The 115343-nt window shown below is 43.3% G+C and carries 103 protein-coding genes, 2 tRNA genes and 4 pseudogenes (1 of these 109 running past the window's edge); 48 read left to right on the top strand and 61 right to left on the bottom strand.

Going from position 1 to position 115343, the window contains the following annotated elements; all coding sequences use genetic code 11:
• Together F6K63_RS17550 and F6K63_RS17545 are read right to left on the bottom strand one after the other, a co-directional pair.
• Window positions 1-446, bottom strand: the 5' portion of a protein-coding gene (locus F6K63_RS17550) for a hypothetical protein (protein ID WP_202799179.1). It extends 139 nt beyond the left edge of the window; only the first 446 of its 585 coding nucleotides appear in the window; it begins with the start codon at window positions 444-446; its stop codon lies beyond the left edge, outside the window.
• A 17-nt stretch (window positions 447-463) separates the two neighbouring features.
• The gene (locus F6K63_RS17545; protein ID WP_008181979.1) at window positions 464-1552 is read right to left on the bottom strand and encodes a glycosyltransferase family protein; all 1089 of its coding nucleotides are present in this window, start codon (window positions 1550-1552) and stop codon (window positions 464-466) included.
• A gap of 162 nt (window positions 1553-1714) precedes the next feature.
• Between F6K63_RS17545 and F6K63_RS37890 the strand changes: the two are divergent.
• Window positions 1715-2144, top strand: a pseudogene (locus tag F6K63_RS37890) (RidA family protein).
• A 262-nt stretch (window positions 2145-2406) separates the two neighbouring features.
• On the opposite strand, the gene F6K63_RS17530 reads toward F6K63_RS37890, so the two are convergent.
• Complete coding sequence (locus F6K63_RS17530; protein WP_287312776.1) at window positions 2407-4854, bottom strand: NACHT domain-containing protein; 2448 nt, start codon at window positions 4852-4854, stop codon at window positions 2407-2409.
• Window positions 4855-5239: 385 nt separating this feature from the next.
• On the opposite strand from F6K63_RS17530, the gene F6K63_RS17525 reads away from it, so the two are divergent.
• Window positions 5240-6190 carry a lysylphosphatidylglycerol synthase transmembrane domain-containing protein gene (locus tag F6K63_RS17525; RefSeq protein ID WP_008181983.1) on the top strand — a complete coding sequence of 317 codons (951 nt, stop codon included), beginning with the start codon at window positions 5240-5242 and terminating at the stop codon, window positions 6188-6190.
• 50 nt (window positions 6191-6240) lie between these two features.
• Here the strand turns inward: F6K63_RS17525 and aspS are convergent, their stop codons facing one another.
• Complete coding sequence (gene aspS, locus F6K63_RS17520) at window positions 6241-8028, bottom strand: aspartate--tRNA ligase (protein WP_008181984.1); 1788 nt, start codon at window positions 8026-8028, stop codon at window positions 6241-6243.
• Between the two features lie 561 nt (window positions 8029-8589).
• Between aspS and F6K63_RS17515 the strand changes: the two genes are divergently transcribed.
• From F6K63_RS17515 to F6K63_RS17490, 6 genes are all read left to right on the top strand, one after another.
• Entirely contained in the window at window positions 8590-9000 is a 411-nt protein-coding gene (locus F6K63_RS17515; RefSeq protein WP_008181985.1) for a roadblock/LC7 domain-containing protein, read from the top strand.
• 521 nt (window positions 9001-9521) lie between these two features.
• Entirely contained in the window at window positions 9522-10382 is an 861-nt protein-coding gene (locus tag F6K63_RS17510; protein WP_008181986.1) for a DUF4388 domain-containing protein, read from the top strand.
• Between the two features lie 150 nt (window positions 10383-10532).
• Entirely contained in the window at window positions 10533-11081 is a 549-nt protein-coding gene (locus F6K63_RS17505) for a GTP-binding protein (protein WP_287312775.1), read from the top strand.
• 950 nt (window positions 11082-12031) lie between these two features.
• On the top strand, window positions 12032-14524 hold the full coding sequence (locus F6K63_RS17500; protein WP_287312774.1) for a response regulator: 2493 nt from the start codon (window positions 12032-12034) through the stop codon (window positions 14522-14524).
• A gap of 1260 nt (window positions 14525-15784) precedes the next feature.
• Window positions 15785-16543, top strand: coding sequence for a DUF4388 domain-containing protein (locus F6K63_RS17495; protein ID WP_287312773.1), 759 nt, complete (start codon window positions 15785-15787; stop codon window positions 16541-16543).
• A gap of 722 nt (window positions 16544-17265) precedes the next feature.
• Window positions 17266-18111 (top strand): DUF4388 domain-containing protein, encoded by an 846-nt coding sequence (locus F6K63_RS17490; RefSeq protein ID WP_287312772.1) that lies wholly within the window; start codon window positions 17266-17268, stop codon window positions 18109-18111.
• Between the two features lie 200 nt (window positions 18112-18311).
• Here F6K63_RS17490 and F6K63_RS17485 read toward each other — a convergent pair whose 3' ends face one another.
• Entirely contained in the window at window positions 18312-18956 is a 645-nt protein-coding gene (locus F6K63_RS17485) for a hypothetical protein (protein ID WP_008182005.1), read from the bottom strand.
• 126 nt (window positions 18957-19082) lie between these two features.
• Between F6K63_RS17485 and F6K63_RS17480 the strand changes: the two genes are divergently transcribed.
• The 3 genes from F6K63_RS17480 to F6K63_RS17470 all read left to right on the top strand — a co-directional run bounded on the left by F6K63_RS17480 (window position 19083) and on the right by F6K63_RS17470 (window position 21856).
• The gene (locus F6K63_RS17480) at window positions 19083-19241 is read left to right on the top strand and encodes a hypothetical protein (protein WP_154659740.1); all 159 of its coding nucleotides are present in this window, start codon (window positions 19083-19085) and stop codon (window positions 19239-19241) included.
• A 693-nt stretch (window positions 19242-19934) separates the two neighbouring features.
• Complete coding sequence (locus tag F6K63_RS17475; protein WP_287312771.1) at window positions 19935-21131, top strand: NAD(P)/FAD-dependent oxidoreductase; 1197 nt, start codon at window positions 19935-19937, stop codon at window positions 21129-21131.
• Window positions 21132-21202: 71 nt separating this feature from the next.
• Window positions 21203-21856 (top strand): HAD-IA family hydrolase, encoded by a 654-nt coding sequence (locus F6K63_RS17470; protein WP_287312770.1) that lies wholly within the window; start codon window positions 21203-21205, stop codon window positions 21854-21856.
• Between the two features lie 120 nt (window positions 21857-21976).
• Here the strand turns inward: F6K63_RS17470 and F6K63_RS17465 are convergent, their stop codons facing one another.
• Window positions 21977-22576 carry a MiaE family protein gene (locus F6K63_RS17465; protein ID WP_287312769.1) on the bottom strand — a complete coding sequence of 200 codons (600 nt, stop codon included), beginning with the start codon at window positions 22574-22576 and terminating at the stop codon, window positions 21977-21979.
• 580 nt (window positions 22577-23156) lie between these two features.
• Here F6K63_RS17465 and F6K63_RS17460 point away from each other — a divergent pair.
• On the top strand, window positions 23157-23903 hold the full coding sequence (locus F6K63_RS17460; RefSeq protein WP_008182011.1) for a metallophosphoesterase family protein: 747 nt from the start codon (window positions 23157-23159) through the stop codon (window positions 23901-23903).
• Here F6K63_RS17460 and F6K63_RS17455 read toward each other — a convergent pair.
• Window positions 23893-24873 (bottom strand): M48 family metallopeptidase, encoded by a 981-nt coding sequence (locus F6K63_RS17455; protein WP_081431826.1) that lies wholly within the window; start codon window positions 24871-24873, stop codon window positions 23893-23895. The genes F6K63_RS17460 and F6K63_RS17455 overlap by 11 nt on opposite strands.
• Before the next feature lie 971 nt (window positions 24874-25844).
• On the opposite strand from F6K63_RS17455, the gene F6K63_RS17450 reads away from it, so the two are divergent.
• The gene (locus F6K63_RS17450) at window positions 25845-26366 is read left to right on the top strand and encodes a DUF4330 domain-containing protein (protein WP_008182013.1); all 522 of its coding nucleotides are present in this window, start codon (window positions 25845-25847) and stop codon (window positions 26364-26366) included.
• Between the two features lie 11 nt (window positions 26367-26377).
• On the opposite strand, the gene F6K63_RS17445 is transcribed toward F6K63_RS17450, so the two are convergent.
• From F6K63_RS17445 to F6K63_RS17435, 3 genes are all read right to left on the bottom strand, one after another.
• The gene (locus F6K63_RS17445) at window positions 26378-27592 is read right to left on the bottom strand and encodes an RNA-guided endonuclease InsQ/TnpB family protein (protein WP_287247597.1); all 1215 of its coding nucleotides are present in this window, start codon (window positions 27590-27592) and stop codon (window positions 26378-26380) included.
• Window positions 27593-27629: 37 nt separating this feature from the next.
• The gene (locus tag F6K63_RS17440) at window positions 27630-27815 is read right to left on the bottom strand and encodes a hypothetical protein (protein WP_131826851.1); all 186 of its coding nucleotides are present in this window, start codon (window positions 27813-27815) and stop codon (window positions 27630-27632) included.
• Between the two features lie 168 nt (window positions 27816-27983).
• Window positions 27984-28532: a hypothetical protein gene (locus F6K63_RS17435; RefSeq protein WP_008182016.1), complete on the bottom strand. Its 549-nt coding sequence runs from the start codon at window positions 28530-28532 to the stop codon at window positions 27984-27986.
• Between the two features lie 26 nt (window positions 28533-28558).
• Here F6K63_RS17435 and F6K63_RS17430 point away from each other — a divergent pair, with 26 nt between their 5' ends.
• Both F6K63_RS17430 and rpoD read left to right on the top strand, forming a co-directional pair.
• Window positions 28559-29227: a polysaccharide deacetylase family protein gene (locus tag F6K63_RS17430; protein WP_287247572.1), complete on the top strand. Its 669-nt coding sequence runs from the start codon at window positions 28559-28561 to the stop codon at window positions 29225-29227.
• Window positions 29228-30144: 917 nt separating this feature from the next.
• Window positions 30145-31266, top strand: coding sequence for an RNA polymerase sigma factor RpoD (rpoD, locus tag F6K63_RS17425; RefSeq protein ID WP_008182019.1), 1122 nt, complete (start codon window positions 30145-30147; stop codon window positions 31264-31266).
• 422 nt (window positions 31267-31688) lie between these two features.
• Here rpoD and F6K63_RS17420 read toward each other — a convergent pair whose 3' ends face one another.
• On the bottom strand, window positions 31689-31841 hold the full coding sequence (locus tag F6K63_RS17420; RefSeq protein WP_008182021.1) for a CAB/ELIP/HLIP family chlorophyll-binding protein: 153 nt from the start codon (window positions 31839-31841) through the stop codon (window positions 31689-31691).
• Between the two features lie 169 nt (window positions 31842-32010).
• Here F6K63_RS17420 and F6K63_RS17415 point away from each other — a divergent pair, with 169 nt between their 5' ends.
• The gene (locus tag F6K63_RS17415; protein WP_008182023.1) at window positions 32011-32568 is read left to right on the top strand and encodes a peroxiredoxin; all 558 of its coding nucleotides are present in this window, start codon (window positions 32011-32013) and stop codon (window positions 32566-32568) included.
• 161 nt (window positions 32569-32729) lie between these two features.
• Here the strand turns inward: F6K63_RS17415 and F6K63_RS17410 are convergent, their stop codons facing one another.
• The 3 genes from F6K63_RS17410 to F6K63_RS17400 all read right to left on the bottom strand — a co-directional run bounded on the left by F6K63_RS17410 (window position 32730) and on the right by F6K63_RS17400 (window position 36160).
• Window positions 32730-33515 carry a hypothetical protein gene (locus F6K63_RS17410; RefSeq protein ID WP_008182024.1) on the bottom strand — a complete coding sequence of 262 codons (786 nt, stop codon included), beginning with the start codon at window positions 33513-33515 and terminating at the stop codon, window positions 32730-32732.
• A 1182-nt stretch (window positions 33516-34697) separates the two neighbouring features.
• Complete coding sequence (lpxD, locus tag F6K63_RS17405; protein WP_008182027.1) at window positions 34698-35750, bottom strand: UDP-3-O-(3-hydroxymyristoyl)glucosamine N-acyltransferase; 1053 nt, start codon at window positions 35748-35750, stop codon at window positions 34698-34700.
• A 269-nt stretch (window positions 35751-36019) separates the two neighbouring features.
• Window positions 36020-36160 carry a QAALIT motif small membrane protein gene (locus tag F6K63_RS17400; RefSeq protein WP_154659741.1) on the bottom strand — a complete coding sequence of 47 codons (141 nt, stop codon included), beginning with the start codon at window positions 36158-36160 and terminating at the stop codon, window positions 36020-36022.
• A gap of 556 nt (window positions 36161-36716) precedes the next feature.
• Here F6K63_RS17400 and clpP point away from each other — a divergent pair.
• Window positions 36717-37319: an ATP-dependent Clp endopeptidase proteolytic subunit ClpP gene (gene clpP / locus F6K63_RS17395; RefSeq protein ID WP_008182028.1), complete on the top strand. Its 603-nt coding sequence runs from the start codon at window positions 36717-36719 to the stop codon at window positions 37317-37319.
• A gap of 24 nt (window positions 37320-37343) precedes the next feature.
• Window positions 37344-37502, top strand: a complete 159-nt coding sequence (locus F6K63_RS17390) for a hypothetical protein (RefSeq protein ID WP_008182031.1) — start codon at window positions 37344-37346, stop codon at window positions 37500-37502.
• Between the two features lie 200 nt (window positions 37503-37702).
• Here the strand turns inward: F6K63_RS17390 and F6K63_RS17385 are convergent, their stop codons facing one another.
• From F6K63_RS17385 to F6K63_RS17375, 3 genes are all read right to left on the bottom strand, one after another.
• The gene (locus tag F6K63_RS17385; RefSeq protein ID WP_287247577.1) at window positions 37703-38533 is read right to left on the bottom strand and encodes an ABC transporter permease; all 831 of its coding nucleotides are present in this window, start codon (window positions 38531-38533) and stop codon (window positions 37703-37705) included.
• A gap of 53 nt (window positions 38534-38586) precedes the next feature.
• Window positions 38587-39345 carry an ABC transporter ATP-binding protein gene (locus tag F6K63_RS17380; protein ID WP_287247579.1) on the bottom strand — a complete coding sequence of 253 codons (759 nt, stop codon included), beginning with the start codon at window positions 39343-39345 and terminating at the stop codon, window positions 38587-38589.
• A 311-nt stretch (window positions 39346-39656) separates the two neighbouring features.
• A complete protein-coding gene (locus F6K63_RS17375) occupies window positions 39657-40703 on the bottom strand; it encodes an ABC transporter substrate-binding protein (protein ID WP_287247581.1) in 1047 nt (348 codons plus the stop codon).
• A gap of 597 nt (window positions 40704-41300) precedes the next feature.
• Here F6K63_RS17375 and F6K63_RS37885 point away from each other — a divergent pair.
• From F6K63_RS37885 to F6K63_RS17365, 3 genes are all read left to right on the top strand, one after another.
• Window positions 41301-41423, top strand: a complete 123-nt coding sequence (locus tag F6K63_RS37885) for a DUF8629 family protein (RefSeq protein WP_044492584.1) — start codon at window positions 41301-41303, stop codon at window positions 41421-41423.
• Between the two features lie 475 nt (window positions 41424-41898).
• Window positions 41899-42060, top strand: a complete 162-nt coding sequence (locus F6K63_RS17370; RefSeq protein WP_287247583.1) for a hypothetical protein — start codon at window positions 41899-41901, stop codon at window positions 42058-42060.
• 10 nt (window positions 42061-42070) lie between these two features.
• A complete protein-coding gene (locus tag F6K63_RS17365) occupies window positions 42071-43702 on the top strand; it encodes an MBL fold metallo-hydrolase (protein ID WP_287293355.1) in 1632 nt (543 codons plus the stop codon).
• Window positions 43703-44073: 371 nt separating this feature from the next.
• On the opposite strand, the gene F6K63_RS17360 is transcribed toward F6K63_RS17365, so the two are convergent.
• The 3 genes from F6K63_RS17360 to F6K63_RS17350 form a co-directional block, all read right to left on the bottom strand.
• Window positions 44074-44385 (bottom strand): DUF6679 family protein, encoded by a 312-nt coding sequence (locus F6K63_RS17360; protein ID WP_008182036.1) that lies wholly within the window; start codon window positions 44383-44385, stop codon window positions 44074-44076.
• A gap of 141 nt (window positions 44386-44526) precedes the next feature.
• Window positions 44527-44742 (bottom strand): hypothetical protein, encoded by a 216-nt coding sequence (locus F6K63_RS17355; protein WP_008182037.1) that lies wholly within the window; start codon window positions 44740-44742, stop codon window positions 44527-44529.
• Between the two features lie 424 nt (window positions 44743-45166).
• Window positions 45167-45301 carry a hypothetical protein gene (locus F6K63_RS17350; protein ID WP_267872009.1) on the bottom strand — a complete coding sequence of 45 codons (135 nt, stop codon included), beginning with the start codon at window positions 45299-45301 and terminating at the stop codon, window positions 45167-45169.
• Between the two features lie 1068 nt (window positions 45302-46369).
• Between F6K63_RS17350 and F6K63_RS17345 the strand changes: the two genes are divergently transcribed.
• From F6K63_RS17345 to fba, 3 genes are all read left to right on the top strand, one after another.
• A complete protein-coding gene (locus F6K63_RS17345) occupies window positions 46370-47239 on the top strand; it encodes an aldose epimerase family protein (protein WP_287255962.1) in 870 nt (289 codons plus the stop codon).
• Between the two features lie 66 nt (window positions 47240-47305).
• Window positions 47306-47377, top strand: a tRNA-Lys gene (locus F6K63_RS17340).
• A 682-nt stretch (window positions 47378-48059) separates the two neighbouring features.
• The gene (fba, locus tag F6K63_RS17335; RefSeq protein ID WP_287293353.1) at window positions 48060-49139 is read left to right on the top strand and encodes a class II fructose-bisphosphate aldolase; all 1080 of its coding nucleotides are present in this window, start codon (window positions 48060-48062) and stop codon (window positions 49137-49139) included.
• A gap of 136 nt (window positions 49140-49275) precedes the next feature.
• Here fba and F6K63_RS17330 read toward each other — a convergent pair whose 3' ends face one another.
• Together F6K63_RS17330 and F6K63_RS17325 are read right to left on the bottom strand one after the other, a co-directional pair.
• Window positions 49276-49590, bottom strand: coding sequence for a DUF3181 family protein (locus F6K63_RS17330; protein ID WP_287293350.1), 315 nt, complete (start codon window positions 49588-49590; stop codon window positions 49276-49278).
• 238 nt (window positions 49591-49828) lie between these two features.
• On the bottom strand, window positions 49829-50107 hold the full coding sequence (locus F6K63_RS17325) for a 2TM domain-containing protein (RefSeq protein ID WP_008182041.1): 279 nt from the start codon (window positions 50105-50107) through the stop codon (window positions 49829-49831).
• Window positions 50108-50199: 92 nt separating this feature from the next.
• On the opposite strand from F6K63_RS17325, the gene moaB reads away from it, so the two are divergent.
• Entirely contained in the window at window positions 50200-50721 is a 522-nt protein-coding gene (gene moaB / locus F6K63_RS17320; protein ID WP_353736708.1) for a molybdenum cofactor biosynthesis protein B, read from the top strand.
• A 102-nt stretch (window positions 50722-50823) separates the two neighbouring features.
• Here moaB and moaC read toward each other — a convergent pair whose 3' ends face one another.
• Window positions 50824-51330 carry a cyclic pyranopterin monophosphate synthase MoaC gene (gene moaC / locus F6K63_RS17315; RefSeq protein WP_287293347.1) on the bottom strand — a complete coding sequence of 169 codons (507 nt, stop codon included), beginning with the start codon at window positions 51328-51330 and terminating at the stop codon, window positions 50824-50826.
• A gap of 59 nt (window positions 51331-51389) precedes the next feature.
• Between moaC and F6K63_RS17310 the strand changes: the two genes are divergently transcribed.
• Window positions 51390-51463, top strand: a tRNA-Arg gene (locus tag F6K63_RS17310).
• Window positions 51464-51472: 9 nt separating this feature from the next.
• Here the strand turns inward: F6K63_RS17310 and F6K63_RS17305 are convergent.
• The 3 genes from F6K63_RS17305 to F6K63_RS17295 all read right to left on the bottom strand — a co-directional run bounded on the left by F6K63_RS17305 (window position 51473) and on the right by F6K63_RS17295 (window position 55188).
• The gene (locus F6K63_RS17305; protein ID WP_008182044.1) at window positions 51473-52741 is read right to left on the bottom strand and encodes an MFS transporter; all 1269 of its coding nucleotides are present in this window, start codon (window positions 52739-52741) and stop codon (window positions 51473-51475) included.
• A 555-nt stretch (window positions 52742-53296) separates the two neighbouring features.
• Entirely contained in the window at window positions 53297-53641 is a 345-nt protein-coding gene (locus F6K63_RS17300; RefSeq protein ID WP_008182045.1) for a hypothetical protein, read from the bottom strand.
• Between the two features lie 362 nt (window positions 53642-54003).
• Window positions 54004-55188 (bottom strand): NAD(P)H-quinone oxidoreductase subunit H, encoded by a 1185-nt coding sequence (locus F6K63_RS17295; protein WP_008182046.1) that lies wholly within the window; start codon window positions 55186-55188, stop codon window positions 54004-54006.
• Between the two features lie 302 nt (window positions 55189-55490).
• Here F6K63_RS17295 and F6K63_RS17290 point away from each other — a divergent pair, with 302 nt between their 5' ends.
• The gene (locus tag F6K63_RS17290) at window positions 55491-57221 is read left to right on the top strand and encodes a sensor histidine kinase (RefSeq protein WP_287312768.1); all 1731 of its coding nucleotides are present in this window, start codon (window positions 55491-55493) and stop codon (window positions 57219-57221) included.
• Window positions 57222-57240: 19 nt separating this feature from the next.
• On the opposite strand, the gene F6K63_RS17285 is transcribed toward F6K63_RS17290, so the two are convergent.
• From F6K63_RS17285 to F6K63_RS17270, 4 genes are all read right to left on the bottom strand, one after another.
• Window positions 57241-58677: a DICT sensory domain-containing protein gene (locus tag F6K63_RS17285; protein WP_287312767.1), complete on the bottom strand. Its 1437-nt coding sequence runs from the start codon at window positions 58675-58677 to the stop codon at window positions 57241-57243.
• Between the two features lie 104 nt (window positions 58678-58781).
• A complete protein-coding gene (locus tag F6K63_RS17280) occupies window positions 58782-60302 on the bottom strand; it encodes a UDP-N-acetylmuramoyl-L-alanyl-D-glutamate--2,6-diaminopimelate ligase (RefSeq protein ID WP_008182052.1) in 1521 nt (506 codons plus the stop codon).
• A 108-nt stretch (window positions 60303-60410) separates the two neighbouring features.
• Window positions 60411-60683: a glutaredoxin family protein gene (locus tag F6K63_RS17275; protein ID WP_008182053.1), complete on the bottom strand. Its 273-nt coding sequence runs from the start codon at window positions 60681-60683 to the stop codon at window positions 60411-60413.
• 8 nt (window positions 60684-60691) lie between these two features.
• The gene (locus tag F6K63_RS17270; RefSeq protein ID WP_162278944.1) at window positions 60692-60937 is read right to left on the bottom strand and encodes a hypothetical protein; all 246 of its coding nucleotides are present in this window, start codon (window positions 60935-60937) and stop codon (window positions 60692-60694) included.
• Between F6K63_RS17270 and fghA the strand changes: the two genes are divergently transcribed.
• The 3 genes from fghA (at window position 60824) to clpB (ending at window position 65791) form a co-directional block, all read left to right on the top strand.
• Window positions 60824-61675, top strand: a complete 852-nt coding sequence (gene fghA, locus F6K63_RS17265) for an S-formylglutathione hydrolase (RefSeq protein WP_287312766.1) — start codon at window positions 60824-60826, stop codon at window positions 61673-61675. The two genes, F6K63_RS17270 and fghA, sit on opposite strands and share 114 nt — an antisense overlap.
• A gap of 270 nt (window positions 61676-61945) precedes the next feature.
• Window positions 61946-62692 (top strand): MBL fold metallo-hydrolase, encoded by a 747-nt coding sequence (locus F6K63_RS17260; RefSeq protein ID WP_008182061.1) that lies wholly within the window; start codon window positions 61946-61948, stop codon window positions 62690-62692.
• 471 nt (window positions 62693-63163) lie between these two features.
• On the top strand, window positions 63164-65791 hold the full coding sequence (clpB, locus tag F6K63_RS17255; protein ID WP_287312765.1) for an ATP-dependent chaperone ClpB: 2628 nt from the start codon (window positions 63164-63166) through the stop codon (window positions 65789-65791).
• Between the two features lie 103 nt (window positions 65792-65894).
• Here clpB and F6K63_RS17250 read toward each other — a convergent pair whose 3' ends face one another.
• Window positions 65895-66485, bottom strand: coding sequence for a hypothetical protein (locus F6K63_RS17250; RefSeq protein ID WP_071103762.1), 591 nt, complete (start codon window positions 66483-66485; stop codon window positions 65895-65897).
• Window positions 66486-66646: 161 nt separating this feature from the next.
• Here F6K63_RS17250 and F6K63_RS17245 point away from each other — a divergent pair, with 161 nt between their 5' ends.
• The gene (locus F6K63_RS17245; RefSeq protein ID WP_287312764.1) at window positions 66647-66892 is read left to right on the top strand and encodes a hypothetical protein; all 246 of its coding nucleotides are present in this window, start codon (window positions 66647-66649) and stop codon (window positions 66890-66892) included.
• Here F6K63_RS17245 and F6K63_RS17240 read toward each other — a convergent pair.
• Together F6K63_RS17240 and F6K63_RS17235 are read right to left on the bottom strand one after the other, a co-directional pair.
• The gene (locus tag F6K63_RS17240; RefSeq protein ID WP_287312763.1) at window positions 66835-68991 is read right to left on the bottom strand and encodes an AAA family ATPase; all 2157 of its coding nucleotides are present in this window, start codon (window positions 68989-68991) and stop codon (window positions 66835-66837) included. The two genes, F6K63_RS17245 and F6K63_RS17240, sit on opposite strands and share 58 nt — an antisense overlap.
• 226 nt (window positions 68992-69217) lie before the next feature.
• The gene (locus F6K63_RS17235) at window positions 69218-69469 is read right to left on the bottom strand and encodes a hypothetical protein (protein ID WP_287312762.1); all 252 of its coding nucleotides are present in this window, start codon (window positions 69467-69469) and stop codon (window positions 69218-69220) included.
• Window positions 69470-69537: 68 nt separating this feature from the next.
• Between F6K63_RS17235 and F6K63_RS17230 the strand changes: the two genes are divergently transcribed.
• Window positions 69538-69702, top strand: a complete 165-nt coding sequence (locus F6K63_RS17230; RefSeq protein WP_287312761.1) for a hypothetical protein — start codon at window positions 69538-69540, stop codon at window positions 69700-69702.
• 157 nt (window positions 69703-69859) lie between these two features.
• Here the strand turns inward: F6K63_RS17230 and F6K63_RS17225 are convergent, their stop codons facing one another.
• The 7 genes from F6K63_RS17225 to F6K63_RS17195 all read right to left on the bottom strand — a co-directional run bounded on the left by F6K63_RS17225 (window position 69860) and on the right by F6K63_RS17195 (window position 74076).
• On the bottom strand, window positions 69860-70048 hold the full coding sequence (locus F6K63_RS17225) for a hypothetical protein (RefSeq protein ID WP_287312760.1): 189 nt from the start codon (window positions 70046-70048) through the stop codon (window positions 69860-69862).
• A 182-nt stretch (window positions 70049-70230) separates the two neighbouring features.
• Complete coding sequence (locus tag F6K63_RS17220; protein ID WP_287312759.1) at window positions 70231-70383, bottom strand: hypothetical protein; 153 nt, start codon at window positions 70381-70383, stop codon at window positions 70231-70233.
• Window positions 70384-70398: 15 nt separating this feature from the next.
• A complete protein-coding gene (locus tag F6K63_RS17215) occupies window positions 70399-71526 on the bottom strand; it encodes an RNA-guided endonuclease InsQ/TnpB family protein (protein ID WP_008182078.1) in 1128 nt (375 codons plus the stop codon).
• An 88-nt stretch (window positions 71527-71614) separates the two neighbouring features.
• Window positions 71615-71791 (bottom strand): hypothetical protein, encoded by a 177-nt coding sequence (locus F6K63_RS17210; RefSeq protein WP_008182081.1) that lies wholly within the window; start codon window positions 71789-71791, stop codon window positions 71615-71617.
• A gap of 62 nt (window positions 71792-71853) precedes the next feature.
• Complete coding sequence (locus F6K63_RS17205; protein ID WP_008182083.1) at window positions 71854-72120, bottom strand: MerR family transcriptional regulator; 267 nt, start codon at window positions 72118-72120, stop codon at window positions 71854-71856.
• Between the two features lie 103 nt (window positions 72121-72223).
• Window positions 72224-73021, bottom strand: coding sequence for a PD-(D/E)XK nuclease family protein (locus F6K63_RS17200; protein WP_008182085.1), 798 nt, complete (start codon window positions 73019-73021; stop codon window positions 72224-72226).
• 347 nt (window positions 73022-73368) lie between these two features.
• Window positions 73369-74076, bottom strand: coding sequence for a peptidylprolyl isomerase (locus F6K63_RS17195; RefSeq protein ID WP_287312758.1), 708 nt, complete (start codon window positions 74074-74076; stop codon window positions 73369-73371).
• Window positions 74077-74161: 85 nt separating this feature from the next.
• Between F6K63_RS17195 and F6K63_RS17190 the strand changes: the two genes are divergently transcribed.
• A complete protein-coding gene (locus tag F6K63_RS17190; RefSeq protein WP_287312757.1) occupies window positions 74162-74329 on the top strand; it encodes a hypothetical protein in 168 nt (55 codons plus the stop codon).
• A 40-nt stretch (window positions 74330-74369) separates the two neighbouring features.
• On the opposite strand, the pseudogene F6K63_RS37880 reads toward F6K63_RS17190, so the two are convergent.
• From F6K63_RS37880 to F6K63_RS17150, 7 genes and pseudogenes are all read right to left on the bottom strand, one after another.
• Window positions 74370-74780 (bottom strand): annotated as a pseudogene (locus tag F6K63_RS37880) (beta-barrel domain-containing protein); the annotation flags it as partial.
• 4 nt (window positions 74781-74784) lie between these two features.
• Window positions 74785-74931, bottom strand: a complete 147-nt coding sequence (locus F6K63_RS17175; protein ID WP_207554292.1) for a hypothetical protein — start codon at window positions 74929-74931, stop codon at window positions 74785-74787.
• Window positions 74932-75023: 92 nt separating this feature from the next.
• Window positions 75024-75347, bottom strand: coding sequence for an efflux RND transporter periplasmic adaptor subunit (locus F6K63_RS17170; protein ID WP_287312755.1), 324 nt, complete (start codon window positions 75345-75347; stop codon window positions 75024-75026).
• A 9-nt stretch (window positions 75348-75356) separates the two neighbouring features.
• The gene (locus F6K63_RS17165) at window positions 75357-75509 is read right to left on the bottom strand and encodes a hypothetical protein (protein WP_287312754.1); all 153 of its coding nucleotides are present in this window, start codon (window positions 75507-75509) and stop codon (window positions 75357-75359) included.
• Between the two features lie 168 nt (window positions 75510-75677).
• The gene (locus tag F6K63_RS17160) at window positions 75678-76109 is read right to left on the bottom strand and encodes a biotin/lipoyl-containing protein (RefSeq protein WP_008182098.1); all 432 of its coding nucleotides are present in this window, start codon (window positions 76107-76109) and stop codon (window positions 75678-75680) included.
• A gap of 191 nt (window positions 76110-76300) precedes the next feature.
• Window positions 76301-79047 (bottom strand): annotated as a pseudogene (locus F6K63_RS17155) (ABC transporter transmembrane domain-containing protein).
• Between the two features lie 610 nt (window positions 79048-79657).
• The gene (locus F6K63_RS17150; protein WP_287312752.1) at window positions 79658-80284 is read right to left on the bottom strand and encodes a helix-turn-helix domain-containing protein; all 627 of its coding nucleotides are present in this window, start codon (window positions 80282-80284) and stop codon (window positions 79658-79660) included.
• Between the two features lie 752 nt (window positions 80285-81036).
• Here F6K63_RS17150 and cbiQ point away from each other — a divergent pair.
• A complete protein-coding gene (gene cbiQ, locus F6K63_RS17145) occupies window positions 81037-81954 on the top strand; it encodes a cobalt ECF transporter T component CbiQ (RefSeq protein WP_071102422.1) in 918 nt (305 codons plus the stop codon).
• Window positions 81955-82150: 196 nt separating this feature from the next.
• Entirely contained in the window at window positions 82151-83068 is a 918-nt protein-coding gene (locus F6K63_RS17140; RefSeq protein WP_083373513.1) for an energy-coupling factor ABC transporter ATP-binding protein, read from the top strand.
• A gap of 83 nt (window positions 83069-83151) precedes the next feature.
• Here the strand turns inward: F6K63_RS17140 and F6K63_RS17135 are convergent, their stop codons facing one another.
• Entirely contained in the window at window positions 83152-84150 is a 999-nt protein-coding gene (locus tag F6K63_RS17135) for a beta-ketoacyl-ACP synthase III (RefSeq protein WP_287312751.1), read from the bottom strand.
• A gap of 413 nt (window positions 84151-84563) precedes the next feature.
• Window positions 84564-85613: a phosphate acyltransferase PlsX gene (gene plsX / locus F6K63_RS17130; RefSeq protein ID WP_287312750.1), complete on the bottom strand. Its 1050-nt coding sequence runs from the start codon at window positions 85611-85613 to the stop codon at window positions 84564-84566.
• 508 nt (window positions 85614-86121) lie between these two features.
• Between plsX and F6K63_RS17125 the strand changes: the two genes are divergently transcribed.
• On the top strand, window positions 86122-87453 hold the full coding sequence (locus F6K63_RS17125; protein WP_287312749.1) for a D-alanyl-D-alanine carboxypeptidase: 1332 nt from the start codon (window positions 86122-86124) through the stop codon (window positions 87451-87453).
• Between the two features lie 548 nt (window positions 87454-88001).
• Here F6K63_RS17125 and lptC read toward each other — a convergent pair.
• The 3 genes from lptC to metG all read right to left on the bottom strand — a co-directional run bounded on the left by lptC (window position 88002) and on the right by metG (window position 92461).
• Window positions 88002-89144, bottom strand: coding sequence for an LPS export ABC transporter periplasmic protein LptC (lptC, locus tag F6K63_RS17120; RefSeq protein ID WP_044492588.1), 1143 nt, complete (start codon window positions 89142-89144; stop codon window positions 88002-88004).
• 1018 nt (window positions 89145-90162) lie between these two features.
• On the bottom strand, window positions 90163-90765 hold the full coding sequence (locus F6K63_RS17115) for a LabA-like NYN domain-containing protein (protein WP_008182130.1): 603 nt from the start codon (window positions 90763-90765) through the stop codon (window positions 90163-90165).
• A gap of 103 nt (window positions 90766-90868) precedes the next feature.
• Complete coding sequence (gene metG / locus F6K63_RS17110; protein ID WP_502708322.1) at window positions 90869-92461, bottom strand: methionine--tRNA ligase; 1593 nt, start codon at window positions 92459-92461, stop codon at window positions 90869-90871.
• A 612-nt stretch (window positions 92462-93073) separates the two neighbouring features.
• On the opposite strand from metG, the gene F6K63_RS17105 reads away from it, so the two are divergent.
• From F6K63_RS17105 to crtR, 4 genes are all read left to right on the top strand, one after another.
• A complete protein-coding gene (locus F6K63_RS17105) occupies window positions 93074-93316 on the top strand; it encodes a 1-acyl-sn-glycerol-3-phosphate acyltransferase (RefSeq protein WP_287312748.1) in 243 nt (80 codons plus the stop codon).
• Window positions 93282-93689 (top strand): hypothetical protein, encoded by a 408-nt coding sequence (locus F6K63_RS17100; protein WP_287312747.1) that lies wholly within the window; start codon window positions 93282-93284, stop codon window positions 93687-93689. The genes F6K63_RS17105 and F6K63_RS17100 overlap by 35 nt, the downstream gene beginning before the upstream one ends.
• Window positions 93690-94249: 560 nt before the next feature.
• Entirely contained in the window at window positions 94250-94486 is a 237-nt protein-coding gene (locus tag F6K63_RS17095) for a hypothetical protein (protein WP_008182137.1), read from the top strand.
• Between the two features lie 616 nt (window positions 94487-95102).
• The gene (gene crtR, locus F6K63_RS17090; protein ID WP_287312746.1) at window positions 95103-96005 is read left to right on the top strand and encodes a beta-carotene hydroxylase; all 903 of its coding nucleotides are present in this window, start codon (window positions 95103-95105) and stop codon (window positions 96003-96005) included.
• 225 nt (window positions 96006-96230) lie between these two features.
• Here the strand turns inward: crtR and aroH are convergent, their stop codons facing one another.
• Together aroH and sppA are read right to left on the bottom strand one after the other, a co-directional pair.
• Window positions 96231-96617, bottom strand: a complete 387-nt coding sequence (aroH, locus tag F6K63_RS17085) for a chorismate mutase (protein WP_071102415.1) — start codon at window positions 96615-96617, stop codon at window positions 96231-96233.
• Between the two features lie 75 nt (window positions 96618-96692).
• Entirely contained in the window at window positions 96693-97517 is an 825-nt protein-coding gene (gene sppA / locus F6K63_RS17080; protein ID WP_287312745.1) for a signal peptide peptidase SppA, read from the bottom strand.
• 362 nt (window positions 97518-97879) lie between these two features.
• Between sppA and F6K63_RS17075 the strand changes: the two genes are divergently transcribed.
• From F6K63_RS17075 to gifA, 4 genes are all read left to right on the top strand, one after another.
• Window positions 97880-98866 (top strand): DMT family transporter, encoded by a 987-nt coding sequence (locus F6K63_RS17075; RefSeq protein ID WP_287312744.1) that lies wholly within the window; start codon window positions 97880-97882, stop codon window positions 98864-98866.
• A gap of 213 nt (window positions 98867-99079) precedes the next feature.
• Window positions 99080-100348, top strand: a complete 1269-nt coding sequence (locus F6K63_RS17070) for a HEAT repeat domain-containing protein (RefSeq protein WP_287312743.1) — start codon at window positions 99080-99082, stop codon at window positions 100346-100348.
• A 342-nt stretch (window positions 100349-100690) separates the two neighbouring features.
• A complete protein-coding gene (locus tag F6K63_RS17065; RefSeq protein WP_287312742.1) occupies window positions 100691-101782 on the top strand; it encodes a glycosyltransferase family 4 protein in 1092 nt (363 codons plus the stop codon).
• Between the two features lie 122 nt (window positions 101783-101904).
• On the top strand, window positions 101905-102105 hold the full coding sequence (gifA, locus tag F6K63_RS17060; RefSeq protein ID WP_008182153.1) for a glutamine synthetase inactivation factor IF7A: 201 nt from the start codon (window positions 101905-101907) through the stop codon (window positions 102103-102105).
• Between the two features lie 150 nt (window positions 102106-102255).
• Here the strand turns inward: gifA and asnS are convergent, their stop codons facing one another.
• Window positions 102256-103644, bottom strand: coding sequence for an asparagine--tRNA ligase (gene asnS / locus F6K63_RS17055; protein ID WP_287250017.1), 1389 nt, complete (start codon window positions 103642-103644; stop codon window positions 102256-102258).
• A gap of 432 nt (window positions 103645-104076) precedes the next feature.
• On the opposite strand from asnS, the gene F6K63_RS17050 reads away from it, so the two are divergent.
• The gene (locus tag F6K63_RS17050; RefSeq protein ID WP_008182159.1) at window positions 104077-104574 is read left to right on the top strand and encodes a hypothetical protein; all 498 of its coding nucleotides are present in this window, start codon (window positions 104077-104079) and stop codon (window positions 104572-104574) included.
• 1 nt (window position 104575) lies between these two features.
• Here the strand turns inward: F6K63_RS17050 and F6K63_RS17045 are convergent, their stop codons facing one another.
• Window positions 104576-105688, bottom strand: coding sequence for a tetratricopeptide repeat protein (locus F6K63_RS17045; protein ID WP_008182161.1), 1113 nt, complete (start codon window positions 105686-105688; stop codon window positions 104576-104578).
• A gap of 663 nt (window positions 105689-106351) precedes the next feature.
• On the opposite strand from F6K63_RS17045, the pseudogene F6K63_RS17040 reads away from it, so the two are divergent.
• The 3 genes and pseudogenes from F6K63_RS17040 to F6K63_RS17030 all read left to right on the top strand — a co-directional run.
• A pseudogene (locus tag F6K63_RS17040) lies at window positions 106352-106538 on the top strand (IS1 family transposase); the annotation flags it as partial.
• A 39-nt stretch (window positions 106539-106577) separates the two neighbouring features.
• Window positions 106578-109184 (top strand): PhnD/SsuA/transferrin family substrate-binding protein, encoded by a 2607-nt coding sequence (locus F6K63_RS17035; protein ID WP_287267825.1) that lies wholly within the window; start codon window positions 106578-106580, stop codon window positions 109182-109184.
• 166 nt (window positions 109185-109350) lie between these two features.
• The gene (locus F6K63_RS17030; protein ID WP_287267823.1) at window positions 109351-110508 is read left to right on the top strand and encodes a YcjF family protein; all 1158 of its coding nucleotides are present in this window, start codon (window positions 109351-109353) and stop codon (window positions 110506-110508) included.
• A gap of 65 nt (window positions 110509-110573) precedes the next feature.
• Here F6K63_RS17030 and F6K63_RS17025 read toward each other — a convergent pair whose 3' ends face one another.
• The 5 genes from F6K63_RS17025 to F6K63_RS17005 form a co-directional block, all read right to left on the bottom strand.
• Complete coding sequence (locus F6K63_RS17025; protein ID WP_287267821.1) at window positions 110574-111350, bottom strand: glycosyltransferase family 2 protein; 777 nt, start codon at window positions 111348-111350, stop codon at window positions 110574-110576.
• A gap of 122 nt (window positions 111351-111472) precedes the next feature.
• Complete coding sequence (locus F6K63_RS17020) at window positions 111473-111649, bottom strand: hypothetical protein (RefSeq protein ID WP_154659745.1); 177 nt, start codon at window positions 111647-111649, stop codon at window positions 111473-111475.
• A gap of 505 nt (window positions 111650-112154) precedes the next feature.
• On the bottom strand, window positions 112155-113033 hold the full coding sequence (locus tag F6K63_RS17015; protein WP_008182168.1) for a glycosyltransferase family 2 protein: 879 nt from the start codon (window positions 113031-113033) through the stop codon (window positions 112155-112157).
• Between the two features lie 610 nt (window positions 113034-113643).
• Complete coding sequence (locus F6K63_RS17010) at window positions 113644-113871, bottom strand: hypothetical protein (RefSeq protein ID WP_287312741.1); 228 nt, start codon at window positions 113869-113871, stop codon at window positions 113644-113646.
• A 468-nt stretch (window positions 113872-114339) separates the two neighbouring features.
• On the bottom strand, window positions 114340-114912 hold the full coding sequence (locus F6K63_RS17005; protein ID WP_287312740.1) for a Uma2 family endonuclease: 573 nt from the start codon (window positions 114910-114912) through the stop codon (window positions 114340-114342).
• Between the last annotated feature and the right edge of the window lie 431 nt (window positions 114913-115343).

The raw sequence follows: 115343 nt of genomic DNA, 5'->3' as shown, positions 1-115343 counted from the left end.
GCCTCTACCAGATTAACCAGCATCTGTAGTTGGTATTGTTCTGGTGAGAGTACCAGGTAGCGTTCTAGGAATTTTTTATCTCCCAAGTTGGGACTGACTGCTATCTGACGCGGGAGAAAAGCACGGATTAGTAGGGTAAAATTAAGCATAAATCCCAGTATCTCAGCAATACCAAAGGGGCTGCGGAAAAATACTAGCCCAGAGATGGTTAAACTCGTTAATAAGGCTCCGTTAGTGACAAACAAGATATTGAGTTTTGTGGTCAAGGTTTGACTGCGCTCCCTTTGTTGATCGAGCACCATACGAACGTCTCGTGCTGCCAACTCCAGGCTTGGGAAAGACGTCTGCTCTTGAGTGATAGAGGTTTCTGGTGTGTCGATGGACTTTGGGATAGAATTGTGGCTATTCTGGATCTGTTCTATAAGCGAATCTACGGTAGATATCATGGCAGGGGCTATTTAGGCTATTTAGTGTAAGTCTGGAGGTAGTTAACAATATCTTTAGCAATCTTGTCTGTTCCATCCTTTACCAAGCTTTGAGATTTTCTGGGAGGCTTGGGAGTATGATGGAGAAATTCCCACTTGCCGTGGAAAAATTCTGTCGGTGTTAAAATCTGATGGTGACCGTAGTCTTGCACCCCTTCTATTAGGATAGCGGCTTCAGCAAATCCAGAGCGGGTAACTGAAGCAATTGGGATATCCAGGCGTAACGCTTCGGCAAAAGTACTGTATCCCGGTTTGGAAATCACTCGCGAGCACAAGGGCATGAAATCCACTGGTCGATAGTCGTGATCCTTGATTTTAAGTAAATTGGGTAAATCTGGTGCTTGAGAGTCAAATGTGATAAACTGCCAGTCAGGGAATCTAGATAGATTGTGGTAAGGAATTTGTTCCAACCCTAATCCCCCAAAGGTGAGTAAAGCAGTTTTAAACTCTGGAGACTTCAGATCAAAATTCTTCCTTAATTGGTCTGCACTGTAGCCTGGGGAGCCGCCTGTTAACCCCACATCGGTGATATGGGTGAAGGCGCTCATGGGTTCATGTAAAGGAAGGCGAAATAAGCGATCGCATTTTCGATAATACTCACTGATCCAATCGGCAATCTCGGCAAATTCTCCTCCCCAGTCTCGATAGATGAAGTCCCAGCCAAAGTTACTCATCATCCAACAGGGAATGTCAGCCGCTTGAGCAATACCTACAGCTAAGGGGGGAATATCGGCTAAGATCAGCCCGACTCGATTGTTACGAATAAAGTCAACCTCACTAGCAATAATTGATCTAGCACTGAAGCGAATTTGCTGTAGTTTGGTTAATGTTACCTCTTTATCCATTGTTAAGCTGTCGGTTTGAATAACACCAACATCAAAAGCCCGTGGGCGATGAATAAAATCCCCCGGAATGTAGGATTCTAATAACCAGCGTGGTATTGTTGTTACTAGAATCAGTAAGATATCCGGACACAGTCGTTGAATAGCCGCAGCTACGGAGGCAGTACGTACAGCATGACCAAAACCGTGGCTAGTGATAGCGATGTATAAAACTGGTCTAGACATTCTAGGAGCTCAGGTATTGAGTTAATTGAAGGCTTTCATGCAGGCTAACAAAAATAAACCACAAGTGGCTAACTTTGGCAGTTACTACCTTGATTATAATTTCCACACTTTAAAATCGAATTCATAAAAAATTTAAAGTTTTTTTTTAAAGGAGTTGAAAACGTGCTGGAATATATCACTTTACCGAACAATGTTCTGCCACCTGTAGCCCCTTATTCCCACGCTGTTCGGGCAGGAGATTTTCTATTTGTGACGGGACAGCTAGCTGAGGACCCTGTCACTGGAAAAGTAATAATTGGGTCAATTGAGGAGGTGCGACCCCGTAATTTAATTCGCCATAGGAAAGCGCACCTTACAGACTAAACAGGTAATGGAAAACTTGAAGCTGGTTTTAGACCATGCTGGCACTAGCTTCGAGCAGGTAGTTATGACTCGCATTTTTCTGACTGATTTTAGATACTACCAGACAGTGAATGACTTATATGCTTCTTATTTTAACAATCGGTTGCCTTGTCGAACAACGGTTGGAGTCATGGGTCTTGCTGGTAATGGTGATATAGAAATTGATTTGATTGTTTATTGTGGTGATTAAGGATAATGGTAAATTCGTAAGATTTACATTTAGCTATTAGCATTTAGCTAACCCTCTTCGTCCATAGTAAGCTAATAGGCATTTAAATTTATAACTATTCTTAATTTTGCCTTTTTTATTTGATAGTTTAGTTAACTTTTTCTCGAACAACCCGAATCCCCTCCCAAGCTGGCATTCGACCAGTTCGTCGCTCATCCATTAATAAAAATAATGTGTAAATTGGCGCAATTTTATCTCTATTACTGGCATACTTACGGCTTAATTATTGACAATTTTCAACTGTCAAATGAACAGGTTTCAGGATTTGAGGATTGGTAGCAGCTTTTTTATAAATATCAGCTCGCACAGTCCAGGCAATAAACACTAACAGCACATAGAAGCGAAGTAATTTAAGATCTGGGTTTTCGTATCGGTCAAAGTCGAGGTTGAGGTAGGGATTGAGGTGGATATATTGACCTAGCTTGAGTTCTTTGTATAGGTCTTGGTATGGCTCAAGGTTTTGGTAAAGGTATCGATCGAGGTCGAGGTTTTGTTCAAGCTCTTGGTAAAGGTTTCGGTATTGGTAGAGGTTAAGCTCTAAATATCGGTAGAGTTGGATATCTAGGTATCGGAACAGTTCTAGTTCCCCCTCCAAGTCTAAGTTTAAATCTAGAGCTATATCTAGTTGAACAACATTAGCTAATTGTTTTTGCCAATTTTTCCACTTAGCTGCTTTTATGCCCACAATCACGTTGTGTTCTTTTTCCTGGCACCAGCAGCCTACTGGCTGTTCAATCGCTGGGTACTCCTGTGCTTCATCGGAAGTGGGCAATCTGTACCTGAATCCTGGTGTTGAGTAGTTTTGAGTCAACCATTTACAAAATGCTTCTGCATCACTAGCTCCAATTCCAGTAATTGGCTGATTTCCCTCTAACCCTATAAACCGTTTGCTTTCCCAATGATCTGGCTGATGATACTCACCTGCTGCTAGGGTCTCATCCAAAAATAATTGATACTCAGCACAGGTAATATAACTCAAGGCAATTTCGATTCTGTCATCAATCCGGAATAGTTGATTCAACCGCCTAGATAACTTAACCTCTGCAGCTACCTGAGCAATTTCTGGATTAGGGGATGCTAAATCGGCTGCTAGGACTTGTTCGAGTTGTTGCTCTAGCTTAGGCTTAACGGTCACCCCTTGCGCTAGGCAATCATAAGCAAGAGCTAAAGACTCTTCTGTAGCCTTTTCCAAGGCTGCACGAATCAAGTTAGTTCCATCAGCATCCGACGCCCAGAAGCGGATAGTTTCAGTCCACCAGGGATTATCCACGTTTTTAGTCAAGATCTGCTCTTGGTTCAGTTCCTTTACCTGAGCAGCGGCTAAATAGTCCTGAAAACTCTGGTGAACAAACTCGTAAATCCCTAGCCTCCTTTCCACTAATAACCCAGTAGCTGTCTCTATATGCTTAAGAAATTCCTTTGGTTTTAGCGGACTCCCCGCCACTGATGCTAAATGGTCTTGACTATCAGATGGGGTGAATTCACAAGTTTCCTGTTCCATCAACCCTAGTGCTAGCCTTTGTAAGACTGATTGTTTTTGCACGGTTGTGAGCTGTATAGGGATGTTCTGAGCTGATGACACCTCCAGCAATACATGGCAAATTTTGCTGTAAAGTTCTCCCCGACGCTCTGGTAACATGCTACCGCAAGCGTGAAGGGTAGCTATCATAGTTAGGAGCAGTGGGTTGCTTGCCATTGAAGCTATCGAGGGATTATGTCTAATCCGCTCTACTAAATCCTCAACTTGCTTCTGAGCTGATAATTGTTTTCCTCGACTACTAATCTTAGTTTGTCGATACCAGCCCTGAAGAAATTGCTGAATTTGGTTGAAATTGAATGGTTGTACTTCTAAAACTGTTTCGATCTGCGACCTCAGTATACTACGATAGCCCTGGGGACGATATGTCAGGATAAAAGCAGTTTGGGAATAGGTTTGCATCTGCTGGTTAACCCATTGACTCACCTGCTGACGCTGATCCGGATCAGCTACTTCATCCAACCCATCCAACATCACTAAGCATTTGCCATTGTCTAACTGATCCCGAAACCAATTAGCAGGAGGTTTCTCCAAGCCTGCGGATTGACCAAATCCTGGTAATGACCCTTCCTCAACTTGTTTCGTAACTAGCTGTGCCAATAATGGTGTTTGCTCACTAGTAATGCGATCGCAAGTATTCCGCAAATCTACCATTATAGGAATTAGTTTTGGCGCTTTATACTGGCGGTGAGCATTGTTGGCATAGGTCAGGGTCAAATGCTGCAAGGTAGTGGTTTTTCCTGCTCCTGGGGGGGCAATGATTGCCAAATGTCGATAGGCTGGTCTTTTAGGTATTTTGGCGATAAAATCCCAAATTTCCGGACTGATCTGAGATTGATGGGAGTTTGTCTTAGGTAATGGTCTATTACCTGGAATTTTTGTAGCGAATCTTAGGGGGACAAATACCTGCTCGAAATCCAACCTTGATAGCCTTGTGTTCAACACTACTGTCTTCAAGTCACGAAAACCGTAGACTAAGCTTTGGTAATACTTGTCTTGAAACTGTGAGGTTGATTTTCCGTCGTTAAACTGTGAGGTGAATTTTCCCCACAACCCCATGACCAAGTTTTCTTCCGGTTCCAAAGCTTTTGACTTGTTTTGGAACGATGGCTTGTCCGACATGTTTTCTGGCATAGTGATGCTACTGCTACAAAGCCCCTTGCTTTCGAGTGTAAGCGAGTCTAATACTAAGTTGCCGCTTAAAGATGTAATTTACTGGTAAGACTATCCTTGAATTTGACTGTTAACCGTCAACGGTAAACGCTCAATCCTCTTGGGCAAAAAACTGTTGCAATAGTGACCTCGTCATAACCCAATTTGCTGTAAACAGGCTGACTCGATCACAGTCGAGGAACACTTATAAATTTTACTAAAAAATGCTATACTTCAGATATATATTTACAACTATTAGTAATCTAATTGAGTCTTTAGCATTTTATCACTGTCATTCTTTGTCTGTCATTTGTGATATCTTCGTTCGTGTCGTATTACTTTGTAAAAATGCTAGAATAGATAGTCAATGAATGTAGCGATTAAGCGAGTCCTATCACCCCTAAAACCTTACCTACGCTGGGTAATCTTAGGTGGGACATTATTCTTTTTAGCAAAAGCCTTGAAAGACAACTGGCAAGAAGTGCTAGCGATTCGGATCAGCACTTCTGGATGGACTTGTTTAGCGATCGCTGTTGGCGTGACATTACTAGCCCACACCTGGACTGGCTGGGTTTGGCATTGGATGCTGCGGGAATTCGACCAAGAACCAGGGGTTGGGTGGTGTATCCGGATCTATCTGAAAGTTAACATTGCCAAATACTTACCAGGTAACGTTTGGCACTTCTATGGTCGGATCTGGGCAGCGAAAACAGCAGGAGTTCCATTGGGAGTAGCTACTCTGAGCGTGTTAATGGAACCTCCCATGATGGCAGTAGGTGCTTTATTGCTGGCTTTGATCAGCTCTCCTTTGGCCAGCCGGATCATTCAACTCCCAATTCTGTTTGCTGTACTGATACTGATTCATCCTTGGTGTTTAAACCCATGCCTACAGTATTTAGCTAAATTAACAGGTAAGAAGAAAAGCATTGAATCGGGTGTTGATCAGATTATCCGGGTCAAGCGCTACCCAATCCTACCATTGTTGGGGGAATTGGGCTTTTTGGGATTGCGAGGTTCAGGCTTTTTGCTTACCCTGTTAGCCTTAAGTCCAATCAGCCCCAGCCAACTCCCCCTGTTGCTTAGTGGGTTTAGTGTAGCTTGGCTGTTGGGCTTAATTGTCCCAGGGGCACCAGGGGGAGTTGGGGTATTTGAAGCCACTGCAGTGGGTTTACTAGAGCATGACTTTGCTCCGGCAGTGGTGCTGAGTTCGGTTGCCTTGTATCGTTTGATCAGTATTCTATCAGAAGTTGGCGGTGCGGCACTGGCATGGTTAAATGAACCTCCAAGCGATCGCTCTTCTAATCAAGATGAAGAATGAAGTCTTGATACTTCATACTTGATACTTCATAATATTTCATACTTCATATTTCATGCTTCATCGTGATAGGTAGAAGCTACGTACAACTCCTTTAACTGTTTATCATCCACACCACCTGGAGCATCGGTTAGCAAAGAACGTGCTTGTTGGGTTTTCGGGAAAGCAATCACATCCCGAATCGATTCTTCCCCAGCCAATAGCATCACTAGCCGATCCAAACCATAAGCAATCCCACCGTGAGGAGGGGCACCATAGTCAAAGGCTTCCAGCAGAAACCCAAACTTACTGTGAGCTTCTTCTTCAGACAAGCCAATAGCTTCAAAAACCTGTTGCTGAATCTCTGGCTGGTATATCCGGAGACTACCACCACCGATTTCTACCCCGTTCCATACTAAGTCATAGGCTTGAGCTCGAGCCGTTTTCAGATCATCTAAGTCATCAGGATGGGGAGCTGTAAATGGGTGGTGCAGTGCTTCTAAACGCTTTTCATCGGCATTCCACTCAAACATGGGGAAGTCTGTTACCCAGAGTAAGTTAATCTTTGTTGAATCAATTAATCCTAACTCTTGACCAATCACAAGTCGTAAGCGGTCGAGGGTTTTATTGACGATGTCAGCTGAACCAGCACCAAAAAGCAGCAAATGACCAGCAGTAGCACCAGTTGCCTCTAATAACTGCTGTTTTTGGCTATGACTTAGGTTATCCTTAATCGCCCCGATGGTATCAATTTCACCTCCTTCCCTCACCCGGATGTAAGCTATCCCCTTAGCACCAGCTTCGCTTGCTTCTTTGAATAAGTCACCCCCTGGTTTAATCCGGACATTCGATATAGCTTCATTACCACCAGGAATAGGTAGAACTTTGACTACACCCCCAGTCTTTACTGCACCGGAAAAGACTTTGAAGCCAGAATCTTTCATCAAATCAGAGACATTGACTAGTTCTAAGCCAAAGCGAGTATCGGGTTTATCACTTCCGTAGCGTTCCATGGCTTCAGCGTAAGTGAGGCGGGGGAATGGTCTGGGGATATCAATACCTTTGACTGTCTTAAAAATGTGACATACTAATGTCTCATTAAGCTGGAGAATTTCCTCTTGGGACATAAACGACATTTCCATGTCCAACTGGGTAAACTCCGGCTGTCGGTCAGCTCTGAGGTCTTCATCTCGGAAACACCGGGCAATCTGGTAGTATCGATCCATACCCGATACCATCAACAGCTGCTTAAACAATTGGGGGGATTGGGGCAGAGCGTACCACTGACCCGGATTCACACGGGAGGGGACAAGATAGTCTCTAGCACCTTCGGGAGTGGAACGAGTTAGCACTGGGGTTTCCACTTCGATGAAGCCTTGTTCATCTTCCAGGTAACGGCGAATTCCTCTAATCACTTGATGGCGCAGTTGCACGTTTTTGCTCATGCGATCGCGTCTTAAGTCCAAATAGCGATACTTCAGCCGTAAGTCTTCTCGCACTGACTCAGTATCAGCACTGGACACCTGAAATGGCAACTGCTTACGCACTTTATTGAGCAGTTCAATGTAAAGAGCGTAAATTTCTACCTCGCCAGTAGGCAATTTGGGATTAAGGGACTCGTCAGGACGCTTAGTAACTCGTCCGGTAACCTTTACTACATATTCATTGCGCAGGTGATCGGCATCTTTATAGGAATCAGGGGTACGCTCAGGGTCACTAACAATTTGGACAATACCACTAATATCCCGTAGGTCCAAGAAGATCACACCTCCATGGTCGCGACGTTTCGAGACCCAGCCGCACAGGGTAACAGTTTCACCAATGTGCTGGCTTCGGAGTTCACCACAATAATGAGTTCGCATAGTCTTTGTCTATAATACTGGTTCAATTAACTTACTTATCAGGCTAAACCCTGGCGCGTTATAGTCTTAGATTCTCAGCCTCACGGATGATATGTGCTGTTTTACCAGCACTTGACTAGGATTAAAATCCCCCGCCAATAAGCCGACCCAGGCAATTTCAGGCACCACAAAGTCTGAATTATAGCTCATTTGACCCGAGTCTAGGCCATAGTCTGACACTAGGGTGTGTTTTCAAAGTTTTCCGCAAGATATTAGATCCCCCCCAGCCCCCCTTATTAAGGGGGGAGCCATACTCAAAGTCCCCCTTTTTTAAGGGAAACGGGGGTACTCGGAGTTTGAAGACACGCCCTAGGCTTCCTGATCTGGGGGAAAAGGTTTCATAGGTCTTATTTACCTTCGGGCTATAGTTCCTGATCTGCTAACCCAAGCCACATCTCCGACGATTTTACGGCAACCACCGAGTATGGCAACTAGACCTTAATAATTGGCTAGACTTTCCCTATCACTCTATTTTCGACAAACTCGATTGAGCAGTAACGTTTTGATGAGGAATGGATAACCATGACCATTAATACCGCCAAGCTGGAGACCATTATCCAAAATTTTGTCACCAGCACCAGTGAGGTTCAAGGAGCTGCTTTAGTTTCTCCTGATGGGCTGCCTATAGCATCCAGTTTACCGAGCGAGATGGATGAAGAACGAGTATCAGCCATGTCAGCTGCTATGTTATCCCTAGGTGAACGGATTGGCTCGGAATTGTCCAGAGGCATTCTAGACCGCATTTTCGTAGAAGGTAATAAAGGTTATGGCATACTAACCAACTGTGGCGAGTATGCGGTTCTATTAGTCTTAGCCACCAAGGCAGCTAAACAGGGGGTGCTGATGCTGGAAATCAAGCGGGTGATTCCAGATTTGAAGGCTGCCTTAGAGCCTCACCAGAGCATACCAGGAATTTATGAAACAAAACTCTAGCTAAAGTGCCACAGCAACGATCTGAAAGGTTGCCACTGCTTAGATTAGGGTGGGTTAATTTTATCTTGACCAATAATTGAATATAATATATAATAATGATTTTGGTAAAAATGGTAGCTGTTATTTGAATAATTTAAGAAATCCTTTTGATTTTAGGTAACTCAATATACCTATCGTATTAACTGGAAGTGGCTATAGTGGGAAAACTATCTAAGCGCCAGGTTTGAGTTAAGCCTATTGCCAATGTCAGATTGCCAATGTCAGAAACCCTGCTGAACCTCTCCTCTCTAAGGCTTATATCTTCATTTTACGCATCAGTCATAAGATAGAAATTTTTGACTTTACACTTAGGGAATTACTAACCCAATGGTTAGAATTGTATTGTAAAATAATTAAAATTTAATAACTTTAATATAAAATCCGAAAAAATCGATCAAAAAAAATAGATTATTCATTATGTCTTGTGACTATCAATAAACTTAAGCCTAGTAATAGGTGACTTTCTTTATTATTGGCAAGTAATGGCTATCACGAGTTCTTTAGCGGAATTTTCCCTCCCAGAATTGTTTCAGTTCCTCGATCAAGGAAACAAAACTGGATTACTAACCCTCCGATTCAAGCTAAGTAGGCATAGTCAGGAAATAAAAGCTCGACATATTCTACTGCGCCAAGGTCGGATCTTGGCAGTTAGCTATCGTCTGGATCACCAATGCCTGCTGAAAATGATGTGTCAGCGGGGTTGGCTGAGCCCTGAGGTAATTAATGAACAGGTAAATCGATGTCCGGCGAATAAACCGATTGGTTTGTACTTGAAGACTAAGGGATTTCTGCATCCAGAGCAGTTGAGACTACTATTTCATGCCCAGGTTATACGCTCAGTTTGTGGCTTATTCCGGCTCAAAGATGCTAAATTTAGGTTTGACTCTAAGGCAACCTTGCCCACGATAGAAATGACGGGTTTAAGCATCTCAGCTACCAAAGCAACTCTAATTGGTCTGCGAGCTCTACCAGATTGGACTGGATTAGCAGACAAGCTACCTGAGACAACCTCAGCACTATCTAGGGCGATGGTTGGTCATCGCCAGTTAGGGCTAGACCCTATGGAAGCTGCAGTTTGGAAATTAGCCAATGGGTCGATTCCCCTCACTGATATTGCTACTCGGTTGGGGAAGTCTCTGGAAACGGTTCAACAGATATCCTTCCGGCTGATTAGCGTGGGTTTAGTCGCAGAAGTGCCTATGCTTACTTCATATCAACAGAACTATTGGCAATCACAGGGATTAGAGCCAGTCGCCGTTGGGGCAAATCGAACTGAGGAGGACAATCCTCAAGAGCTGAGCAATCGCTTTGTGCAACACTTACTTGGTTTCTTAAGGAGGTAATAACGATTAATAACAGCTAGGTACTTTTTGGAGTTAATGGTAGTTTTTCTGCAATCAGAGTATGGTAATCCTAATCCTGTGGTTGACAATAATGTTGTCGTGTTTCCGATTCTGCTTCAGAACGGCTAACAGCAAATAAGCGTGGAAATTATGCGTCTAGTTGTAACCGGTGCCGTGGGTGCTGGAAAATCCTCTTTCATTCGCTCGGTTAGCGAAATTGATGTAGTGGATACAGATTGCCTAGCAACGGACGTGACAACTAAAATTAAGCAAAAAACTACAGTAGCGATGGACTTTGGGCGTTTGGAATTTGCTCAAGATATGGCGCTACATTTATATGGTACTCCAGGACAGTCTCGCTTTGATTTCATGTGGGATATCCTGATTCGGAAAGCGCATGCTTACATACTCCTTGTTGATGCCCATCGTCCCAGTCAGTTTAGCTCTTCCCGTCGCCTGCTCAGTTTTATGGGACAGCGTGTGAAAATTCCCCTAGTGATTGGTCTAACCCATGTTGATTGTGAAGGAGCTTGGTCAGAAGAGGATGTAGCGATCGCGTTGGGCTTTGTGGATGAAAGCAATCGACCCCCGATGGTCAGCCTCAATGCCAATCAACGGGATTCTGTGATTCAAGCATTAATAGTGCTAGTAAAATATATCATTAAATGCGACATCTACCACACTCCCCCTAATGGCTAGAGTGTGGGCTGATCGCCGTAAAATCTAAATTTAGGATCTAGCGATACTAAGTTTTGGTGTCTTTAAGCCATTTTGAGGTGTTTTTTGATAACTAGTAATTTAGGTTAGTAGTAGGGTGGATAAGTCCCACCCTAGCAGAACTTACGCAGCAGTTTTACCTGTAGCTTCCGTTAATAACGCCCCCTACTAGTTATAGACTGTGTTGCCCAGTATTGAGTAACTCCTGCCTAGTTGTAGAGTGTTGGCTTTAGTCCACCGAAAAGAACGACAGGGTCGGAAATGGTATATTTTGAGAGTTTTCAGAGCTTTGATGGCTATAAATCCATAGATTTTCCAGAAACCAACATCAAGCCTGAATTTCTCAAGTTCTATTACTCAATTGGTTCTCGAGTGGTGACAAAGGACTAATAACAACTGCAAGCGGTGCAACCTAGGGCTTTGAAAAAGTGCTAGGGAACCCCTACCAAGAGAATGACTTACGAATTTGAGTTCAATTTGGTATTATCACTCTTTCTAGTGTTCTCGAATAACAGAGGCTTCCCACGCGACCCTTTTTTTTAAGCAGTGGTAACGCCACTGAATCCTAAGTTCCGATCAAAGATGCGGTGCGAAGCGCGCCCTTTTTGCGACGCGGTGTGACCCCGGTCGGGTTTCCCGACAAGGGTGAACGCCCACCAACAGAGCTAAGGGTGAATGCACACCAACAGAGCTAAGGGTGAACGCCCACCAACAGAGGGAAGGCTCACTTCTCAATTTGACACAATCTTTACACACTCTTTACAGAATTTTGAGATGATCCAGTGCAACTAGCCGTTACTAATGGTAAAACCCAAATAGTGATGAACACATATCAAGAAACTACATATAGCATCTGTCAAAAGAGGTATATTTTTGAGTGTTCTGTGTTTATCCAAAATTTGTAAAGGACTAGGCTTACAGCAGGATTGTTCATGAGACTTTTGCTGGTAGAGGATGACAATGCTCTAGCTCTAACCTTGAGTAAAGTGTTGAGAGAGCAGAATTATATTGTAAATATTGCTGGAGATGGGGAAGAAGGTTGCGAGTATGCTCAAGCCTTTACCTATGATCTGATTGTGCTGGAAGTGGATTTACCCAAGCTCGATGGTATCAGCTTGTGTAAGCGACTACGGCAGGCAAGCTATGATAGAGGGATTTTGCTGTTGCTTTCTCAAGCAGCTACTGCTGAGCAAGTCAAGCTTAATGCTGAAGCTGATGATTATATTGTTAAACCCTTTACAGCCAAGAATCTGTTGACTCGAATTAGGACATTACTGCGTCACCACAGTGTTTCTGGATTAAGGCTACTGGAATGGGGTGATGTCTGCCTAGACCCGAGTACCTGTGAAGTAACTTATAAAGGTCAACTGCTCCATCTCTCACCAAAGGAATACGGTCTTCTAGAACTATTCTTGAGCCATCCGCGCCGAGTATTTAGTCAGAGTTTCATTCTCGGACATCTGTGGTCATTTGAAGACCCTCCTTCACCAGAAACAGTTAGGGCACATGTTAAGGGGTTAAGGCGCAAGCTCAAGAGTGTTGAAGCTGATGATATGATTGAAACTGTCTATGGTATGGGCTATCGCCTCAAGAGCTTACCGAGGAGCATCAGAAAGAAACTCAAACCAACCCCAACCAGGTTCAATCAGCCTTGGGAGCGTTCTAAAGGAACCATGTGGCGTCAGTTTGCCACTTTAGAACAGGCAGTTAATGCTCTCGAAGCCGGACATCTTACTGAGGATCTGCGAAAACAAGCCCAGCAGCAAGTCCACAAGCTCGTTAGAGCTTTAGATAAGTTTGGCTTAGTGGAAGGATCACGGCTAGCCCAAACTATTGAGTACTGGCTACAGGAAGTCAGTATAACCAAGACAAGGAACTCCGGTAAAGGTAGATATCTGTCAAGACGCAGGAACTATGACAACCAAATAGAATTGCCTAGTCCTCAATTACAGCAGCTAACCTCCCCAACTAATATTCAAAATCTGGCATCTTTGGTAGCACTTCTGTCTGAAGAACTCCAGCAACCTCCATCACCATTCTCTGGTGATGTCAGTAGTGAGTTGGAAGATAATCCTACCATTACTGTATTAAAAGACTCTGAACTAACCGAGGATGATAGATCAGAACCCCTGGCACCCGACCAATTCCCAAAAAAGCTTCCCTTGATTTTAGTTATCGATGGAGACGTGCAACTGACACAACAGTTGGAAAGAGAAGCAGTCAATTGGGATATGCAAGTAAAAGTTGTCCTAGATCCCAGGGAAGCCAGAGTTGTCATGGATCAAGAAATACCTGATGTTGTGCTACTGGACTTGATGTTTCCCAATTATCCAGAGGTCGGAATCGCACTCCTAAAATATTTCCAGAACCAATACCCTCAAATCCCAGTAATCGTTTCTACACAGCAAAATCGGTTTAGCGATCGCGTTGAGGTTGCTCGTCAGGGAGGAAGGGCGTTTTTATCCAAACCCGTTACCCCAATACAGTTACTAGAAACCGTTGAAGATGTCTTAAATCAAGACAGACCTTCCACCGCCAAAGTCCTGGCAGTAGACGATGATCCCCTAGTGCTCGAAAGTATACGACACTTCCTACAACCTTTAGGAGTGCAGATTATTACCTTAGAAGAACCCGATCAATTTTGGGAACAGCTCGAAGCGACAGGACCTGATCTACTGATTTTGGATTTAGACATGCCCCAATTCAATGGGATTGAACTGTGCCAAGTTGTGCGCAATGATCGCATCTGGCATGGATTACCTATCCTATTGCTTTGTGAACACCTAGACTCTGAAACAATTCACCGCATTTATCAAGCTGGAGCTGATGACTATATCTTTAAACCGATAACGAAATCCGAGTTAGTCACCCGTGTTTTCCATCGTCTAGAGCGTACCAAACTGCTCCGTAGTTTAGGAGAAACTGACCAATTAACTGGTGTGGCTAATCGTCGTCAATCTACCATAGAATTTAACCGATTACTGCGCTTATCCCAACGGTACCATCAACCTCTTTGCTATGCCTTATTGGATTTAAACAACTTAAAGCAGGTGAATGAGCAATTTGGTCATGTGATGGGAGATAGAATGCTTAGGCGGTTGGGACAAATCTTGCGGCAAAAGTTTCGCAGCGAGGATATAGTTGCCCGCTGGGGAGGTAAGGAGTTCTTCATCGGGATGTATGGTCTCAATCGACAGGCTGGGGTCAGAAGGCTCCAAGAAATTTTGGAGACTGTTAGTGAAGAATTTGATGACTGTGATCTAGTGCAGGTAACATTTAGTGCTGGGGTGGCAGAGTACCCTGAGGATGGCACAGACATCGAAAGCCTCTATCGAGCCGCTGATGAGGCTATTGAGCGAGCCAAAGCCACTGGTCAAGATTGTGTATTCCCAGCTCAATCCCTAGCTGGAAAGATCAGTCAGTAGTAATTTTTCAGTAGTAATTTTTCAGTAGGTGAGCAAAGCTTTCTGAGCCTTACACCAAGCTGATTTTGATCCATTAAACCCAATTGCTACTAGGTAGGACGTGAAAAATGGAACCGATACATTCACATTTTATTTACAACTTACTCGACTATTTCACAATTGGCTCTAATATAAAGATACTTTAAAGATTATCGGTTCAAAGATATTGATCTTTGATTTGGAGTTAGGCTCAAAAGTATAAAGCTTGAGAGTAGCCATCAAGCATAGGTCATTTTTATGACCTCATTAGGGTGTAAAGCTTATTTAGTCGAATCCGACAATAGTTCAGCAAGAGCGAAAGTGCAGACTTTCCGTCGGAATCGACGTTCATTGATCCAAGTCGCAAACCTTCGTTGCTTTGTTTCTAATCCGAATATTGGGTGGGAAGTCAGGCAATAGTAGTTTGGCGGTTTGATCCCGCGATTTTTCAAACCGTGGAACCCCACGCTTTTTTAAAGCGTTAGGGAATGCGCACCAAGAGATTGATTTTTGTGGGCTTTCATCTGAAGGGGGAATCTAATCTCAAAAAAATAGGTTGCAGCCCATAGAGTTTGTAGGGCTTACCCTGAATGGATTCTCGTACAGATATGATGCCCTTATGGGAAGCCGCTTTCGCGCCCATAGGCGTTGTTGTTCTTCTTTGAGGTGGCTTTTGGCTAGAGTAGCCCTTGCCATTAAGTATAGCCATTCAATGAAGGGTAACGTAGGTTGTGGATGCACAGCCTATTGGCGAGGGCGTCAGTTGAAAGATTTTGATCCAACCCTAGTAAGCAATTACTGATCAGAGTCTAACTAAAAAATCAAGCCTTACCAATAGGGTATAGAACAGGGTATACAACCGTTTATAGCCTATGAATGTGCTTTTCCCCTCGCGTGTTAAATATAAAATTTGTTGGAAAATTTATCTGCCCATAGCAATAATTTTGGTATTCCAGATCTTAAGGTAGAAGCGTTTTAGGAAAACTTTTTACCAATCTTAACATCGCTACCACCTAATCAATTGAGGGGTCTGACCTTTCGGAAACTGTTACCAATTATTGTTTCTCTCAAGAGGATTAATAAATTGATATGGGATTTAATTTCAAATTAACAAGCCACTCAGGTCATAAAACGTTGACTTTGACTTTTAAAAATGATTTCCAGGTGTTTTTTTAACAAATATTAATATATTATAAATTAGTAATTTCCGCTAACCCTTTAGTATGAAGCCAATTAACAATTATGTCTGTTACAGGCCATTTAACCGATATTTCCCTACCAGAAGTGTTTCAGTTTATCGCCCAGGGACAAAAAACTGGTTTGCTAAGGTTGCTTCCCTTGCCAATAAACCAAGCAACCCCTAGGAGGATTCATTATATTTGGGTATATCAGGGTCACCTGGTGGCAGCTGCAGATCGGTTAGACAATCAAGGTTTGGTATCGCTGATTGTTGAACACTGCGGGGTTAGCGAACGGGTAATTGCTAAGTTAGCTCAGCTGTGTGCCATAGATAAACCTCTGGGTTTATGCCTCAGAACTCAGGGTGCTTTACAAGGTGAACAATTAAAACAACTATTTCGAAGGCAAATTTTACAGCATGTGTGTGCTTTGTTTCAGCTCCGAGATGGTCAGTTTAACTTTGAACAGAATGTACCCATACCAACACGAGAAATGACGGGTTTGAGTATGCCAACAAAAATAGCTATGTTGAAGGGATTGCGATCGCTCCGCAACTGGGAAGCTCTGGCAGATAAATTACCTGACCCGAATGGCGGTTTGGTCAGTATCAACGGTGGTCAACCTAAATACAGTTTGGATTCTATAGAGTGGCAAGTTTGGGAGTACACCAATGGCAATGTTTCTCTCAAGAGAATTGCAAGGCAACTGAGAGTACCAGTAGAAAAAGTGCAACAAGTTGCTTTTAGACTAATCACAATAGGTTTAGTAGAAGAAGTTCCGTTATTGGTTAGCAACTTATGTGATATATCTACATTTAAGTGACAGTAAAATGTGGTATTATGAGCCCTTTTTTAAGGGTATCAAAACTTGCTTAAAGTAATAAGTAAAGGTACTATTAATTATGGATTTCAACACAACTGTATTTCCTCAGAGCGAGTTTTAGAGTTCGGAAAATTTTTGGCATTGCTCGGACTTTGGTTGATTGCTCAGTTGATATCACCGTTAATCCAAAGCTGCAAATTGTAATCAAAATAGTCTTGAATACTACAATCATTTCTTTGGCACTCATCTCGATAAGAAAAGAGTTGAGACTTAGAGGCAGGGTTTTAATCAAACACTATGTATCCAGGTTCTTCAGCTACGTTTACAACTATTCAAAAGAACTTTCACGCATCAGCATCAAGCGACGATTTATTTAATTCCAACTTAGCACTTTGTCGATTTGGCCAACCTTATAGTAATATGGCGAAACATCTTTGCTCCGATAAAAAAAACAACCTCTGTCTGGGATTGATGAGGAGCTGAGTGCTCAAAGGTTGCGTCTCTACCTGGAAAGCCCAGACCGATGGCTAACCTACTTCTTATATTTGTCCTAAGTACTCTCGGCTTTAGTAAACAAAAGCCAACGCCCAGGGTGACACATGGGGCTGATCGCGGTTGAGCTAAAACTCGGATTGTGCCGCACAAACCATCTAACACTATATAATTTATTGTCACTCATAGTTGACACTTTCAAGGTGCTCTCTTGGTTTTAATTACCCGACATGTCCCTTAATGGTTACCTAAGCGACTTATACTTGCCAGAACTTTTTCAGTTTCTAGAGAAAGGAAAGAAAACTGGTTGGCTCAGAATTACTGCCTTACCCAGAGTTTCTGGATACCGGCGACCAGTTCATCACTTTTGGGTGTATCAGGGTCGGATTGTGGCAGCAGCTAATCGATTGGACCATCAGGGTTTAATTGTCCTGATTGCTCAACATCAGTGGCTTAAACACAGTATAGTCACTACACTAGCTCAGTCATGTACTCCCAATCAGCCACTGGGTTTATACCTCCAAACTCAAGGTATTTTACAAACTGCACAACTAAAATGGTTGTTTCAGATTCAAATACAACGGCAAGTGTGTCCTTTGTTTGAACTCAAAGATGGTCGATTTAAATTCGAGCAGAACGTGCCGATCCCAACCCTGGAAATGACCGGTTTAAGTATACCGGCAACAGAAGCGACATTGATCGGATTAAGGGAACTGCACGACTGGGAGGCTTTGGCTGAGCAATTGCCTGACCCTGATTGGGGTTTAGTCAGTACCATCTGCGATCCACCCCAATCCCATTATCGACTCAACGTTTTAGAATGCAAAGTGTGGAATTATACAACAGGCAAAGTTTCTCTCAAAGCGATCGCAAAGCACCTGAAACTACCAGTAGCACAAGTACGGCAGATTGCGTTTAGGCTAATCACAGTGGGTCTTGCACAAGCAAAACCTTTGTTGAAGGATACTTCTCATAAACACTTGGACAAATGTATACAAAACCAGATTGCTCTGGACAAACAAAAATATCCATTCATTAGCTTCCGCTGCAATTCATCCCATGTCCGAAAGCAGTAGCGTCGGCATCGGATGAGCGGACAGGGCAGGGCAAAGGGATATTATTTTTGTACATGCTGGCAGGGTAAGGATTTCAGCGATCGCTTATCTTTATTAATTTATTAATACACTTTTTACTGGATAAGGGTTTTGGAATTTAGATGGGGTTTGCCTCTGAAAGCGTCATAAACTGACGTTTTGTGTAAGTTTGATCGAACAGTTCAAAGATAAATATCTTCTCCTTGCTCTGTGAAGCGAACATCTTTAATATTCAACTGAGAGTTAGCAGTAAGAGTTTTACGCAAACTACCGAAAAGGGCAAATTGCTCACAAGTGGAGAGGGAGACAAACTGCCGCTGGGAATCTGGTGATAGGCGCAAATCGACGGTAGCCACACCAGTATTGGCATTGACCTTCACGCGGTATCCCGATACATTAAAGTCACTGGAGTTACCAGTCTCTAAAACTTTTCCTATAACTGTATTTACTGGATTTCCTACTGGTACAGCTACCTGTTCAGATACCAGAGACTGACACTGACTGTCAGCCCGATAGACATTAAGAATTACTCCGTTAGCTCGATTGCTATTATTATTACCTTGGCTGACTGTAGCCTTAAGCGCGACCTTACCAACCTTGGTTCCTGGTTGAGTTTCTTCCGTAGGTACAGTAATCTTAGGTAGAGTAGTATTAGAGGGTGCTACACCAGTGGTAGAGCTAGCCTCGGTGGCTGGTTCAGCAGATAGATTCGCTACAGGAGTTTTCTGGGAACCAGGATTGTTATCACTCACCAAACCATAGCTACTGAAACCAACGACAATTGCTCCAATCGCAACAGGAGCTAGATAGTGTTGAAAACTTTTCATTTGGCAACGCTGGCAAACAATGCTTCTAGCTGTTGTCTAAAGCAACAGTTACATCAATCAATATTCAAGGTAGAGCGTGGTTGATCAGGATAAAACAGTTAAAAAATAGAAACTAGAAAATAAAAATTGAAATCATTTTCACGCTTATATCCCAATTCTGGGGCATTAGGGCTATACATCAATTTAATCTGGCCATCTCCCGACACTGCCAACACTCTCGACACTCGTGACACTCCCGAGCTCCCCATCTGTATCTATAGTCCTACTTTGAAGAATTGGTATTAACTATGGGGGAGGTTAGTAAACAGCTAGAGAAAATGTCGCAGAGTCTACCAAAAACTCTGATTATTTGTTAAACTTAAATTACGGTAACACCGACAGGGATTATTATGTAACTTAAATTAAAGCCGAAAATCAAGGGTTTAGTAGTTGCGCTCTCTATCCCGGTGTTAGACTTTTTTGACATTTTTATGGCGCTCGCGGGATATTCCGTCAGAGCTTTGGGAGATACCCCCTGGATGCTATTGCATCTTGCATTGGCGAGCCAGAATTTGCCTTTGGTAGGTTTTGGTAGCTAAAAAGTATCGGTTAAACCCAGCTATCCTGTTGTAATAGCCTTGCTATCGTGACATACTCCTACACTGAGTCTTAGAGTTCAGTGTAGGCTTCTTGCCAACTCCACCCAACGGTTAGGATACAAGGCCGTAGGCCACGCGGGGCGCGTTCGGCAAGCTTTATTAACGACACGGGATGCCCCGACCCACCGGAACAATACAACTCGTTCTATTTTTTAGGCACGCAGGTGGCGGTTAGCTCTTAATTTGTTTTCCCTGCTATCTTCATTATAGATGAAAATAAAAAAACAAAGTTCCGCCTCCGCCATTCATCCCACGCCCACCTTTGGTACGGATATGGGGCATAAGCGCGGATCAAGCTAAAAGAAGTTCCCCTAACACGACATCCCCGATTCAATCAACCATGACTAAACAACCAGCCCGAATCTGCATTCTCGGTGGAGGCTTTGGGGGTCTCTATACAGCCCTACGCTTAAGCCAGCTGCCTTGGGAAAAGCTCGAACAACCAGAAATTGTCTTGGTTGATCAAAATGATCGCTTCTTATTTTCACCGCTGTTGTATGAACTGATCACCAGCGAACTACAAACCTGGGAAATTGCTCCACCCTATGAAGAATTGTTAGCAAACACAGGTGTACGGTTTACTCAGGCAGCGGTAGCAGGCATTGATGTAGAACAGCAGCAGGTACAGTTAGAGACTGGATCGGAATTTCAGTATGATCGCCTGGTGTTAGCCCTAGGTGGAGAAACCCCTTTAGAGCAGGTGCCTGGGGTGGCTGAGTATGCTATCCCGTTCCGAACTATTACTGATGCCTATCACCTGGAAGAACGCTTACGGATTTTGGAAGAATCCGATACAGATAAAATCCGGATCGCTATAGTTGGTGCAGGTTACTCTGGTGTTGAACTAGCTTGCCATCTAGCCGAACGGTTGGGAGAGCGCGGAAGGTTGCGGTTGATTGAACTCGGTGATGTGATTCTAAGAACATCAACGGACTTTAACCGAGAAGCAGCACGCAAAGCTTTAAATGAACAGAAAGTCTGGATTGATTTGGAAACCAGTGTTGAGTCCATTGGACCTGACACCATTTCTCTGTTGTATAAAGGACAGGTGGATACTATTCCCGTAGATTTGGTGCTGTGGACAGTAGGCACAAGAGTGACACCAGTTGTGCGATCGCTTCCGCTCAAACAAAACCACCGTGGTCAGCTGACTACCACCTACAGGTTACAAGCGGTTGACCATCCCGAAATTTTTGCCCTAGGTGATTTAGCCGATTGCCGAGATGCTGATAATCAACCAGTTCCCAATACAGCTCAATCCGCTTTTCAGCAAGCCGATTATGTGGGTTGGAATGTCTGGGCTTCTTTAACTGGGCGTCCCCTGCTCCCCTTCCGTTACCAGCAGTTGGGAGAGATGATGACTTTGGGGAAAGACAATGCAACTCTGAGTGGTTTAGGTCTGAAGCTGGATGGTCCTTTAGCCCACATAGTGCGGCGACTTGCCTATCTTTATCGAATGCCAACTATAGAGCACCAACTGAAAGTTGGCATGAACTGGATTACTCGACCATTAACTGATCTGCTGTCTGGAACATAAAGGCATATATACAGGAACATGGAAAATTGAAATTAAATGAACAATTAACCATTAACAATTAACCATTAACCATGGAAAAACCGCGAGTAATTTTTCTAGATGCTGTCGGTACCCTATTTGGTGTTCAAGGGAGTGTAGGGGAAGTTTATAGTGCGATCGCTAATCAATTTGGGGTTACAGTACCTGCTTCAGCTTTGGACAAAGCCTTTGTCAAAGCCTTCGCCTCAGCAGAACCAGCGGTTTTTCCAGAAATAGATCCTGAAGAAATTCCCCAGCGAGAATTTGAATGGTGGTGGGTGATTGCCTCCCGCACCTTTGAACAAGTTGGTGTACTTGACCAGTTCACCGATTTCATTGATTTTTTTGACGAACTCTATGGGCACTTTGCCACTGCTCAACCTTGGTTTATTTATCCGGATGTTATCCCAGCTCTGAAAGCATGGCAGCATAGTGGTATTGAGTTGGGTGTCGTATCAAATTTTGATTCCCGTCTTCATCTTGTCTTAAAAGCCCTAAAATTAGAAGAATTTTTCTCCTCCATCACAATTTCGACCCAAACTGGCTTTGCCAAGCCTGATCCACAGATTTTTGCTGCTGCTTTACAAAAACATCACTGTAGTGCTCAGGAGGCTTTTCATATTGGTGATAGTTTTCAACAAGACTATCAGGGTGCTCAGGCAGCTGGCTTGAGAGCATTTTTTATCAAGCGCAAACCAATGACTTAAGCATTACGCGATGCTCATAGGTCGCTGCTACGCGAACGCACCAATTGTTTTCCACAACAGTTTATGGTTGATACCCACTGCTCTGGTATAGTTTGACTACTTCTTTGAGGAGACTGGCTGCTAACTGTGAATTCTTGGTTCTGGGTAAAGGGTAACCAGCAACTCACTTTCTTTAACTGCTAACTCATCCAACCGCTGAGCTACCAGTACTCGCTCAAAATAGGTATCAGCCAGTACCCAGTAAACACCATAGTGACGAGCCTCAGATGCCATCAAGCTACGATAAAATTTTGCTAAAGATGGATCACAACAGTGAGTTGCTAGTAATCCCAAACGTTCGTGAGAACGAGCCTCGATCAGTCCAGCAACTAGTAAAGAATCCAACAACCGTTCTGGTTCGTTTCGGCGAATCTGAGCTTTCAATCCAGCTCCATAGGGTGGTGAAGAAAGGGGACCTAAGGGAATGCTACGCTTTTCTAGCCACTGGTTAACTTGCTCGAAATGTTCTAGTTCCTCACGGGCAATCACCGTCAGCTGACGCACCAGTTTACTGTAGGATGGGTAGCGAAACATTAAATTCAGTGCTACTCCAGCCGCTTTACGTTCACAATGGGAATGGTCAAGTAAAATAACATCAAGGTTTGCAAGGGCTTGCTCGATCCAAGCCTGGCTAGTAGGTTGTTTGAGGGTATTAATCAAAGGCAGACCAGAAGAAGACACGGTTTTTGTTCAAATCAGAGTAGTTGGCTTGTTCATTGCAGACAGCCTTTGGTATCGGTAGGGGATGCTATTAATTTTAACTGAATCTTTTCAATCCCCGTCTTGTTAAGGGGCAGGTGTAATCCCTTCAAAAACTGGGTTCAATACCCGCTTTTGTAGCAACAAGTTGGGTCGTAAACCCCGACTTAACCGTAGCAAATCCGGGTAGTTCATGATAAATTTACATAGACACTACACATAAATACTTATAAGACAAGTTAAACTAGCTACTTGAGCCTATTCCTCAAAACTATTACACTTAACGACTCTATTCAGGAATAGGAAATATCTTAAAAGGAAGACCACTCTCACAGAATCGGTGCATATATCTACAAATAGGTATGAGGCTAATGGTATTAGGTATTAGCTACAACAAAAGCAGTTGATAGCCTCTGTGCTTGAGGAGGGCTGCTTCATACGCTGGTCAGAACCCGCTTAGCCATTTAACCTAGAAATCTGATGCCTAAAGCCATTAACCTTAAATTTTATATGAAGGGATCTACCTGATATTTAACGAAATTAGATTTGGATAAGTAAAGTAATGACCCACCGTCGTATTGTTATCGGTGACGTTCATGGTCACTATAATCCTCTTATGACCTTATTGGATGCGATCGCACCCACTAGTGACGACACCGTTTATTTTCTCGGAGACTTGATTGATCGAGGACCGATGAGTGCTCAGGTTGTGGAATTTGTCAAGCAAAATGCTCACCCCTGTTTATTAGGTAATCATGAGCTGATGTTACTAGAAATTATCGGTAACAATTCAGTACCTAACTCAACACGACAAGCCTGGCTCTATAGTGGTGGTGAAACTACTATCAACAGCTATGGTGGAAAAGTCTGCCAAGATCACCTAGATTGGATCAAAACACTGCCAACCTACATTGATTTAGGAGATACCTGGCTAGTTCATGCCGGGGTTAATCCTCGCATGACCATTGAGGAGCAAACCGTTGAGCAATTTTGTTGGATTCGGGATGAATTTCACAGTATGCGTGAACCTTACTTTCTCGACAAGCTGATCATCACCGGTCACACCATGACTTTCACCTTACCAGGAGTGGCTCCCGGTACAATAGCCCAAGGTTGTGGTTGGCTAGATATAGACACTGGTGCTTATCATCCCAAAAGTGGTTGGATGACAGGTCTAGACATTACCAATAATCTTGTTTATCAAGTTAACGTCTTTCGGGGTTATGTTCGCCAATTCCCCTTGGAAGAAGCCGTGACCAAGATAGAACCTAGTAAAATATGCCGACGTCAAGTGTTGATTACCTCCTGACGGTTCTAGAGGTTAACAAAAAAACTATTGGGCAAGCTTGCGGCTCTTGAGCTAGCTGTGCTGATCTGAGCACTCGCCCTCTACGACCTGTTGTCCTTTTGAGGGCAGCTTTTTTCTGGTTGCGGACTGCACGAGTTTTGTTTTTGTAAGCCCGATTGTTTAATCCATCACCAACATAGGCACGATTTGAATCGATAGACTGCTCCAAGGAATCAATTCGGTCTGCTGTTGACGGATGAGTACTCAAAAACCCTGGAATAAAGCCTCTTTGCTTGAGTAGTTTTTTCATAAAGTCTACTGATCCTATCGGAGCATAGCCTGCTTGTTTTAAGTTCTTGATACCTAGTTCATCCGCTTGAAATTCATGCTGACGACTGTTGGGACGACGTAGTGCTAATTCCACGCCCAGATTAACCATCGTGTTGCTATCAACTCCAGCCGCTTCTGCTAAACCTCTAGCGATCGCGGCTTGCTTAATTTGCTGGATACTATGACGACCTACGATATGACCAATCTCATGAGCCATTACACTTGCCAGTTGAGCTTCATTGTCTGCTGCTGCGATTAAACCCGTGTTAATATAAACAAATCCTCCCATGGTAGCGAAGGCATTAATATTACCATCATCGACCACCTGGAATGTATAGTTAATGTTTGGACGTTCGCTCCTTTTAGCTAGTCGCTGACCAATTTGATCAACATAGCGATTAATTTCCCGATTGCGATAGAGCTTAAATTGCTTTCCAACAAGTTGCTGATTAATTTGCTGACCAATTTGGACTTCCTGTTGATCAGACATATTAGATAACTGGATAATCTGAATACCACGCAATAGCAGCTCTAACCAAGGAACCCCTTGGGCGATCTGGGCTGTTCCCACCACCAGACTCAGGGATAGAAGCATGCTGATTAACGGATATAACAAATGACGTCGATAACGGGAGTAAATCGATAATATATTGCTGAACATAGCAAAATTATGAATTATTAAATCGAAAAGAGATTATTTTAGCTATTATCCCTTTTTCCACTGGAAAAAGGGTTTGCAGCCATGGCTTGCTGTAGAGGAGCCTTGTCTTTAACATCATAAGTCAACTCTCTACTAGGAGTTGTCTGCCATAATTACTGACCAGTAGCATTCCTCGTTATGGTTGAACCCCAAATAGGGTAATATGTTCCACAGACGAACCTGGTGTTTGTTATTCTCACTCACCAGTTATGGATAACTCTAATTATAGGTATTAGGTAGATCAAAAGCAGTTAACAGCCGATATCCTTTAATAGGAGCCCTTCATAACTAGGTTATAAACCCCTTAGCCATTCAACCTAGAGCCAGGGAACCTTAAGGAGTTATCTTTACACTATACAATTTTCACAAAAACAGAGAAGATAATAAACGAGAGTTAGCCACCTAATTTATTGGGTGGCCAGCGAACGCGCCCCGCGTGGCCAAAGGCCAGCGCCCCGGGATTTATCCCGGCTACCGTGTTAGAATAGAAGGACGAGTAAGAACAAGGTTGGTTACGTTGATTTTTTGCGCTTTTCGGTGAGATTCCGACCAGTAAGAGACGGGGTTAATCCTACTCCTCAAGGAACAGGTAAGTAACGCAGCAAAAAGTAGTGACTTATTGCCCTAATTTGTTTGGTACAACCACTCCGAAAGTTTTTTTAAATCAAAAGTAAATCCACAGGTTAACTTTTTTGTTAATCCGTTCGCGTAGCGTGGCCTACGGCCAGGGAGGTAGGGCATCTTTGAGTGTGCCGCAACGATACAGGTAGGTTCTCCTAGTCGGTATCGTAAGCGTCGTGGAGAGGCGCGACCCAAGGCGAATCAGATTCGCCATTGGAAAGCGCGCCAAGCGCGGTTTTAATCCGCGTAACGACATCAACTTAGAATCCCCGTCTTTTCAAAGCGGGGAGAACTCAAACCTAAGCAAGTTTATGGCTATTGTAGATTCTAAAGGACGTTTGTTTGGCAAGGTGAGCATTATCGACTTCGGTGCTGCCTTGGTGATTTTGTTGGTAGTTGTAGGAATCTTCTTCTTTCCTGGTGAGTCTGGTTCCGTTGCCCAACTCAATAGCACCAAACCAGTAGAAGTAGATGTTATTGTCCGGGGGTTAAGCTTGCTTGAACCAGATGTGTTGGTCAATCAGTTGGAGGAGACCAAGAAGACTAATATTGTGATTCGTAAGCAACCCTATGGTCAGGTTGACGTCAAATCCGTCAAAATTCTGCGTAGAAGTGTCCTGGTGCCACAACCAGATGGCTCTATCAAAGAACTACCAGATCCCAGACCTAGCTTTTATGGAATTAATATGTTACTCACCTTAGGTGGTAAAGCAACAATCACCAAAGATGGAGTAGTCCTAGGCAATAGCAAGATTAAAATTGGTACCCCAGTAGAGTTAGAAGGTAGAGATTATAACTTCAACGCCAGTGTTATTAATGTCAGAGTAAATTGACACTCCTCTGCCTAAAGGCGAGAGGATTCTTGCTTCAATGGGATTCCAACGAATTTACCCTCAGCAAGCATCTTCACCGTATGCCCTACGGCTGTTAATCCTCTAATTGCCACTACCTGAGCTGCTGCTATATCTCTATTCGTTGTATAGCCACAGGCAGAGCAAATGTGAGTACGTTGTGAAAGCTCTTTCTTTCCCGTTTCTGTCAAACAATTAGGACAAATCTGGCTGGTTTTACGTGCATCTACTTTCTGGAAATACACCCCACGCTTAAAACAAGTTTGTGCCAATATCTTGAAAAATTGGCCAAACCCAGCATCTAAGCAGTGTTTCCCTAATATTCCACGGGATAGCCCCACCAGATTCAAATCTTCTACAAATATCATCCCTGCATGATCGCACAGATGATGGCAAAGCTTCCTGTGCCAATCTTTACGGCAATTGGCTACATACTCGTGTAGTTTTGCTACCTTTTTTTGTGCGCGCCTCCAATTCTTCGAGCCTATAGGTTTCCTGGAAACACGCTTTTGCAGCAATTTCAGCTTGCGTTCGGCATCACCCAGGAACCTCGGACGCTTGATTAAAAGACCGCTAGAAGTAGCAACAAAACTAGTTAATCCTACATCAATTCCTACTGCTTCACCATGGGGTATTGGTTGAGGTAAATCAACATTCCATTGAATGGTTAGCATGACGTACCAACCGGAAACCCGTTTAACTATACGAGCTTGCTTGATTTGAGCATCATTAGGAATTTCTCGTGACTGACGGAATTTTACCCAACCAATTACAGGCAATTTCACTAACCCATGTTCTAATCTTTTCCCTTTCATTTGAGGAAAAACAAAAGACCTCATTCTGCCTTTTTTCTTGAATCGGGGGAATCCAGCGTTACGCTCCCACATGTTGGTGAAAGCTGTTTCAACTCTTTTTAAAGTTTGCTGCAACACTTGAGATTGGATCTTTTTGAGTTCAAGGTTCTGTTTTTTGGCAGCCGTCAAAGATTTACACTGACTTGCATAGGTAGGACGCGGTGTGTCAGCGGGAATGATGTAGCAACTACGGAGGCGGCAAGAATTAATCTGACAACTACGAGATTTGTACCAATCCTTCCTTTCCGCTAAAGCGTAGTTGTATACCAAGCGAGTTATCTCAAGCCACTCATCAAAGATTTTTGATTGTTGTTTGGTAGGTTTGAGCTTGAACTCGTAGGTGAGATTAAACATTTGCTTTTCCTCCTTGCCTTCTATAATAGCCATTATATTATCTACCGTCAATACGAAAGATAACAAAACCCCGTTGTTCGCGTTCGCCTTTGGCGTGGCCTACGGCCAAGCGTCGCCTTTGGCGATAGTTACCGTAAGATAGTGGAGCCTTTAGAGTCGGCAGGCTATGCATAAAAGAGGTGCGACCCGTGGCGAATTTAATAATTAGATGCGGAAAGCGCACCTTTGGTTAAAACTTATTGATTAAGGCTCCACTATATAAGGTTTCTATCCAGCGAAGGACGGGGCTTTAAACCCAAAATTTTTGGGAATCACGAGTGATGGGGTGAATTGAACTAATCATTTATCCCATACACCCCACCATCGGGCAGCCGCAAGGGAGAGCTTTAGCTCATTTAGTATCAGCTTTTTCCACCGAAGCATCATTGATTCCCAGGGTAAGCCTTAGAGGTTTCCGGTAAGGATAGGCTCTAGCAACTTGCCGGTAAACGTCATAATTAGTAGGTAGTGTCACTGTCTGTGCCCCCTCTTGATAGGTGATATCGTATTTAACTGTACGCAACAGCTCTGGCTTGCTAGGCTTATGATGAAGTGGCTGACGCTGTTCTACCTCATCAATGGTTGGTTTTGGTGGGACAACTGGCCACCATAACCCCTTGTCATCAGGTCCTGTTACAGCACCTTCTGGTTTCTCACCATTGCGGTTGACTACGGACTTGGAAGCAAACTCCTCAACATCGGGATCTCTATCAGTTGTTGAATTAAGAGAATACTCAACTCGCCAGGTTAAGGTGGTTAGTGCTGTAGCTTCATACTCAGTAATAATCACAGTGTTACAACTGCTAAGCGCTACTGCTACACAAAAGCCGATCAACATCAAAATAATCTGGCGACGCCGCAAAATGCGATCAAGTAGGACATGGAAACTAGTCAAATTCACTCCACCCCATCCAAACTTACGACTAAATGCAATTTGCTCCCCTATACCCTATTCTGTACCAAATTCTCAAACCTGCCTTTCCCAATTGCCTGTGGTCAGGAGCAACGAATTCACCTGCGATCGCACTCACCTTCGATGATGGACCCCATCCACAGTACACTCCCAAGTTACTGCAAGTCTTAGACCGCTACCAAGTCAGAGCCAGTTTTTTCTGGTTGGGCGTTTGCGTACACCAAGCCCCCAGTGTCGCTAGAGAGGTTTACCAACAAGGTCACTGGTTAGGACTTCATGGATATTACCATCAGTCTTTTCCCTTTTTAAAACGGGATGCCCTTCAGCAGAGTTTGCTCCTTACCCAAGACGCGATCGCTCAAGCTTGTCAGATTCACCCAGACAAGGTAAAAGACGTTCGTCCCCCTAACGGATTATTTACACCCCGAACCTTGAATATACTGCACCAGTGGAACTATAGATCAGTAATGTGGAGTGTTGTTCCAGAAGACTGGAAACGTCCTGGTGTCAGTATAATCGTGGAGAGAGTCCTAAAGCAGGTTCAAAACGGTTCCCTGATCGTCCTACATGATGGTTATTATGGAGGACAAGATGTGGTTGAAACTACGGCTGAGTTAATTCCTCAGCTATTGAACCAAGGTTACAAATTTGTTAGCATTGACCAGCTATGGCAGGAAAATTAGTAGTTTTGTTAATTGAGTTAGGCTTTTCTGACTCACCGCACCGTAAACTCCTAGAAAAACTGCTTTGCTAGACGCTTCCGGTTTTCCATCTCATTACTCCTGTAGTGAACTACTTAATCCAATTACCTACTCTATATACTTCATATAGAGTATACTATCCATTTTAACGCTATATGTAGTGCTCAGCTAATCTGATAAATTTTCAAAAAAATGAGCAAACTGTAAAAATTAAAATTAGAAATTAAAATAATGATCAACCGAAAGCTCCATCGGACGAGGAGACTTGCTTCCCCTACGCAATGTTCCCATCGTCTTTCTCTAGATTATTTCCGATGCCCTGATTCACCATTCCCTTACGCAGGAATACCGAATTAGGAGCTGGTTAAATCAACTTACTTGGCAGTACTTTCACTTAGCGTGTTACTACATTGGCTAGGAAAATGTATTACAAAAGTAATACTAAATAATCATTACCTAGACCCATAGCTTGTCAATGGTTATCATACAGGACAAGTTAATTAACCTAGTGAAGTTCAACTGTCGGGTTTTATAGAACATTAGTACTAAACTAGTGACTATATTCTAGGCATAAAGGAAAGTGGGTACTTATTGCTACACTTTCTCAAAGCTTTTGACCAGATAAATAAGCTAAATTTTTCAGATAAACACTAGAGCAAAATTTTGTAAATAAGGCTACAATCAAAAAGTCTTCCCAAAATTCAGTATTAACACTTAAATGGATAGTAGATTCACTGCAAGTTAAGTCCAAGGAAATAGAGTCGATCTAATTCCTACGGCTGAAGCGATTCGACCCACCATAGGGTGCAACAAACAAGGTTCTCACTGACTAAGCCATCTTAAGTAGATCAACGGACATCATCTACTGGTCTGAAACTGAAGGAGCATGAGGAAAAAACATGACCCAGGCAAATGAATTACTCGCAACAATCGCTCAACCTCAGAGCGATTTAGAAGTCTTGATTGAGGATGACGTGAACCGAGATGATTTGGTGGACGCTCAACCTGACGAGGAAAATAGTAAGCCTGGTAAGGGGCGATCTAACCGTCGCCGAACCCAAAGCAAAAAGAAGCACTATACAGAAGATTCAATTCGCCTCTATTTGCAGGAAATTGGCAGGATTCGTCTACTCAGAGCTGATGAAGAAATTGAATTAGCCCGTAAAATTGCTGATTTGTTGGAATTAGAACGAGTGCGGGAGCGCTTGTCTGAGCAGTTAGAGCGGGAACCTGGAGATCGGGAATGGGCAACAGAGGTCGATATGGAGCTGCCAGCTTTCCGTTACCGCTTACACGTCGGTCGGCGGGCTAAGGAAAAAATGGTGCAGTCTAACCTCCGTTTGGTGGTTTCCATCGCCAAGAAATACATGAATCGAGGACTCTCATTCCAAGACTTGATTCAAGAAGGTTCTCTAGGTTTAATCCGGGCTGCGGAAAAATTTGACCACGAAAAAGGCTACAAGTTTTCTACCTATGCTACCTGGTGGATTCGTCAAGCTATTACTCGTGCTATTGCTGACCAGTCCCGGACTATCCGCTTACCCGTTCACCTTTATGAAACCATCTCGCGGATCAAGAAAACCACTAAACTTCTTTCTCAAGAAATGGGTCGCAAGCCCACAGAAGAGGAAATTGCAGATCGGATGGAAATGACCATCGAGAAGTTGCGATTCATTGCCAAATCAGCTCAACTTCCCATCTCCTTAGAAACGCCTATTGGTAAAGAAGAAGACTCCCGCTTGGGAGACTTTATTGAAGCCGATGGTGAAACCCCAGAAGATCAGGTTTCCAAAAATCTACTCCGGGAAGACCTAGAAAGTGTCCTTGATACCCTTAGTCCCCGGGAACGTGACGTACTGCGTCTACGCTATGGATTAGATGATGGACGGATGAAGACTTTGGAAGAAATCGGCCAAATCTTCAACGTCACGCGGGAACGGATTCGACAAATTGAAGCCAAAGCCCTTCGCAAACTACGCCATCCAAATCGCAATAGCATTCTCAAGGAATATATCCGATAGAAAACCCTGCTGCTTGATAGCAATCAGGGTTTTCTGTTATCGTTCAATTTACTTCGTGGGGAATAGGGAGTCAGTATGAAGTCTGGTTAATCACATATAATACGGTTGGTACCATGGATGTTAATTGTCAATTGACTCCTAACAATTGTTAATTTTCAATTTTCCATTGGCTATCAACCAAACATGATAAGTATTCAAACAGACATTATATCACATTCCTTACCCCAATTCCTACCCAGAAATTAGTTCCGGTGCGCTTTCCTATGGCGAATTAAATTACGGGGTCGCACCGTTTTCATATTTTAGCTGACATTCCGTAGAACAAACTATGGAATCAGCTAAAAACACATAAGAAAGCTGGAGTTCAACACTAGAACTCCAGCTATTTATTGAGATTGACAAATTTAACTAACTATTGGGAACTACATTAATCCCAAGAAGTGTAGTACACCTTGACCAGTAATATATTCTGTGACTAAAGCAGCGATGAAGCCGATCATAGCTAGACGACCATTTAAGTTTTCTGCTTTAGGGGTGAAACCGAACTTGGCTTCGTTAGACTCTTGATTGGACATGGTTCTTTGCTCCGCTAATTTACTCTGTGTAGCCCGTTTATATTAATAAATGTAACAAATTATTGGCTAAATGTCAATTATCTGCATAGGCAAGCGGGATTAATTGTGTATAAAGTCTTAGTTGATCAATGATGTAAACTTATGTGAAGTATAATTTGCTGTTTTCATCATGATCTCTCGTCGCGCATTTATCAGCAGTCTGTTGGCTAGCTTGATCGTTTTACTGGCTTGGATAAATTTTGCCAACCCTGCCCATGCTCTCGGTGGCAAACAACCTCCTATTAATGAACCCGCACCCGAGTTCACCCTACCGACCAATACTGGTAAGGGTTCGGTGTCCCTCTCCGATTATCACGGTAAGTGGGTCGTACTCTATTTCTACCCCAAAGACTTTACTAGTGGTTGCACCTTGGAAGCTCAGCGATTTCAGCAAGATTTGGCCAAATATATGGAGATAAATGCGCAGATCCTAGGGGTGAGCGTGGATCATGTCGATTCTCACGCGGAGTTTTGTGAATCAGAAGGTTTACAGTTCCCACTTTTAGCTGACACCGATGGCTCTGTCAGCAAGGCTTATGGTTCTTGGCTAGGTATTATGTCCCTACGCCATACCTATATCATTGATCCAGAAGGCATTCTACGGGAAATATTCCTTGGTGTGATACCAGCAATTCATAGCACCGAAGTACTGGCTCGCCTGGATGAGTTAATGTCTACTTCTTTCTGAGTTGATTTCCCACTAAGGATTAAGCTTTAACAAGATTTATGCCCTGAGGAGGTCTAATCTCTGGTCTAATATATCTGCTCTAATCTCTATAGATAGAGTTTAACCAAATCAACTCATTTCTAGATATAGCTCTACATATAGCTTGAGTGCCTAAGTCCTATTTAAGCATCCTTGAAGGAGGCTACTGAAAGTAGGCTGAGTACTGAAGCCGGATCATCAACAGTAGCGCTGGTTAGCTTAACATTGTCAATGATGAGCCCAGACTGAGTTTGATGACTCAATTCATTCACAACACCAAAGCCTAGGCTGTAAGTTCCAGCAGTAGTGAAGGTATGAGTAAATCCTTGAAATCCGGTTTGGTTGTAAAAGTTTTTCGGTGCTTGACTAAAGACCCCTAGGATTGGGTTAGCTAGTTCATAGACAATTTGGGACTTGGGAGAACTAAGGCAGAAGAAAGCGAAGTCGGCAACAATAGCCTCATCTCCCACGTCTTCATTGGTGAGAAAATTCCAATCAAAGGTTAAGGTATCACCAACACAAGGGGTAATCATTTGTTGGATAGCAGCACCTCTGACTACCTTGCTAGAAGTACCACATATGCCAACGGTGTCTAAAATTTTCTGGGCAATACAATCAAGAGTTCCTGTGGACAGGTATAAAAACTCCTCCAGTTTAGAGGCTGATGGGGCTTTTGGCTGACCTGTTCTGGTGACTTCGGTATTGCTAGTTCTTAGTAAAAGCTGCTTTTCTCCCTCGGTTGGAGTAATGCCAAAACTAGCTCTTTTGATCCCGCCTGGTCCTAGCTTTTGCCAGCCTTTGAGTCCTTCTTCAAAGCCACCATTAACTAATTTAACTGGTTCCTCACCACTAGAAAAACTAGACGAGTCAACCAGATAGTTGATTTCTTTTCTTAAGGTGGACTGTTTTGGAATTTGAGACGTGGACATAAAATTAATTTTTCTAGAACGCTAAAGGTTGAAACGACGACGATGATTCCAGAAAAATCAGAGGCAATCTTAACTTTTGATATGAGCACCAACCGTATTAACACCCTGATTAATCTGATCAGTTTGATGATCGTCTAATGACTAATGGTAAGTATTCAGCTGTCAGCTATCAGCTAATGCGCTACTTGAGGTGCTGTCTTGATGCAAAGCGCGAGTGGGGGAAACCACGGCAAAGCGCGAGTGGGGGGAACCCCCTTTGGCGGCGCTGCCTCCCCTGTTCCGAAGCTGCATCGCTACTTGAGGTGCTAGCAGGCGGTTTAACTGCAGGGGGTTGGATGAGTAAAACAAGCAGGGATTTTCAAGCAGCCATATCAGCACCCTCAGCTTGTTTACTACCTCCCGTTGATTAGCTGACGACTGACGGCTGATAGCTGAATGCTTACGACTAATGAACGTATTGTGTAAATTTTTACAGGTTTTTTTTATTAAAAGTCAATGTATCTAGGTAATCTTTACAAACTATTTATACTTTGAGATTTATTTATTAAGTTTCCGAGAAGAAACGATTAACTATAACCTTAAAAAATTATTAAAATTAGAGTTTTTATTTCTCACTAAGCTTCCAATATGAAGATTTTGTCAAGAAATCTGTTCAAGTCAGCTTAATTCCTTAATGTTCCAAAATCATAGCAAAAGAAACAGCAAAAATTGTTCAGTTGTTGGCTCTCCTAGAGTGGCTAGGATAAATTAGTACAAAATAATCGCCATAGTCCTTGCTTAGTAAGCTCTTGAGTAATTTAAAAATGCAATTTTAATAAAAGCGATGCAGCTTCGGAACAGGGGAGGCAGCGCCGCCAAAGGGGGTTCCCCCCATGAGCGACTGCCGTGGTTTTCCCCGGAGACGAAACCTTAGACAGGGGAGCCTTTATGGTTGGTAGGCTATGCAGATGCATGGTTAAAACTTATTGATTAAGGCGAGCCTGTCTTACGGTAACTATCGCCAAAGGCGACGCTTGGCCGTAGGCCACGCCAAAGGCGAACGCGAACAAACCATGAGCGACTGCATCAAGACAATGTATTTTTAGTTTATTGAATCCCTTGCTCTTTAAGGGTTTAAGCTCATTTAAACTACTAATTTACTATAATCAGTCTAGGAGAGCCCAGTTGTTTAACTTTTTATATTTATTTTTTATCTTTAAAGTTTCGTTCAAGTTGTTTCAAGATTTTATACATTTCTGGAAGCCGATTGTAGATGGCAGATATTTTTAGCCAGAGTTTGTTGGAAATAGCAGGATAGCCAGAAACTATACTTCCGGGTTCTACATCTTTGTGGATTCCCGATTTAGCGGTCACAATTGCTCCATCCCCAACTTTCACTTGATTCGCAATTCCTACCTGACCCGCCAGCAACACTTGATTACCTACTTTGACTCCTCCAGATAATCCAACTTGGGCTGCCAAGGCACAGTTTTGTCCCACCTCGGAGCCATGACCAATATGTACCAAATTATCTAATTTAGTGTTACGTCCAATCCGGGTTTCCCCAACCGCTGGACGGTCAATGGTGCTGTTACAGCCAACTTCGACCCCATCTTCTAAGACCGTGTAGCCAGATTGTTGCATTTTATACCACCCTTGGGGGGTTGGCACAAAGCCAAACCCTTCAGCACCAATGACTGCACCACTATGAATCACACAATCGTTACCAATGCGGCTCCGTTCATGAATAGTGCAGTTGGCATGTAGAACAGTGCGATCGCCTATTTCTACTTCAGGATATAGTACTACATTAGGATGAATACAGACCTGATTGCCAATCTTTACCCCTGCTGAAATTATGACGAAAGGTCCAATATAGACATCTGTTCCTAACTGAGCATCTGGGTCAATCACTGCAGTGGGATGGATGACTGGTGCTGGTTGAAAGGGTTGATAGAAACATGCGATCGCATGAGCAAATAGTAATCTCGGTTCAGATGTCCCTACCCAAGCAATACCTCTTTCTGTCGCTTTTGCCTGTAATGCTTCATCCAGGGACAAAATTAATGCACTCGCCTGGGTTTTTTCTACCATGTGGGCAAACTTGGGTCCTTCAATATAACTGAGAGTGCCTGGGGTGGCTTGATCGATGGGAGCAACTCCGGTAATTTCAGGGTTAAGCTCTGTATCGCTATTCAGGCTATGGCACAAAGACGCTGTACTACCCAGGTGTTCTATTAAAAGACTAAATTTCATGGCTCGGCAATGGGTGGGTGTGGAATTGGACATCTGGAATGATAGGATAAATTGGTGACTAACCGCCATTGCTATTGAGTTAGTTAAATGGGATTCACAATTCCTTAGTTATCTTGGGTGTTCCTAGCCCTTAACTTATTCCATCACTCCGATTGCCCTTGGATGATTGAGTCATTAGTCTACAAGTCTGTTAGTTCCATCCATAGATGGAACCAATTAAGACATCGAAGGTTTAATGACTAACGACTAATCAATCATGTCTGGTGGTGCTACCGTAAACTTAAGAACACTTTTGGGGTTGACCGTGACGGCGGTACAGCATCAGACTGTTGAGGATCTGGTGGACTAATATAGACTAGTAAGTTGAGCAATATTGTAATGGTAAATGCCTGAAAAACTTTCTTAAACACGAGCCACACTCCTCATTCCTAATATATAGTCTTGGTGAAACAATCGAAAGCGATGCTACTTGACTGAGATACGAACTTTATAAAAATTGATACACCCGTGAAGGTAATTAACTCTACCAGTTTATTTAAGCAACCATATAAGTGCCAAGTTATATGTTCCGCCTCAGTGACTGGCACAGTGCAAAGGGTTGCTCCTAAGTCATTCTGTGTAATTTAATAGATTAGGGGTAGCCGAGATTAGAACCAAAGCAAGAGTTTGCTAGTCGCTACAATGTAAAGGAAAACCAATCTACCAGCCACCTTAAGTCAGCACCCCACTCTTGTCTAGACAGGACTCCCTAGCCTAGTCATGCAACATAGCTGACCAACCGATAACAAGCCGCGAGGCAAACATGAGGTTATGCTTCGATAGGGGCTTGAGGCTGTTAACAGGAACGGGTATGAACTGCATCTGTTCTCCCCACATTGATCTAAGACGGTTTTAACCGCCCTTTTCCTTTGTTTTTCCTCCCCAGTCGCCCATACACGGGGTTTGCAAATTTCACGCTTATTTTTTATGATTCCTACAGTTATCGAGCAATCCGGTCGTGGCGAACGTGCCTTTGATATTTACTCTCGTTTGTTGCGAGAGCGCATTGTATTCCTCGGACAACAGGTTGATTCTGACTTAGCTAACTTAGTGGTTGCCCAATTACTCTTTCTAGAAGCCGATGACCAGGAAAAAGATATTTACCTGTACATCAACTCTCCCGGCGGTTCAGTGACTGCGGGCATGGGCATTTTCGATACGATGAATCAAGTTGCTCCGGACGTCTGCACTATCTGTGTTGGACTAGCAGCTAGTATGGGGGCTTTCTTACTCAGTGCTGGTGCTAAGGGTAAACGCATGAGCTTGCCCCACTCCCGGATTATGATTCATCAGCCACTGGGAGGAGCACAGGGACAGGCAAGCGATATAGAAATCCAAGCAAAAGAAATCCTGTACCACAAGCAGCAGCTAAACAATTATTTAGCAGAACATACCGGTCAGCCACTGGAAAAGATTCAGGAGGATACCGAGCGGGATTTCTTTATGTCAGCGACTGAGGCTAAGGACTATGGTTTAATCGACCAGGTCATTGAGCGACGTCCCATAGCAACCCCTTTACCAACAAACTAATGTCTTAGTTGACACTCCCCGTCTATGCGCGAGCAGGGAGTGTCAACTAAGACGTTAGTTTGGGGAGATGCTAAAGCGATCGCTAACCAGGTCCCGACTATTGCTGAAGTGGCTCCGGAAATTAACAATCGGCAGTTAATCACAGGAGTTAAGCAATTACAATACATCAATAACTATATATAGTTATTTATTACAAGTAACAATAAAATCAATCACCAAAAGGTAACTTCAGCTATAGGAAATGAAAACGGATATCGGATTTCCTAGTTAGCGTGAGGTACATCTAGATTTTTTTCCTGATCTTGATTGAGACTTTCGCTTATATCGAAATCGAATCATATAAAAAATTAATCTTAAGAGCTGCTTTACTATTAATTATCAAATCAATTATCTCTGGTGAGAGAACTTTCATGCCATTGCCCCAGAACCAAGTTGGATAAGGTGGTCAAGAGTACAAAAATCAAGATACCTAGACTACTAATCATAAACAAAGCAGCAAACATCCGGGGAATTTCGAGATTGTAGCCAGCAATTAGCATTTGATAAGCAATTCCTGAATTAGCACCGCCTGTACCGGCAACAAACTCAGCTACTATTGCTCCGATTAAGGCTAATCCACCACTAATACGTAATGCAGCTAAAAAATAGGGTAAAGCACTTGGTAATCGCAGATACAGCATTGTCTGCCAGCGAGATGCTTTGTAAAGCCGGAACAGGTCACTTAAGTTGGAATCGATGCTATTTAAACCAAACGTCGTATTAGAAATAATCGGGAAGAATGCTACAATCCAAGCACAAAGTACCAAAGCAGCGAAGGTATTGTTCCTCAGCCAAATAATAATTAAAGGCGCGATCGCAGCAATAGGCATTGTTTGCAAAACTACTGCATAGGGATATAAGCTTTTTTCAATCCACTTACTCTGAGCCATTAACATGGCAATTAGCAATCCTGAAATTGCTGCTGTTATAAAAGCAGCTACAGTGATTTTTATGGTGATCAGCAATGGCTGAAATAAACTGTTCCAGTCCCTAATTAATACCTTGATAATCAGCAAAGGACCTGGTAATATATAGGAGGGCGTACTAGTCACTCGAACAGAGATATCCCACACCATCAACACCAGGATTCCCACTGCCAAAGGGGCTATAATATCGATAGATAGCAAACGTTTCAATTTTAGCTTTGCCAGAACGAAGGCTTTGGTTTTTTCCATAAAATTTTTAGATCGCGTTTAATATAGCTGTAATATTTCTATTCATAATATTTCTATTCATAATTCATCCCTTTTGACAACTGCTCAGCCACCTTGCGACAATATTTTGTATAAACTAATGATGTACGAAACTGTTCCTTACGTGGTAATGGTTCATCAATAGTTATATCCGCCACTACTCGACCTGGACGAGCTGCCATTACTACCACGCGATTGGATAGATATACGGCTTCATAAATATTGTGAGTCACAAAAACGACAGTCCAGTGTTTCTTACTCCACAAATCAAGTAACTCCAGGTTAAGCTTAGTACGAGTGATATCATCCAAGGCTCCAAAGGGCTCATCCATCAGCAATACCTTGGGAGAAGTAACAAGAGCTCTGGCAATAGAGACTCGCATTTTCATGCCACCGGAGAGTTGACGGGGATAGGATCGGGCAAAACTTTCTAGTCCAACTAATTGGAGCGCTTCTTTAATAGCATTATCAGCCACTTTTTTAGATACCCTTGCTAATTTAAGAGGCAAACGAACATTTACCATTACCGTTGCCCAAGGCATTAGTGCTGCTTCTTGGAAGACAAAAGCTATCTCGTTTTGGTGGCCGCGATCGCTCCATTCTATGTTTCCCGAACTCATAGTGCTTAGTCCAGCAATGATGCGTAGCAGGGTACTCTTGCCACATCCCGATGGTCCTACCAGACTGATGAATTCAGACTTATTGATGTTGAGATTTAGGTCTTTTAGCGCTACAGTACCATTGTCAAAAGTTTTGTTGACATGGGTAAGAGAAATAGCTGGTTTTTGGTTCATCTATTGTCAGTTAGTAGCAATAGACTTCTTGCAGAAGTCGGTAACAGGTAGCAGCGGAAAAAAATTTATAAAAACAGTATCATAAAACTACTTTTGCAAGAGCTCTAATCAGTGATTAGCAATCCGTTAATAGTTTAAATTATCAATCACTAGATAGAAATTAATGTCTAATAACAATATCTAATAAATTTGATGTTAACATGTCTATAAATAATATATTCGGCATTTTACTTTTTTTTTAATAAGCTGTTATTTCGGTACTTAATTAAAGTAACTAAAAAGTAACTAATAAACTAAAATGTTAACTAACTTTATGTATAAAAATTTACTCCTTTATTGACAAATGCTAAGGTGTAGGCTTGTTTGTAATCAGTCTTGGCATCAAGTACCCCAACGGTAACTAACTCATTGAACAAACTTTCCCAGCGTTCATCGGTCATTGCCCCAATGCCAAGTTTTTCAGCATCGCCAGAAATGATAATACCATACTCTTTAAGCTTATCCAGACCATAGGCGATCAGGTCATCGTTCATCTCTGGATTATCTTTTTTTATCAGCTGATTGCCTGGTTCGGGATTCTCTAGATAGCTATACCATCCTTTGATTGACGCATCAACAAATCGCTGAACCAGGTCGGGGTTAGTTTCAACGAGTTTCTTGGTGGTTTCGATGGTGAAAGCATAGGGATTATAACCAGCATCTGCTAAGGATAATATATTGGGCTTAAAGCCTCCTTGCTTTTCTATAAGGTAAGGTTCAGAAGTCAAAATTCCCTGTTGAGCTGAATTTTTATCTACTAAAAAAGGGCTAACATTAAAGTTGTAGGGGCGTTTCTGGTCATCTGTAAAACCGTATTTTGCCTTGAGTAGGGGCCAATAGGTGGTGATGGCTCCAGGAGAAATAAAAATCGGTTTACCTTTTAATTGTCCCAGAGAGTCATTGCCTACCCCTGGATGAGCCAAGAGAATTCGTATTTCTTTTTGGAAGATACTTGCTAAAGTAATTTTGGGAATACCTTGTTGCACTGCTTTAATAGCATCAACAGCCTGTCCCATAGTTAAATCAACTACTCCTCCCATTAATAATTGGGTGGTATTGCTCTGAGGACCTGTTGGTTGTATGGTAACATCTAGGTCATAGTTTTGATAAATTCCAGTAGCGACAGCCTGATAAAAACCACCGTACTCTGCTTCAGCTTTCCAGCCCAGAGCAAATTTTATTTTATCTAATTTACCTTTTTTTTCTGTCGTTAATGGTGTAGAGCTTTGATTATTACAAGCTGCCAAAACACTACTACCAAGAGTCACGGAGCTAAGTTTAATGAATTGGCGACGCTTAATTTTATAGATTTCTTTCATCTAAAACTTCAACCGGCTATAGCAATCATTTAGATTATTTGGTTGTGGTGGTTTAAAATTCCGCAGTTTTAGGGTAACTAGAACGGTCTGGCAGGGTAAAACCTTAAGTTTGGTTTACGTTCCCGATTAGCAGCTTCTAAAATAGTGCGTAATTTACCTAAGTTACTACCGATAGCGTTCGCACTAAGCTGGTACTCCCTAAGCTGTACTCCCTAAGCTGGTACTTTGTAGTTGCCATTTTTTATAAGCTCACTATCACTTTGGCGTTTAAACCCCAACAAACACACTGATATAAATAATACCATACTCGCTCTAATTAAAAAATTAAGAATATATAATCATAGAGAAATAGAAAAATATTACAGTAGCTATGACTTTGAAGCTAACACGGACAGATCTACATTGAATCTGTTCATCTTATGAAACAAACCGTGAAACCCTCTCTCCACCTCCATTTCCCCATCTCCCCATCAGCCTCAACCCAAAAATTAAGTGGGTGACAGCTTAGGCAGGGGATTGAGGCAGGTTCTGGACGAAACAGGGAGTTACAATGAACGTGACGCTTTTTTCTCACAGCCATGAGGAGTTATTAAGAAAATGGAAGTAAAACTGGTTTTAGTGGTACTAACAATTGCATTTACTGCTTTGTGCCTGTTTTTTGGGACTAAGAATGGATTTTATGATTCAGACGATTATCACGGCAACGGCTCTGCACACTAAGCTTCCAGTATTTACTTTAGCTGTCAGCTGCTGAGCTTTCAAAAAGCATTCATGGTTTAGTCTTGGAAAAACCCACGCCTCTGCTATTACAGCAGAGGCTAAAGGCTAGAAGCTGACCGAAGTGTGGGGAGTGTAAGGGGGCTCACGAGGGTTTTCCCAAGCCCCTTCCTTCTAGGTAGGCATGGGTAGTGTCAAAAAATTGAAATCGTCACTTAGAGGTTAGAGGGACTTCACCAGTCCCTCCCTAGTTAACTCCCTACTGTGGTGATGTTGTTGCCAGTCTTTATACCCTCTTGACTCTGACCTCGAAAGGAGGGAAACTAGGTGAGAACTCCCCACACCCACCCTAAGGGGTAGGGTGTGGGGTTCTTGTGGACTCCAGAGTGACCTATAGGGTATATCGAGCATACAAACCCCTCTAAATTGGTATGGAGTGACAAATCTACCACGTTTGTTTTGACTGGGGAAGAATCTGTTGAATTTTCCGTTCAAGGAAGATGCAGCCTTAGTAAAAATAGTTCCACCTTATTTTCCGTTGGCGATCGCCGATTCTGTCTGCCTCTTCCAAGGCTTAATCATTCACCCTTCCCTGATTAGTAAGACGTGGGTTAACGGAGCCGGATTAGCTAAAATTTAAGTTGAAGCTCATGAGCAATCAACGCCCAGTAGCATCCTCTGATCAGGATGACCGATTAACCTGCTTTCCTTACGGTGTTGGTCATGGTGCAGAAGGGGTTTGTTTGTTGGTGCAGATGGGGCCACACCGCATTCTGCTGGATTGTGGATTAGAAGACATTTCCCCCCTACAGACCGATGGGATACCACCAGCAGATTTAGTCCTGTGTAGCCACGCTCACTCAGACCATAGTCAGGGATTGCTGGCTCTTCACCAAACTTTTCCACAATTACCAATCTACGCTAGTGAGGTAACGACTCAACTATTACTACTCAACTGGCCGGAACTGCCTCCTGAGGATATTCTCCCATTTTGTCAAGCTCTCCCGTGGGCTACCCCTGTAGAATTCTGTGAGGGACTCACTGCTCAATTGTTCCCAGCTGGACACTTGCCAGGAGCAGCAGCATTTTTACTCACTTACACCACTCGCCATCGAACTTACCGACTGCTTTACACCGGTGACTTTTTCCTGTCGAACTCACGGCTGGTGGAGGGATTATCCCTTGAATCACTCAGGGGTACACAGCCGGATGTGGTAATTGTAGAAGGTAGTTATGGCACTGCTCGACATCCCCATCGGCGGCAACAAGAAAATCAACTAGTAGAGCGTATTGAGCAGGCAATTGCTACCAATAACTCAGTTCTGTTACCAGTGCCTACCTTAGGTCTAGGTCAAGAAATCCTCATGCTCCTGCGCTCTCATCACCACTTTACAGGGCGCGACCTAGATATTTGGGTCAATGGAACGGTGGCTGCTGGTTGTAATGCTTACTTAGAACTACTGTCTCACTTTCCCACCTCAGTACAAAATTTTGCCCGACATCAAGCCTTGTTTTGGGATGAGCGGGTACGTCCTCGGGTGCGGCGGTTAGATCCCCAGCACCGAGATGCTATCGGTAAATCTCCCTGTATTATCCTCACTGACTTAAACATGGATTGGAGGGAGTACTGGCAGCAAGAGAACCGTTCTTGGGTTGTCCTGCAACCGGAACATCTTAAATCTTTGGATCCAATGGATGACTACGGATCTCTTAAGGTTGAAACTTATCTGCTGGCTCAACATGGGGATTGTCTGGGTACCACCCAGTTGATTCATAATCTTCGACCTCAACATGTGATTTTTGTTCACGGCTCTCCTACCTACCTAGCTGATCTTGCTGGTTTGGAAGAGTTACAAAATCGATATCATCTCCATACGCCAGCAGCAGGAACACTCGTAGAACTTCCCATTGGTGATACCTTTATCAGACCAGCTCTACCAACGGAAACGAACTATGAAGGAGAGTTGAATGAATTAGATACACTTGTCTATATCACTCTTTCAAGGGCGATCGCAACGGATCCTCGTTGGCAAAATTTCGCTGATACTGGTTTAGTAGAAGCCCGCTGGCAAGGAGAAGAACTGGTCTTGCGGGGATTGTCACAACGAGAACTACTCAAACAAGGGGGCAGAGCCAAGATACCAATTAATATCGAGTGTTGTGGTAATTGTCTGTACCAAAGAGGCCAGCGCTGCTGGAATCCAGGCTCAGCTCTCTATGGTTTTAAAGTAACACTGGAGGGGTACTGTCCAGTTTTTGAACGGATAGAACCCCTTGAGTAACGAATAGTTAAGGGAAAATTGCTAGCTAATTGTGAGTTATCAATTTTCCGATACTTTTTAGCTACCAAAGTCTACCAAGATAGACCAAAGTCCGCCAATGCAAGATGCTTTCGCATCCAGGGGGTATCTCCCAAAGCTCTCAGGAATATCCCGCGAGCGCCATAAAAATGTCAAAAAAGTTATAACACCGGGATCTAAGCGCAACTATTAAACCCTTGGTTTTCGGCTTTAATTTAAGTTACATAATAATCGCTTTCGGTGTTACCTAATTTAAGTCTAACAAATAATAAGAGTTTTTGGTAGACTCTGCGACATTTTCGATTAGTTTTTACTCACCCTTAACGGTTGGTTGTCCATTAACAATGAATAATCTAGTCCTGATTTAAGTCTTGGGAGCGGGGGTGAATTTGTTCAGCCTCCGGACAATCATCAGAGACTATCGGATCAACATTACCTCGGAAAACAGAAGCTAGCTTGTGACTCACAGAGCCTATGCTTTCCAAGCGGACCATTTCTTCCCAGGAACTGATCTCATCCTCTTCGTCTGTTTCATAACGAATTGTGACTAAATCTCCCTCGATATCAACAATGCGGGCGTGTTCAATCCAACGTTGCTGATCCCGCAAGAAAACGCAGACCTCACGACCATCGCAGCAGAGTTGATAAATCTTGCGGTGTAGCATATTCGGCTTCTCCTGTTGCAGATAACTCTTGGTTTTACTGGTGAAGTAAGCGGTTAAGTTTCTCTAGAAACAACTTTATTCTGACATACTTCCCACGAATAGAATTGGCGGGATTCTCTCCATCATTGCGATGATGAGATACTATGGAAGGTTAAAATAAACCTGAGCAACCAGAGCAGGAATACTCCAGATCCTTTTTTTGTTGGCTCTGGCGACTAAAATACCATTTACTTGATTTGTCGAGCCGCCATCAGCAGCAAAAATAGATTCCAAGAATTTATAAGGATTACCAATAAATAATTGTAGCTCACTCCTCGTATCCCCAGCCCTAAAGGGTAGGGGTTGACTTGAAATCATTTTTGGTTAACTTAACATGGAATCAAGCGGGTTTGTCTATTCCTTGTTAAAGATTAAAATAGCTTAATAGTCTTTTATGTTCATTGCTTGAGAGTGTAGCTTGCATTAGAAGCGAGCTTGAGTTTGAGTTGATTAACGCTGCTCGTGTCATTGATTACTTTTTTTCTGCATTTTGAGTTCTCCACGGATTGAAATCGCGTGGATTCTAAGAGTCGTGTCGTTACGCGGGTTAAAACCGCGCTGCACGACGCTTATAAAACTTACTAGAGAGTGAGTCTAGTCTCTTTTGTTGTGGCAGACTCAAAACTGCCCTACCTCCCTGGCCTTTGGCCAAGCTACGCGAACGGATTAACAAAAAGTTAACCGGTGGATTTACTTTTAATTTAATTGCACAATAGCTTTCGGAGTGGTTGTACCAAACAAATCAGGGCAATAAATCACTACTTTTTGCTCCATTGTTTGCCTGTTCCATGGTCGTAGGATATACCCCGTCTCCAAATGTCCGGAATCTCACCGAAAAGCGCAAAATATAAACGCGACCAACCTTGTTCTTACTCACGATTCTATTTTAACACGAAAGCCCTTGATAAATCCCAGCGCGCTGGCCTTTGGCCACGCTACGGGAACGCTGTCCACCCAATAAATTAGGTGGCTAACTCTCGCTTGTTATTTTTCTGTTTTTATGCATTGTCTTGATGCAGAGCGCGAGTTTGGGAAACCCCCTGAGGTCGGCGCTACATCCCTTAATTCAGCAACCTATACCGCCCTAACCGATTTCTCCTGCTTGCCAGCAATGGTGCTGTAGTCTGTTAGAGATGGTGTTTGGGGGTATGGTCACTCTATAGTTATGTGACTACTCCTACATCATAATCTTTGATTTGATGTAGGCTTCTCAAACTCACGAATGAGACTTACTGTTCCTCGATATCCTGTATCGATTTACCACAGCCATTGAGCGGCAGTCCAACCGCCATCAATTTATCATACCAAAACCAAGAGACTCAGCCAGGTAATTCCCCTCCCGCGCATGAAGCGCGGGTATAAAGGGAGACCCCTTACCTGTTTAGTTGGAAACTCAGATTCCACTAGCATCCTTATACAGATAATGGAGTAAGAATTTAACAACTCCCCCAAGTTGAAACATAGGGGATTATGAGCGGATATTGCTAAAGCGGTTAAAAACCGGCTACTTGCAACGTTCACAGTAAGATTTGACTCACACTGTTGTGGCGGTTTAAACACACTACTACCGAACTTGGCTCAAAAAGAGCTATACCGTTCCCCTTAGTCTTCTTAGCTGTCAGGTTTGTCACCGACTTGGCTATTTATAGGATACAGCAGGAGAAACCCTACTGCTTATAAACGTCGGCGTGGCTAAAGCCTCCTGGTTCAAGAAGCAAGCATTTTGGTAGGTGTCTACAGGTTCCACATACCCATCATTGTGACATACTAATCCCTGTACGTGCTTGGCACTAAGCATGAATTTTGTAAAAAAAACTGCCAACCTGCCAACCTGCCATCGATCGCAGTCAGAGTCACTCAAAAATAGGCTTTTGCTGTGATCAAAAGCGATTAGGCACTCAATAGACTGATAAATCGGATTTTAAATCGTAAGGGAGAAAAGCCAGTGTTTGAGATCGTACGCACTCAAGACCAATACGAAACTTACATTCTCACTGACCACAATGCCCAATCTCGATTAGAAGTGGTTCCTGAACGAGGTGGCATTGTCATTCGGTGGAATATCCAAGGTCAGGAGATTTTTTATCTTGATGCGGAACGCTTTAAAGATCCCAATCTGAGTGTACGGGGTGGCATTCCCATCCTCTTCCCCATCTGTGGGAACTTAGTTAATGATACTTATACATACCTTGGCAAAGACTATACTCTCAAACAACACGGCTTTGCCCGTAATTTGCCTTGGCAGGTGACTAATAGTGCAACGAATGAGATGGCAGTGTTGACTATCACCCTCAAGAGTAATGACCAAACTCGCTCTGTCTATCCCTTTGACTTCGAAGTTACCTTTACCTATCGATTAAAAGGCAACACCCTAGACATTGATCAGCGCTATACGAATCATTCCGCTGAACCGATGCCCTTTGCCACAGGTTTCCATCCCTACTTCTTGGCACCTGACAAAACTAAACTGGAGTTTGATATTCCTGCATCGGAGTATCAGGAGAAGCAAACTCAAGCAGTACATCCTTTCACTGGCAGTTTTGATTTTAGCTGTGATGAAATTGATGTATCGTTTGGGCAACTGAGTAATAATACGGCCAGTGTTACTGATGCTGAAAGGGGATTAGCGATCGCATTGACCTACACTGACGCTTACTCGACCTTGGTATTTTGGACAGTTCAAGGCAAGGACTTTTATTGCCTTGAACCTTGGAGTGCTCCCCGTAACGCTCTTAACACTGGAGAAAATTTAACTCACTTAGCTCCCGGAGAGAGTAGTGAGACATCGGTGAGGCTAACGGCGAAATTTTTCTAAATTTCCCTAGACATTTCCTTATCAATGTGATATTCTTAGTAAAGGTATGTTTGATAAAAGCTTACCGGGTCGCTAACTCAATGGTAGAGTACTCGGCTTTTAACCGATTAGTTCCGGGTTCGAGTCCCGGGCGACCCATTTTAACCTAACTGTTAGTTAGCCTTATTTATCTATTGATACAAAGTCTAGATATGAGGCTAATGGTATTAGGTTCTAGGTAGGTATTAGGTAAGTACTAGGTAACTATGAGTTACTAGGTAGGTATTAGGTATTAGGTAAGTATTAGTTACTAGGTAAAACAGGGATACTTGAGCACCTCTGTGTTTTAAGAGGGATACTGCCTGGGCTTGTTAGAGCCCGCAAAGCCAACAAACCTTAAATTATTGCTCCAATCAGAAAGGTTAGGAGCTGTTCTCAAAACTTTTAGCAAAACTACCTATACTTTACTGTTTATCCAGATTTTACCCAGGAGTGGTTGGGTAGTGTTTTATAGATTTGGTAATTTTTGTCAAGTTTTATAGAATCAGCTTTGTCTAGATGATTTAATCAAGAAATTTGAATAAAAGCTGCAAAATATCTTAAGATTATCTAAAGAATTAACCTGTCTTGATGCAAAGCGCGAGTGGGGGAAACCACGGCAGTTGCTCATGGGGGAAACCCCAAGACCGCACTGCCTCCCCAAGACCTCGCTGCATCGCTGTCTAGAAGCAACTAGATTGACATGTCTGGACTGGCGATTCTGTTCACGAGTCACTAGGGAGTGTCAGACGTGAGGCTTCTCGCCGGAATAGCTAACAAACAAAGTTAGGAGGAATATAATATGGCACTTGTACCCATGCGGCTACTGTTAGATCACGCAGCTGAGAACGGCTACGGGATTCCAGCATACAACGTTAACAACATGGAACAAATCCTGTCTATCATGCAGGCTGCTGAAGAAGCGGATAGTCCGGTAATCTTACAAGCTTCTCGTGGTGCCCGCAAATATGCAGGTGAGAACTTCCTCCGCCATCTGGTCACAGCAGCGGTGGAATCCTACCCTCATATTCCCATTGCCATGCACCAAGACCATGGCAATAGCCCAGCCACCTGCTATTCGGCAATTCGTAACGGCTTCACCAGTGTGATGATGGATGGCTCCTTGGAAGCTGATGCTAAAACTCCAGCCAGCTTCGATTACAACGTCAGTGTTACTGCCGAAGTAGTAAAAGTTGCCCATGCTATCGGTGTTAGTGTTGAAGGGGAACTGGGTTGCCTAGGTTCACTGGAAACCGGTAAAGGTGACAAAGAAGATGGTCACGGATTTGAAGGAACTCTGAGTCGCGACCAACTATTGACCGACCCTGACGAAGCAGTTGAATTTGTTGAGCGCACCCAAGTTGATGCTCTAGCTGTAGCTATTGGTACTAGCCACGGTGCTTACAAGTTTACCCGCAAGCCGACTGGAGAAATTCTTGCCATTAGTCGCATTGAAGAAATTCATAACCGTCTGCCTAACACTCACTTGGTGATGCACGGTTCCTCCTCTGTGCCTCAAGAGTGGCTTGACATGATCAACCAGTACGGTGGTTCTATTCCTGAAACTTATGGTGTACCCCTTGAAGAAATTCAAAAGGGTATTAAGAGCGGTGTCCGTAAGGTTAACATCGACACTGACAACCGCTTGGCTATCACTGCTGCTATCCGGGAAGCTGCTGCCAAAGATCCTTCTAACTTTGACCCCCGTCACTTCCTCAAGCCTTCTATCAAGTATATGAAGCAGGTTTGCTTGAAGCGTTACGAAGCCTTTGGTACTGCTGGTCATGCTAGCAAGATCAAGCAAGCGACTATCGATGTTTTTGCCACTAAGTATGCCAACGGTGAGTTAAGTGCTGTGGCGAAAAAGGCTGTAACTGCGTAGTTTTTAACGCTTCACAGGCCAATCTTTGCTGTTTTGGTGAACCAAGAACAAGCAGAATTATTTGGGTAGCTGTTCAAGTTACCCAATTTTTTGTTATTAGTGATTAGTTATTTTAAAATTGCCTATTTTCAGATACTTACAGCTGTCTTTGATACTCTTCGAGAATATCGATTAGATCCATCTGACACTGCATGGGTAGCAAATCTGCTAGGGGAACTTGCCGTTTACCACCACCTAGCTTCACAGAAATGCTTTGCAGGATTGACATCATCTGGTCTTCTGTGATTGTATTAGTGTTACCGATTAATAGGGGATAAAATTGTTCAGCCAAAGTGGTATGTAGATGGGCATCCCTGAGGTAAAGATGCCACTTGGCTACATCAATATATACCTTGTCGCCAATTTCAGCAGCGAGAGTTTCGATTGCTTCTGTAGAAGTTGGATTAGCCATGGTAATTAGCTGTTTCTAATTAATTGCATGTTGGGATATCTAAGGAAGGTTTAAAGTTGAAGGTTTAAAGTTAAAGGTTTAAAGTTTAAATTTTCCCTCAAAACAGTTGGCTCATCACCTTGAATTAAAAGAGCCGAGTTTATTTGCTGGCTTTCAGTTAACCGTCAACAGTTAACCGTCAACAGTTAACCGTCAACAGTCAACCGAAAATCAATTACTACAATTATCTTGGGTGATTTCATCCTTGAGGGGATTCGGTTGGAGGTTCTTGAGTAGGCAGGGGGGTATAGTTTGCGATCGCAAATATATAAACCCCATGCCCTACTAAAATCAATCCCCACAGACCAGTAAACCAGTATGCCCAAGTCCATTGAGCATACTGTATAGTTTTGAAGAACCACACTCCGGAATTACAAGCAGCAAAAATTGCCACATGTACAGCAAAGTTCATGCGGTCATCTAGACGACGGTAGGCTGGATCACGTCGATCAGGTTTACGAGGCCAACGAGGAGGCATAGATATTTGTCAGTTTTTAGTTGTGTAACGGCTTGGTCTGATACCAACCCTAGTCAGTTAATTTAATTTTAGAACCTAATGTTGGATTGAAGATGATCCGAACCAAACAGTTTGTTCCGTTAAATATTGCAGTGATGACGGTGTCCGATTCCCGTACCGAAGCCACGGATAAGTCCGGTAAGCTGCTGGTTGAGAGTTTAACCCAGGCGGGGCATTACTTAGCGGAAAAGGTTCTTGTTCCAGACAACATCTACAAAATCCGTGAGGTGGTTTCCCGATGGATTGCTGACGAATCCGTACAGGTAGTGTTGACTACAGGAGGAACTGGTGTTACTGGTCGAGATGGTACACCAGAAGCGATTCAACCCCTCCTGGATAAGGAAATCCAGGGCTTTGGTGAAATTTTCCGCATGATTTCCTACCAAGAGATTAAGACTTCTACTATCCAATCTCGTGCCCTGGCTGGTGTGGCTAACGGAACATACATCTTTTGTCTGCCTGGATCTTCTGGAGCTTGTCGGACAGGTTGGGAGCAGATTATCAAAGACCAGCTCGATTTGGGCAATTCCCCCTGTAATCTTGTGGAACTGATGCCACGTTTGCGAGAAACCTAATCTTAGCGATAGATTTCCTGTTCAAACGGTAATTGGCAACTAAGTGCCTCAGTGGATCAGTGCTAAGTTCTGACCCAACTTGACTTGAGCTGATTGCTTAACTTAGCAATCCCGGGAGATTTGGTAATCACCGGATTTACCTCCGGTCTTACTCAACAGGCGAATCGATTCAATCGCGATAGACTTTTCCAACGCTTTGGCCATATCGTAAAGGGTCAAAGCCGCAACAGAAACTGCTGTTAGTGCTTCCATTTCTACACCAGTTTCAGCTTTAGTAGTCACAGATGCCTGAATCTGATATCCCGGTAGTTGGGGGTCAGGTTCCACTTGAACTTGGATCTTGTGTAGGGGCAAGGGATGACACAGAGGAATCAGTTGGAAAGTTTGCTTTGCTGCCATAATCCCAGCCAGCCTAGCGGTTCCTAAGACATCACCCTTGGGGGCATTACCAGCTTGGATGGTGTTGAAGGTTGTGGTTTTCATCCGTACCTGAGCAGCGGCTAGTGCCTGACGTTTGGTAAGCTCTTTGCCAGAAACATCGACCATCTGAGCTTGACCTTGACTATCGAGATGGGATAGCGATTGATTTCCACAAGAGTATTGCGACATTTTTGATCTATGTGTTATGATAAATAAATGTTGACCCACAAAAAAGTGGCAGCAGTTAAGGGCTTGTAGCTCAGTGGACTAGAGCACGTGGCTACGGACCACGGTGTCGGGGGTTCGAATCCCTCCTAGCCCGTTTAATAAGCTAAGACATTATAGTATCTACAGCATATAAATCCCGTTCACGACCGATGGCAAATCTGAGGGAACGGGATAAATTTTTGTTGGACTGGGTCATAAAGATAATCAGTGCCAAAAATGCTATACCAGCACCACAGGAAAAAATCCCTCGATATCCTAAGAGGTCAGCGAAATAACCAAAGATCGGCCCAGCTAGACCAATCCCTAAATCAAACCCACTAATGCAGACAGCGAATACCTGACCCCGTTGATCAGCAGAGGAGCGGTCAGCCATCAAAGCAGTCATCATCGGTATGAATAGTCCAGTGCCAGCTCCTTCTAATAAACCAGCTAGTAAAAATCCAACTCCGGTTTCAGCCTGGGAAATCATCAACATTGAGATGATATAGCAAACCACACTAGCGGTGATAAATACTCCTCGTCCATACCGATCAGATGCCTGACCAGTTAATGCACGAATCACAAAACTAGCGATCGCAGTAGCTGTGAAAAACAATCCTGGATTGAGATTAATACCAGTCTCTCGAATAAACAGAGAGACAAAGCTAACTTTTGTTCCAAATACTATACCGAACAACAGCATGACCAAAGCTGGAATTCCAAGAGGAGGGCTGCTTAACAGCTCCCATAGTTTGACCAATAGCTGCCAACTCGAGTTTAACCAAGATTCTGATTTTCTCGGCTTTTGTTTAGCATGCCTGATTGGTTCACGAATCTGACTCCCTAACAGCACACCCAGCCCACCTAGAGCTGCAGACACTAAGAATAAAACAGTGTAGCTAACCTCTTGTTGTAGAAAACCCCCCAGCGCAGGTCCGAGACCTAAACCAATCGGTGTTGCCAAACTCATGTAACCAATTAACTCACCTCGCTTGTCAACAGGGGACAAATCGGTGACTAGAGCCAGATAACCGATGGTAAAGGCTGCAATACTGATGCCATGAAACATTCGAACCAGCATCAACAGGCTAATCGACTGGGTAAATAGATAGCCCAAAGGCGCTAGAGCGACAGCGATAGTACCAATAATTACTACCAACTTGCGACTGCGCAGGTCTGCCATACGCCCCAGTGGGTTTCTAAACAGCAACAGACCAATGGCAAAGCAACCCATTACTAACCCTACCTGTTGCTTGGTACCACCCACGTCTTCAATATATTGTGGCAGCGTTGGCGACAAAGACGTTAAGCTTGACCAAAACAACAGACCAACAGTAAATAAAATCAGCAAACTTTGGCGTTGCTGCCCTTCCAGGGTCTGAAAAACTTTCACGCGCTCTATAATCCTGAGAAAACTGGCACTTGAGATAGTTAGATAAAATCCGGTTGACTAATCATCATAGTCCTTATCGGGTAATGACTATTTGCGCTTTGGCTTACAGGTAATTGACAATTACCTGTAAGCCAAAGCGCGAACAGCCAAAAATCCGGGGACTATTTGGGAAGTAATTAACTGGACTTTATACTACTTCTCTAGTTTACTCTTCTTAACATTTTGCCCAGAGGCTTAGATAGGGTGATCGGGTGATGCGGTGATCGGGGTTGGGGGAAGAATCTCATGACCTATTATTGTTCACAAATTAATTAGGATTGCGATGCTCTGAAAGAGCCGCTACGCGAACGCAGCAACAACTCAGGTCAAGCTTGGCTACCGGTAGCCCATAATGGAGCGCTTAATATGATCACAAAAGTATTCCCGAAAGCGTTTGTAGAAGGGATAGGGGTCTTGCTGTTAGCACCTTTACAGGTTTTACTGTATCAAGGATAATTTTGAGCAAGCCTTTGGCTTACGCGAAGGGTCACCATTTTCACTATTTTATTTTACGGTTCACGAGCCTCTAATAATCGATTTTCTAGCCCAGTCTTTAGTATTCTCCAGGTAAGTCACCAACATTTTCCATTCCCTAGCTTCTTTTGTCAAATCCTTAACATTGCTCAGGTAGACTAGAGTAATGCGGCGCTCTTCGTTATCAGAACAAACCTCTAGAATGGTTTTGTATAGCTTTTCCCAATGCTCTAACCAGTTATCTTCAATGGGATCAAAAATTGCCTCGAACAAATTACGCCATAACAACTCAATAGTTTTAATAGTTTTGAGATTTTCCTCGGTAGGCTTATCCCAGCCTACATGGCGCTGACGTAATACTTTAATAGGTGGGGGATTTTCACTCATAGACAGCAAGTTGACTATTCAGTCTTTGGAGCTACATTCCTAGAATTCCCTAAATGCTGTCTTAACATCACAGTTTCACAAAAAATCAAAAATTCCTCCTAGTTTAGCAAAGAATAGGAGGAATAGCCGATAATCTTAGCTGCCTAACTTCTAGATATGAGGCTAATGGTAAGCTATCAGCTATCAGCTATCAACCAAATACCAAGACCAAAGGCTGACGGCTGATAGCTGACGGCTGATAGCTGACGGCTAATGCTAAAAGACGGCTAGTTGAGAGCTTCCGTCCTTGAGGCGGAGCTAACTAACGTTGCCCCCGCTTAGTCTAAAACCTAGAGCCTATTACCTAGAACCATTAACCTAATTTAACGGTCTACTGACCCCATAATAATGTCAATACTACCGAGAATCGCCATAATATCGGCAACTTTGACTCCTCTGAGGATATGGGGCAGAATCTGTAAGTTATTGAAATCGGCTGGACGAATCTTCCAACGCCAAGGAAAGACATTATTATCACCAATAATGAAAATTCCTAGTTCTCCTTTCCCAGACTCAAGACGGACATAGTGTTCGCCCTTGGGAATCTTGAAGGTAGGGGCAATTTTCTTGCCCATGAACTGATAATCGAAGTCGTTCCACTGGGATTTGCGACCCTCTGCCATCCGCTTGGCTTCTAGGTTTTCGTAAGGACCACCGGGAAGTGCTTTTAAGGCTTGACGGATAATCTTAACGGACTCCCGCATTTCCCTAATCCGCACCACATACCGGGCAAAACAATCACCCCCGGTTTCCCAGTGTACTTCCCAATCGAAGTCGTCGTAGCATTCGTAGTGGTCAACTTTGCGCAAATCCCACTTGACTCCAGAACCTCGTAGCATCGGGCCAGAAAGTCCCCAGTTAATGGCTTCTTCCCGACTAATGGTACCGACACCTTCAACTCGGCGGCGGAAGATAGGGTTGTTGGTGATTAACCGTTCGTACTCATCAACTTTAGGGTCAAAGTAGTCACAGAAGTCTTCGCACTTATCTATCCATCCATAGGGTAGGTCAACAGCAACTCCACCAATACGGAAGTAGTTGTTGTTAATTAACCGTTGTCCACTGGCAGCTTCCCATAGGTCATAAATCATCTCCCGTTCCCGGAAGATGTAGAAGAATGGGGTTTGGGCACCCACATCTGCTAGGAATGGTCCAAGCCACAGCAGGTGATTGGCAATCCGATTCAACTCCAGCATGATCACGCGGATGTAGCTGGCACGTTTGGGTACCGGAATATCTGCTAATTTCTCTGGGGCATTGACTGTAATTGCCTCGTTGAACATCCCTGCTGCATAGTCCCATCGGCTCACGTAAGGGACATACATAATGTTAGTGCGATTCTCGGCAATTTTCTCCATGCCTCGGTGCAGGTAGCCAATTACCGGCTCACAATCTATCACATCCTCCCCATCTAGGGTGACAATTAAGCGGAGAACGCCATGCATGGAGGGATGGTGGGGACCCATGTTGATCACCATGGGTTCGGTTCTGGTCTCGATCTTTGCCATATTTTGATTAATTGCCCCAACTGTTAGCTGCTAGCTGTTAGCCGCTAGCTATTAGCTTACCAAAACAGAGGCAGATAGGTAGTGTATGTTGTTAACTCTAACAATGCAAGAACAATTTGATATTTTTAATTCAAACTGTTAATTTCTGTTTAAGCTCCTTCTTTCCAATGCTTAGGTTAACGGGAATTGCTACGTAGAAGTTCGGTTCTACGATCCTTAAACTATCAGCAATCACATTACCATCTTTATCAAAGGAGTTGATAGTTTGAATTACTGCACTAGCTGTGCATCGGGGGTGGATTGTGGTGCCAAGGTGGTTATTACCAAGTATAAGTGAAATTTTATCCCAACAGGAATTAATTGAAAGCGATGACAAGGTTACTGTTTCAGTAGAGCAAGCAACTGTGATTGACACTTGCTCAGTAGGTGCTAGCTGTCGCAGAACAAGAGAAGCGGCTAGCCCTAAGCATAGGGCAGCAGCAGCTAAAGCTCAACGGGAATGGCAAAGTGCGATCGCTACCTTGGAACAGTTGCTGTTGCCAGGGGTTTCAGGCAACCGATCAACAAGCCATAATCCCGAACACTCGTCGAAGCAAGGACTAATTCTAGCTGGTCCTGCTCCAGTCTTAAGTGATCGAGAGCTACTGGCAAGTTTCGAGACTGGGATTTTTACGAACGACGCCTTGAATCCTTGGGCTTTTATGCCCTTCCAGCTACCTCCGGCTCAACCTGATACTACTCCTTTTGTACAAAATACGACCTACAGGTTACCCCTGTTTCCAGGAGACCCCTTAGCTAACGAGCAGTTTTGTTTAGTTTTTACTAAAGACTTTAGCTTAGTCATGGTCTCTGGGAAAGACCACTTTGGCGTTCCAGGCTTTCAATTCTCCTTTGACCCAGAGGATATCCAACATGTTTGGGCATCACTGCGCCATAGACTATTACTGAGCAGTTCTCATCATCTCAAGCAGTTGGAAGCTTTAATGGAAAAATTTGTGCCAAAGCCCCCCGATTACCGCATTGTAATGAACTTTGGTCGTGGGCTTCTGGAGAATTTACCAGAACTGCCTTCAGTAGAACTGAGCCAGACTATACCGGTTACAATATCCGAGTCAACAATGGTTCAGCCAAGACAACCTCAGCATCAGAGGGATAGGGTCAAAACTGGTAGTCACTCACAAAATGGGTCTTCTAGTACACCCTTTGCCAAGAAACAGAAAGTACAGGAGCCTAACTGGCAACGATTGGTGAAAAATGAAGCGCGAGGCTTTCCTAGAATCTCTGCTGTTCACCCAAAAGAAAATTCTGAAGCTACACCTGACGTTGAGCTGCTCCGAGCTCTGACCCATGAAATCCGGACACCCCTAACTACAATTCACACCCTGACTAAACTACTGCTTAGACGTCGTGACTTGCCTCCAGAAGTCATGCGGCGTATAGAAATTATTGACCATGAGTGTAGCGAACAAATCAACCGCATGGAGTTGATTTTCCGGGCAGTAGAATTAGAAACAACGGCAGCCAAGCAAACCCCTGTTAGCCTGACCTGTATATCTCTGGCTCGGGTTTTTCACAACAGCATCCCCCGCTGGCAAAAACAAGCACAGCGACGTAATTTAACCCTAGATGTAGTCTTACCGCAACAGTTGCCAACAGTGGTCAGTCATCCCGCCTTGCTAGATCAGGTGCTAACTGGCTTGATGGAAAATTTCACCCGGTCTATTCCAACAGGGGGTCACATCCAGTTACAGGTTACACCTGCTGGAAACCAGCTGAAGTTACAATTCCAGTCTCAGATTAATCACGAAACAATTGCTGACGACCATTGCCCGACATTGAAGTCCCTTGGTCAGCTGCTGACTTTCCAGCCAGAAACGGGTAGTATCAGTTTGAATTTGAATGTGACCAAAAATCTATTCCAGGCGTTGGGGGGCAAACTAATTGTTAAGCAACGACCCCAACAGGGTGAGGTGATGACAGTATTTTTACCGTTAGCTGACCTGGCTAAGACACCATTGCCTGGGATTGGTTAACCATTACCTCGACGATTTTTTAAGTTTCAGAGGCAATTGGTAGCAGCACTTTAAATTGGGAGCCTTGCCCGAATCGACTAACTACTGCAATTGAACCACCGCCCCGTTGTAATAACTGTTGCACAATGGTTAAACCTATCCCTGCACCAAGGTCTTCCCTAGGTGTTGACCTACCCCGATAAAAACTGTCAAAAATCTTAGGTATGTCACTTTCAGCAATGCCAATACCTGTATCACTAAATATCAGCTGAACATACTTGCCCTTACGAGTTCCCTGTACTCTAACTTTACCGCCAGCGGGAGTAAACTTTAAACTATTGTGCAACAGATTAATCACGATATGCCTCAAGCCCACCTCTGAAAACAAGACTGAGGGGAGATTGGCGGGAATTGTGTAGCCGAGCTGGATGCCTTTTTCTTGGGCAAGGGGTTGATAGGTGCTGACAATACCAGGAACAATGTCTGCTAGCTTCAACGGCAAGGTTTGATCCGTTTGGGGGTCACCCTCTAGCTGAACCAGTTCTAGTAATCCAGCCACTAAGGAATTTAAGCGATCGCATTCTTTATAAAGAAGCCCAATATAGCGTTGGCGTTGGGCGAGCTTCATTTGTGAGGCATCGAGCAGCTTCAGGGCAGTTTTCATGTTCGTTATGGGTGTCCGTAATTCCTGAGCCACTCGCTGAAGTATCTCATCACTCATATAAGGCTCGACCTTTGATAAGGAATTCTTCCCTACCACAACCGACTCAGGAACTGCTGGCGGTGATGGGGGAGATGGGTTAGTCTCCCCGATTGGCTGTGTTGCCAGGGTATTCTGAACAATTTCTTCTGTACGTTGTACTTGTTTAAGCAACAACTGGGTTAGTAGTGTACTATTAAGTGTTTCTGGGGGAGCTAAAAGGGTTTCCCAATGGCTGAGTTGGTCTGCTGTATTGCTCCCAATAACTGTACTTAACCCCTGTAAAAACTGCCGAATTACTGATTGCTCAAGGGTAAAAACAGCTAACAATGGTTGACTGAGTTCACTATCAGTTAGATTGTCAGATTCCGATAGATCAGGCTGGCAAGCCACAATTAAACTACTATAGTTCTCACCGAGAATCAGTAAGAAATACTCCTGTTGTAGTTGAGTTTCAGTCTCCAACGGTAGGGAAAACAGTTGAGAATCTCTGTTGAGGTTAACTCCGTTTTTCCAGTCATCTCCTAAACAGTGGCACAGATAAATTGTTTTGGGTACATCAACCTGTTGTTGATACCGTTTTATTTCTCTGTGCCAGCCCTCACCCTGTGGCTTGACCAAAATTGTGGCTGAAATGTTTTGCTGAATTAGCAGGTCAAAGGTTGCTCTGACTAGCGATTTCAGGGTGACAGGAGTGATTGTTAGAGACTCGGGAGAGGCAAGAGTCTCTAAAACCAGCTGGTAGAGAGACAATTCTGGATTAGGTGGCAGGTTCATTTAGGGTTAAAGGTGGTTTGGTTAAAGGTGGTTTGGTTAAAGCTTAAACGTTGACCTTCCATGTGATAATCTACAACCTGCCCGCTAAAATAGCTGTCAACTTGCTAACCTATAACCTGTAGCCTACTCATCAAAGCATCTCGGGCTTGCTCTCGGTCATCGAAGTGGATTTTTTCAGTGCCCAGAATTTGATAATCTTCGTGACCCTTACCAGCAATTAAAACTCCATCCCCCGGTTTTGCTTGCAAGATGGCAGTCCGAATGGCGGTAGCGCGATCGCAAATTACCATTGGTTCCACTGATTGAGGAATCCCCTCTAAAACATCCTCTAAGATGCTTTCTGGGTTTTCGGTGCGAGGGTTATCCGAGGTGACTACAGCAACATCAGCTAACTGAGCCGCTATTTTCCCCATCTTAGGACGCTTAGTGCGATCGCGATCGCCACCACAGCCAAATACACAAATCATCTTGCCCTCAATAAAGGGTCGTGATGCCCTTAGTAAGTTTTCCAAACTATCTGGGGTGTGGGCATAATCGACAATAACACTAATATCCTGTTCCGGTTGAATTTGCACCCGTTCCATCCGCCCTGGCACTCCTGGAAATTGAGCCAAGGCTGCTGCTACTAATTCTAAATCCAAACCCAGCTCTAAAACTGTTCCTACTGCTGCGAGCAAGTTAGACAGATTGTATTGACCCACTAGGGGCGAATTAAAGCTAACCTCTCCTACTGGAGTATGCATAATTCCTCTAACCCCTGTTGGCTCGTAGCTTAAGTCCTTCGTCCAGAAATCAGCGGATGGGTTTTGGATACTATAGCTCCAGACTTGCTCAGTTGGTAACTGTTGGATTAACCGCTCTCCATAGGAGTCATCAGCATTAATAATTGCCCTGCCTTTGAGATAGTCAGAACTAAACAACTTAGCTTTAGCGCTGAAGTAATCATCCATGTTCTGGTGGTAGTCCAAATGGTCTTGGGTGAGATTGGTAAACACCGCCACCTCAAACGGACAGCCCTGAATTCGACCTTGTGCTAAGGCGTGAGAACTAACTTCCATCACTGCCATTTGGGCACCTGCTTTGACCGCTAACTGGAGCTGTTGCTGCAATTGAACTGCAAATGGTGTAGTGTAGCTTGCTGTTTGCTCAAAACCTGGCCAACGGGCATAGAGGGTACCCAAAAGTGCTGTGGGGATAGGACTAGAGCTATGAGCGAGCAGAAATTCAATCAGATGGGTAGTTGTAGTTTTGCCATTAGTACCCGTGACTCCAATCAGCCTGAGCTTCTGTGCTGGGTAGTCGTAGAAGGCTGCTGCAGTTTGAGCAGACACGGTGGTCATGTCATCGGCAGCAATTACACAAACTCCTGTTTCCGGTGAAAGTTCCTGGGGGGGATGTTTGGCAGCCGCTTGGGGAGAAATTATCGCTGCTACTGCCCCAGATGCGATCGCACTTTCCCAGAACTCTCCACCATCTACCCTAGTGCCTGGCATCCCGATAAATAAATCTCCTGGTTGGCAGGCGTGGGAATTGGTACAGATGCCTGTAACCGTTACATCAAGACCCTCGGGGCTAGGAATTTCCACAATATTGGCAATTTTGGCTAATAATTCCCTTAGCTTCATAATCTATTGCACCAAATGACACTATAAGATCTACCGAATCATCACAGCCACCAGTCAACCGTCAACCGTCAAACCGTCAACCGTCAAACCGTCAACCTGATGTATCGCCTATTTTGGCTCACTAACAGGGAAATATTTCCGTAACATTCGCTGCAATTGTGCAACGCTAGCACGAGGAGAGGGGCGAGGCAGGAGCTGTTCCTGACCAAAGTGGTTGATACATAGTACTGGCACTTCATACTGATAGGATTGGAACCAATCCTCTCGACTGGTAATGTCTCGAACCTCTAGCTTAAAGGTTAACCCTTCAATCATCTCTAGCTTTTCAAGCAATCCCTCACAAAGATGGCAACCGGGTTTACTGTAAAGAATTAATTCCATCAGGCAAGTTAGTTGAAAATTGTTGATTTAGACGATAGTTTAATAAAGATAAGTGCAGCTTCGGCAAACATAGCTGGAGAAACGCTAAAATGCTGGACAGCCACATTCGCCTTCATGGTACGTCCATTTGAACCAGCCCCATGTCCACAGACCTTCGCCTCGTCTCCGAAAACCGTTGCTTTGGCGGTACAGTAGGTTTTTACACTCATCAATCTCAGACTTGTAGGAGCGAGATGGGGTTTTCCGTATACCAACCCCCCCAGGCGAAAGTGCAATCCGTTCCAGTTCTATATTACCTGTCAGGTTTGACTTGCACGGAAGAGAACTTTATGGTAAAGTCAGGGGCTCAGCGATTTGCTGCCAAGCATGGATTGATGCTGGTCGCTCCAGATACCAGCCCTCGCAATACAGGCATTCCAGGTGAGGACGATGAGTGGGACTTGGGGTCTGGTGCCGGTTTTTACGTAGATGCCACCCTTGAACCTTGGTCAGCTCACTACCAAATGTATAGCTACGTTGTCTACGAGTTACCGGAGGTAATTGCCCAACATTTCCCCGCTCAAGTCGAGAAACAAGGTATATTTGGTCATTCTATGGGCGGTCATGGAGCTTTGATTTGTGCCTTAAGGAACCCTAAGCAGTACCTATCCGTTTCTGCCTTTGCTCCCATTGCTGCTCCCATGCGCAGCCCCTGGGGTAAGAAGGCATTTACCAATTACCTCGGCACAGACCAAGAGCAATGGCGAGCTTATGATGCCAGCGAACTGGTGCTGACAGCAAATTATAACCATCCAATTTTGATAGACCAAGGCACCGCTGACCCATTTTACGAGAAGCAGCAGTTGCTCCCTGAGGTGTTTGAGAAGGCTTGTGAAAAAGCAGATCAGCCCCTGACTTTCCGTCTCCAGGTCGGCTATAACCATGGTTACTATTTTATCGCCACCTTTATAAAAGACCATATCAGCCATCATGCTGAGGCTTTGTTGGATTGAACAAAATTGAGATAATCCCTTGGTTGCTGAAAAAGTCGAGGTTGGAAGTGTGGACAAGACTTCTGCTATTCAGGTTAATCAAAAACTCTAAAAAAACTGGTAATTTATAACTATTAAACCCAGTTTTATTTCTGCAAATCCTAGAATAATATACAGATTTTAGAATAATGTGTTGTTAAAAAAAACTCATTAACTAAGCGCATAAATCTTGTAAATACTAGGAAAATAAAAACAAATTAATGTCAACATCAGTACATTGAGGTTCTGAATATGGCTAATGAAGGTGAAATGTTGGCTTCAACTGTGAACCATCAGCAGTGGGTTTGTACCGTTTGTGGCTATAACATGATTGGTGAAATGCCTGATGTCTGTCCGTTCTGTAGAGCACGCCATGACAAATTCGTTACTTGGGATGAGGCAGAGCAAACCTATCGAGTGACCCCACACCAGATAAATAACTACGTTACACAATTGATTTCTGTGCCTCGTCTTGGTATGGAGCATGCTGCTTATCGCATTGAAACGGATAGTGGTGCGGTATGGATTGATTGTCCATCAGCATTCAATCGAGACTTGGAGCCAGTAGAAGCTATCTACTTTACCCATAAAGATTTCATGGGTGCATCCAACCAGTATCGTGATTTATGGGAAGCTAAAGTTTATCTGCACGTTAACGATGCTGAGCATCCACTTGCCGAGCAATTTCCGATTGACAACAAAATTTATGGTGACTTCACCGAGCATGGCATTGAAGCTTTCTATATTGGTGGACATACACCGGGCTTCATGATATATATCTATGACTTGGTCTTGTTTATTGGTGACTATGCCTTCCCTCCAGGGTCTAGTATGCAATTCAACCCCTTTGGACCAAAAGACAAAACCCGTAAACGTGCATCACGGATACTAGATATTGTTTCCGAGAGATCCCTTGAGGTTGTATGTGGCTTCAACTTTTTTACTGACTTCGATAGCTGGCGTGAGGATTTCAATCACCTACTTGATACAGCTAGATAAATTCAAGAAGCGGTGTTGCTTAATAATGGAATGATTAACAAACGCCGAAATTAAAACCATTAACCATCTAGGATTAATAGCAGCAATTATCAATTTTTATCTGTTCGTACACATTGGAAACAGCATTTTGTAACTAGCAACTTGGGTTATTAAGGTGTTGCGCATTTAAATTGGTTATTATTCAGTCTCTTGATGCAGAGCGCGAGTGGGTGAAACCACGGCAGACCGCGAGTGGGGGAGACCCCCGCAGGTCGGCACTGCCTCCCCAAGACCGCGCTACATCCCTTGGAAAAAACACCGTCAAACCCTCTCCCCTGCTCCCCTGCTGTCAAAACAATAGAATTTAAATGAAAACCAGCTTACCTGGCTTTGAGGACGGCAATATCCCAAACACAAGACGTGAAGACCGATCTATGGGATCCCACTGGTTTTTTTAGAATTGTGAACAGTTAGAGGAATGAGTGATTAGAGATGCAACCAAGTAACCCTAACCAGTTTACCGAAAAAGCCTGGGAAGCGATCGCACAAACCCAAGATGTTGCTAAAGCCGGACGCCAACAACAAATCGAAACGGAACACTTGATGAAGGCGATGCTGGATCAAGATGGACTCGCTACCAGTATTCTGAACAAAGCGGAAGTGTCTGTGCAACGGGTAAGGGAAGCAACGGAATCCTTTATCAAAAAGCAACCTAAGGTTTCTGGTAATAGCGACTCGGTTTACCTAGGACGCAGCATGAATAGCTTGCTAGACCGAGCAGAGTCCTATCGTAAAGAATACCAGGACGATTATATCTCCATTGAGCATCTGATCCTCGGTTATCTGAAAGATGACCGCTTTGGTAAGTCATTATTCCAGGAGTTTAAACTAGATGAAAATAGGCTTAAACTTACCATTGCTGACATTCGAGGGAATCAGAAAGTGACCGACCAAAATCCAGAGGGCAAATACCAAGCACTGGAAAAATATGGACGTGATCTGACAGAGGCGGCGCGGGAGGGAAAGCTTGACCCAGTTATTGGGCGAGATGATGAAATTCGGCGCACGATTCAAATTCTCTCGCGCCGTACTAAAAATAACCCAGTGCTGATGGGGGAACCTGGTGTTGGGAAAACTGCTATTGCTGAAGGCTTGGCACAACGGATTATAGCTGGTGATGTGCCTCAATCCCTCAAAGACCGACAATTGATTGCTCTGGATATGGGCGCATTGATTGCTGGGGCTAAGTTTCGGGGAGAGTTTGAAGAACGCCTGAAAGCGGTACTAAAAGAAGTGACCGATTCCCAAGGCAAAATTATCCTGTTCATTGATGAAATCCATACCGTTGTCGGTGCTGGTGCTTCTCAAGGAGCAATGGATGCGGGAAATTTGCTCAAACCAATGTTATCACGGGGTGAATTGCGCTGTATCGGTGCTACTACTCTCGATGAGTACCGCAAGTACATTGAAAAAGATGCAGCACTCGAAAGACGCTTCCAGCAGGTCTATGTTGACCAGCCTAGTGTAGCTGATACTATCTCGATTCTACGAGGTCTTAAAGAACGGTATGAAGTTCACCATGGGGTAAAAATTGCCGATAGTGCTTTAGTGGCAGCAGCTACTTTGTCTACTCGGTATATTAGCGATCGCTTTTTACCAGACAAAGCCATTGACTTAATGGATGAAGCAGCAGCACGGCTAAAAATGGAAATTACTTCCAAGCCAGAAGAACTCGATGAAATTGACCGCAAAATTATCCAGCTGGAAATGGAACGGTTGTCTTTACAAAAAGAAACTGATCTCGCCTCCATGGAAAGGCTGGAAAGACTGGAAAAAGAACTGGCTGATCTTAAAGAAGAACAGCGTACTTTGAATGCCCAGTGGCAATCAGAAAAAGATGTGATTGACCGGATTCAGGGGATTAAGGAAGAGATTGATCGAGTTAACGTAGAAATTCAACAGGCAGAACGGGATTATGACCTCAACCGAGCCGCTAAGTTAAAATACGGCAAGTTAGCCGAGTTGCAAAAATCCCTGGCAGCCGTTGAGCAACAGCTAGCCGAGAACCAAACCAGTAGTAAATCCCTGCTGCGGGAAGAAGTTACAGAAGCTGACATTGCGGAAATTATCTCTAAGTGGACTGGAATTCCCATTAGTAAGCTGGTTGAGTCTCAGAAAGAGAAGCTACTGCACCTGGAAGAAGAACTACACAAGCGGGTGATTGGTCAAGAGGAAGCCGTTACTGCTGTTGCCGATGCTATTCAGCGATCGCGTGCGGGATTAGCTGACCCCAATCGTCCCACCGCTAGCTTTATTTTCCTCGGTCCTACCGGTGTGGGTAAGACAGAATTGGCAAAAGCCTTAGCAGCCTATCTGTTTGACACCGAAGAGGCTATGGTGCGAATCGATATGTCTGAGTATATGGAAAAGCATACCGTTTCCCGACTGATTGGTGCTCCTCCAGGCTATGTGGGTTACGAAGAAGGAGGTCAGTTAACCGAAGCTATCCGTAGACGTCCCTATGCCGTAATTCTATTTGACGAAATCGAAAAAGCACACCCGGATGTCTTTAATGTCATGCTGCAAATCCTTGATGATGGTCGAGTGACTGATGCTCAAGGGCATACCGTAGATTTCAAGAATAGCGTTATTATCATGACTAGCAATATTGGCTCCCAGTATATTCTGGATGTAGCTGGGGATGACTCCAAGTATGAGGAAATGCGGAGTCGGGTCATGGACGCGATGCGTTCTAGTTTCCGTCCCGAATTCCTCAATCGGATTGATGAGGTGATTATTTTCCATACCTTGCAAAAACATCAGTTGCGCAATATTGTCCAGCTGCAAACCCTGCGCTTAGAGCAACGGTTAGCAGACCGCAAGATGTCCCTAAAACTCTCCGATGCAGCTCTTGACTTTTTGGCGGAATTAGGGTATGACCCGGTTTTCGGAGCACGACCCCTGAAGCGAGCTATTCAGCGGGAGTTAGAAACTCCCATTGCGAAGGGAATTCTCAGGAGTGAATTTAATGATGGGGACACTATCTTTGTGGACGTGAACAATGAACGGCTTTCCTTTCAGCGATTGCCTGCTCAGTTGTTGATCAGTGAGTCCAATTGAAGGGTAGAACGGTTGAAGGCTATTGTGTGCTGCAACCCTAAGCATTCAGCCCTAAGTGGTCAGCTATCAGCTGAATGCTTAGGGGAGAAAGTATACCCTAACCCTAAAACCTATACCTTGCCCGCAGTCCCATAACACTTTCTTTTGGTAATACTTTTTGTCTCTCCCTATCCAAATACTTATCCAAATCAGTGAGAACTTCCTCAGCTGGAATACTTAATACTCTAGCGCCATAGTCATTAACAACCCTAGGGAATTCCTGATTCACCTGATCTTGCAGTTCCGGCATTGCCCTGACTGAGGTTTGTAGTCTCCCTACAGGATGATTACCTGCCTTAATTCCCTTGGCTTTGGCGATAATCCAATTGGACAATAACTCTAATCTCAAAACCGCAAAGATAGGTTCATATCCTTCTCTCGCTTTTTTCTTCAAGCCATCCACATCCTTCTGTCCTAGTGTCACCGTATGTTTTGTGGTGGTCTTCACTTCAATGGAAAAATTAGGAAAGTAGGGGTGATTCCAACTATCGATATCTACACCTTGAGAGGAATAGTTTTCTACCTGAAAACCCAAGCGACAGAAGGTAATCGCCAGGAAAATCTGGCAAGTTTTGCCAAACCCATTATCTTTTCTAGAGCGACTATTAAGGTGTTGTTGAATATTCGTTAAATGATTGAATGTTGATGCATCCATATGAAGAATGAAGAATGAAGAATGAAGAATTAAGAATGAAGAATGAAGAATGAAGAATGAAGAATGAAGAATGAAGAATGAAGAATTAAGAATGAAGAATGAAGAATGAAGAATGAAGAATGAAGAATGAAGAATTAAGAATGAAGAATTAAGAATGAAGAATGAAGAATGAAGAATTAAGAATGAAGAATGAAGAATTAAGAAGGCAGAATGGTGAATTCTCAATTATCAATTTTCAATTCTACATTCTCAATCCTCAATTCTACATTCTCAATCCTCAATTCTACATTCTCAATTCTCAATTCTACATTCTCAATTCTCAATTCTACATTCTCAATTCTACATTCTATTACCCATTATCCTCGATAGTTGGTCCACGAGTTGGTGTCCACTGTCCCAATCGGTAGAGTTTGTTGGGCTTAGTTAACTTGAAACTCAGCTGCTCGACGAAATCATCTTCTGAAGTCGCAATAATCAATTGCTTTTTCTCCAATACCTGATCCAACACTTGAGCCAACCGTTCTTTATGGACTGGATCTAGATTTTGCGAGGGGTCATCTAGCACCATGAAACCGATATTATGAGTCAATTGCTCTGAGGTTGCTAGGGCTAGAAATATACTCAAAGCAGCACAATTAATATCACCCTTGTTCAACAGTCGTAAGGCAACTTCTGACTCTCCATATCCCACCGCCATCACTTCATATTTTTCTGGGTCAATCTCAATATCTGGAAAGTCACTGCGATGGGCGAGCTGACGATAGATACTAGAAATTGCTGCTCTGGTAGCATCGATTTTTTCTTTAGCTGAGTTTCCTAGCACTTCCTGTACAGCTTCACCAATAGTCAACAATCGGTCACAAAACGCTTCCAAGTCAGCTTTTGCTGCTTCAACTTCTTTATAGTCAGGGCAATCTTGAATCGAAAACAAATTATCTACCTCTTGGCGATAACGCAGGACAGTAATAATCCGTTTAATGTTTTCCAAGTCTTGATCAATGCTATCGATACGCTGATTACTTTGCTCAACTGCGGTGCGAATTCTGGCTAATTCTTGATCTACGTCAGTAATGGCTTGATTGAGCAGAGCCAGAGCCTGAGCAGAGTCATTAATTTCTGTTTCTAAAGCTACTGCGATCGCATTTTTTGCTTGTTGTAATCCCTTATCCTTATCTAATCGTTCCCGTTGCAACCCCTCCAAGGTTTTAATCAGTCTCTGTAACTCCTCTACTCCTGTTTCTAATTCTCGAATCTCCTTCTGAATCGGTTTTAGCTGTAACTTAATGTCTTGCTGCCAGGATTCTAATTCCTGACGCAACTGAACTGGATTAATTGGTGTAGAGCAAACGGGACAGTTTTGGGCTTTATCTTCCTGTACTGACTTCAGAAATTTTATGGTTTGGATAATGATACCGGCACGATTGTTGATATTGTTTAGACTCCCTTGCTTTGCCGGTAACTCTTCTTGTTCAACTTGATTTTTTTTTGCCAAAATTTCGGTTAGCGTTCCGTATTGAGCTTCGACTTGCTGAATTTCGTTTTCTTTTTGGTTGAGTTCCATCACCTTGGTCTCAACGTTAGCTTTCAAACGATTTAATTCACTTTGCTGATTCAGCAATTCTTTCCGCCGTTCCCAGTCGGGCTGCGCGTTACGTAATTCCTTAATCGCTTCTTTACCACCATCCACAAATCGTTCCAAATCATCAGTAGCTTGGTATTTTGGTAAAGACGGCACCAGCAATCCATAGTCTTTGGCAAAATTCTCAACTGCATTTTCAACCCCTTGGCAAATAGCTTTTGCTCCATTGAGGGATAGTTGGCTCAGGGGAATATCATGAAAAATTGCTTCTTCTTCCGCTAGACCTAAGTCATTTTCCTTAATCGCTTTTGCTGTCTCAATTTTGCTGATAATCTGACCAAACTCTTGATCAATTTTCTTAAACTCTTCCTGGGCTTTAGCTCGCTTAATTCCATCCAATAGATTGCGCCAATTCGTCAAACCCATGAGGCGATCCAGAGCATTTTTGCGCTCTTTTGGTTCCTGAATCAGTAGCGCACTGATAGTTTCTTGATGCAGGTAGACACAACTCATGTAGTCAGACAATTCTACACCCAGTAGCACCCGCAAATCAGCTTCATCTTCATGACACAAACCATTATTAATCTGATAGTAAAACTTGGGATTACCACGACGTTTGCGGTCACTCCGATATACCTTCAGTATTTCCTCATTGCCTTCAAAGATAACTTCGACAGTAGTCTCCCTTGAAGATTGGTTTTTCACTAACCAATTCTTTCGCTCTTCAATTTTAGTAGCACTTTTATTAGCGACATCTTTGCCAAATAGACACCACTCAATCGCATTTAGGGTACTACTTTTTCCTCCCCCCTGAGTTCCTACAATTAATGTGCAGGCTTGATCAAAGCGAAATTCCCGTTCTCCGGCTTGTTCAGGAAAGCCTCTAAACCCCTTGATCTTGACTGATACCAGTCGATAGTTTTCCATAGACCCTCTTCATATAGCCTTGACAAAAGAATTGTTAAAATATATTACAGTTTTTTATATTCCCAAAAAGTCCTATAATATAATAATTGATTAACTCTTGCCTGTTGCCTATTGCCTGTTGCCTATTGCCTGTTGCCTATTGCCTCTTGCCTGTTGCCTGTTGCCTGTTGCCTATTGCCTCTTGCCTTTCCCAAGCGCGAGTCTGTTCACAACTCAAATGTAAATGCTATAGACCAATGGTAGCCATCAGTTTATTGTACGCTTTTTTGTAAGCACTTCGATGTTTTTCCAACCGATAACGAGCCATATCAGTGACCCCTTGTGATGAACCGCTATCAAACTCTTTGAGCAATTCCTCACCAAGGGCTATCAACCCTTGCTCATGGTCTGAATCAAGGGCTTGATTCTTCAGTTCCTCAAATAATTTATCATTGTCTTTCATTAGCGTTCGCGTAGCGTGGCCAACGGCCAATCGCATTAATTAGTCGTTACTTAGTCATTACTTATTAGTCTTTAGCCTCGACTACAGGCTTAAAGGCGCACACGGTGCGCCATGAAAATCTATCTATTGGTGTGACCCTCAGGAAGAGCAGCGCTATCATAACAGACTATAAGCTGGTTAGAAATAACATAAGCATTCAGCCGTCAGCCCTTGGCCGTCAGCCCTTGGCCGTCAGCCCTTGGCCGTCAGCTCTTGGCCACGCTACTTGAGGTGCCGTCAGCTAACGTAACTCAGCATTATTCCAATGCTTAGCTGTTTTATTCAAAAGCTGATACGCGACACGCTGATAGCTGAATACTTACGAAATAACTCAGCACTTAGTTCTTACCATTCCGCATTCAGCAGTGATCAACCTATATCAGCCGATTAACTCTTCTTCTGCTTAGGGGATGAAGCAGCTTTATTTTCCTCTATCCATTCTTCGATCAACTCCAATAAGATATGATTCATAGTGACTCCCTTGAGAGCGCACATAGATTTGAATTTTGCCCGTAAGGATTCAGGCAAAAATAGTTTGTAGCTAACTTGTTTTTCTTCTGACACATCTTTTGACAACTTTGACCTCCCAATTATCCTACTAAGGGTTAAACGATTCAATAGGTATTTTAAGTTTTTTGTGTTATTTAGAGATTTTGTGTTATTATAACCTTAGGAAACGCAAAGAAGCCAGCGGCACTGAGCCTGGTTAAATCTAGTTCGACCAGACTTTGTAGCCTATGGGCTGGTTAGCGCACTAGCTACAGCAGAGGTTCCCCCGGGGATCTCTGCTTAACTGCATCATGAATCTTACACAAACCTAGACATTCGGTCTGAAGTTCAATTCCTGCTTCGTTTTGTTCTACGTGGGAAGTCGGCTTCTTCCACTCCACAGGCGTTTGATCGATTGCCATCGACAGTGAGAGCCCCTACCGAGCTTCCCAACGCTCTATGTTGATTGCCGCGTTGAGATCCCGGTCTTCAAGATTTCCACAACCTCCACAAATATACACCCTTTCCTTCAATGGCATATTCTGTTTATGTCCGCATTTGTGGCAAGTCTTTGATGATGGAAACCACCTATCTACTAGGGTCAGCTTGAATCCATGGAATTCTTGCTTGTAAGTCAGCAACTCTCTGAATCGGTAGAATCCCAACAAGGAGATGGCCTCCGCTAGTTTATGATTAGCCAACATTCCCAACACGTTCAAGTCTTCAATCAAAATTTCTTGATAAGTCTGAGCTAATCGAGTGGTTTCCTTTTGCAAAAAGTCCTCTCTAATGTTTGCAAGGTGCTTGTGTTGCTTTCTCAGTCTTCCATAGTAAGTCAGTGCGTTCTGACTTGGTTTTGTCTTTGTCTGACCGTTGCCTAACACCTTTTTGCGATTGCGCCACTGTAGCTTCGATAGCTTGGTTTTCGCTTTCTTTATCGATTCGGGCGTTTCAATCTGGGTGCGGTCAGACAATGTGGCAAAGCACTTGACTCCGAGGTCTATTCCGACTTTCTGCTGGGTGTGTTTGATCGCAGGAACGGGACAAGCATCGATTTTGAACGATATAAACCACTTCCCGACTTCTCTGGAAATCGTGAATGTTTGGGAAATACAGTTGTAAGGGATCCCCTCCTTTAATCTGAACCATCCCAAGGTAGGGATATTGATTTGTTTCCCGGCAAACAACAGTCGCTTACCGTTGCAGTCATCAACGGTGAAACTGCATTGATGACGCTTTGTCTTAAATTTTGGCATCTGAGCTTTAAGCTTAGGGTCGCGCCAACGACTCAAAGCTTTAGCTAAGTTCCGGAATGCATTTTGGTAAATACGACTTGGATACTTGTTACACCAAGCCAACTCAGTACTTTTCTTGGTGACATTAGTGAACACCTTCTTAATGGCATTCAACCGTTTAGAATCGGAAGCTTTGACATGATCAAACTCCCATGATGCTTTCATCATCCCTAGTCCGTAGTTGTAGACGAATCGGGAGAATCCTGCGCACTGAGCTAGCCAATTGGCTTGCTTGTGATTAACTTTGAGTTCTCGTTTGATAGCATACATGAGACGAAACCTTAGAATAAAGGAGCCTTAATTAATAAGTTTTAACCCTTTTACCCATGACCGACCAACTATAAAGGCTCCTTTATTCTTACGGTAACTTCAAGGGAATTTCGACCATTATTTGTACTTCCGATGCTAATTTAGCGCAATTTTCCGGATTGTCAAGGTTTTTGTCAATATTTTCTTGAATGGGTTGAATGTAACGCCTCAAACCATAGAGCCGACAAGAGAAACAGTGAATAATCGCCATCAGATCTTCGACCATCTCCTGTTGAAGACTCAGAGATTCATTATTGGTGATGACGATCTCACAGTCGGAGTACTCAGCTAATTGGAGGATAAGGTATCCATAGCTTTCACTTGGTTTTCCAGGTCGGGTCTTTGAGCCGGGGATGACACCCGACAATACACAACCACAGACCTTTTAATATCGTCATTGAGTAAGCCTTTGAGTTGATTAATGTGTTTTTGGGTGTAAACTCTATGGTTCCCTAAAGTCCGATCGGCTATTAACTTTCCCGATATATCCCACCGTTGTAAGGTTCGGACAGTCACACCAGCGATTTTGGCGAATTCGTGAGGTCTGTAATGCATAACTAGACAGGTCTGGGTCGGTTTGTTTAGTCTTGTCTAATATTTAACGACTAAGCGTCAACTCTTACTGGTGCTAGGAGCAAACCCAGTCAGGGGTGGTAGCTCAAAGGGAAACTTCTTGGATATCAGCTAAATCGGGTAGTAATTCTGTACTATCGTTGCTCAGCCTATTCCCGTAACGCTGACAACGCACGGCAAAGGTACAATCACCACATCGACCAAGGGATGCTGCTACTTGAGGAAAAGCTAAACCTTGATCTTGGTACCCTTGTAGCCACCCAGCCAACTGGGTCAACAACTGAGTCAAATCCTCCCTAGTTTTCTGGTGTTGTGCGCTATTGTAGGTAAATTTAAGACTCTGGGCACAGGGTTGGGATTTGACAAACCAGTAACTCATGGAAATTTGTTCTGGCCAATAATCGCTAGTTTCTGCTAGGACGTAGAGATACAGGCGTGTTTGCCAGTCTTGGGCTAACCAATCGCGATTTTTAGGTTGAGGATAGGTCTTCCAATCAAGAATTTGAGCCGAGTCTTCCCCTGCAATCAATAAGTCATAGATAACTGTAAGTAGATAACCTTGGAAATACAGGGTTCGGCAATGTTCCGCTTCCCGGAAGCTTTCAGGCTCTGGGTTGGAAAGTTCTGGTGCGGCATTGACTAAACCACTCAGCCAGTAGTCGAGTTGGGTATCCTCTTCTACTAAGGATGTAACTGGTAACCCAAGTTCCCGCTGTTGCATTAATAGGTGAAAGCGGCTTCCCCAAGTAAGACGCTCTTGTTGTTCGGGAGACACGGGTGTTCCCAGCTGGTCAAAGTAAATGTGTTGGAACTTACGGGGACAGGTTTGTAATACGTTCAGCTGTCCTTGGGATAGACGAGTTAGAGGGGCGGGAGGAGACACTGGTCAATGATCTAATCAAATCTTGGAGACATTGGGTTTGTTTGTGATCTATTAGCTAGTGTAGCGGAAGATATCGAATGCGATCGCATTTTCTTATAACAGTCGAAATCCCCCATCCTCCGTTTGAGGTGGGATGAAAGGCGCGTCAGAGAACTTAACTTAGAAATATAAATCATCAAAAATGCCCCCTGATCAGCATCAGAGGGCATTTAATTTCAAAAGCTTAAAGACCAAGATTAGAATTCTAAATTCTAAATTCTAAATTCTAAATTCTGCATGTATAAGTTTCCACTCAAGACCTAGGCAGCTTGGTAACCTAAGTCAAGGTTTTTGGTAACTTCAAATTGCTAAACCTGTTGCTTAGTCCATTCAGAAAATAAATTTAAGAGGATTTGAGAGCGCAGCTTATCATCCAATTGGGGTTCAATAATCTCCTCCACCAAAATCAGGTGTACTCCCTTAGAGGTCACAATGGGTTTGAGAACCTGCGGTGGCTTAGCCGCAAAGACAGCAGCAGAAATCTCCGGCTTGATCTGCTCACGAGTTACTACTCCTTGATATCCCCCAGAGCGACGTAATTCTTTATCCTGGATATACTGATGAGCAACATCATAGAAACTCATCTCCCCTTCCTGAATCCCATAAAATAGTTCCATCGCTAAATCTTGATCATCTATGATTACTTCATACATCACCACACCAGCATAATCTAGCTGATTTTCAAAGAAATAGGGGTCAACTTTATCAGCAAATAAATGCTTAGCTAACTTTCCTGAAATAGCGCCATTATATACCATAGCTTCAAACTCTTCTAAGGTCATACCATGTTTTTCTAGCCATGCCCATGTTTCCTCAGCACTCCCGAGTTGGCTAACTATCCTGAATTTATCTGCTGCGTCTTGAAGCTCTTCTGTCTCTACTGTGATACCCGCCTCAGCGGCAGCAGCTGCGATTAACTTGCGGGTAGTAATTCCTTCGATAATCTCAGGAATCTTACCAGATTGCTTGACTTCTTCAAGAATATCGTCTTTGGTAATGGTGATAGCTGGTGACATCGTGTTTATCCTAGTAATTTAAACTGTGAAAGTTATAGTGCTGGGCGCAGGGAATAGGGAATAGGGAATAAATAGGGAATAGGGGATGAAAAAGCATGGTGTTATAAATGTTTTAGCAATTCTTATTGATGTAGTCGCTAATCGGTTAAACTTCCTGATAAAGGCGCTGTCTCCCTGCTCCCTATTCCCTACTCCCTGCTCCCTAAAACCGAGGATGAAAGTACCTCAAGCAATTGAGAACTGCACTAATTGATAATGCCCTGAATTGACTGATATGACATCCCGTAAATCACCTATAATTTCAAACCTCCTTGCTGCAACTTCTTAAAGGGATCGAGAATAAAATCAATAATCCGACGCTGACGTACAATCACCTCAGCGGTTGCTGTATCTCCAGGACGCAACCCAATACACTCCTTACCTGTGGGAAGACAATCCTGATTTAACGCAATTTCTATGTTATAGGCTGCTACCTCAGAGGTAGTTGGAGAAATTTCCACTAACTCTCCTGCTATCACTCCATACTATTGAAACGGATAGGCATCAAACTTCAGTTTGACTGGCATTCCTTTCTTTAAATAACCACTTTCAGTTGTTGCCATCTGGGCTCGAATAATTAATGATGAATCCTCTGGGGCAATTTCTGCTACCATAGTACCCTGCTGCACTACAGCACCAGGTCTTTGAATCGGTAACTGAAATATAGCACTACCCATTAAGGTGTTTGACATTGTCTTGATGCAATAGCGAGTGGGGGAAACCACGGCAATAGCGAGTGGGGGAAACCCCCAAGACCGCGCTGCCTCCCCAAGACCGTAATGGTGCGTTTTCCGCATTAAGAATTAAATTCGCCACGGGTCGCACCTCTGCATCGCTCCTAAACTCTGAAACGTAAGTCTAAGCTTACTTCTGACTTCTGACTTCTAACTTCTGACTTGCGCGTAGCGCTATACCATTCCACTTACCGGTGCGTCTAAGACTCGTTGCTTTAACTGAAGCTGCAACGAGTCAATCTGACGCTTACTCTGAGCAATTTCTGAATTTAGGGTAGTAATTTTGGTCTCTATATTATTCAGTTGTTCTTCTATTTTAAGTACTGATAACTTACCGGAATGAATCAAACTCTGATAACTCCTTTCCTGCTCTTTTAATCGTAACTTTGCTTGCTCAATATCTGCTTGTGCTTGACGCATAGTCCGTTCATAACTACTTTGTTCTTCCCTAATCCGTAACTTAGCCTGTTCAATATCAGACTTTGTTTGTTCATACAACCGTCGCCTTTACTGTACCACATCATCCTTATCTAACACATCAATTTCTGGCACAACTCCTTGTTGCCAAAGTTTACGATAGCGTTGCACCTCTCCCTGGGCATTAGCTAAACGAATCTCTAGTAACTTAGAGGCTATTTTACTAAGTTCAAGATTTTGCATGGCCTGATTTCCTTGAGCTAATTTTTATTATTTTTGTAAGTTATAGGAATTACTCAGATCAATTATAGTCTGTCGCACTTGGTCAATTTGAGCTGGCTTTTCCAAGGCTTGGGCTTGATTTTGTTGCTGCTGAGTTGTCAAGACTACCACTAACTGATTTTTTAGTAATTATAACTGCGATCGCCTACTCAATTGCCCCTTTAATTTATCGTTAACTTGCTGCAATTCAGTACGGACTAACCCGGATTTCAAAATCACTAAATTTTGTCCAGCCTCAACCTTTTCCCCCTCTTTAACTTGAATTTCATCCACGGTACCGGCTACAGCAGCATCCAGCCTCACAGTCTTACCCTTTGGTTCAAGTCGTCCTCTAGCTGTACCGGTTTCATCTACCTTATAGAGCATCGACCAGGGTAAAATAATGGAAACAAATACTACTAGAAAGTACAGTAATCCCCTTGTCCAAACCTGAGGCCAACTATCGAGTAATTCTTTAGTGGCGTAAGACCAATCATCAGTAAATTTAGCTAGGTTTGGGGCGTTTAAACTATCTTGATCATGATTAGTGTCTTGTAGCTGAGTTGGAGGATGTCCATTCAAGTGTCCAAGTGTCCATTCAATGTATTGGGCATAATTTTATTTATTATTTATTGATACTAGTTATTGGGGCTTAGGATTATTCATGAATAAATAAATTAAAATTTATGTAATTTTTCAGGATTAAGGACTCAGGATTAAGGACTAATTTGCTGGGGATTAAAATAGTAATAATGTCCCCTTTTTGTCATTAATTACTGATGGGTTACCCTCTCAATCAATACTCCTCTATCCAGCACTAAAATTAAATCCGCATTCCGGACTGTAGACAACCGATGAGCAATGACGAATGTTGTCCTATAGCAGTCGCCAGGGCAGTTAGGACATGACAAAAGTCTCAAACCTAAGTAAGCGCAAGAGTTTGACTTCTGACTTCTGACTTATGACTTTTGACTTCTGCTATACCTTTGAGAATTTGATTTAAATTCTGCTGAATAATTCGCTCTGATTCTGCATCTAAATGGGAGGTGGCTTCATCTAAAACTAATAACTTAGGATTCCCTAACAAAGCCCGTGCGATCGCAATCCGTTGCCGTTGTCCACCAGACAATGTCCCTCCCCCTTCTCCTATCTGGGTTTCATAGCCCATGGGCAACTGTTTAATGAACTCATCAGCACCTGCCAATCGTGCTGCTTCTATAATCTCGTCTAAACTAGCGGCAGGATGACCTAAGCTAATATTTTCCCGAATGGTTCCACCAAACAAAAACGTATCTTGGTCTACTACTCCCACTTGCGATCGCAAAGACCCTAAGGACAGACTGGTAATATCAAGGCCATCAATCAATACTTTCCCATCTGTGGGTGGATACAATCCCAACACTAATTTAGAAATCGTCGTTTTCCCTGAACCACTGCGTCCCACTAGGGCTACCATTTGTCCTGGTTTCACTTCAAAGGAAAGATTTTCCAGTACATTTAAATCACTTTCTGGGTGATAGCGAAACGTTACCTTATCAAAGCAAATGTGACCTTTAATTGGTGGTAAGGATTGACGCGCCTGCTGCTGCAAATCCTCCTCTGGTTCCGCATCCAACACATCATTAATCCGTTCCATAGCAATTACTACTTCCTGGAATTCATTCCATAACACGGTTAACCGCTGGAAGGGAGTAATCACATTTCCTAGCAGCATATTAAAGGCCACTAATTGCCCAATCGTTAGCTGATTTTGAATTACTAACCACGCTCCGTACCAGAGTAGGGCTGTTGTGGCCACGGCTTCAATAGCATTGCTAAAAACTTGGAGCCGATTGCTGATAACTTGCCCAGTAAATCCCTGTTTTATCTCCTTATTTAATAACTCCTCCCAATGCCAACGTACTGTTTGTTCTACTGCTGTAGATTTTACCGTTCGGACACCAGAAATGGTTTCAATCAGATAGCTATTCTCTTTGGCGTAAGCGTGAAATATTTCCCGGGAAATCTTCCGTAAAAACGGTGTCGCGATTAAGGCTAGTAGGAAAAATGGCGGCACAATCACTAAGGCCAACAATGCCATTTTCCAACTGTACCAAAACATCAATCCTACATAGATAAATACCGTTAGTAAATCCAGCAGAATTGATAAGGCTTCACCGGTAAGGAACTGCTCAATCTTGCGGTTTTCTTGAACCCGTGATATAATGTCACCAACATAGCGGGACTCGAAAAACGAAAGAGGCAACCGCAGTGTATGGCGAATAAATCCTACAATCAGCGCTGCATCTACTTTATTAGCCGTGTGGTCTAGTAGATATTGTCGCAATCCCATCATTGCCACTCGAAATAGGCTAAACATCAGTAGCCCTAACCCCACCGCCATTAAGGTTAGCCCAGAGCGCTGCACCACCACTCGGTCTAAAATTAGCTGGGTAAATAGAGGTGTAATTAATCCAAATATCTGGATAAATAAGGAAGCAATAAACACTTCGAGCACCACTACCCCATGGGGTTTCATTAACTCAAAGAATTGCCAGAAGGTAGTAGTCGTCTCTTTAGCATCCTTGAGTAACGCAGTCGGTTGTAGCAGCAGTGCATAACCGCTCCAATCTGCTTTAAATTGCTGGTGGCTGAGGGTACGTTGACCAATGGCCGGGTCAGCAACAGTAACGGACTTTTTGGTTATTTGATAAACAACAATATAATGTTTACCTTCCCAGTGAACAATGGCTGGTAGTTTTTGTTTGGCTAGCTGGTCAAGACTAGCTTTAACCGGACGAGTAGAAAAGCCAATACTTTCTGCTGCTGCTGATAATCCCCGCAGTGATGCACCATTACGGTCTACATTAGCGATATCTCGCAAACGATTCACACTAAACCGTTTACCCCAATAGCGAGATACCATTACCAAACAGGCGGCACCACAGTCAGAACCACTCTGCTGGGCAAAAAATGGATAGCGTCGGATTACCCGTTGCCATAAATGTCCCACTCGTTGCTTAGGATTGGGAAAATAGGCTTTACTAATCGTTTTGGGAGGTGTTGATGGGGGAGTCCCTGATGGGGTGATGGGCTGGGGTGGTGGAGTGGGCTGGGTGTCGGAGTCAACCAGTACTGAATTTTGCCTACGGGCGAGATCATACAGATGGTCTCGGATGCGAGGATATTTGCTAATTAGTGGAAACAACAACTCAGGGGTTAGATAGCAAAGCTGAAGATTCCGAGAAGCCCTCGCTGAGTAAGGCGAAAAGGATGCATCGGGAAAAAACGTCGATTCCCCAAACGAGTCTCCCTCTGTCAAGGTGGCAAATTTTTCCCCAGCACTGTTGAGTAATCTGACCTTGCCGGTAATCACGATATAAATACCAGCTTCCGCCTGTTCAGCTTGCCAAAACTGGCCGACTTTTGGTTCGATAAATTTTATCTGTTTGAGAATCCTGGAAAATTCGGCATCATTAAACGAATGCCCTAGGGTATCCCTCAGCTGCTGAGAAGAAATCGGGGCTAAATTTTGAACCATAATCCTCTAAACCTAAAAAATCTTCGAGGGAGAGTTAGCGATCTAGATGGCAGGGTCGCTATATCCAGGCAAAATCCTGTGGTAATATGAAGGCAATGTAAAGTGATGAAAAACTCACTGTCTTAATGCAGTCGCTCATGGGGGAAACCCCCAAGACCGCGCTGCATCGCTTTATTTTTGGGTTGCCATTCGAGCTTCATACCGAAACAACAGACTTTTTGTAGGGTTTTGCCAGCACCAAACTAATCAATAAAAGTATGACGGTTGCGGTGCGACAAGGCGCGAGGTTCCAACGCCCACGGGAAATCGCACCAAGAGAAAGGCGCGAAATTAAAAATTGAAGTAAACCCAAAGTTGCTCATAACAGCCTGCCGGATGTAGGAGTCTGTTGACAGGGTTAAAGTCAAGGTGGTGTTAACCCTTTGGCCCTGGGATAACCACATAATAAACACGGTTTTAACCCGTTATGATGTCAATATCAACCAATGTCAAGGGAATTAAATAACCAAGATGGAAGAAGAATCCTATTCTTACCGGTAGTCTCGGTATTATATAACACAAGATTGTTCTGTGAAAAGCGTTTTTACTATCGCTAGACAAAAAACCAAGACTATAAACGAAGCCAGTCAGCGGACTTTAGATCTGATACTTCAAGAGCATCCAGGTCCCGAATCGCAATCCGATTACTAGGCTGATTGAGATTGGTACTCTCGTTTTGTTGAACAGGTTTCCCTTTAGTAGACAGGCCCATTTGTTTCAGCAGCCGATTGACATGCTGAGGGGTTATTTTAATTCCCAACTCTTTCGCTAGATGTTTACTTAACCACCCCGCTGTCCAGCGCTCAAAGGCATAACCAAATTCTTTTGGGCCACGGCTGACCAGTTCTCGCAACCGTGCCAGATAGTGATCATTTACTGCTTTAGGGCGACCAATGGGATGATCATTCCAGTTATGGGCTTGACCCATACGAGCCATAAAAATCCAATGGCGTACTGTAGCGGCACAACACCCTAGCGCTTTACAAATTTGAACTTGGCTTTTCCCTTCATCCGCTAGCAGCATAATTTCGATACGCTGACGATACTGTTGTGGCAAATCGGATTGGAGGTTTTTTTGTAGCAGTTTGCGCTGAAACGGTGTCAAACAAAGACCTACAGAAATGCGTTCGCGTAGCGTGGCCGTAGGCCAATCGCTCTTGCTTTCGGATGTGGATTGATGGTGTGACATAGCTGTCATTGATTAGAAGTTGGCATAAGTAGGGACAAACAATCAGCAAAACTCTTCTTGATGCAGTCGCTTATGGGGGACACCCCCTCATGAAGGTGCACCCGTCGCTATAAGCTTGTTTTTATATGGGTTGTAAACACAGGTATTGCTGAAAAAGGCAAGAGGCAAAAGGCATGCATGCAAGAGGGGAAAGAGATCCAGAGTTTTATTGGACAATAAAAAAAGACCATACAGGTTTACATCTCAAATACAAAAGCTATAGTGGGACATCAAAACACAAATAAAAGCTAACTGTGTGGCCAATGTGGCGCGATTTTAATAAAAATAATTAATTTATGTTGATTTTTGTATAATAAAGTGATAAAGGCATCCTGAATCTTTAAGACAAAAGGAGAGCAATTTAAGGACAGCAATTTGATGAGATGGTGCTTGCCCATATCCTCCTGATTGGCCTTTCGGCCACGCTACGCGATCAGTAGTGGGCGAATCTAATTTGCCTATCTGAGCTGATGGGCAGATAGGGGCATGGGGGCATGGGAAGAGGTATTGACGTTTTTCCCCCAATACACTGTATGAGTGAATTTAAATTCTGATTAGCTTAGGGATTGATCCTAAGTGAGCCATAGGTCATGGAGAAAAGATGAAGGATGAAGGGTAAAGTATCAAGTATGAAGTATCAAGGGTGAAGTGGAGCGATAGAACCTATGGCTCCTATGTTGATTAGACCCAATTACCAATCACCAATTACAATCAATGTCTAAATGAAACATGGACTTGATGCCTACGCTCACTTGGACTCCCCCATCCACAGTTGGGAACCTCGTGCCAAGCTAATTGCCCTATTGACCCTAATTTTCGCGTTTTCCTTTGTACAGCATTTGATAGTGCTACCAGGGATGGTGGCTCTGACCGTAATTTTTTATCGAGTCTCTCGTCTGCCACTGTCTTTTCTGTTGAATCGGTTGCGCTATCCGGGATTGTTTCTGTTAGGGATCACACTGCTACTCCCCTTCACAGTAGGCACTACCGTGATCATCCAGCTTGGTCCAATCGCCGTGCGACAGGAAGGACTGCTAACCCTAGTGCTGATTGCCACCCGTTTCCTATGTATTCTCACCATTAGTGTGATTTTATTTGGTACTGCACCGTTTTTGACCAACATCAAAGCTATGCGATCGCTTGGTCTGCCCTCACTCCTAGCGGATATGACTCTGTTGTCTTACCGCTATATGGAGCAATTTAGTAACGACCTAGCTAAAATGAAGCGGGCAATGCAGCTGCGAGGTTTTAGTGCCAAAAGACCAAAGCTTTCATGGCAGGAATTTGGACGTCACCCAGTGGGTTCGCTACTGGCATCCTTCGTTGGTAGTTACCGTAACCTGAGACTTTTAGCGTCCCTAACCGGAACACTTTTGGTGCGCAGTTACCAGCAATCCCAGCAAGTCTATAAAGCGATGATTTTACGAGGGTATAGTAACACCTCTCAATTTATGGTTTCTGAGGGTTCTGGTGTGACAAGAGAGACTAGAACACAGAGCTTTTCATTACCGCTTCCTAGGGTAAAGGGTAGGTCGTCTAGTACAAACACTGTTAGTTTGCACCACTACATTGCTCTGGGAGTCACTACCTTAATTTCAGTAGGATTTGTGATCGCAGAAATTCTGTTAACAGAAGCATGACCGAAGCGAATTCAGACTAATCAATGATGACTAATTCATGGTAATCAAATCAAGGTAATATTGATTCCGGTTAACGACTTATAAGTTTAGGGTTTGGGTTGGGGTTTTGTTAATTTAAATTTAATAACATTAACACTTAAATTAACACTTAACAAAATTCGCTCACCCCGACTATAAGTGATTAGCCGTAATTAATATGGGTGCTGAATTCATCCTAGCCTACACCGAACGCTATCATGCGAACCGACTTCATCCTTGGCCTTTCGGCCACGCTACCCGAACAGACTTCATCCTTCAGACTTTTACCGTGACCCAGCAAAAACAAGAATTTTTTTACCGAGAAGATTACATTGAACCCTATCAGTCACCTACTTCCTTACACTACGCCCTTGCCATTGATAGTCTGTATTTTTCCTACCCAGACCAACCGGATAGTTTACGCAATATCAATCTCACCATTAAGCCAGGGGAACGGGTAGGTTTGATTGGTCCAAATGGTGCTGGTAAAACTACCCTATTTCTGACCATCTGCGGCATTTTAAAACCAACTAGGGCAAGAGTGATGCTGTTATTTGGCAAACCTGTGGTAGCGGGTGAGTTTCGCCCAGAAATTGGTTTGGTGTTTCAGAATCCCGATGACCAGTTATTTTCCCCTTCGGTCTGGGATGACGTAGCCTTTGGACCAGAGAATATGGGGTTACCAACGGTTGAGGTTGAACAGCGAGTTCAAGAAGCCCTATCCCTGACGGGTGTGGAACACTTAGCGGCTCGAGTTCCCCACAACCTGTCTGGGGGTCAGAAGTGTATGGTAGCGATCGCAGGGGTTTTAGCCATGGGTCCATCCCTAGTGCTTTACGATGAACCCAGTGCCAATCTTGACCTTCGTTCTCGGCGTCGCTTGATTAGCTTTTTGAAAGGATCCCAGGAGACAATACTGATTTCCTCCCATGACCTAGAACTGATTTTAGAAGTATGCGATCGCGTTTTGCTACTTGACGAAGGACAAATTATTGCTGACGGTCATCCTCAACAAGTGATGGCTAATCAGCAGCTGATGGAGGCTCATGGTTTGGAAAAGCCTCACTCTATAGTTTCAGTTATCAGTAATCAGTGACAAGTTAGTCGTTGACAGTTGACGGTTGATTGTTAACCGTCAACAATGATTAACTGTTTCAGGATGGTGCTAGAGTAATTCAATTACCTTCCCCACTGAAAAACTGCCGCTCCCCAAGTCAATCCTGCACCAAAGCCGGAGGTAGCTATAATATCTCCTGATTTAATTTTCTTAAGCCGCACTGCTTCATCCAACACTATAGGTATAGAAGCTGCTGAGGTATTACCATATTGGGCGAGATTACTTAGAAGCTTGTCTTCAGGAATCTTAAGACGTTGGGCAACTGCATCCAGAATCCGCTGATTAGCTTGATGCAAGACCAGCCAATCCACCTGTTCAGTGCTGAGATCAGCTCGGAATAATGCTTTTTCAATCACTTCTGGTACCTTTTGCACCGCAAAGCGATAAACCTCTTTGCCACTCATGGTAATGGGCTGATAAGTCCCTTTACCAACAGTCAAACCCTTGACAATTTCCTGCTGTTGTGATTTATAGGCTAACTGAAGACAGCTATTTTGGGTACCATCACTACACAGTGCAAATCCCAGTAAGCGATCGGATTGATTTCCCTGCAAAACTACAGCCCCAGCACCATCTCCAAATAGTACACAAGTACTTCGGTCTGACCAATCCACCCACCTTGAGAGAATATCGGCACCAATTAGTAAGACATTTTGGTAAACGCCAGTGCGGATAAATTGGGACGCTGTAGCCAGTCCAAAGACGAACCCTGAGCAGGCTGCGGTTATATCAAAGGCAACTGCTTTTGATGCTCCCAGGAGTGCCTGAACTTGATTAGCACTGCCAAACAGATCATCCGGGGTTGAGGTGGCTAGGATAATCATATCTAGGTCATCAGGAGCAATTCCAGCCATAGCGATCGCATTCCTTGCTGCCCCAGTAGCCATCTCACTTAGACTCCCTTGTGCATGCACCAGATGCCTTTGCCGAATTCCGGTACGGGTGGTAATCCACTCATCCGATGTATCAACCATTTGGCTTAGTTGATGGTTATCGAGGGTAACCTCTGACGCTGCGGAACCGCTTCCGGTAATAGCAATGCCTGTTCCTAGTTGATTCAAGGCTATTCTCCATCAGTTGCATCCCATGTTTTTCTCTTCCCAAGTTCGCTGCTTAGGGAGAAGGCGGAAAGACTGGTGATTGGTCAATCTTGCCATCAATGCCACACTCAACTATAGCACACAAGCCTTAAACAACTATGTTGTGAGGCTTGTGGGACGCTCAAGCTAACAATCTGCCATTATCACGGAACCCTCTTGTAATTACCGTTATCGATCGCCACCCTAATACGGTGGGCAATTCCGCTAAGGAATTCTAACACGAGACTTGATCAGCTAGTCAAAGTTTAGTCCCCATGCTTGACACTCTTAAGGTTAACGGTTAACCATAAACTTTCAACCGCCAACGGTCAACCGTCAACAAAAAAACAGTTGCGCTAATGGTAGCCTTGAAATGCTGATCAGTCGATCATGCCTTACTCCTCACTGCTGGAATTAGTAGCCACTGATTTCTTAGACTTTTTGAAGTGATTAGCTTTAATCCGCTCTAGTACTCGGTGATCAATGGCTTCTTGAGCCAACCGAATGGCGTTAAAAATCGATGGGGCTTGGGAGCTACCGTGACTAATAATACAAATTCCTGCCACCCCCAAGAGTAGAGCACCGCCATGTTCGGCATGATCCATACGCTGCTTAATCCGCTTCAAGTTGGGTTTTAACAACGCTGTACCTAGCTGACCTTGTATCCCTTGAGGCAGTTCTTCTCGGATAATTTGCAGCATCACCTCCCCTACTGCTTCGGCAAACTTGAGCAGTATATTGCCCACAAAGCCATCGCACACAATTACATCAAACTGACCTGAGAGTACATCTCTACCCTCAGCATTGCCAATAAAGTTTATTCTGGAATTCTTTCGTAGCAGTTGATGAGTGCGGATGGCCAAATCATTGCCTTTACACTCTTCCTCACCAATGTTTAGCAGACCCACCTTAGGCTCTTCCATGCCCAAGACATACTTGCTATATACTGACCCCATGATGGCAAACTGCTCTAGATATTTAGGGCGACAATCCACAATTGCCCCCACGTCCATTATCATCACTGGCTTGCCAGCCATGATGGTAGGAAACACTGCGCCAATTGCGGGACGGTCAATCCCTGGCAGACGCCCTAAGCGCAATAGAGCCGCTGCCATGGCTGCCCCAGAGTGCCCAGCACAGACTACAGCGTCAGCACGTCCTTCCTTGACTAAGTCCATGGCTACGTTAATAGAAGCGTTGGGCTTACGCTTCAAGCTCACCAAGGGTTCTTCACCCATGGCAACGACACCATCAGCAGCTACAATTTCTATCTGACTTGATCCGTGGTGTTGGGCAATAGAGGATCTGATTTGCTCAGGATCCCCTACCAACAATACCTCTACCCCTAACTCAGCTTGTGCTCTAATAGCTCCAGCAACTATTTCATGGGGGGCATAATCCCCGCCCATAGCGTCTATTGCGATTCGTGCGCCAGTCGATGCCATTGCTCAAAGTTTATAGAAACCTTCCACATCTTACCAGAACCATTACCTGGAATAGTAAACAATGTGATCTGTTTAACTTGAGATTTGGGACCCGAAAGACTTGCATGGTGACATGTTCTCAACAGAACTGTTCAGATACATTTAACCCGGTAATTCCGCCCCATAGCCGGAATCCGTGTATAGCACGTCAATTAACAATTGACGAGGAGGTATCTGTGTTGGCTTTGCCGGAAAATCCCAAAAGCGCTTTTGCTTACAGCCAATGCATTTACTACAGAACAACTTAACTGTTGTTTGATACAACAATTGCTCTTAGCTCGATTATTGCTTAGGTCGTCTTGATCAGCAGACTCCCAAATCTCAAGCTTCTGTGGCTGTTAAGACAATTATACCAGATAAACCCTACGACAAACCGGAAACTTCCTGAGAATCATTGATTAGGACTTAACAGTAGCAGCATTCAGTATCTAAAATAGAGCAGCCTCAAGAAACAAATGTGGTGTAGTGAATGCTAAAACAACTTGCTGCTGGGATGCTGGCCGGTGCGTTTGTCGTTATATCTGTGAAACTTTGGAGAATTTTGCAACCCATCAACCTTGATCAAGCTCAACTGATGGCTTGGCGGGATACCCCCTTGTTTACCTTGCCAGCTGAACCAGACCCGTCTGCTGAAGCGATTGTGGCTGAATTCATAGAAAAATGGCGTGTTCAAGGTTCAGCAGTTAAGCAAGGAGTATGGATTCAATCGGGACTGACTAGACTGGCGACCCACCGGGGAAATGTTCCAATACCCGCAGCTTCAATCACGAAAATTGCCACTAGTCTAGCGGCATTACAGCAATGGGGACCAGCTCATCAATTTGAAACTAGAGTCAGTGCCACCGGAATAGTTAAAGATGGGGTATTGCAGGGAGATTTGGTAATTACTGGTGGTAGCGACCCGTTTTTTGTGTGGGAAGAAGCGATCGCATTGGGTAATAGTCTAAATCAACTGGGAATCCGCCGGGTCACTGGGAATTTAGTCATCATTGGCAATTTCACTATGAATGATAAAGACAACCCAGAAATTGCTGGTGGGCATCTCTTGCAAGCTTTAAAATCCAGCAGCTGGTCTTGGCAGATTCTCCGCCAGTATCAATCCATGCCCAAAGGAACCGAGAAACCCCAATTAGAAATTGCTGGTAATGTAGTCGTATCTGATACTCCCATTCCGAAGCAAGAATATCTGTTACTCCACAAGTCTTTGCCCCTGGTAGATATTCTTAGAGAGATGAACATCTACAGTAACAACGACGTATCTCAGATGTTGTCTCAAGCCATTGGCGGTGCTCAGACAACCGCTCGGTTGGCGGCTAGGTCAGCTGGTGTACCCGGTAGCGAAATTCAGTTGATTAATGGCTCTGGCTTAGGTATGGAGAATCGAATTTCCCCCCGTGCTGCTTGTGCTATGCTCATGGCTATTGAGCGCTTTTTACAGCCTTACCAGCTTAATCTTAGGGATGTCTTCCCCCTAGCTGGACGGGATACTAAGGGGACCATGCTCGACCGTAACATTCCCCCAGGGGCTGTGATTAAAACCGGAACTCTCAGAGAAGTTAGTGCTCTAGCTGGTTTTCTCCCAACACGCGATCGCGGTTTAGTGTGGTTTGCCATCATTAATGGTGGCAACGATATCCTAGAATTTCGGGCAAAACAGGATCAGCTACTGCAACGCCTGTCTGTCGAGTGGGGTGCCCTTACCCAAAAGAGTAGCAATCAAACCCATAAACCATTGATCATTGGTGATCCCAAGCGTATTGAAAAAATCAGCAGTACCGTGCTGATTGAAAATCAAAAATAGCAAATAGATATCGAGTTGGCTTGAAATTTTGTTGACGGTTGAAGGTTGACGGTTGACCGTTGACGGTCAACCTTCAACAGTTAAGTTCAAGGGTTGAGCAACGGCTCCAAAGCCAGTCTCAGCAATAAATTAATTTAGCTGTCCGGCAAAATTAATCCCACACCTAATGCGTAGCATTAGGTGTGGGATTAATTTTGCACAGGGTATTATAAAATTGCTATAATATATGTACTGATAAACAAAGCCGTTCGCGTAGCGTGGCCTACGGCCTTAAATGCTGGTTTGTCAGCCACTTACGTGCCTAAAAAATAGAACTTATTGTATTGTTCCGGTGGGTCGGGGCATCCCGTGTCGTTAATAAAGCTTACCGAGTATCCGTTCGCGCCCCGCGTCGGCGAAAGCCGATAGTGATGGCTGGAGTTGGTAAGAAGCCCACACTGTAATCTTCGATGAGCGTGTGGGAGTATGTCACGTTATAGTCAACCTTGGCCAAAAGGCCACGGGTTCGCGTTCAACCTTTAACCTTAAACTTTCAACTTTCAACCAGATCAAGGAATAATTTCTGTTACCACTCTTTCCCCAACACCACTAGTTACTAAAATATCTTGAGCTTCCAGGTTACCCACTGCTTTATCACCAGTCGTATTAAATTGGGGTGAAACTTGTTCATATATTACATTACCTGAGGCTTCCATCTGTTGGGTGGGGATATCCCAAGTTAGCTGATTAGCGTATAGTTTGGATTGCTTACGGCTTCCCTCCCCTTGTACTCCTCCAGTTAATCTAACTACTTTCTTGCCCAAATCTACCCGTCCCCTGTTAGCTGTTACCATCACTTTCTCCTGCTGGTGAACAATTCTAACCGGCTGATCGGACACAACAGTTTTATCATTCAAATTCCAAACTGCTGAATTACTCGATATCACGACCGGTGGTTCAACCGAAGTCAACTGCACATTTTTCTTGAGAGTTGCTATATTTGCCTTAAGGTTTACCTCAGAATTGTCTGCTTCCACTCGTTCTGTTACTACCTTATTTTTATAGCGCTCAATAAATATCCTTTTGTTACCAATTACCTTCTGTTGTTCGATTTGCCAGAGCAAACGTTCCGTTTTCATTTGCAAGTTTGGGTCTTTCGATATGGCTGCTACTTGACCAATTAATTCCAAATTCTGGGTGCGACTTAAGTAACGCCCTTCTTTTGCGGATGCTTGTAGTTTAGGGTGATTACCTTTAACGTTATTGCGGATAACTAACAAATCTTCCTTAGGTTTCCACTCAGACTCATCACCTCGTAACACAGCACCATTACGGGGATCTGTAGCCGTGACCTGACCTTTGAGAAACACTATCTCACCATTCTCTAGGATTTCCCCACTCTGGGCTGAGACCTGTAAGATCAGTTTCCCATCTTGATACAAATCCCCATTGGGTTTCTCAATGTAAGCGATTTTTCTATCTGGAGAGTAAGTCGCTTTATCTCCAGTAACTTTCCATAGAGGACGACCTTGCTTATCTGACTGATCTAGAGTGACGTTTTTAAAGACTAGACTTCCTTCAATTTTTTCAGTAACGTTAGTGTCTTCCTGAACTTGATTTAATGGCTTCGGCTCACTCTTACAGCCAGATAATGAGTAAACCATGAAAATCAAAATAAAAAATTTAAGACATCTCTTGGAGTATAAAAACATATGGCTTAAGAGCGTGTGGTTAGGATAAATGACTATAAAATAATCGATACAAAGCTTAATCATAAAGACTTGTATCGATTTAAAAAAGGAATTTTTATAAAAATTGCTTACTAGGAAACGCTATAGTAGTTATTACTAGTTATTAGAAGTTTTTATAACCTCTATAGTTCCTGGGGGGCGACAAGCCCCCCAAAGTCCTTGTCAGCTCTAGGTTTAAGGTCACTATCATCCCAAACTATACCTAGACAATCATGAGCATATTTTCAATGACTGAGAACTCAATCCCTGATTCTTTCGTCCAAGTGGTCGAAAAATCCGGTTGATAAGTTGGGTAACTGAATTGACGCGCATCATGACCAGATAAGGATTATAGCCTACCTTTCACCCCCTCAGCGCTCGGCAGAATATTTTCAATGACTGAGAACTCAATCCCTGATTATTTCCTTCAATTTGGATATAAGTTTTGTAACTGAATTGACCAAACCCAGATGAGTTAATGATTATAGGCGATCTGTTACCCCCTCAGCTATACTTGACGTAGTTGCTTAGCTTTAAGTTTTTAGATGTTTTACCCTACTCCATGAATAAGGTCTGTATGTCAACTATAGGAGGGCAAAGCATCGGACATAAACTATAGGGTTTCAGCCACTAATTACTGCCCGAATGCTACAAGACATGAGAAACAAACGCCCACACACCTACATCGTAGTTTCGACCCCATCAGACAGACCATAATCACCAATGACAATGACTAATGACTAATGACGTAAGTATTCAGCCGTCAGCTCTCAGCCGTCAGCCGTCAGCCGTCAGCCGTGAGCTAAAAGCTCACGCTGCGCGAACAGCCGTCAGCCGTCAGCAGACTTAACTGAGATTAAACGAATGCTTACCTCTTTCATTCAAAAGCACCTCAAGTAGCAACTCAAGTAGCGCATTAGCTGATAGCTGATAGCTGATAGCTGATAGCTGAATGCTTACCTAATGACTAATCACTAATCACTAATCACTAATCACCAAACTATTTGTGCTGTTCATCCATCACATTGAACCCAGACAACGGACGGTAAGTATAGTTTTGTTTGGGTGTTTTTTGGATACTTTCTTGGATGGTATCAAGGTCAATATAGCGGTCGGCTACATTAATTAGACTGTCACTGGTCATGGAGCGTAGGCTGACCACCTCAACCCGAACTCCCCGATAACTTACAGAATCCACTGCATAGGCAAGATCGCCATCTCCACTGACTAGAACTGCTGTGTCGTAGGAACCCACTAGTGCCATCATGTCAACAGCAATTTCTACATCCAGATTCGCTTTTTTTGAGCCATCTGGTAGCTGCACTAAATCTTTGGCAATTACTCGGTAGCCATTACGACGCATCCAAAGCAGAAAGCCCTGCTGCTTCTCATTAGTACGATCAACACCAGTGTAAAAGAAAGAGCGTAGTAGCCTAGACCCTGCTGTCAAACGACACAATAGCTTAGTGTAGTCAATTTCAATCCCTAGTTGAAGGGCAGCATAAAATAAGTTTGAACCATCGATAAAGATGGCAACACGACCACGGTTTTCTAGGACTTGTTCAGGTGTAAAAATTGGGTCATGATTATAATGGCTCAGCATTTTTATTATACCTCTTTGTTAAAAAAAAATTAAAAAACTTTTTACTTAATCAGCATTAAGGTAAGATGCCGATTAAGTTTTTGGTTAATAAGACGGAACCAAATTAGGCGAGTTCCAGTCGTGCAAATACCGGTTTGGGTTTTCCTAGCTTCTGGTTTTGAGCTAAAACCCCCCAAGATGCATGGGATACATAGGGCGCAGCCAAAAAGATGTGTTCTTTTTGGCTAAAGTCGATGGCAAAACCTAGTTGTTGGTAAATCTCCGTACTAATACTGGGAATAATCGGTGATAAGAGATAGGCAGCTAAGCGCACTGACTCTAAAACTGTATATAACACTTGTTCAACCTCTTGCTGTTTTCCTTGTTTATACAAGCTCCAGGGAGCTTGCTGATCTAGAAATTTGTTACTGGCTCGAATCAGAGTAAATATTTTTTGGCAAGCTTGGCTAAACGCTAGGGATTCATAAGCCCTAGCGACTTGTGAACCGAGATCTAAGCCAATTTCGAGCAGAGGATTGACCTGTGAAATATCTGAGCCAGTTAAACCTGGAACAATACCTTGACAATACTTTTTAGCCATTCCCAAGGTGCGATTGAGCAAATTACCTAGGTCATTGGCTAAATCGGCATTGACGATATCGATAAAACGGGTTTCACTAAAATCCCCGTCTCGCCCAAATTCAATCTCTTTTAGAAAATAATAGCGAATTGCATCAGCACCGTATTTATCTACCAACTCCACTGGGTCTAGGGTATTGCCTAGACTTTTTCCCATTTTTTGACCATCTTTGGTCAGAAAGCCATGACCAAATACTTGACCTGTAACAGGTAGAGAGGCTGACATTAACATGGCAGGCCAGTATACAGCATGAAAGCGCAGGATGTCCTTACCGATAAGATGTAAATTGATCGGCCACCATTTTTGTAAGGCATTATCAAGGGTTGGTTCACTATCGGGATCCAATAGGGCAGTGACGTAGCCTAGTAAGGCATCAAACCAGACATAGATGGTGTGGCTGGGATCAACCGGTACTGGGAAGCCCCAATCGACATTCAATCGCGAAATCGAAAAATCCTGTAGTCCCTGACTGACAAAACTCAACACTTCATTACGGCGACTTTCCGGTTGGATAAAATCTGGTCGCTGTTGGTAAAGTTCTTCTAGCTGTTTTTGGTATTTAGATAGCCGGAAAAAGTAGTTTTGCTCATCCCGCCACTCCGCTTCTTGATTGGGGTGAATCGAGCAGCGGTTTCCAGCTAGGAGTTCCCGTTGCTCTTTGAATTCCTCACAGGAGACACAGTACCAGCCTTGTTGTTGACTCAGATAAATGTCACCATTATCCCAAACCCGCATGAAAAATTCTTTGACAATGGCTTGGTGGCGGGTAGCGGTAGTGCGGCTGAAACGGTCATACTGGATATTGAGCTTTTGCCAGAGGACATCAAATCCAGCAGCTATCTTGTCGCAATGTACTTGAGGATCTACCCCTTGAGTTTCAGCAGTCCGCTGAATTTTTTGTCCATGTTCATCTGTGCCAGTAATTAACAGTACGTCTTTGCCCTGTAACCGTTGAAAACGAGCTACTGCATCAGATGCCATGGTGGTATAGGCACTGCCGATATGGGGTAAGTCGTTCACATAGTAAAGGGGTGTTGTAATGGCAAATGTATTTTTAGTAGTATTCGTATGAATCATATGAGTGTTAAAAACGCCCTCCAGCCAACTGATTTAACTTATTTAAGTGATTTTTAACGTAGTGTATGCCTACTAGTATTAATTTTAGTTGTTACTTTATGTAGTATTTATCTAATCAGATTTACTTAAGTTTTAACCTTTTCTAAAAAGTATCTGTCGCTACTTTTTAGTTTACGTTACTCAAAATTGTTTATTCTCTTGTAACTCATTCCACGTATTTTAGTTGTGGGGTTTGGAGTCATTAGTCCTTAGTATGTTACTCATGAGTAAGGACTAATGATAAGCAGCCGATGAGTTATCCCACTGCCTTGAAGGAATGGAATCAAGGCCACCTTCTGTCACTTGATTATAAGGAAAATTAATTATTAACATAAGTTAGTAGTCTAGTTTAGATTTAACAGGCTTTTTCTACTACTGGCTTAATGCCTAATGTGTCAAGCTACACACTTGTAGTCACTGGCAGTCTATCACCATTAGTTGTGTTGCACCTGATTATCTCTACTTTAAGGCATCTGTCAATAGATAGAATTTTAAAACAATGTTAAGAAATGTTAATTTAGATTAGAAATTGATGACTGAAACTGATGTCTGACCATCTTCCCCTACAGCTTTATGATGCGCTGCTTGCTGCAATGGGAAGACAAATGTTCCAATATCGATGAGGATCCCATTCCTCATAAATCTGCCGTTGTAGTAGTGAGCAACCATCGTGGCTTTCTAGATGTCCCGTTGTTGATGGTAGCCTTAGGGCAACCAATCCCCATTGCTTGTGATCATTACATCGGACAAGTACCAGTGATGCGGGTGGGTTGTCCAGCAGATGGGTTGTTTCCCTCTAGAAAAACCAGAACATAGACTGTGGACGTTTTTACAACAGGCAAGTCCGTTTCTCGAACATAATCATTGGGTTGGGGTGTTTATAGTCCGAGCCCAACCAATGGTGAATTTGACTCAGCCTTTGGCAATAGGTAAGTTTTATAAAGGCTTTGCCCACTTAGCTTTGTGGACATCAGTTAAACAGGCAGCGCCGCGCCTATTAGCGATCGCTTCCCAAGAAAAAATCGTACACTCAGTGATACCGCTGCGATGGTTAGGTTTGTTTGACCGATCTGAACCCCGATTTGAACAAATGGGTTGGCATCCGATGGTTATTCATCGTTGTGTGGCAGTATTAGTTCGACATTGCTATTGGATTACAGATAAACAGCGGAACTATCAAGGGAAATAGATTGTGTGGTCCATTACTAAGAGGTTGTCTGAGAAGTCTCATTTGCTACATTCAAGCCCCCTAAATCCCCCAATTTTGGGGGACTTTTACCAACAAATGGATTCTTGTTCCCCCCAGAATTGGGGGGCTAGGGGGGCAAAATTCAGTATCAAAAAACTTTTCAGATATCCTCTAAGACCTGCCGGTATTAAATTGCTAGGTTACTACAGGGGATCAAGGATAAAGTATGAAGTATCAAGTATTAAGCCTCAAGGATAATATGGGCTTGTTAGTGTCTCACTTATGGTTGACTAAAAACTTGAGCCATTACCATAATTTAAACTACCTATTTTATCTATGGTTTTGCACATATTATCATCCCAATAAAATTGACTAATACTTCAATTAATTAGCGGGTTTAATAGGAATAATTATTCGTTATAATTACGCAAAAAAAAATGTTGATATCTATAATAATTAATTATGAAAATAAACAATACCAAAAGTTAATATTTATCCGTGTTTATTGACTCCGTGATAGTTTAATTGGTGATTATCCACTATTTGTTTATTTACCAGGGATGGTTCTAACGGGTGAGCTGTTGGCAGTACAGACTAAACATTTAGAAACTGCTTTTGATGTGCGTTATTTGGCGATCCCAACGGATGATTTAAGCAACTCTCAGAAGTTGGCAGGGGTAGTGGTTAACCTGATTGAAGCGGAACTCAACCAGGGAGCTTCACAGGAGGTTTATCTGTGTGGCAAGTCGAAAGGAAGTCTGTCTGGCTTTGAAAGTAGCTCTGAAAACCCCCCATAGGATTGAGCGGATTATTTTGAGTAATCGAGCTACTTCTTTTAACCAACGACCTTTCTTAATGCAAAGCGCGAGTGGGGAAGGGCTGCATCAAGACAAGGCTCCCCTCTCCTTACGGTAATTGATTTGACCGCGCTGCATCGCTGAAAGCCCAGTGGAAACCCCCACAGGTCGGCGCTGCCTCCCTTTGACCTCACTGGCTCCCCTGTTCCGAAGCTGCATCGCTAGCTTAAATAGGGGGCACAATTGATCTGCTGGCTCCGGTGAGTAGGTCTATCAAGCATCAGCCTTGGGACTTTTGCGGTTCTGATTAACGTTAGGCAGAACTGTTTCCCCAAAGGAAAGATGGTGGTGCTTCCCCAGAGTGGTAACCCCTGCCTAATCGAAACAGAGGTTAACCTGTAGAAGATTATCAGCTTCACAATTGAAAACCCCTGTGCGTCCCAGAAGCAGAAGGGGATGAAAACTAGTGGCGGAGGGTGACTCCCCTCGTGACGAGAGTGATTTTCCTGACATTGAGTCTAGTTTATGATATGAAGCTCTAATCTTAACAAATCTTTATGATTGAGCCATTCTACCTTATACTACCAAAAGACAGTAGAAAGGAGAGAAAACAAGTATGTCGGAGGCCATCAAGCCGCTGACAGTGCCCAAGGAGTTCCTGGGTGCCCCGGATAAGTTTAACTTAACGTTACTCATGTTTGTGGCGGCGATCATCTTGGTGGTCTGTTCCACCGGTGGTTACTGGCTTTGGGATTTGCCTAACGCTTGCTGCTTTAGCATTAATGTCCTTGCCTTACACATGGTAGGAACAGTCATTCACGATGCCTCTCACCATGTTGCCCACAAAAACCGTTACGTCAATGCCCTAATGGGTCATGCTAGCGCCCTGATGTTAGGTTTTACCTTCCCAGTGTTCACGCGGGTTCATATGCAGCATCATGCCAATGTTAACGATCCCGAAAACGATCCCGATCATTTTGTTTCTACTGGTGGTCCGCTGTGGTTAATTGCAGTTCGCTTCTTTTATCACGAAATATTTTTTTTCAAGCGCCGTTTGTGGCGTAAGTATGAGCTATGGGAGTGGTTTTTTAGCCGTCTATTCATCGCCATCATCATATATCTTGGTTGTCAATACGGCTTTTTAGACTACATCATGAACTATTGGTTTGTGCCGGCATTAGTTGTAGGTATAGCGCTAGGATTGTTCTTTGACTATTTGCCCCATCGTCCATTTAAAGAACGTGATCGCTGGAAAAATGCTAGAATTTACCCCAGTCCCATCATAAACCTGCTAATTATGGGACAAAATTATCATCTAATTCATCACCTGTGGCCGAATATACCCTGGTACAAGTATCAGTCCGCCTACCGTGCTGTTAAACCCCTTTTAGATGAAAAAGGTTGTGATCAATCTCTAGGACTCCTGGCCCAAAAGAGTTTTTGGAACTTTGTATACGACATCTTTTTAGGAATTCGTTTCCACCGCAAATCATCTGATAGACAAACGGAATCAACCTGAAAATGCTTTTATTGATGGTTGACCATTGACGGTTGACCATTGATACATTTCAGTCAATAAAATCCCATGCCTGTTAATTGTTAATTGTTAATTGTTAATTGTTAATTGTTAATTGACCATTGACCATTAACAATTTTCTTTTGACTAATGACTAATGACAACTTGAACTTACCGCTGGCTAATTGCTAGGGGCAATCCCCATGCTTAGTATAAATAACCTGACAACTAACGGCTGACTTGAGCTAAGGTCCAATCAGGCCTTAAATTTTTTGCCTGACGTAAATAGGGATGATAAATTTCAAGTTGAGAAACAGGAGTGTTGATGTGGATTAAACACCGGATACAACGCTCTAGGCTACCCTCGACATGCATTTGTTGCACATCAAGTAAAGGAACATGATCCCAATTCGGACGTTCTCGTGCGATCGCAGCTGGAAATTTAGCATCCAAATCACGGGTCGTGGTGAAAATCGCACTAATAATTTCTTGATGGTCGATTTCATTATGAGCTTCGAGTTGATCTAGCAGTTCCATCACTGCTTCTCGAATCGCTGCTACTGTATTTTCTGAGGCAGTTGTTGCGCCTCGAATTGCTCTAACTCTCCAGTGCAAGGTAAGATCCTCCGAATTTCCCTGGGAGATTTGAGATCTTACACGCTTTGTGAAATCTCAAATCTCCATGTTATCTTATGGTCGGTACAACCATAGTGGCTGACCGCTAGTTGATAGTTCAAACTCTAACCAATCTATACCAACAGATATCTGAGATCTATTGCGAATAAGGTTACCCGGTAGCAAGCGACTCAACAATGGTTTGGGTTCTTCGATGGTGAAAGACTTGGTTTTCTCTGGGTCAAGACCCACCAATTCCGCTGCCCAGCAACGGGCATCTTCTTCAGTTCCCAGCCGATCAACCACCCCCAAGTTATGTGCTTGCTCACCAGTAAAAATCCTACCATCAGCAAAACTTTTTACTACATCTACATCTAGCTTGCGACTCTGGGCAACAGTTTGTACAAACTGCTGATAACTGGTATCGATCAACTCTTGAAGAATAGTTTTTTCCGGCTCAGTCAGTTCCCGGTCAAACGCCAATATATCTTTGTATGGACCTGACTTAATGACCTTAAAGGAAACACCGATTTTATCCAACAAGCGCTCTATATTGTTTCCCCGCAGAATCACACCAATACTTCCAGTGATTGTACCAGGGTTCGCTACTATATGTTCCGCTCCCATCCCAATGTAAACACCCCCGGATGCGGAGATATTGCCAAAGCTAGCTACAATTTTCACCTTTTCTCGCAACCGCACCAAGGCGCTATAGATTTCCTGAGAATCCCCCACTGTACCACCAGGACTGTCAATCCGTAATAGTAAGACGGGAAATTTCTTCTCTTCAACAGTTTTCAGGGCTTCGAGGACCCGTTTACGGGTACCACCAGCGATCGCCCCCGTGATTTCAATGCGAGCAATTTGTTTGAGAGATTTGCGTTTAAACGGCCAAGGCATAGGTGATTGTGAGTATCTAGTCTAGATTTAAGTGATTACTGGAGCTTGTATATATAGTTTGCATCATTTTATAAAACGGTTAGCTACTCAGGGGCTTTAAATAAATAAATAAATAAATAAATATATAAAGCTATACAAGTGTTTAACCAAATATGAAAAGCGGCTTTAAGCTGTCGCCCATTGAAATTGTATGTTATTGAAGTAAGCTCGAAAAACTCCAAAACTCACTACTGTGCTCCTGAGCCCCCTGCTCCTGAGCCAAGTTAATATCTAAAGTCAATATCTAAAGTCAATATCTAAATCAAATATATGACAGCTGCTTGAGTGTCGGTTATTTTCGTTATTCACTATAAATCAGGATTATGCAACTAAAAGCCAACACCATACTGTCACCAAGGTCACTACTAGGTTCACTACTGCTGATTTCCCCCTTTTTCCTATGGGGTACAGCTATGGTAGCCATGAAAGGGGTGATCCCTAACACAACCCCTCTGTTTATGGCTGGGGTGCGGTTAGTACCAGCAGGAGTTTTAGTATTAGGAGCAGCAACTGTGATGGGTCGTCCCCAGCCGAAAGGTGGGTTAGCCTGGCTGTGGATTAGCTTATTTGCCTTAGTCGATGGGGCAATGTTTCAGGGTTTCCTAGCCCACGGATTGGTTAGCACTGGCGCGGGTTTGGGTTCGGTGATGATTGATAGTCAACCCCTAGTGGTTGCCCTGCTATCAGGATTGCTCTTTGGTGAACTGATTGGACTTTGGGGTTGGTTAGGATTAGGATTTGGTATAGTAGGAATCAGCTTGATTGGCTTGCCGGATCAATGGATTCTCAGCCTTTTTACTGGCAACGCTCAAGCTATAGAATTAAGCTGGCAACAGCTGTTTGATCATGGGGAGTGGCTGATGCTCTTAGCATCCCTTTCCATGGCAGTAGGCACCGTAATGGTTCCCATTATCAGCCGCTATGCAGACCCAGTTGCTGCTGTTGGTTGGCACATGATCCTAGGGGGATTACCGTTATTTGCCCTCTCTAGCGTCATAGAATCCCAGCAATGGGTGAATATTGATGGAGTTGGCTGGATCGCATTAGCTTACTCCACTGTTTTCGGGAGTGCGATCGCATACGGTATATTCTTCTACTTTGCCTCCAAGGGCAATCTCACTAGTCTGTCTAGCTTAACCTTTCTGACACCAGTATTTGCCCTACTATTTGGGAATTTAGTGTTGTCTGAGGTACTCAGTTCCCTACAGTGGACTGGTGTGTGCCTGACATTGCTCAGCGTTTATCTAGTGAATCAGCGGGAACAAATAGCAACTCGGATCAAAGCAAGGCTGGCAAACAATAGCGGCTAGCCAGAGCGGAAAACTGGCAGTGGAAACAACAACTGAGTCTGAAGAAGGTAGTGCTAAGCTACCAGAAACCCAGCAGTGAAGCCGATTTGATACAATTGAGATTAATCGAGCCAAAATTCTGTTGCTCGAACGACTAAAGCACATGGGATTTAGCGTTGTGTGTTAAGTGCGTAAGCTAGAATTGGCGTTCACATTCGAGTCCTGTAGAATTTTATGACTCGCCATTGGTCTATCATACTTGTAGCTACCTGTTTGAACTGCCTAGGCTGGGTGCTGGGAAGCAGTCAAGCGGCGAAATTAGAAAAAGCGAACGCATTTTCAACCAACAACCTCCCTGACCCGTTGCTCATCGCTCAATCTCCCACTTCTGCCACAGAAACTGACCAACCAATTCTGCTCAAAGGGAGTCGGGGAAAAGAGGTGGCTCTTGTGCAAGCCAAGCTAAAGCATCTTGACTTCTACGATGGGCTTGAAGATGGTGTTTATGGTGAGGATACAGAGAAAGCAGTCGCTTTATTCCAAGAATCCGTTGGATTGAGAAAACTGGGTGTTGTTGATTCTGTTACTAGGAAGGAATTGGAGCAAGCCTACGCTGCTAAGACGACAACCACCAGCACGAGTTCAGCTCCAAAGTCAGGTGAATCAGTGTCAGCCGAATCGACTACTACGGAGCCTTCGACTCTGGAAAAGAGCCCGTCATCATGGTTGATCATCCCAGCCATCATCATGGCTGGTGGCGGTTTTTTGCTATTCAAGTGGCTGACTAAACCAAAACGACCCGTAGACTCAAAATTAGCGCCCTCCACAGAAAACCAAGCTAAACAAGATCCTAGAGTCAATAACCTCAAAGTCCAAGTGTCAACTGACTCCCAAAACCACCATCCTCAAAGGGATTATAACCATAGCGTTAGTTATGATGTCGCCAATCCTAGCAATCCTCAACCTCAGTCTTTAGCTGATTCCTTACATGTCAAAAAGACCACTCGCCTGACTAAATTTAGTATTGTTGAGGAATTAATCAGAGAATTAGAAGACCCAGATCCAAAAAAGCGACAACAAGCTATCTGGGAATTAGCCCAAAAGGGGGATTCGAGGGCAGTAAAGCCCCTAGTGGACTTAATGCTAGATTCTGATTCTAAGCAGCGTGGCTTGATTTTGGAAGCCTTATCCCAAATTAGCACCAAAACCCTCAAACCGATTAACAAAGCCCTAGCCATTTCTTTGCAGGATGACAACCCCCAAGTCCGGAAAAATGCGATTCGGGATGCAACGCGAATTTATGAATTACTAAATCAAGTCTTGCAGATGTTGCGTCACGCTACGGATGACCCGGATTCTGAAGTGCGAGAAACGGCAAAATGGGCAATCGAACAGTTTAATAAAATGCGCCCTGCCCCTAATCTGGATAGTTTGCCACCAGCACAAAATTACCTGAATTCATCGGAAAATAATTCAAACCATTACCAAGATAATAGCGACTAGTTAGGGAACTTCGGAACAGGTAATAAAAGTTTGATAACCTTGACTTACTGTGCTATAATCGGTAACAGTAAATAAAAATTTTCTAAGCTTTACTTACCGTGCTTTAAGATATTTCAAATAAACGTTTTGAAGTAAACGTTTGATTAATTAATTTTAAGTTTATACTTATAGTTTTGATGTAAGCATTCAGCCCTTAGCGGTCAGCCGTCAGCCTTGGCAAAAGGCCACGATCCGCGAATGGCTGAAAGCTTAATACTGATAGCTGAATGATAGCTGAAAGCTTAATACTGATAGCTGATAGCTGATAGCTGATAGCTGATAGCTTACGTTAATTTTAAATTAATGAGCCAATTAAATTCCCTGAAATTGCTATTAATTTCTACCCCAGTTGGTCCGTTGGGTTCAGGGTTAGGTGGTGGCGTTGAGTTGACTGTACGTAACATTGCTACGGAATTGATTAATCGGGGTCACAGGATCACAATTGTGGCAACAAAAGGATCTACAGCTTGGGGAATGCCTCTGGTAGAAATTGATGGTGTTCTGGAAACTAGTATTCAAACTCAAACAAGAGACACTCCTACTATCATCCCCCCATCCTCGGTATTGGCTAATATGTGGGACTATGGGCGACAAGTTCAAACCCACTATGACTTGATTGTGAACTTTGCCTACGACTGGTTACCGTTTTACCTAACCCCCTTTTTCCCTCGTCCCATTGCTCACCTAGTGAGTATGGGTTCATTAACCGAAGCGATGGATCAGATCATCGAACAAGTTGCCATTAATTTCCCTGGCACGATTGGGGTTCATTCAATGGCTCAAGGGGCAACATTTCCCTTCAAGAATCGCTGTCGTTGTTTGGGCAATGGCATTGATTTGTCTATGTATTCCTTTTGTGACTCCCCCTCACCGTGGCTCGGCTGGGTTGGTCGAATTTCTCCAGAAAAAGGCTTAGAAGACGCAGTGGCAGCATCAGATATAACGGCTATGCCACTAAAAATTATGGGTCTTATACAAAATAAACCCTATTGGCAGGAGATTCTCCAGGATTACCCCAATGCCCCTATAGAATACCTGGGTTTTCTCCCAACTGATCAACTCCAAAAACACTTGCGCCAGTGTCGAGCTTTACTGATGACGCCTCATTGGGTGGAAGCATTTGGTAATGTGGTAATTGAAGCCCTCGCTTGTGGAGTACCAGTCATTTCCTATGACCGTGGTGGATCAGCAGAAATTATCGAAGATGGTAAAAATGGCTTTTTGGTAGAACCGGATTCTGTGGAAGGCTTGGTAGAAGCCTTGGGAAACTTGGATAAAATTGACCGTCGTGAATGCCGTCGCCTCCTGGAAGTTAAATACTCTAATCAGGCCATGGGCGATCGCGTAGAGCAGTGGCTCTGGGATATTTTGAAGGACAGTGGTGATAGTTGCTAGTTCATTAAGATTTGTAAATAAAAGTAATTTTGTAGTTTTTGATACAGAATCTATGATATAGTTGTATATGTAAGGGAAGTGAATCCCATCAAAATCTTATATAAGCAATCGGAGAAAGGAAAATGTCTACTCAAGAAAAAGCTAGGGCTCTGATGATGAATCACCATCACATGATCAAAAATCGTCAGCAATCTATGCTCGGTCGCGTTGCTTCCGAAGTAGGACTAGATAGCTTAGATTCTGACTACTGGGGTACTATCCAAGGTAAACCCCATCCTAGTTTCCGCTCTACCTATGACCGTAGTCATGCTTCACTTAGCTAGTACTCTGTCAATATAGTTTTGGGTAGTGGTACACAATTCGTGATTTTAGCTACCGTTATCTTTAGCAGACGGTAGCCAAACCACTAAATCTTTAGCACTACCCATATTTCCATCAATGGCTGTGGGCATAGCCAACGATAGTTTTATTTTTTAGAACTCTGCACTTAAAGGAGTTCTGGGAAACGGAATTACATCCCGAATATTCCCCATACCAGTCATAAATTGCACCAATCGCTCAAATCCCAAACCAAATCCAGCATGGGGCACTGTACCATAACGTCGCAAATCCAAATACCACCATAAATCTTCTGGATTCATGCCCTGATTCTGAATTCGCTTCTCTAATATATCCAGCCGTTCTTCCCGCTGAGCACCACCGATAATCTCTCCAATCCTAGGCGCAAGCACATCCATTGCTGCTACAGTCTTTTGGTCGTCATTTAAGCGCATATAAAAGGCTTTAATCTCTACTGGATAATCCGTGACAATGACGGGCTTTTTAAACAACTCTTCGGCTAGATACCGTTCGTGTTCGGACTGCAAATCTACACCCCAATTTACCCCATACTCAAACTTACGATCCGTTTTCTCCAGTAATGCGATCGCATCTGTATAAGTAATCCGCTCAAACTGATTATTGATAATATTATCAGCAGTAGCGAGAACATTGTTATCGATCCGCTTGTTGAAAAATTCCAGATCTTCTGGACAGTTTTCCAAAACTGACTTAAATACATGCTTGAGAAAGGCTTCTGCTAAATCCATATCCCCCTTCAAATCGCAGAATGCCATCTCAGGCTCGACCATCCAAAATTCTGCTAGATGGCGAGAGGTATTAGAATTCTCGGCTCGGAATGTAGGACCAAAGGTGTATACATCCCGAAATGCCATTGCCATGATTTCTGCTTCTAATTGACCACTGACGGTCAGGTAAGTCGGTCGTCCAAAAAAGTCCTGAGTATAATCGACTGCTTGATTATCGGTTTTGGGGATGTTCTTTAAGTCTAGGTTAGTGACACTGAACAACTCCCCTGCTCCTTCACAATCACTAGCGGTGATAATTGGGGTATGAACCCACAAGAAACCTCGTTCTTGAAAAAACTGATGAATGGCATTGGAACAGGCATTCCGCACTCGGAACACCGCACCTAGGGTATTGGTACGCGATCGCAAATGGCTAATGGTGCGCAAAAACTCAAAGGAGTGGCGTTTCTTCTGTAGGGGATAATTGGCATCTGCTTCCCCATATACTGTCACCGAGGATGCTTTTACTTCAATTCGCTGTCCCTTGCCAAGAGATTCTACTAGTATACCAGTGACTTCTACTGATGAGCCAGTATTAAGCCGTTTCAGGATAGTCTCATAATCCGACAAGTCTGGATTGAGCACTACCTGTAAATTTGCCATGGAGGAGCCATCGTTGACTTCCATAAAGGCAAAGTCCTTTAATTCCCGTTTTGTGCGTACCCAGCCTTGGATGGTCAAAGACTGATCTGGTTGACCATTGCGCAAAACTTCAGCAATCCGTCGAATTTCCATAGCTTTCCCCAAAATTCTGAGAGAATTGTAAATCTTTATAAATTAACTGGTGGTCTTTAGCTCCAAAAATCTAAGTAAATATACTTATTAAGAGCTTTATGTAAAGTTTGATGAACAAAAATATCTAAATTGTTGCAATAAGTGAAGTAATCACTCATAATTATTATACAAATGCAACGTTTGGTTAAGTTTCATCAAACGACTAGTCACCCAAGATCAGCAGTGGGGCTATCCACTTAAGCCAGGACAGAGTCGGGTTTTGAGTAAATGGTTGAGGGTATTGGTGATGAGTAGGAATTCAGCACAATTACCGATTACCGCTTACTGATTGCCGATTACTGGTAAATCTCCTGGGCCAAGCTTGTAGCCCCAGTTGCGATCGCACTGAAGGTAATAGCTTCCATTAAAACTAATTTAGAGAGGTCTTTGTAAATGGTAGGTTTGTTTAAGCGCAATAAATCCAAGGGCTTTTACCTGGAGCTAGACGAAAGCGAAACTAGCACCCCTCAGCAACCGGCGGTAGAACAGAAGCCAGAACCGGCTATTGCCCAGACAACAGCGGAAACCGCAACCGTAGTAGCACCAGCTCAGGCAACAGCAGAAACCACGACCGCAGTAGCAACAGCTGAAGCTTCTAAGCCCAAATCTGCTCGTCAAGCCAAGAAAGAAGAACTAGCTAAGGCTAAGGCTGAAGCAAAGGCTAAGAAACAAGCTGAAGCAGAAGCTAAAAAAAAGGCAGCTGCTCCTGAGCCAACACCAGTAGCGGCAATCAATTCAGCAGCAGCAGTTGTCAATAGCAAGGCAAAAGGGCAGCCCGAAACCACCTTTGCCACCAAATACGTACCAATGATCATGCCTCGTCGGCGTCCTGGTCCTAGCATGAATAAGTTCCTCGACATGGCTGCTCAGATGCAGAACCCTCGTTTCTAGATTAGTGATTAGTCAAAAAAACTAGTCCACTATACAACTGAAATGCTGGATCCCAAGGAGTCTCGACCAGGCGAAATAAGTCGATATGAGACTCCAATTTTTCTAGCAGATCTGGGTAGTCTATAGCAGTTTGCGCAAAGGTGGTAAAGTCAGACCATACTGGCTTTTCAAGCAGCCGAAGGTTTAAGTAATCAGTCAAGTTGTTCCAGTTGACTCTTGTAGTGCTTTGGTGTATATGAGAGTCTTGGGATAGGCTGTTCTGACTGGAAACTGGCTTGAGGGTTAGAGCAATTCCTTGCTGAAATTGATAATTGCGATCGCATACTCTGAGAATACTGTGGCGCTGTGGTAAATGCAAGTCACAAACCAGGGCATAGTCTAAGGTTTGGGTTTTACGAGTTAAATTCCGTCGCGCATCTAAGTCTACTACCTTCTCAAACAAAGGCAACCGCCCTTCTACTCGTTGGGTCACTTCCGACCAGTTAAAGCTAAAGGAACCCAACTGTCCCTGAGAGTTTTGACATACTACAGTGGTCTCCTGGTCACTACTGTCAGAAAAATACTTAACTTGATAGATGTTAATTGTTTTGATATCTGCTAAGCTTGCCCACAAACATTTTATTGATGCTTCTCGCAGTAACGACCCATAATACTTAAGTTCTCCCACAGGTCCAGTGCGATATAAACGCCAGCCTCTAGTAGGTAGCTGTAGCCTTGCGGTGTAGGGGTCTATCCCCAGGATGCGAGCTAAGTGTTGAGCTGCTGTTGGTTTGTCTTGTTGGCTGATCGGCTTTAGGACTAAAACTCCCAATTGATTACTTTCAGGGTCAGCAGTTGCTTGGGCTAAGGCTTGTCGGCGCTGTTCTTTTGCTGTAGCTTCTAAGCGTGCTAGTCCCTGACGAGCTTGGGCCATAATTTTAGGAACAGGTGTTCCTTTCAGTAACTGTCGATAGATTCTTTCAGCTGCTTCTTGTTTACCTCTGACTTCCTGGAGCCTTCCTAGATAAAGCTGTGTCCAGGGATTATTGGGCTCTTGCTTGAGAAGTTGTTTAATTAATCGGGCAGCAGTTTGATAATCATGGTGCTCAAAGGCATCAGCAATTTGCTTAAGCATGATAGCGTTAGGTGTGATATCACCAAGTTTTAGACATTAGTAGCTCCTAGGGAGAAGCTAATGGAATCCTGTTAATAGTATAGCGCTAGTTTTATGGCTTTAAGGCGCTAACCTTTTGAAGCGTTAAGGGATAGTTAGGATAATTAAGTTAGTGATTTAAATTAGCGCTATACTTTACCCGAATTTATCTAGCGCTAATTTTTTCAAGGGTTAAGGGATATTTGGGATAATTAAGGGAGTAGGTGAAATTAGCGCTATACTTTACCCGAATTTATCTAGCGCTAATTTTTTCAAGGGTTAAGGGGTATTTGGGATAATTAAGGGAGTAGGTGAAATTAGCGCTATACTTTACCCGAATTTATCTAGCGCTAATTTTTTCAAGGGTAAAAGGAATAGCATCTAATATCATCTCAGGATAATTACCCTTCATCAAAATCTCCTCTATCTCCCTACTCTCTACTATTAAACTAAGCCAGTGAGTCGCCTCACTGACTCGTCATCCCGTCAGGGAGGCTACGCCAACAAAACCGGGCGTGAAAGTTTCCCTTCACCCGGCTCCTCATCAACGGAACCCTTGACATTGGTACCTTGGTCACCATATTTAGTCATGGCTATTGGCTCGAAATATTCGCTGTCTTGATGCAAAGCGCGACTGCATCAAGACAACGTCACAAGCCGGTAGAAAAACAAACGGGTAAAACTAATCATATTGAAAGATTAAATAATACATTAAGACAAAGGATTAGTCGCCTGGGAACGGAAAACGTTGTCATTTTCCAAAAAATTAGAAAATCACCTAGGAGCTATTTGGAATTTTGTTCATCATTATAATAAATGTTTGTCGGGTTGATTAGGCCATCACTACATGTTTATCACTACCTGCTATATTATGATTCGTCTTTACTTCTTCATTAAATCCAGCCTGATTCTAGGCATGGGATTATCACTAATACCATCGGCTGCCCCAGGGATTCTTCCTCCTCAGGAACCTGTAGATGGAACAGGACAAATAACGACTTCAGAGGTAAAGATTATTAAGGTAGGAGTGATGGCAATTCGGGGTGTTGACCATACCAAAACAAAATGGCAACCGACCCTAGAGTATCTCAGTGAAACGATTTCCGGCTATGTTTTCCAACTTGTACCACTAGAGTTTGACACCCTCGAAGAAATAGTAGCTAACCAGGAGGTGGACTTTGTGTTGCCTAACCCTGGAATGTATGTAGAGTTGGAATGGATTTATGGGGCAAGACGAATTGCCACCCTAAAAAATCTACGCCTAGGTAAGCCTTACACCCAATTTGGAGCAGTTATCCTGCGTCATGCTGACCGCAATGATATCCAGGATTTAAAGGATTTACGGGGCAAAACCTTTATAGCCGTCAGTGAAATTGCCTTTGGGGGCTGGCAAATGGCATGGGAAACTCTGTTAGAAGCTGGAGTTAACCCCTACCGTGACTTTCCAGCGCTCCACTTTGGTGGTAGCCATGACGCAGTGGTCTACGCTGTTCGTGACGGTATTGTCGATGCTGGCACTGTCCGCACTGATACCCTCGAACGTATGGCACAGGAGGGTAAAATTAATCGAGATGACTTTGTGATCCTCAATCAGCAAACTCAATATCAGGACACTTTCCCTTTTGCTCTGAGTACTAAACTTTATCCAGAATGGCCCTTTTCTACACTACCCCATACCCCAATGGAGTTAGCGGAAGAGGTTGCGATCGCATTAATAACCATGCCTTCTGAGCACCCAGCCGCCAAAGCTGGTCGTTATCAGGGTTGGACCATCCCGGCCAACTACCAACCTTGTCACGAAACCTTACGGAATCTGCGGGTTCGTCCCTACGAAGATTGGGGAAAAGTGACTCTGGGTCAAGTCATCCATCACTACCGCTATTGGCTGTTATTTGCTGGTGTTTCCTGCTTTGGATTTAGCTATGGTCTAGTTTATCTAGCTGGGCGTAGGCGAATCGAAGCAGAACTGCGAAAAGCCAATGCTTTACTGGAAATCCGGGTTGAGGAACGTACAGCTGAGTTCAAAGCAGCTAAAGAAGCGGCTGATCAGGCTAATCACGCCAAAAGTCAATTCCTGGCTAATATGAGTCATGAATTGCGTACTCCCCTCAATGGCGTTTTGGGTTACGCCCAAATTCTACAACGGGATCCACAGATAACTGCTCAACAAAAAGACCAGATCAACCTTATTTATCAGTGTGGCAACTATCTACTCCATCTGATTAATGACATTTTAGACTTATCCAAAATCGAAGCTCGGAAAATGGAACTGTTTCCCAGAGAAGTTCATTTGCCGTCCTTTCTGATGGAAGTTGTAGAAATGTGCCGGGTTAAAGCCCAGCAAAAAGAGATTGCTTTTATTTATCTACCCTCATCCCATCTGCCAGACGGTATCCTGGCTGATGCCAAACGATTGCGACAAGTTCTGATTAACCTTTTGGGCAATGCCATTAAGTTTACTGACCATGGCGGAGTCACGTTTAAGGTAGAGGTTATCAGTAAACACCCACGACTTCCTACTCTCCAATCCCCCCTAGTCAGACTTCGATTTATAATTAAAGATACTGGCATTGGGATGACCCCAGAACAACTGGAAAAAATATTTTTGCCCTTTGAACAGGTGGGGGATGTTGATCATCGTGAACAAGGTACTGGACTTGGATTAGCGATTAGCCAAACAATTATCAAGTTGATGGGAAGTGCTATCAATGTTGAGAGTACTTATGGCAAAGGTAGCATGTTCTCTATAGATTTAGATTTACCGATTACTACAGCTTTGATTGCGAGTAAGCAAGCTTCCACTAAGACTATTATAGGTTGTCATGGAAAAGCTCGGAAAATCTTAGTAGTAGATGACAAATGGCAGAATCGCTCTGTAATTGTGAATGTGTTACAACCTCTGGGATTTGAACTGTTGGAGGCCACTAATGGGGTTGAGGGTTTGGAAAAAGCCACAGAATGTAACCCTGACCTAATTATTACTGACTTGGTGATGCCGGTGATGGATGGCTTGGAAATGATGCGACGTCTGCGCTCATTAGATAAATTGAAAGATCTGTTGATTATTGCTTCATCTGCCAGTGTTTATGAGTTAGACCAGCAACAGAGTTGGCATGCAGGCTGCGATGATTTTATTCCCAAACCAGTGGATGTAGCAGAATTACTGGAAAAATTAAAACAGCATTTGCAACTGGAATGGGTGTATGAAGACTTCATACCAAAACCAGAAACTATAATAGATGCTGGAGCTGAACAAATCCACCTAGATGCCATTGTGCCTCCCCCATCTGATATTCTGCTCCAACTTTATGACTTGTCTAAGAAAGGTAATGTGTTTGACATCAGCCAAGAAGCGGAAAAGCTGGAAGTATTAGATGCTAAATTTGTACCATTTGCTAAAGTTATTTATAAATTGGCTAAGGATTTTAATGTGAAGGAACTTAGGAATTTTATCGAACAGTATGTCGATAATATATAGCGTTATCAAATGAGTTATAAACTCAGAAATTTTGAAAAATGCAATAGTAGGGGCAATAGCTCCAGAGTTTTATAGTAAAATAACATAAGACATTCTCAGGTTACATCTCAACTGAAAATGCTATATACAGTTTAAATGCACAACAGCTTAAAGGAGAAAACTACTAATGTCAGAGCACATCTCATTTGATGAACTGTTAGGCAAAATGAGCGAAGCCTATGAAGATGCCCAGAGCAAAGTTGAGCAATGTAATGTTTTAGTAATTGGTAAAACCGGTGTAGGAAAAAGTACTTTAGTAAACACAATTTTTCGCTCTCGCCTGGCAGAAACAGGGGTTGGCTATCCTGTTACTCAAACTATTCGTCGTTATACAAAAACAGGTTGCCCGATTACAGTGTATGATACACCAGGGCTAGAACTTAAAGCCCAACAGATTGAACGAGTAAGGAGAGATATCTCGAAACTAATTGATGATCAAAGGAAACTAGAGGCAAAAGAACACATTCATGTGGTGTGGTATTGCCTTAATCATGAGACTGCTCGATTGGATCCGATTGAGGAAGAATGGCTAAAGAGCCTCCAACAAAAAGATGTACCCGTTATCTTAGTTCTGACTCAAACCTTAACGAAAAAGCGTAGTGAGTTTATTGCTTTCCTAGAAGGTAAGAATCTACCGGTTTGTCAGATTATTCCAGTGCTAGCACAATCAAAACCTATCGATGATGATTATACGGTGACAGCCCATGGTTTAGAGCGTTTAGTAGAAGTGACGGCAAATTTACTGCCAGAAGCCCAGCGCAAAGCATTTCTGAGAGAACAGATTAGAAATATTGAACTAAAAGCAGGTGAAGCGTTTAAATATGTTACGGGTTACGTTACTGGTTCAGCATTAGTTGGTGCCTCACCAATTCCGTTTTCTGATGCGCCAATCTTGGTAACGATGCAAACGGTAATGATTGCTAACATCACCAGCATTTTTGGCTTAACGGTTGAAAGAGCTTTTCTGGGCATGGTGATATCTGCTCTTGGGGGTACAGGAGGAGTGACTGCAGTGGGTAAAGTAATTGTCGCGAATTTACTCAAAATGATTCCTGGTGCAGGCACCGTGCTTGGTGGAGCAATATCAGGCTCAACGGCAGCAGCACTAACCTTGGCTCTTGGTTTATCTTATATTGAAGCTCTGAAGATTTATGTTAAAGCTCAGGTTGATGGTAAAGAAATACCCCTTTCTGAGCTGGCGAAAATTATCATTGAACAATACAAATACTATGCGGGAACAGGTAAAAAAAGCTTGAGGGATCAGGAATTACCGCCTTCAGATTAGGGGAGGGTTCCGACTCCCGATTCCCGACTCCCGATTCCCTACTCCCGACTCCCGACTCCCATCATTTAAATCTGATAGAGATTACTCACCATTAGTTTACTGTTTTGATCGTTGATAAATCGTTGGATAAATTCGGGGATTTCTTTATTGTGATTAGGATAGACAGTGGATTGCCAACAATAGGATAATTGACCAATTTGGAATAATCTAAATGCTAAATCTAGATCGGCTCCTTCGGGAATTCTAATGGTTTCTTTAAATCCACCAATTTGTTGAAGTGCTTTTTTCCAAATCAGGGCATTGGCTGTAATTAATGATTCTGGTCTACTGATCTGGCACTCTTCAACCATGGTTAAGGGAATGAATCTTTCTTGACCGTCATAAAAGTTTGATAATAAATCCTTGCCCCATGCTTTAACATTACCTGCATAGCCTATTGAGCCATTTTTAGTATTAAGATAGCCTTCGATAAATGATTCAGATGGAAGACAGTGGCTATCGGTAAATAATATCCAATCTCCTTTGGCATAGTTGATGCCTACATTTCTGGCAGAGGCCACATCATTTTTTGAGCATTTCAGCAATCTGATCGAAAGGTTATTACCTTGGAACTGTTGAGAGATAGTAATTGGTCGAGTTGAGTTATTATCAACAATAATAATTTCTTGGGGATAGATGTAGGGACTCTGGGTGTTAAAAAATTCAGTTAAAAATAAATCAAGTCCTTCTTGATTATTCCTGACGGGAATAACGATTGATATATCAGATGCTTGAATGTTTAAGGGTACAGTAAAATCGGAGTAATTCTGGGGAGTTGAATGAAGTTTGTTGATGAAAGTCATAGGATTACCTCAATTGTCTGGATTAGAAGTTCTGCCAACTGACTAGTGCAGGGGGACAGAAATAACAAACCCGCGTCCTAGAGTCGAAATCCTTGATATTAAAGAATTTCAGACTTCAGACTTCAGACTTCAGACTTCCGGGTAGCTGCACTATAACTTCTATACACAATCTTGGCTATTCCACCAGGAAATTTTTGGGGAGGGTGGGGAGATAGGGAGATGGGGAGATGGGGAGATGGGGAACAGGGAACAGGGAACAGGGAATAGGCAAGAGGCAAGAGGCAATAGGCAATAGGCAATAGGCAATAGGGAAAAAATCCTGTGTACCTGATTAGACCTCTTGCAAAAGTAGTTTTCTGATAGTGTTCTTGATGCAGTCGCTCATGGGGGAAACCCCCAAGACCACTTAGGTGCGCTTACAGTCGTCGAATTAAATTCGCCACGGGTCGCACCTCTGCATCGCTTTGCGTCAATTCTTGTCCACTGTTCCCAGATCCGCTGTTCCCTGTTCCCTACTTCTGCAAGAAGTCTATTACTATGAGAACTGCTATAGATAGAATCAAGTAATCTTTTAACGTAAGCATTCAGCAGTCAGCGGTCAGCTGTCAGCTTAAAATAAACCTCTTTTGGCAGAATTTAAAGGTGCGCTTGACCCATTAAGAATTAAATTCGCCACGGGTCGCACCTAATAGTTCGAGATTTTATCGAATTCAAAGTCTAGGGAAAAGCCCATCTAAGCATAGGCTGATAGCTGATAGCTGTTCGCGTAGCGTGCGCGTAGCGCTTAAGCTGATAGCTTACCTTTTAACTAATTCTATATCCTACTATAAGACACACATATTGTAAAGTTGACAATAGTTGATTTATAAAACCCGGTTTATTGGGAATAAACGGTTTAGGAGTTAAGTCAATGGAATATAGCTGACTGACTAGTTTGTTGCCTTTTCCATATCTGATAAATCTTTTAATAAATCCCAGAATGTCGTGAGTGAAATCATGATATACAGTTGATTGCCAACTATAGGATAAGTTGCCAATTTCTAATAACCTAAACCCTAAATCTATATCTTCACCGGCAGCAATTTTAATAGTTTCGTTAAACCCACCGATTTTTTCAAGGGCTTTTTTCCACACTAGGGCATTGGCTGTAATTAAATATTCCGGTCTGATCATCTGCCCATCTTCAATAACTTTTAAGGGCACAAGTATTTCTTGAGTTTCATAATAGTTTGACAATACATCATTGCTCCAGGCTTTAACATTCCCTGCATATCCGATGGAGCCATTCATGGCATTAAGATAGCCTGTGATTAAGGATTCTGAAGGAATACAGTCACTATCGGTAAATAAAATCCAATCTCCTTGAGCAGAGTTGATTCCCATATTTCTGGCAGATGCCGGTCCAAGTTTTGAGCATTTTATCACTCGTATTGAAAGGGGAGCAACTTGAAACTGTTTAGGGATAGTAATCTCTGGGCTTGATTGATTATCAACGATAATTATTTCTTTTGGATAGCTTTCTAGGTTCTGGGTTTTGAAAAATTCTGACAAAAATAATTCAATTCCTTTCTGATTGTTCCTGACGGGAATAACTATCGATATATCAGATGATTTAATTGCTACTGGTGCAATTAAATGAGCTTTCTTTTGTGGCTTAAAACCCAATTTACTGATTAAGGTCATAGGATTGGCTGAATTTTATGCTTCAGAGGTTTTAGACCCCTATACAGAATCTCTGCTACTCCATCAGGACATTTTTGGGGATTGTGGGGAGATGGGGATTGTGGGGAGTGTATAATGTAGAATTTAGAATGTAGAATTTAGAATGTAGAATGTAGAATTTAGAATTTAGAATTTAGCATTCTGACAGACAACCTTCAACCCAATAACATTCAACCTTCAACTAACTAACATTCAACCTTCAACTAACTAACATTCAACCTTCAACTAACTAACATTCAACCTTCAACTAACTAACATTCAACCTTCAACTAACTAACATTCAACCTTCAACTAACCAACCTTGGCCAAAAGGCCACGCTACGCGAACAACCTCCAACTAACCAACCTTCAACCTTCAACTAACTAACCTTGGCCTTTCGGCCACGCTACGCGAACAACCTTCAACCTGATAACCTGCTAATCTCAAAAAAAAATAGCCGCAGAAATACTATCCACGGCTAGGAATTTACCTTATGTCATTCAGTTTTCCAACTTATCCAGACGTGAGTGATCTTACGCGACTCGACCGGATGGTTTGGCCGGGGGGAAAACCCCCCAGCAATTTAACGTTTTAACGGAGTCTGAAGTACTTGGTGGTAATTGTTATGAATTCTCCGGGAACATCCGTCGGCTGCAGAGGACTCCAGTCGGCAATTTCGGCGTAGCCCAGCGCATAGAGGGTATGCATGGTATTAGTTATTGCCTTGCGGTCGCCCTTCAAAATGTGCTGAACACGGATTTTTTTGTTGGAAGAATCGTCTGGATTGTTCTCTGAATTTGTTGGAAATTCTGATGGCATAAGGTGAACCTTTTGCTTTTGGTGTACATTTATAATCGTAATGATTATATTTTAAGTTGTCAAGGGTTTTTAGATTTTTGTTTGAGGGGTAATGTAAAGAAATGCGGTCGCAAGCTATCAGCTATCAGCTATCAGCTATCAGCTATCAGCTATCAGCTATCAGCTATCAGCTTTCAGCTTTCAGCTTTCAGCTTTCAGCTATCAGCTTTCAGCTTTTGAATAAAAGAGATTTATAGCAATTATATATCCCATAAGGTACCTATTATCCCCCTAAATCCCCCGAGCGAGCAATCCCTCGCTCGGGGGACTTTGAGGTTGAGAAGCGTACCTCATAACTGCGATAAACGCTATATTTTAAGCTGACGGCTGACGGCTGACAGCTGTTCGCGTAGCGTGGGCGTAGCGCATATCCTTACATAATTTTTTTTCCCGACTCCCGATTCCCGACTCCCGATTCCCGACTCCCTTTTATTTAGGAAAAAGCTGAGCCACAGTACAACTAAAACCAGGTAGTATGGGAGAGGTTAGGGTATCTTGGCTGAAAAGGGTTGCTACTAATTTGAGCTGACTGTTTTCTCGGCGATAGACTTCGAGCTTGCGAGACCTCCAATCAGCAATCCAATATTCTTTTACCCCTCGTGAAGAGTAAAGTTTTAGTTTAGCTTCTCGGTCTCGTCTTTGGTCTTGTTGACTAGCAGATAAAACTTCGACAGCTAATTCTGGGGCACCAGTTAGATGTCCAGATTCGTCTAAGGTTAATTCATAGGTTTCTTGAGTAACCCAAACGACATCGGGAATAACATAAAGGATTGCTGAAAACAGGACACCGGGACTAGGAATAGATTCTCCTAAACCACTTGCTTCAGACCAAGCATCTAGCTGTCGAAAAATTTTGCCACAGGTTTGCTGATGTTTAGTATGAGGCGCTCTAGTCACAAATAATTCTCCATCAATGATTTCGTAGCGTGTTCCTTCATTTTCTGGTAGCAATTCTAGGTCATGAATAGTCCAGTATACTCTCTCATGTATTGCCTGATTCATAATTATACTCCGTGGATGTAGCTCTATAGTATTTATATTTTAGATTTAAACATAGGATTGATGGGAAAAGGGAACAGGGAAAAGGGAACAGGGAACATAAAAAAGGCAAAAGGCAAAAGGCAAGAGGCAAAAGTTTACTACAAAAGCTTTTGCTGCTTATATCAATGTCCTAACTTTAATGCGTAGTGCTATATGATAAATCAGCATTAGTTTTGATGATCTATTTATAAATGCTATATTATAATTATAGCAATTCTCTCTACAATTAGATCCAAAATGATCCCCCTAAATCCCCCTTAATAAGCTATGCTTTATAAACATCTTTCTTAACATAAAACTTGACAAAAAGAGTCAAGTGTGTGTTCTTGCTAGAATCGCCTCTGGCATCTATTATCACAAATATGGAACAATGGATATTGAAAGAGCTAGGA

This window comes from Moorena sp. SIO1G6, from assembly GCF_010672795.1.
GTDB classification, from domain to species: Bacteria; Cyanobacteriota; Cyanobacteriia; order Cyanobacteriales; family Coleofasciculaceae; genus Moorena; species Moorena producens.
The sequence above is the reverse complement of the archived record's forward strand: the minus strand, read 5'-3'. Positions and strand labels throughout refer to the sequence as shown.

Bases quoted from the DNA above. Each gene is read 5' to 3' on its own strand.
- F6K63_RS17545 (WP_008181979.1), bottom strand. From the start codon at position 1,552: ATGTCTAGACCAGTTTTATACATCGCTATCACTAGCCACGGTTTTGGT.
- F6K63_RS17530 (WP_287312776.1), bottom strand. From the start codon at position 4,854: ATGCCAGAAAACATGTCGGACAAGCCATCGTTCCAAAACAAGTCAAAA.
- F6K63_RS17525 (WP_008181983.1), top strand. From the start codon at position 5,240: ATGAATGTAGCGATTAAGCGAGTCCTATCACCCCTAAAACCTTACCTA.
- aspS (WP_008181984.1), bottom strand. From the start codon at position 8,028: ATGCGAACTCATTATTGTGGTGAACTCCGAAGCCAGCACATTGGTGAA.
- F6K63_RS17515 (WP_008181985.1), top strand. From the start codon at position 8,590: ATGACCATTAATACCGCCAAGCTGGAGACCATTATCCAAAATTTTGTC.
- F6K63_RS17510 (WP_008181986.1), top strand. From the start codon at position 9,522: ATGGCTATCACGAGTTCTTTAGCGGAATTTTCCCTCCCAGAATTGTTT.
- F6K63_RS17505 (WP_287312775.1), top strand. From the start codon at position 10,533: ATGCGTCTAGTTGTAACCGGTGCCGTGGGTGCTGGAAAATCCTCTTTC.
- F6K63_RS17500 (WP_287312774.1), top strand. From the start codon at position 12,032: ATGAGACTTTTGCTGGTAGAGGATGACAATGCTCTAGCTCTAACCTTG.
- F6K63_RS17495 (WP_287312773.1), top strand. From the start codon at position 15,785: ATGTCTGTTACAGGCCATTTAACCGATATTTCCCTACCAGAAGTGTTT.
- F6K63_RS17490 (WP_287312772.1), top strand. From the start codon at position 17,266: ATGTCCCTTAATGGTTACCTAAGCGACTTATACTTGCCAGAACTTTTT.
- F6K63_RS17485 (WP_008182005.1), bottom strand. From the start codon at position 18,956: ATGAAAAGTTTTCAACACTATCTAGCTCCTGTTGCGATTGGAGCAATT.
- F6K63_RS17475 (WP_287312771.1), top strand. From the start codon at position 19,935: ATGACTAAACAACCAGCCCGAATCTGCATTCTCGGTGGAGGCTTTGGG.
- F6K63_RS17470 (WP_287312770.1), top strand. From the start codon at position 21,203: ATGGAAAAACCGCGAGTAATTTTTCTAGATGCTGTCGGTACCCTATTT.
- F6K63_RS17460 (WP_008182011.1), top strand. From the start codon at position 23,157: ATGACCCACCGTCGTATTGTTATCGGTGACGTTCATGGTCACTATAAT.
- F6K63_RS17455 (WP_081431826.1), bottom strand. From the start codon at position 24,873: ATGTTCAGCAATATATTATCGATTTACTCCCGTTATCGACGTCATTTG.
- F6K63_RS17450 (WP_008182013.1), top strand. From the start codon at position 25,845: ATGGCTATTGTAGATTCTAAAGGACGTTTGTTTGGCAAGGTGAGCATT.
- F6K63_RS17445 (WP_287247597.1), bottom strand. From the start codon at position 27,592: ATGTTTAATCTCACCTACGAGTTCAAGCTCAAACCTACCAAACAACAA.
- F6K63_RS17430 (WP_287247572.1), top strand. From the start codon at position 28,559: ATGCAATTTGCTCCCCTATACCCTATTCTGTACCAAATTCTCAAACCT.
- rpoD (WP_008182019.1), top strand. From the start codon at position 30,145: ATGACCCAGGCAAATGAATTACTCGCAACAATCGCTCAACCTCAGAGC.
- F6K63_RS17420 (WP_008182021.1), bottom strand. From the start codon at position 31,841: ATGTCCAATCAAGAGTCTAACGAAGCCAAGTTCGGTTTCACCCCTAAA.
- F6K63_RS17415 (WP_008182023.1), top strand. From the start codon at position 32,011: ATGATCTCTCGTCGCGCATTTATCAGCAGTCTGTTGGCTAGCTTGATC.
- F6K63_RS17410 (WP_008182024.1), bottom strand. From the start codon at position 33,515: ATGTCCACGTCTCAAATTCCAAAACAGTCCACCTTAAGAAAAGAAATC.
- lpxD (WP_008182027.1), bottom strand. From the start codon at position 35,750: ATGAAATTTAGTCTTTTAATAGAACACCTGGGTAGTACAGCGTCTTTG.
- clpP (WP_008182028.1), top strand. From the start codon at position 36,717: ATGATTCCTACAGTTATCGAGCAATCCGGTCGTGGCGAACGTGCCTTT.
- F6K63_RS17390 (WP_008182031.1), top strand. From the start codon at position 37,344: ATGCGCGAGCAGGGAGTGTCAACTAAGACGTTAGTTTGGGGAGATGCT.
- F6K63_RS17385 (WP_287247577.1), bottom strand. From the start codon at position 38,533: ATGGAAAAAACCAAAGCCTTCGTTCTGGCAAAGCTAAAATTGAAACGT.
- F6K63_RS17380 (WP_287247579.1), bottom strand. From the start codon at position 39,345: ATGAACCAAAAACCAGCTATTTCTCTTACCCATGTCAACAAAACTTTT.
- F6K63_RS17375 (WP_287247581.1), bottom strand. From the start codon at position 40,703: ATGAAAGAAATCTATAAAATTAAGCGTCGCCAATTCATTAAACTTAGC.
- F6K63_RS37885 (WP_044492584.1), top strand. From the start codon at position 41,301: ATGGAAGTAAAACTGGTTTTAGTGGTACTAACAATTGCATTTACTGCT.
- F6K63_RS17365 (WP_287293355.1), top strand. From the start codon at position 42,071: ATGAGCAATCAACGCCCAGTAGCATCCTCTGATCAGGATGACCGATTA.
- F6K63_RS17360 (WP_008182036.1), bottom strand. From the start codon at position 44,385: ATGCTACACCGCAAGATTTATCAACTCTGCTGCGATGGTCGTGAGGTC.
- F6K63_RS17355 (WP_008182037.1), bottom strand. From the start codon at position 44,742: ATGATTTCAAGTCAACCCCTACCCTTTAGGGCTGGGGATACGAGGAGT.
- fba (WP_287293353.1), top strand. From the start codon at position 48,060: ATGGCACTTGTACCCATGCGGCTACTGTTAGATCACGCAGCTGAGAAC.
- F6K63_RS17330 (WP_287293350.1), bottom strand. From the start codon at position 49,590: ATGGCTAATCCAACTTCTACAGAAGCAATCGAAACTCTCGCTGCTGAA.
- F6K63_RS17325 (WP_008182041.1), bottom strand. From the start codon at position 50,107: ATGCCTCCTCGTTGGCCTCGTAAACCTGATCGACGTGATCCAGCCTAC.
- moaB (WP_353736708.1), top strand. From the start codon at position 50,200: ATGATCCGAACCAAACAGTTTGTTCCGTTAAATATTGCAGTGATGACG.
- moaC (WP_287293347.1), bottom strand. From the start codon at position 51,330: ATGTCGCAATACTCTTGTGGAAATCAATCGCTATCCCATCTCGATAGT.
- F6K63_RS17300 (WP_008182045.1), bottom strand. From the start codon at position 53,641: ATGAGTGAAAATCCCCCACCTATTAAAGTATTACGTCAGCGCCATGTA.
- F6K63_RS17295 (WP_008182046.1), bottom strand. From the start codon at position 55,188: ATGGCAAAGATCGAGACCAGAACCGAACCCATGGTGATCAACATGGGT.
- F6K63_RS17285 (WP_287312767.1), bottom strand. From the start codon at position 58,677: ATGAACCTGCCACCTAATCCAGAATTGTCTCTCTACCAGCTGGTTTTA.
- F6K63_RS17280 (WP_008182052.1), bottom strand. From the start codon at position 60,302: ATGAAGCTAAGGGAATTATTAGCCAAAATTGCCAATATTGTGGAAATT.
- F6K63_RS17275 (WP_008182053.1), bottom strand. From the start codon at position 60,683: ATGGAATTAATTCTTTACAGTAAACCCGGTTGCCATCTTTGTGAGGGA.
- fghA (WP_287312766.1), top strand. From the start codon at position 60,824: ATGTCCACAGACCTTCGCCTCGTCTCCGAAAACCGTTGCTTTGGCGGT.
- F6K63_RS17260 (WP_008182061.1), top strand. From the start codon at position 61,946: ATGGCTAATGAAGGTGAAATGTTGGCTTCAACTGTGAACCATCAGCAG.
- clpB (WP_287312765.1), top strand. From the start codon at position 63,164: ATGCAACCAAGTAACCCTAACCAGTTTACCGAAAAAGCCTGGGAAGCG.
- F6K63_RS17250 (WP_071103762.1), bottom strand. From the start codon at position 66,485: ATGGATGCATCAACATTCAATCATTTAACGAATATTCAACAACACCTT.
- F6K63_RS17245 (WP_287312764.1), top strand. From the start codon at position 66,647: ATGAAGAATGAAGAATTAAGAATGAAGAATGAAGAATTAAGAAGGCAG.
- F6K63_RS17240 (WP_287312763.1), bottom strand. From the start codon at position 68,991: ATGGAAAACTATCGACTGGTATCAGTCAAGATCAAGGGGTTTAGAGGC.
- F6K63_RS17235 (WP_287312762.1), bottom strand. From the start codon at position 69,469: ATGCGATTGGCCGTTGGCCACGCTACGCGAACGCTAATGAAAGACAAT.
- F6K63_RS17220 (WP_287312759.1), bottom strand. From the start codon at position 70,383: ATGGCAATCGATCAAACGCCTGTGGAGTGGAAGAAGCCGACTTCCCAC.
- F6K63_RS17215 (WP_008182078.1), bottom strand. From the start codon at position 71,526: ATGTATGCTATCAAACGAGAACTCAAAGTTAATCACAAGCAAGCCAAT.
- F6K63_RS17210 (WP_008182081.1), bottom strand. From the start codon at position 71,791: ATGGTCGAAGATCTGATGGCGATTATTCACTGTTTCTCTTGTCGGCTC.
- F6K63_RS17205 (WP_008182083.1), bottom strand. From the start codon at position 72,120: ATGCATTACAGACCTCACGAATTCGCCAAAATCGCTGGTGTGACTGTC.
- F6K63_RS17195 (WP_287312758.1), bottom strand. From the start codon at position 74,076: ATGTCACCAGCTATCACCATTACCAAAGACGATATTCTTGAAGAAGTC.
- F6K63_RS17190 (WP_287312757.1), top strand. From the start codon at position 74,162: ATGAAAAAGCATGGTGTTATAAATGTTTTAGCAATTCTTATTGATGTA.
- F6K63_RS17165 (WP_287312754.1), bottom strand. From the start codon at position 75,509: ATGCAAAATCTTGAACTTAGTAAAATAGCCTCTAAGTTACTAGAGATT.
- F6K63_RS17150 (WP_287312752.1), bottom strand. From the start codon at position 80,284: ATGACAGCTATGTCACACCATCAATCCACATCCGAAAGCAAGAGCGAT.
- cbiQ (WP_071102422.1), top strand. From the start codon at position 81,037: ATGAAACATGGACTTGATGCCTACGCTCACTTGGACTCCCCCATCCAC.
- F6K63_RS17140 (WP_083373513.1), top strand. From the start codon at position 82,151: ATGGGTGCTGAATTCATCCTAGCCTACACCGAACGCTATCATGCGAAC.
- plsX (WP_287312750.1), bottom strand. From the start codon at position 85,613: ATGGCATCGACTGGCGCACGAATCGCAATAGACGCTATGGGCGGGGAT.
- F6K63_RS17125 (WP_287312749.1), top strand. From the start codon at position 86,122: ATGCTAAAACAACTTGCTGCTGGGATGCTGGCCGGTGCGTTTGTCGTT.
- lptC (WP_044492588.1), bottom strand. From the start codon at position 89,144: ATGTTTTTATACTCCAAGAGATGTCTTAAATTTTTTATTTTGATTTTC.
- F6K63_RS17115 (WP_008182130.1), bottom strand. From the start codon at position 90,765: ATGCTGAGCCATTATAATCATGACCCAATTTTTACACCTGAACAAGTC.
- metG (WP_502708322.1), bottom strand. From the start codon at position 92,461: ATGATTCATACGAATACTACTAAAAATACATTTGCCATTACAACACCC.
- F6K63_RS17105 (WP_287312748.1), top strand. From the start codon at position 93,074: ATGATGCGCTGCTTGCTGCAATGGGAAGACAAATGTTCCAATATCGAT.
- F6K63_RS17100 (WP_287312747.1), top strand. From the start codon at position 93,282: ATGGGTTGTTTCCCTCTAGAAAAACCAGAACATAGACTGTGGACGTTT.
- F6K63_RS17095 (WP_008182137.1), top strand. From the start codon at position 94,250: ATGGTTCTAACGGGTGAGCTGTTGGCAGTACAGACTAAACATTTAGAA.
- crtR (WP_287312746.1), top strand. From the start codon at position 95,103: ATGTCGGAGGCCATCAAGCCGCTGACAGTGCCCAAGGAGTTCCTGGGT.
- sppA (WP_287312745.1), bottom strand. From the start codon at position 97,517: ATGCCTTGGCCGTTTAAACGCAAATCTCTCAAACAAATTGCTCGCATT.
- F6K63_RS17075 (WP_287312744.1), top strand. From the start codon at position 97,880: ATGCAACTAAAAGCCAACACCATACTGTCACCAAGGTCACTACTAGGT.
- F6K63_RS17070 (WP_287312743.1), top strand. From the start codon at position 99,080: ATGACTCGCCATTGGTCTATCATACTTGTAGCTACCTGTTTGAACTGC.
- F6K63_RS17065 (WP_287312742.1), top strand. From the start codon at position 100,691: ATGAGCCAATTAAATTCCCTGAAATTGCTATTAATTTCTACCCCAGTT.
- gifA (WP_008182153.1), top strand. From the start codon at position 101,905: ATGTCTACTCAAGAAAAAGCTAGGGCTCTGATGATGAATCACCATCAC.
- asnS (WP_287250017.1), bottom strand. From the start codon at position 103,644: ATGGAAATTCGACGGATTGCTGAAGTTTTGCGCAATGGTCAACCAGAT.
- F6K63_RS17050 (WP_008182159.1), top strand. From the start codon at position 104,077: ATGGTAGGTTTGTTTAAGCGCAATAAATCCAAGGGCTTTTACCTGGAG.
- F6K63_RS17045 (WP_008182161.1), bottom strand. From the start codon at position 105,688: ATGCTTAAGCAAATTGCTGATGCCTTTGAGCACCATGATTATCAAACT.
- F6K63_RS17035 (WP_287267825.1), top strand. From the start codon at position 106,578: ATGATTCGTCTTTACTTCTTCATTAAATCCAGCCTGATTCTAGGCATG.
- F6K63_RS17030 (WP_287267823.1), top strand. From the start codon at position 109,351: ATGTCAGAGCACATCTCATTTGATGAACTGTTAGGCAAAATGAGCGAA.
- F6K63_RS17025 (WP_287267821.1), bottom strand. From the start codon at position 111,350: ATGACTTTCATCAACAAACTTCATTCAACTCCCCAGAATTACTCCGAT.
- F6K63_RS17015 (WP_008182168.1), bottom strand. From the start codon at position 113,033: ATGACCTTAATCAGTAAATTGGGTTTTAAGCCACAAAAGAAAGCTCAT.
- F6K63_RS17010 (WP_287312741.1), bottom strand. From the start codon at position 113,871: ATGCCATCAGAATTTCCAACAAATTCAGAGAACAATCCAGACGATTCT.
- F6K63_RS17005 (WP_287312740.1), bottom strand. From the start codon at position 114,912: ATGAATCAGGCAATACATGAGAGAGTATACTGGACTATTCATGACCTA.